Genomic DNA, 115,343 nt, shown 5'->3' on the forward strand with positions numbered 1-115,343 from the left:
CAGTTCCGGTGGAGGCTCCGGTGGAGACTCAGGAGGCAGTTCCGGTGGAGGCTCCGGTGGAGACTCAGGAGGCAGTTCCGGCGGAGACTCTGGCGGCGATTCCGGTGGAGACTCCGGTGGTAATTCCGGTGGTAATTCCGGTGGAAACCCCGATGATAACTCCGGGGACGACCAGAACGACGACCGCTGTTGATCCTCTTGACATCCTCTCCGCCCTGAAGGGCGGAACTCCTCACGTTGGGGGTTAGTGGACGGGATGGCAGTCGATTGATCCCTGTGAAAGCTATCAGCAGCGTTCGAGGGAAAATAACAGCAACAGAGTGTAGGAGTAGCTTGAGGAATCGACTCAGGGAAACGCACTAGGGCGGAGATTTCGTCCTTGATACCTCGCTACACTGCTGTCATTTGTCGCTCTCTCCGATAGTCAATTGTTGGTGAAGCCAAACATTGGCATGATGGCCAACCATCACTCCCTGACTGGCCAACGTGAGTTACTCGGTTCGCGTTGAGGAGAGTGACAGGCAGTAACCATCTGGCGGCATTCTCACGACGAATGGTGGCATTGGTATGCTAGTAATGTTTTAGTAATGATTTGACAATCCATGTATCTCCGAGAAATTGGTGGGCTAGTGGCTGGAACAGCTACTTAGTAGTATCTTCACACCAAGGTAGTTGGTGGAGGAGCGGTTAGCTTAATCTGAGATGACTACTGACATCGCTCAATGCCCTGAATGTGGATGGACTGGAAATGCAACGAATTGTGTGATTGATGGGGACGAACGGCAATGTCCTGTCTGCCAACATTCGATTCGACGTAGTTGAACGTCTCGTCGTTCTTATAGCACCCGGCGTCGTCTCTGTTCGTTCTGACGAGACGGCACAGAAATGCGTACAGGCCGAACAATTTTCCCTCGACATCGATGCCACCGAAATGTCGATGTCACTAACGAGTGCCACGAGAATCCCGCAGGCCACCAATACGTCGTCACGCTGGACGACGTGACTGAAGAACTCATGGCTTGCACCTGCCCGCACCACGTCCACCGGGACGCCTTCTGCAAGCACATGGCCGCCGTCGAGAACGCACCCGACGGCGGGACGTTTGACGCATTCCCATCGGACGACGACCATATCAGTGGCCCGCACACTGGCTACGACACGTACGGCAACGTCGATCACAACTACTGGAAATGTGAAAAAATGTGGCGCGGAAGCCACCCGGCGCACTCTCCGACTGCTGCTAACCCGTCTCTCTTTTCCATTTTGTCACGCCAAACAACGCTGTCCCGGTGGATGTTTCTGTAATGGCTTTAATTAAAACGTGAAACCGGTGCTCTCAAATCGATTGTTCAATCCCTCGTGTACTCCCAATACGTGGAATTTCAATCGCAACCAGAACGATGAATGTTCCGGCAAGTAGTAGTATTGTGAGTAATACTCCGAGGTGGCTACTTACGGTTGCAAGAACCAGGATGATACTCGCACCAACGAATCTGGTTACAATCGTAGAACGTGGAAGGGCATGGAGACCTGCCCATTGAATGATTGTGACCGTGACGAGGAATCCGGCCGTGCTACCGAAAAGAATGAGTTGGCTCGCACCCACAAATTCGTGACCTTCTGCACCCGCGACGATGGTGGTCTCAATGCCAATTCCGAATGCTGTGATACAAGCGAATACTGGAAGATGTCCGTAGACATAGAGACTTCCCCGAATGGCTCCGATCCAATCGCTCCGAATAAACCGATTGACGATATTGCTGTCGGAGTACGCAAAATAGAGCCACCAAAAACACACGGCAATCAAAAATCCCGCAACAGCGATTATTGCAGCGGTGGCCTGCCAATTCGTATCAGTCGTCCCTGATGCTACACCAAGGATAGACTCACCTAAGACTACGATCGTGAACAAGCCGAATCGCTCGTCCATGTGAGAACGCTGGATAGGGACATCTTCAAGTAGCATATAGACAACTGGCGTCCAGGAAATTTCGATGATGAGTCCAACTGCCCAAAGCCCATACTGTAGTGGAGGAGAAACCGCGAGAGAGACGATCCAAAAGGAGAGTCCTATTGCATTCCCAATTGATGATTTCGTTGCTAGCTCGCGTGCTTCGGGTACTGTCCGGCTAGCAATTAGATAGAGTCCTATATTCACTAACCGGAGGAAGACATAGACGAGAATGAACGCAACTGCGCCTCGATAAAGGGCCGCTGGGAACGTGAACGACCAGATGATCACGCCAAGCATAACAACGATTGAGGCGATCGGAAACACCACGTCATCTTGGTCGAATACATCACCATAGTAACTGTGTGTACTCCATACCCACCAAACGGGAACAAATAGGCCCACGAATTCAGTAATCCCATCAATCGTCAAGGAGTCTGCGAGGAGATGCCCGAGTTCGGCAATAGCGACAACAAATACAAGATCGAAGAATAGTTCTAACCACGTTGCATGCCGGTCTGCAATCGGTGTTCGGTCATGAAGTGCGGGGGGCGTAACCAGTTGGAGCCAGTTTTTACTCATTCTGTATCTCTAACTCGCCACCCCCAATGTACTTCTCGTGCTTTCTAACACTACGAGTTCGGCGACGCAGATCACGGTTCGGCGTTCACCCGCTAGACGGAAGATCTCGATACCTCGCAGCACGGCGAACGGTTCACCGCACCAAGGTTCACCGTGCCAAAGTGGTGGCTCGTCTGCGAGGACTGCGGCGGGCGGATTGCCCGGTATCGACGCTCGAAGACCGTCCGCAATACTGAGCAGTACTGCTGTAACAATTGTGGCAGGTCAATTCACGTCGAGGTGGCGACAGTCAGTAACATCGCGAGAATCGATAACTCGAATTCACTACTCAATATTTTAAGCGTGTGCAAGATATAGGCTGTTCAACAATCTTCTAACACCAACCGTTCAGCTAAATCGACCAGACAGGGTGCTCTCATGAACCATACACAAACTACAGATGTCAAAAATATCGAAAAAACCATATATCATGTTCAGTATCCCTGTTCATGGTTCGAGGAATAGAATGGATGCAGGGGTTGACGCGACGAAATTACCTGAAAAACAGCGTGAAAGGGACTGCACTCCTTGGTATCGGCGGTGTAGTATCCGGTAAATCGTCGTCACCGAATCCCATCGAGACTGAAAACAGGAAACGAGGAAACGCCGGTTGGAAACCAGTCGTCGCATCGGACGCCCGGCCATCGGCGGTCGATCACCGCATCGAAGGCTATTCCTCGGAGTCGAGTGTCACGCCGGGCGAAACGATGACGTTTCACGTAAGCACGAAACCGCACGAGCGCTATCGTGTGGACGTTTTCAGATTGGGGTGGTACGATGGGAAGGGGGGTCGTCTGATGACTTCGCTTCCCGAGCGGGCGGGGCAGAGTCAACAGATTCCGACACCGTTGTCGAAGACGGGGCGGGTCGAGTGTGACTGGGAGGCAACCGATACACTCGATGTGCCGAACGACTGGGTGAGCGGTACCTACTTGGCGAAATTCGTCCTCACGTCCGGAAAAAAGAGCGGCACGTTTACCGTTTGTCCGTTTTTCGTTCGAGAACATCCAGATCAGAAATCCCGGTCGAAAATCCTGGTTCAAATGCCTATTGCAACCGCACAGGCGTACAACGGGTGGGGTGGGAAGAGCCTGTACGACTTCACCAGCGTGGGTGGTGCGGCCGACGAAATATCGTTCGACAGGCCGCTGGCCGGGTCGACGAGTTTGCATTTGAACTACGCGATTCATCTGTTACGATTCCTCGAACGAGAGGGATACGACGTTTCCTACGTTTCGGACGTGGATGTCCACCGCAACCCGAATGTGCTTCGAGAACACCAACTCGTTGTCAGCGCCGGGCACGATGAGTACTGGAGCATGAAGCAACGGAATGGCTTCGAAGCGGCACGAGATGCCGGAACGAACGTCGCGTTCCTCGCCGCCAACACGGCACTTTGGCAAGTCAGGTATAAACACGACGGGCGGACGATGGTCGGGTACAAGGAAAACGTCAAGGACGATCCACAATATGGAACCCAGTCGCAGACTGGTACGTTCCGCACCCTTCCATCTCCCCGTCCGGAAAGCGAACTGCTTGGTGTCATGGGGACGGGGGCTGGCTTATACAACGCTCCCGACTACTCGGTCGTTTCGACGGCACTCGACCATCCGTGGATGCGTAAAACCGGGTTCAAACCCAATGACAGCGTCGTCGGAGTCATTGGTCACGAATGGGACTTCGTCCACCGGGAGAGCGACGTGACGGGCGAGTTGACCCGTTTCTTCCACTATGACGCGGGCACAAGTGGGTTACAGATCGAATCGGACACCGATGCGGATGCCGTTTCCTATCGAGCACCGTCCAATGCTGTCGTCTTCAGTACGGGAACGCTTGGATGGACGTGGCGTCTCGACCCGGACCCACGATGGGATTCCATTAACTGGCCACTGAACAAAATCCAGGAATACAAGCCACAGGTCCTCAAACCCGATGCAAGACTGCAGCGATTTACGCGAAACATGCTCAACGATTTGCAGAAATCGAATCCATCGGTTGCGGGCAACTGACATCATAATTTTGGATCAGTCAAAATGCTAGGATCAGTGTGGTCTGTTGGTCGTCTGTGTGCCCGAAGCGCCCCTGACGACCCTCATCTACTCCATGAATATTTATCATTTCGAGCATTACTCCTTTCTCTTTGCAATAGTCATAGGTTCGAGAGAGCGTCACGGTCCGGAACGATAATCTAACCACCTTATTCTTCATCCTTCTCTGAAATGCTTGTAATCCTATCAATCGTTTCGAGCGTTGCCGTCCGACCACCTGTCCTCAGCCTTGACCGGAGCAACGGCACGAGCCAGTTGCTCATCAGTATAGTCACGATTCTCCAACTTCATACTCCGAAGACGCCATCGGCGACTGAGTTCCGGTTCCTCTTCAGGGCCGACCCGAGCTCCATGCGTTCTGAAGTAGGCACCGCCGCGGCCACGCTTCTTTCCTTCGTACGTATGCTGGTCGAACGCGACATCGTACTTCCCATCTATTTCGAGATCATCCGCTGGGTGATCGAAGCGGGGTTCTCGTCCCTCTTCATACGCGGTAGCTCGTTCGACCGATAGCTCACTAAAGTAATCGTCCGCATGTGCGGACTCGCGCGAAGAGGTCGCCCTGGCCGCCGCTAGCGCAGCGTGCACCGCACACAGCCGCCCCTGCCAGGAATCTTCTGACCAACGCTCACGGGCCAATTCCTCGTAACGGTCTATCGTGAGTGCCACTTCGTGACCAGCCCGTAGGTCCTCGACGATGTACAAGTTAATGCGATCCCAAAAATTCCATGCGTAGCCGGACCGCACAAGCTCCCAGGCAGCCCACGCCGCGATCTCCTTGTCAGACCGTCTGACCGCCTTTTGAAGCAAGCTGGAAACGGTATATCGGTTTACCCCGGACTTGGTCTCGTTCTCGCCGCACTCATCGCCGAAATCGTTCGTTGTCGCTCCCTCCCCGTTAGTCTTGTCTGTCGCTTCGTCGTCGGTTTGCAATTCCCCATCCGATCCGAACGTGGCCTGTTTCTTCTCGTCCATACAGAGGTCTCAAGTCTAGCGGATAAAATAGGTGGGCAAATCAAGCGCCAACGACCGGATGAGATTCACGGAATGATACAGAACGTCACCTGAGATCATGGTCTCGAATAATGGCGCATAGATTGAACAGGGAGTCCGGGGTAGTTCTACTTCCGCTTAAAAAAGCGGAAGTGATTGGGTCATCACCACTTCCAGTGAGCTCACACGGTATATGCCTCAGAACAACTGAAAACAGCCACATAGCAATTAATAAACTATATTTTGCTACATCAAAACTACTTCTGGTGAAGTGGGGGGTAGAACTGTGATGCATGGTTTCGAGTGAATTGGTGAACAGAAACTGCTCCAGGTCGGCTGGTGGACATTGTGACCAAACGGAATTGCTGCCGGTGCGGATATCCCTTCGAGCCTACAAGTGAATGCCAATCTTATGGCGGCGGCGTATCGTATGAGGGTTGCTCAAGAACTGACTCGCTGGCAATACGTCGAAACACTCTCACCAGGACGCCACTACCATCCTCGTCGATAGCGACGTACCAGTTATCTACAGTTGGTCAAGTAACATATATTCGCTGGACGGGTAGTAAATCCGTATGACCGGGAATGATTCGCCGCGGGATGAGGACACTTGCTCTCCCATCACGACCGAGGAAGGGTTTCAAGAAACCCTTCGGGCGCTTGTCGCGTCTTCAGCGGCCGCTCGCGTGACTGGCGAGCGCACAGTTCGAAGTCCAAGTCCCGCTGACGGAGTCGGTCAAGGAACTCACGAACCGCTGCCGTATGGGAGACATCGAGGACGGCAGTCGCGACACCGGCATCGGCATCGATGGTGATCGAATGCACGACGCCGCCCTCGTCAGTGACCCGCGCTGCGAGCGTCAGGTCGGACAACCCCGCCCTGAACAGTGACTCATCAGGCCCTTCGCTGATCCAGAGGAGGATTTGAACAGCGTATAGAGAATCCCTACACTATAGGGATACAGCCGATTGACGCCGATAAAGAACGAGCCGATTCCACCCAGGAATCCGAGTCCGGAAAGTGCCATAATCAATTCGCCGTGATCGAGAAAGAGATAGAAATGCACGGCTGCGGTAAAGAGAACTAAGAGTGCGACACCAAGACGCATCGACGAGATGGTGAAATCCTGTCGACGCGTATTGGTGTATTGATAGAGTGGTGCCGTTGTGACTGTTCCAAGCAAGAACAATCCACCAATCATCATGAGCCACTCAGTCGGTGATTCGTCCTCGTGACTATTCTCCTTTCTTCACTATGACTGTGTCCCGAATCTTCGTGGCCTTGTTCTTCATGATGACCGCTTTCCTCGTGATGCGTTGTCGTCAACGTCTTGGTATGGTCACTACTGGTTGCCATCGAAACGCCAGGGGAAAAACCAGTAGTACTATACTCAGCATGAGCAGTGCTCGTCCGATTTGTCTCCAGTTCTGGTTCACAGGTAGCGATTACCGATCCGGGGGCATAGTTCGCCACGAGCGTTTTCATCCAGTGAAAGCACGCCTTGATGATATCCTCACCCACCTAGTAAGCGAGGAGATTGCCACTCGATGGAATGTGGAGTGTTGTCAGAATGTAGGCCTATTTTTTGAACCGCTCAAACCCTCTGATGTTCTAGTTTCTATCGCCCCGTCGTCGCGATCAATAATAAGTCCGCACACTGGGCAGGAAGCGGACTCTGATGACCTTTGAATTGAAAATTTAATGACCAGATAACTAGTCCCATTCGATTCTTATCGACAGACGGCTCCGACTATCTTCGGATATTCGACTGATCTGCTAATTTCGAGATATGTGATTAGACTATCGTAGATAGCCCAAAATTAGCAAAAGTAATTTTATAGGACAAATATAGAAACAGTTTAGTTTAGTTTAATCAAACCTGAGATATGGCTATATTGGTGGTCTAACGGCATAATTCGACGCTTAACATTCAAATCTGAACGGCCAATACATTCATATCACCATCGTGCTTGAACTCATCGCAATCATGAGCGCACCTCCCAACACGGCCGACTCCGTTGGTGATACCACCACGACCTCTCAAGACACTGCGGCGTCCCAACCATTGTCGAAGGATACGATTTTTCATATTTTACAGGTAGAGCGCCGTCGCTTGATCTTACAGTACCTCCAAGAGCGGACAGACACCGTTTCGTTACGCGATCTTGCCGAGCAGGTAGCAGCCTGGGAGAACGAGCTGTCGGTCGTGGAGCTAACTTCGAAAGAACGCCAACGCGCCTATATTTCACTGTATCAAACTCACCTTCCGACACTCGATACGGAGGGTATCATCGAGTACGACAAAGATCGCGGAACAATCAAACGAACGTCTCGTGCTGATCAATTTGATTCGTACCTGTTCGACACCGTTCCACAGGACCCATCCGAATCTTCGACGGGTAGTGCGGTGAATCGTCGATGGGAACGGTATTATCTCGGTGGGACGCTTTTCAGCACGAGTCTATTGGGTGCTAAATTGCTTCAGCTTCCACTCGTGTCACAGGTGGCGTCTCGATTCATCATCCCAATCATTTTGTTCGTCTTCTCCATCCTCACGGCAGGCCACTACTATACTCGATCTGTACTCCCAGAGTCCATTTCGATTGAGAAAGTTACCCAGTTATTCTCTCTCCGGGGACGAAGTAACTAGTCGAATAGAGTGTTGCACTGTCGTAACACACCCCGAGCGACCAGTGTAACACAGAATGAGTCCTTCTTTCGCCTCCAATCGCGAGGAGTGGCGTAATCGAGTACAATCCCTCACTGCAGCTCGTTTCGTACACGGAACACCCACACGTCTCGAAGCACGGTTACAGGCAGGACAGAGCCTCGGTGAGGATGGCAATGAATCGGATGTGAACGAATCCAACTCGTAGCACTCTAGCTTTTTGTTGTAGGCGGTAGATACCCCCCGAGACACCATCTAAAACCAGTAATAGACGTGGTTTCTCGAAAGGGTTGTCCGTATACGCTTCTACCGTTGTCTCCACCGGTACGCTCATACTCACTCCCCATGTTCGCTAGCACATGACAGAGTTTGTCGTCGAGATTGACGATCATCCGAAACTCGAGCTTGACAATCTTGACGTCGGCGTTGAAGAAGACGTCATTGCCTTCGATGTAACAGGCACGATTCGAGACCTCGACGACGATCTCCTCGATGCACTCACTGACAAAACCCTTCGACCAACCGAGGTCCACTTCACAACAGACGATTAGTGTACCGTACGACTTCTATTCGTCATTGCCTGGCGAGTGTTCGCCGTCAGAACTTGATTCGGAGTGGTGAACCGTAATCTGCCCGCTGCTATCGACCTTGACGTGGTAGGCATCGTAATTAAATAGGACATGCCCATTCGTCTCACGCGGGTCACCTGCAGCGCGTGAGCCGAAGAGCGCATCAAGTGCCTCGGGATCGACGAACTCCGAGAGGGGTGCGAGTTCCGTCGGATCAGCATCGTTCAGTGTCGCAACCGCTGTGATTAGCTCTTCACTGACGCTGTCCATTGTTGGATCAAATTCTGTCTGGTAGGCCGCATCGTCTGCGTGATCGTCCTCGTCATCAGACGGGGGTGTATGATTTGTCATGGTGGGGTACGAGAAGGACTAACTCTAGAATGCACCCCACATACGGCATGTGAAACAGCCAGACTGTTTCTGAAAGATTCGTTCCCGCGCCCTGGAAACGGATACACAGTGTGTCCTTGCTTCTCAGCCGGAACCCTACGCGACGGTCACATAAAGTTCTGGCTGGGAACCGAGCACTACCTGAAGGACACACTTCGTACCACTTGTGACTCCGTTCCTCACGGACGCAAGCGATACAGCAGAATGGAGTCAATCCCCGTACGCAGTAGGCTCAGACACCGTAATCCACCCATCACTAGCAACCTCGACGTGATATTGATTATAGCGGAAAGAAACACTCCCCTCGCTATCACGGGTATGCCCGGCGACCTTTGGGCCGAAAAAGCCGTCTTCGATCGCGGCGATATCCACGCACTCGTATAATGGCGGATCCTTGAGATCCACTGGAGCAACGTCTGCGGCATCAGCAATCGCGAAGATGATTTCGGTGGTGAGATCGCGGTGGCTCTCTCGTTCATAATGAGCTTGTGCCACAAACGTCATGCCGGGATCATCGGGTTCGTTTCCATCCGGTGCAAGTTTGGTGCCATCATCAGTGTGGTCATTACTTGAGGTCATCTGTCGTCCTCCGTCTGAAAGTGTCCTATCGTACAGTCATGCCCGAGGCAGTAATACCTTTTTCGAGGCTATCGGTTACTGTGTATCCTCTTGGTCGAAGTCGTGACGAGCATGCGTTTCTTGCCGATTGTCGAGACTGCCACCAGCACCCTCCAACACGGTCAACACCTGGACCGCATGCGGACCTGGAGTGATCGTTTCGGTATCGTCATCAAACTCGATCACGTCCAAGTCGACGAGTTTCGGGACATGTGAGTGATAGAGCGACGTATACATCTCCTGGTGCGTGAGCGCCGCGATGTTCGCCTCGGACGTATCGGTCTCCCATGCAGCGAGCTTCGTCGCGAGGTCATCAAGCGACCATTTGGTCTCTTTGGCGAGAGTGTAGACGAGGTAGCGTCGTCGTGGATGCCCAATCGCCTCGAAGACGGGTTGTAACTCGAGGACGACCTCTGAGACATCGATGTCGAGATCGCGCTCGGCGGCGCTCTCCTCGCCGGACTGACTGGAATGTGTCTCCCACTCGTCGGGAGGTGGCTCGTTCCCCGCCATAGTCAATGCTGAGGCGTCAAACGAAAAAAAAATTCCGGTAGACACTGTTTTCTCGACCATATTGGACAGATACGCACCTCGTCGCCGTGTCGTATTGCCCACGGGAACTGGTATGTTCTCAGTGCGACTATTCGAAGCTTCTCGATCTCCTTCTAGGACTCATCACTACTCGACCCGGACAAGGCGCAATTCTTAAGACTAGAATTAAGGTTAAGCTTCGTGGTGGTAGTGGGTTGTCGGTTATCCAGAGTTGCAGTGAAGATGCCCAACCATGGGGTAGTAGCCGAGGAAAACGGTTCGGTGTCACCCCTCAACATGAGCAGTAGATTGATCTTAAGATTAGATTTAAGGTTATACAATATAGTGTCGGTGTATGGGAACGGACCAATTCACACAAGCACTCAACGACACTGAAAGTGTGCAAAAGCGCTATGCAAAACAACTAGGGATCAAACCAGACCGAATTCCCTTCACCGCGGAGACGCTACCAAATCCTGAGGTTGCCGTCCGTGTGAACGATGACCTACTCAACGAAGTTGCCTCACACATTCTGAATCGAGCGGGCCACGTCTCGATCATCGACCGGCGCGGTGCAGGGAAGACTCACTTTCGCGATCTCGTCTATGACGCACTCGCAAACGGCCCCCGAAGCGAAGAGTTCCACATCGCACGGATTCGTGAAGTCGAGTCCATTACAACACGACGATTCTACACACGACTACTAGACGAACTATCCCAGTATGAGGACTTGGAGATACCAGATGACTACCCACATCCGACCGATGAGGTCCGACAGATCGTCGAAGACGTAGCAGCTCAGCTCGAAGAACAGGATATCACCTGTATCATCCAAGTCGATCAACTTGAGGACGCAGCACGCAACACACGCACATACGAACAACTACTCGCCGCGTTGCAGAGTGTCGGTGACCTCGGTGATGAAGAACCAGTATTCTTGTTGTTCCTGTTCGGTACACCGATAGCAAGTGAGCGAATCGACGAGCTTCGCGAGACACTTACCTCTCGTCTCGTCGCGAAGGATCGATCACTGGAACGGTTTGGCTTTGCCGAGACTGATGAACTGATCGGACGATGGCTCGCATTCGCACGCGAAGAGGAGTACAGTGATGGCTACTCATCTGATCCCTACAGCGCAAGCGCAATTGACGAGGTTGTCGATCGAAGTGACGGGACTCCCCGCTCGATTCGGCAACAGTGTTACCATGCATTCCGTGCTGGTGCACGGCAGTTCGATGACATCGAAGTTGTAGAGATTGACGATTCGACACTCGAGCAGTACACTTAAGCTTAAAGCTAAGGTTAAGATTAACAATGAGCAATCCACTGAACGATGCGATGGATGCAGCAGAATCGGATGGGGAGACAAACGAAGCGACATCGAAAAACGAATTCGATGCGGACGAATATCTGAACAAACTTGGGGAGGGTCCGAAAGAACAAACCGTTGGCTTCTCAGTCGACGAGCCGATGCATCGATTCTACAAAGAACTCCAGAGCGACGACAACATCGAATTCAATGTGGCCGAGTCATTCCGTGAACATTTGAAGAAGCTAGCTCGTCGCCATCCGGAAACGTTCGAACGCGCAATGCGGAAGTGGGAAATCGATAGAGAATATTGATCTTAAGATTAATACTAATCTTATTTCTTGTACTTCATGGATCGTGGGCGAGGTTTGATTTGTGGGATGTGACGTGAGAGGAGTAGTCAAAGGAGATGGATCATCGTAGAGAGAGCACTAATTAGCTAGCCGGTTTAATCTTAATGTTAACTTTAAGATAGAGAGATAGGTGTGAAGGGGGATTGTTCAAAGATGAATCATCATGGAGATTCGTATCTCTCACGTGCTTCACGCTGAAGCGCGAATGTATTGACGGTCTTGATTCGATCACCGTATCCATGCTTTGTTAGTGCTACCTCAATTCCACGACGAGCAGCTTTATCGGCGATATAGACAGTAACTGACTCAACTTTATTTTGGTCAAGTAGCTGTGCTGCGACACCGTCGATTGCCGAGTCAGCTTTTTCGACCGTATCGGCGTCTCGTTCAGTTGCAGTGGCAATGTAGTGCTGAACGATATCCATTGTGAACGAACAATACGCATTGGACAGAATGAATGCCCTACAACACTGTATTTACTCGTTCAAAAGCCGCGTAGATGTCGACATGACGGCGAGTTTGTTCCTATCCGGCAGTACTGTTTTCCGACCACCGTGTAGAGGCGATCTATCGAGCAACCAAGACAACGCCAATAACTGCGAACACGATGCCAGCAAATTTGGTTATCGTAACTTCGTCTCCGAGGACGACCATTCCGATGATGGCTGCGACGACGAAGTACATGGCACCGAGAGTTGAGACGACCGTCGTTGACCCTTGAGCGAACCCGACGTACATCGAAATAAGGCCGATTCCGGTGAACAATCCGGCCACGCCAGCAAGCAACCCTCCCCTCACAGTAACGGCAATCGATGCGTCTGAAACGACGATAAACCCGAGTGCAAGGAGTCCCGCTGTGAGATACGAGATGGCGGCTGCAGTCCTGGGATCGATGGATTCCGACGCAGCGTTGCCCAAGACAATCCAGATTCCCCACGTCACCATCGTAATCAAGCCGAACAAAACGGCCGAATCCATCTCAGCGAATTCCATTGGTGAGAGTCTCGTGTCGCCCCCCTAAGTAATCTCACCATCTTAATAACAGATTATTAAGTCCATATGGACCAGTCGCCCGATAAAATCGAGTATCTGTTCCGGTCGGAGGTCGGGGTCGGCTGCTTAAACCACTCGTGAGCGACACATTCACCCGCCGTGAATTATAGGATGAGATTAGTGCTTCATAGGCGACTCTTGGTCGATTCTCTAGGATTTCGAGAACCGTCAGTGGATACAGAAACGGGACGCCATCTACGAGCGACCGCCCTCGGCTCGTGGGTCGCTGACGGTTTGAGTACACTCCAACAAGCTCTCAGCGTGAGCGACGATTTTCGGGCGTTTGAGTCGTGGGTTCCGACGGGTATAGATTGATTCGACGTGAGTTGGTTCGCATCCACCCCGGTGAAGAGCAGCTTTCTACCGCAAAAACACCGCAATAACAAGTTTACTTCCAAGTAACCGATCTTTCTTTTCTCACCTCCGTCCAACGGAGGTTTCGAACCGCCCACCGTGGTGTGGTTTCTTCGGCTGTCTTCGTGGCGGTTGAGACCCGATCGGGGTGATGAACCAGTTCACCCACCTGCCGTGTGTCGCTCACCAGGTGAACGAGTTCACCCCCTTCCTGGTTTCCCGGGAAGGTTGCTCGTCGCACCGAATCGGGCACAGACTCGTCGAGGGAGTCGAACCCTCGTACTGACCGTCACAGGTTGGATCGGATCGTCAGTCGCTGTTCCACACGTCGAGATCGATGGAGAGGCACGTCTTGTGGCGGTTCTCGTAGTTGTTTTCAAATGATAACACCTACCGGAGGCTGTTACTCACACTTGTTGGCGTTCGATAAATTCAACTTCAACGGTTACTTTGTGATCTGTTCTTTCTGATATGCGTTTCTTGAGGTGATTCCCCACGGTAGGAAAGTTTTGATCGGGTGGCCGACTAACAACCACTGTCACTTTCTGTGGCTGTTCAGATAACATTCCGTTATTGAATTCCGTTTGAACATCCATAAGCGCTAAACTCTGGTATTGTTGTTGATCAAGTGTCTCACCAACAGCCTGATTAACTGATTGTTCAAACGTCACATGTGTCGCTACAGCTCCACCTGCGGTAGCAAATAGAACTGCCAGAGCGATTGCAACTACGGCCGATGGGCCAATCCGACTGAGCGAAAGGTTCGGCCGTATAGCACCAGGTTCCCATCCGTCTGGTCGATATCCAAGATACCAGAGTACAAGCACGCCGGTGACGTGAATCGATGCCGCGTTCACGATAAGTAGGATGAGTGATCCAAGTGCAATCGCTGGAATATTCCACGCAATACCGATTCCGACTGCGGCGGCAGCAGGAATGAGTGCTGCAGCGATCATCACACCAACGAGTGCCGCCGAAATCCCAGTTGCAAGACCTGCTGCACCTGCAGCACCAGCACAAACACCGATGATAAGCGACAACAATCCCGGTGAGATACGTTGTGCGATTTGATTGATCGCTCCCGGATGGAGTGATGGAGAAAGAAAATGCCCGTTTTTGAGGGCGAGGCTAAAGACGATTGCACCAATAATCGCAATGCTGAGCCCATATATCTGCGTTGTAAATCCATCGATGATCATCTTCCGGTTACTAAGTACCGTTCCGACACTCGCAGTTAGCGCAGAGCCCACAAGCGGCGCGATGACCATCGATCCTACGACGAGTGCTGGAGAATCCAAGAGAAGTCCAGCGGTTGCAACCACAGCACTCAGAAAGGTCAAGAGGACATATGTGAATGCATTCGGCAGTAGTTCGAGCGCTTGTGATCGGAGTTCTTCACTTGCAATACTATCATCTTCTTCCTCTCCAACAATAAATCTCTCTTCCATCTCGCCCATATTTGATGAGAGAGCAGATTTCACATCGGCGACGACCGTGTAGCGATGGTCGTTGTGACCGGCACCCTGGAATTTATCGAGTACGACTTCGAGGGCTTGCTCAGGAACTGGGAACTCCACGATGACCATCTCTCCACGGTCACTCACTTCGTTTGAGACAATGTAATCGATATCTTCGTCATCGAGGACCTGAAGAACGGCTTCCTTGTCCTCGTCCTTGATGAGTGTTCGGACGAGTCGCATGTATCTGGAACTTTATTAGGTGCGTTTATAAATGGTAGTGTATAGTGTACAAATTCTACAATTATATAATCACTATTCTATATCTATATGAATCAAGAGGATTTTAGCCGAAAGCTCACTCTCTGATGGATGCGCTTTCGAATGGTGGACCGACTCCCAAGGGAGAGGAACCTGTGCTCGATAGATGCTCTCCACCTCGATGATGAGAGCAGTAGGATCACTGGTGAAGCCAACTGTTAGCCCGTCCACGTGGACGCCCGGCAAATCAGCGACGACAGTGATTTGCTCATCGATTCGGTAAGCCTGCACGTTGAATTCGTCCGTCGCTGTTTTCATCGTAGTTGATCTCGATCAGTTTGTTCTCGGATGAGAGACTCCACGATGGCAGTCGCCGCTGAGCATCTATGACTTCCCAAAACGCACGCAACGGTGACTGTCATCGTGAATTCATTCCAAGAAACTATTATTTGATATATTCTACGACACGGGCCATCCCGGATTCTAGGTGATAGAGGTTGTGACAGTGGAATAGCCAGTTTCCGGGGTTGTCCGCGAAAAAGTCGAACGTCACCGACCCCATGTGACCCGGCACGATAACCGTGTCCTTCATTACGTCCCCGACCCGGAAGAAATGCCCGTGGAGGTGCATCGGATGAAGCACTGGACTTCGATTCGTCATCTTCACGCGGACGTGTTCTCCTTCCCGGATCTGTAACGGATCAGCGTCGGGATATGCTTGCCCATCGATGAGCCAGCCATACGAACCGCCCATCTCAGGCGATAGCGTCAGGTCGAACGTCCGATCGGGACTTCCACGGAGTTGCTTCGGGAGCTGCTTTGCTCGCAGATCGCTATACTGGAGTGTCCGCCCCCAAGAATTGAGACCAGCTGGTGACCCTGACATATTCTCATACCGGAGGACTGCGTGAGCGGGCTGTTCGTCGCCATCGACTGCTTCCCCTCGTATTTCCCATGCACCGGGATTCGTCGCTTCGACGATGGCATCGTAGCGTTCACCGGCACCGAAAACGAACGAATCGACCGAGACGGTGTCAACGGGTCGCCCGTCAGTGTGCGATATCCATAGTTTGTGACCGGCAATACCGACACGGAACGCAGTCGCACTGCTGGAATTAATAAAGCGTAGACGGACCCGTTCTCCCTCCTTGACGTCGAATGTGGCGGGCTCTTCCGGGAGACGACCGTTCACGAGCAAGCCAGCATACGGTGGCCGTTGGTCACCCATCATCCCCCCCATTCCACCACCACCCATACCACCCATTCCGCCACCACCGCTCGACGATCCCTCGAGTGGTTCAGGTGCATGGGTCAGATAGTCGTCGAACACGACGATGTATTCGCGGTCATACTCGACATGCGGCGATTTCTCTTCGATTACGAGCGGTGCAGACAGCCCACGGTCGAGTTGGAGGCCAACGTGACTGTGGAAAAAGTACGTTCCCGCCGGTTCCGCCCGGAACTTGTACGTAAATGTCTTGTCCGTCTGGATTGGCTGTTGGGTCACGTTCGGCACACCGTCCATACTGTTGGGGACGGGGAGGCCATGCCAGTGGACCGTCGTTTCTGTGGGGAGACGGTTCTGCAAGTCGACGCGAACGATGTCGCCTTCGGTGGCGCGGAGTTCGTTGCCAGGGAACGTCCCGTTGTACAGCCAGTTCTGGACCGATGAAGAGCCTGGCGACACCGTTCCAGGAGAGGCAGTTAGTGTGGTTTGTACGTCCAGGTCGCCCGACACCGTCGGCCGTGGGGCGACTGTCTTTTCGTCGTCGAGCGAGGGGGAGGAATTGGAGGTACAGCCAGTGAGAGCACCAATTCCTGCGACACCGAGTCCACGGAGGAGGGCGCGTCGCGAGAGACGTGAATCGTCCGTCATTGATCAGCGTACGAATTGAAGCACAATAAGGAGCAGTATTGGGGATATAACGAAAGATTCAGAAGAAGACCTAAATGTGAACGAGGGGACATCCAGGCGATCACCGCAGAGAACGGGACCGACCAAGTCAGGTCGAACGAAGTGCCAATCACCAGCAGGATAACTCGTCAGTACTCGGCAGCGACCTCATCTAACACGCGGTCAAATCGATCGCGAACGTTTTCGGCGATATTGTCGAGATCTGGGTTCTCGACGACGCTCAGCAGGGTATTTGGGTCAACGGCGCTAACGACCACATGGCCGTCGTCGTTGTAGATGACGACGTTACAGGGCAGCAATACGCCAAGATCGCGTTCGGCCTCCAGTCCTTGTTCGGCTAGTGGTGGGTTACAAGCGCCGAGGATGCGGTACTCCGGGTAACCCTCGAGACCGAGTTTTTTCGAGTTTCGCTTGTAGGTTGATGTCGCTCAGCACGACGAACTCCTCGGCTTCTAGCGCGTTGACGGTCGAGTCGACAACATCTTGAATCGGACCATCGAGTCGACGAGTCATCGTGTAGCTCATAACCATCTCACGGTTCGTCCGCCAATAATATAGTGTACAAGTCACAATCGTGATGGCTGCGAATATGTATGCGAAACGCTGTGATAAAATTGCGACGTGCGACGAAGTTACGTTCTCAGGGGACAAGAATCAGCAACTCGATATAATTCATCAGTCGTTGTAGTACTAGATGTAAGGGTGAACTAAACATGACTCTCGCACGCCGACTCGAAACAAGAACTGCGACGCTGACCACTCTCGCGACGACGCTCCTCACAACGACGACGGGAACGGTCGTCGCTCACACCAACGGGGCTATCGGCGGCGCCCACTCGTGGGGCGGTCATATGTGGGGTGACGGCTGGATGGCTGGTCCCGAGTGGATGGATCTCTGGGGACTCCTTTGGATGGGCGTCTTCATTGCGATACCTCTTGCACTCGTGTACCTCGCTACGCGACGCGAGACCGAGCGCAAAACAGACTCCGCAGCGGCGGTACTTCGAGAGCGATACGCCCGCGGCGAGATCGACGACGATGAGTTCGAACGGCTACGAGCGAAACTCTCGTAGCTCAACCTGTTATTTCGACCGCGGGGCTTGTTCCAGCGGACAGTGATGCGTTACCCCTCGTGACCAGTAGGTCGTGGTCGATTCCAAAAGGAGCAGTACCCGAAAAAGAAGACGCCCCCACACGCCTGCGCTTCCATTCATCTCGTTCTATCGCCGTTTGGCGTGATTTTCGCGTCGTTGCCATTCCCGGGAGAAACGACAGTAGTACACTAACCTGCTATCGGTTCCACAGATGGCTGAGCTAGACGCTACCGACATCCAGATTCCCCAACTGTTGCTCGAAGACACCCGCCACTTCTATCGATCTTCGAGGAGAGAATCCCTCCCTTCAGGGCGGGAGTGAATCCGACAATCCCCGCACACACAACAGTTCAATGACGAGAAAGATATTCTACACGAGTCCGAGTCATTAAGTAAATTTATCTACATATTCTATATATGGCGATTCAGGTCACTCGCACCTACGTTGGTTCAATCCAGAACCAGCGACAGGTCTTCGATGGCCTCGACTCGCTCGGAGATTCCGCCTCAAAAATTTGGAACGTTGCACGATGGACAGCCGACCGAATCTGGGACGCAACCGGCGAAATCCCCGATGAAGCCTCGCTGAAATCGTATATGAAGAACCAGTCGTGCTGGAAAGATCTGAACGCACAATCCAGTCAGAAAGTCATTGAAGAACTTTCTGACGCTTTCCAGTCATGGTTCGACTTGCGGCACAAGTACGACGAGGCGAATCCGCCCGGCTACCGCAAACAGGGCGACAAACGACCACATAGTACGGTCACGTTCAAAGAAGACGGGTTCAAACACGACCCCGAGAACAACCGTGTCCGACTCTCGAAGGGGTCGAACCTCAAAGAGTACTGGTCGGACTTCCTGCTCTGCGAATACCAGACCCGCCCCGACGTTGACCTCTCAGAAGTCAACTCAGTACAGAACGTTCGCGCCGTCTGGAACGGTGACGAGTGGGAGCTGCACTTCGTCTGCAAAGTCGAACTCGAAACCAACGACTCAGTAGGCGACGAAGTGGCTGGCATCGACCTCGGAATCAAGAACATTGCTACGGTCGCGTTCCCCGACGAATACGTGCTGTACCCCGGAAATTTGCTCAAGCAAGACAAGCACTACTTCAAGCGTGCTGAGTACGACACCGAGGGCGATAACGGCCCGTCAGAGAAGTCGATGTGGGCACGTGGAAAACTCTCTGATCGCGAGACGCATTTCTACCACACGCTGACGGATACCATCATCACCGAATGTGTCGAACGCGGTGTTGGCACGCTCGCGGTGAGTTGGCCCGAAGACGTGCGAGAGTCCGACTGGGGCAAGACAGGCAACAAGAAACTCCATACATGGGCGTTCGACCGCGTCTACCAGTACCTCGAATACAAAGGAAAGATACGTGGCGTAGAGGTGTTGAAGGAGAACGAGTGGGACACCTCAAAAACGTGTTCTGTGTGTGGAGATGACACGAAGTCGAACCGGAAGCACCGTGGGTTGTACGTCTGTCAGTCGTGTGGATTAGTCGGGAATGCGGATTGCAATGGAGCAGAGAATATGCGACAGAAGATGACTCCGAGTCCTCACGGTGAGGATAGGAGTAACGGCTGTGTGGCACAGCCATCGACATACTTGTTCAACCGCGAAAGCGGGACGTTCCAAACGAGAGAACAGGTCGTGTCGTAGACCGGTAAATATCCCACCTGCGGGACGGGAAGCCCCGTCGTTCACGACGGGGAGGATGTCACCGTGAAATCTCCTGTTACTACATGTAGCCGAGGTTGGTCAATCGATTCTCTACGGTCTCCCCATCCTTCTCTGAGCACAATTTTTCAACGCACGCATTGTAAACTACCTGAATAAAACCGATTCGATTTCGACACCATCGAATCGGATTCAAGTGCAATTCTAACCGGTGTAGTGGTTTCGACCCATCCAATCACAAAGATTCTTTGTCGGTCGGCAAGGTGTTGAAGATGAGCTAGCAGTATAGGCTTAGTCCGCTGGTTGGGTGTGTTCTCCGTGGTCCTCCGTGGATTCGGACCGGTGGAGCCAGTAGAGGAACAGGAAGAATCCAGTCGCCAGTACGTTCAGCACCATTTTGTAGTTCATCTCGATTTTGATCTCGGCGATTTTGGCGTTCGAGGGGTCCGGAATAAGCCCGGCACCGAGGAACAGGAAGTGGATGACAAATCCAGTGAAGACTGCTGCGACGAAAATCATTCCCGAGAGGATGGCCGCAAACTTCGTTCCATAGTACTCTCGATACGCGTCCATGATTGGTGGGACGATGAGGTCTGCGTAGATGTAACTCAGGACGCTCCCGAATGGGAGACCATTCGTCCAGAGGACGGTACCGAACGGAACGTTCCCGACCGAACAGACGAACGTGACGACGCCAATGACGGCGCCAACCACCGCAGTCCAGAAGATGTACACCGGCACGCCGAATATCGGACCGGAAAAGACCGACGTCCAAACTTGCTCGGGGATGAATCCGGCGATGAGACCGGCAAAGATGAATCCGATGGCGATTTCGTCCCAGAGCATCCCCCACTCTTTCCACTGTTTGTCGGCAAGTGCCTTCCATCCGGAGAGCGACGTTGCCTGCTCGCGGATAGTCGTATTGGCTTCTTCGGGGTCGAAACTCTCCTTACACGACTGAGAGCAGAAATAGTAGGTCTGTCCGTCGTGTTCGGTCGAATAGTCGGTCTCCTCTGGGTTGACGTCCATTCCACAGACAGGATCTTGTACAGTTGGACTTCCCTCATCGAGGACGTTCTGTCGGGCTTGTTCAAGAACCTCGTCTGGGACGAGATAGATGAATCCGAAGGCCATCAGTCCGATGAGCATGAACCCGCCGATGATGTCTGCGGCGAGGAACTGCCACCCGAGGAGGATCCAAATGACTGCGCCGATCTCGATGACGAGGTTCGTCGACGCGAACATGAACGCGCCAATGGTGGCCGCCGCAGAACCACCCTTCTTGAACAGGTTCTTCGCCGTAGCGATGGCGCTATAGGAACACGACGAGGAGATGAACCCAAAGAGCGACCCGTAGCCAATCTCACGTAGGCCATTGCCCTCGAGTAGGTCTGCGACTTCTTCGTCCGATGTCCACGCCTCAACGCCTCCTGCAATGGCAAATCCGATCACGAGCGCCCACCAAGTGATCCATGCCATGGCGATGGTAGTTGTCGCCGCATGTTTCGTACTCTCCACGAAGAACGTTCCCAACGGCTTCGAAGTTGTGAATACTCCGATACCGATGGTCACGAGAGCGATAGCGACAAGGATCGCATATTCTTTTTTCTCCATACAAAAGACTACGGGAGTCCCACCTAATCGTGTTCTGTCTAATACATCGGTGGCAAAGACGGTTGAATGAACTTATCCACTAACTATGTGGTGGCTCCCACTTGGTTTTCCAAAGCATGGGTGGATTCGAACCACGTTTCCACGGGGACCAATGCTGATTATTCGGCAAAATAATCCACTCAGAAGCCTAATTACGGCAATTTCACAAACTTCGATTCGAAGGAAAAATGCTAAGCAAAGAAAACCCATACTGCTTTATTCGAGTCACAACCATCCCTATTTGTGTGTGAGGACAGTTCCTCTCGTAAAATCCTATCCCTCATAGGTGACGACAACGTCCAAACCATACTATCTGCTACGAGTGAACAACCAATGTCCGCGAACGAATTGAGCGATACTTGTGGTATTTCACTACCAACTGTTTACCGACGACTCGAGAAATTAGTCGAATACGACTTGCTTTCCGAACAGAATAAAATCGCACCCGACGGGAATCACTATAAGATATATGAAGCGAGAGTTGAACAGATTGCTGTCCGGCTAAATAATGGTGAGTTTGATGTCGACATCGGAGAACAGGCGACCGATGCCCCTGCCCGTTTCAATCGGTTGTGGGATGACATTCGGAGGGACGATTCCTAATGCACGCCGGTCTTATCGTCGCGAAAATCATCGTAATATTACTTGGTATTCTCATAGCGGCCCAAAGTTATCGCGCATACAAGCGATACGACAACCAACCGATGTTCTTTCTCGCAATCGGGTTCGTGGTGATTAGCATTGGGTCCGTAATCGAAGGAATATTATTTGATATCGCCAACGTGTCTATCTTCTATTCAGGCATGATTCAGTCGATAATCGTCATCGTCGGAATGGGTTTCATTCTGTACTCGCTCTACTATCAGCCCACATAGAAGCCCCTTCTCAACGAGAAACAGCTTGCATTCTTTGGGGTCTCTTGACAGGAGGTACGGGAAAATTCTCAAGAATAGGATACAGATTGACTCATCTTCGATCGTCGCTTTCCCGTCGTAGGCGGTTACGACGGGTATCGAACTCTTCTTCGGAGAGATCACCCCGAGCGTATGCTAATCGGAGTTCTTCGAGTGCCGGGTCAGTTCTCAAGTTATCTCTCGTAAAGGCGCGATAGAGAAGGTAACCTCCTCCGATCAGGATAATCAGTGGAATGAGCATCATGACCCATCCCCATATCGGAGTGACTCGTCCCCCATACCCCGGGCCCATCATCCATCCACCCATCATTGGGAATGCGAACAACATCATCACCACTGGAATGAGAAGAATGATCGCGAGGACAATGAGGACAATTCGAATCACCGAACCGCTCTGATCTGCTGTGGTCATAGGTTCAGATTGGCTCCATAACCACTTACAAATTCTCTCGATCGTGAGCAGACCGATCGGACTTATATTTAAAAATGGGAAACTAGAACTGTTTTCGTAGTAATCAGTATAACTACGTCAACCGTAGTGACAGTAGGGGGAAGAGAATGGCTATCGGAGAAGCTGGTGTGATCAGCAGCCAGATTTGTGGTATCGTGCTAGCGACCGGGTCACTTCGTGAGGTCGGCCAGTTTATCATCGAATGGGCATGGGATATTTGGTGGGCACTCGTTCTCGGATTCACCATTTCTGGCGCGATTCAAGCCTACGTCTCGCAGGAACGGATGGTCGAACTCCTCGGTGGCCGTGGTCCACGTGAGATTGGTTTAGGTGCCTTTTTCGGATTTCTCTCGTCCAGTTGTTCGTTCGCTGCGATCGCAACCACGAGAACGATTTTCAAAAAGGGAGCCTCGCCCGAAGCATCACTCGCTGCATTTCAGTTCGCATCCACGAACTTGGTTATCGAAATCGGCCTCGTGATGTGGATTCTTCTCGGCTGGCAGTTCGTTATCGCCGACTTCCTGGGCGGTGTCTTTCTCATCCTTCTCTTTGCTGTGATAACGAAGTATCTCGTTCCGGACTCTTGGTTCGAAAGTGCTCGTAACCATCCCGACGAAACGGGTGGTGGGATGCAGATGGATACGATTCTCTCCTTGTTGTTGCGAGTTCCGAAACGACTTCTCTCGACTCGCTCGTCTACGGACACTTCTAAACCTGAATCTTCCCGTGGAGAACACGAGCACACTCAGGATCACGACCACACAGACCATGGCGAGATGCAACCGGAACCTAGCTGGAAGTATGCGTTTCGTCGGGCGATTCACGAATGGAAGATGGTCTGGAGCGATATCATCGTCGGATTCATCATTGCCGGTTTCATCGCCGCGTATGTTCCACAATCGGCATGGACGCAATTGTTTTCGCTCGCTCCACAAGGAACCTTTGCGTGGGTGGCACTGGGTAGTCTTATCGGTGTGCTCGTAGGGATTGTGACGTTCATTTGTTCGGTCGCTAACGTTCCATTCGCACTCGTCCTCTGGAGTGCAGGAATTCCATTCGGCGGCGTTCTCGCGTTCATTTTCGCGGATCTGATTGTCCCGCAAATCGTCAATATCTACCGGAAATACTACGGCCTCCGGATGGCCGTCACCCTCTTTGTTTCCATCTTCTTTGTCGCCTTCGTCAGCGGAATACTCATCCACTACCTGTTCGTCGGACTCAATCTCGTTCCACAAGCTACCACGGGCGGTGCTGTGCCGGGGACATACACGCTCGTCTTGAACGTGCTGTTTACTCCGCTTTTCCTTGCACAGGTGTACGTCACGTATATCGAACCCCGCCGTGGTTCTCGTCCGACGACTGCGTAATTCGAAAATAGTCCTGTGGTGTCGCTATAAAATCGGCTGCTTTTTCCTCTCTCCATGGCCCGATTTTCAAAGCGCGTATAACGAACGTCTCCGATCAAATCGTATCGTCGGGATCGTGTTTCTCAGTCATTCGCTCGACTTCGGCTTCATATCGTTCTTGGAGGTCCGGATCATCGATGGCTTCGAGGTCGGTGGGTGAGACGTCCTTCGCAGCAGTGATCGAATCCATGTCGATTGCTTGAGCAGCGAGTTCTCGCCGGAAGATTCGGTCGCCATCGCGAGTTGCGTACTTGAGGATAATGAGGTCACGATTGTTGTACCCACGTTCGACGAGCCAGACACGGATATCCTCAGTCTCACTTGGCATAGTAATAACGATGGGAACCACGATGTTAGGCTGTTTGGTCTTCAGCACTCAGATTCTGCGTCAGGAAAGACTCGCGTACACAACCATCTGATGAATAACTCTCCAGAGATAGTGGGATCGCCTGATTACGATCATACCTTCGAGAGCGGATGAATCATGGACAATGTTGGACTCGGCATCACCAAAACTATCGTTGGAATGCTTGGTCTGCTCGTTCCGTCTACTTGTCTAACGCACGCTCAAAAATTGATTCGGAACTTCGAAACGCCATCTCACTTCCGACTTAGGCGGACGCCATCTCACGGCAGCTCTCCGCGCACTCTTCGAGGACATCGGCACAGACCTGGCAATGGTCGTGGTCGTGTCGAGAGCACTCCTCAGCGCATTCTTCGGCTGCACCAGCAGTGGCCTCGGCAAGTTGCGGGCTATAGTTGGAGTTACGCGCCATGAACCGGGCGTGATCGGCAGCGAGATCAGCCACATCTCGACACAAACGAATACACCGCGACATGTCCATGTCTTCGTCCAGACACTCGTCAGCACACCATTCGCAGGTCTGCACCGCCTCGAAGCAGTCGTTCATGCACTTTTTTCCCGTATCGCTCAATTCGAGTTCTGAGAGTGCCATTGCATCCATTATTTCAACGCCTGTCCTTTCCCCAGTTGTTGCTAACGGGGTAATAGAATAGAACGCTGAAAGAGGGGAGAAGGAAAGAAACGATATAAATGGTACTTAGCGTATCCAGTGTCAATCGCCACTATCCTTTTACGGTCCCTAATGGACATCCGAGGGGAGCGTCAGAGAACCATGGTCGAACTTGATCAAACAGATACGGAGATTCTGCAGTTGTTAATGGACGATGCACGCCGCTCGTATACCGATATCGGTGACCAAGTCGGCTTATCTGCCCCGAGCGTTTCGAACCGCATTACCCAGCTTAAAGATCTGGGGGTCATCGACGGCTTTACGGTGAACATCGACCGGTCAATGCTCGCGACGGGAGATGACATTCTGATCGAAATCGAAGCTAAGCCAGGTGCCGAAGAGAGGATCGTCGAATCGTTATCGGTTGTCGATGCAGTTGAGTGCATTCTGCAGACAATCGATCTACAAATCAGTGTTCACGCCTATATGAACGATCAAGAGATTAAGCACCTCTTCGACGAGACACTGGACGACCAGGACATCCAATCGTACGAGATTCGAAAGATCGAAAATTCAGTCTGGAAGCCCCAGATTCACCGGTCTGATCTCGCGATCGAATGTATCGAATGTGGAAAGCCAATTCAAGGGGACGGCATCACGGTGGAAACCGATGAACAGCAATACTATCTGTGCTGTACGTCCTGTGAATCACTCTTCCGTGAGCGCTATGGTGAGTTGAAGAGCGGCGTTTGAGGACACTATTCGGCATCGCTCCTGTGATTCCCATCGACCCATCGAGAGATTGTCATCTACTGGATAAGCCGAAGAGGAGGCCTGCATTGTAACCACTCTACAATTCATATACAATAGAACCCTTTCCCCCTCAAATTAGTTTGATTTATTGTCATCTCTGGCGATGCCACTCTGGGGGAAATTCCATGTCCGACAAATCACGAGTTACGAATCAGACACGCAGACAGTTTCTCGGTGTCGTGGGTGGTGCCGCGATTGGATTGTCATCGACTGTGACCGCTCAAGAAACATCTTCAGGCGAGGACCATCACGGAACGTGCTGTTTCCGTCTCGGTGGCCGAGTTTCTGGATGGCAAGGACGTGGTCCTCAATCTATTGCTGGACAGAAGAATCCGACGCTCCGAGTCGAACCGGGTCGGACGTACGGACTGGTATGGCAGAATTTGGATGGACAACCACACACGTTCGCGCTGCGCGATTCGAACGGAAAGAATCTCCCGGTGATATTACCGACTGTCCGCACGATGCAGAATGGTGGGTCGATGATGGGTGGTCAGCATGGGACAACGATGGGTGGGCATGATGACCACATGGCAGGAGGTCAGCACGGAAAGAGGATAGATGGAGACGATGGGCACATGATGGGTGGGGAAAACGGCTCGATGATGGGAGAAGGCCAGAGTAGAAGTACACCTCCGAAAAACGCTATCAAAGTCACACCCCAACTTGCAAAGAAAGGAGGGGTTCAGATGCTGGCGTTTGTCGCTACGCGCGATATCGATCAATATCTGTGTACAGTGCACCCGACGACGATGGTGGGAAAAGTAACAGTGAAGAAAGATCATAGCGGTGGCGGTAATCACGGCCACGGGGAATGAAGTGAATACGGTGGGAGTTCGTAAATCGAGTTCACATCACTTCCGGGGTGGCTGAACGACATTGAGCAAAACCAAATGTATCGTCCTGATCAGTGTCGAGAGTGTTGTCGCTGATGCAGAAGCAGGTAACCAAGGGCGGCGATGAGAAGTACTTGGACGACCTTATCGATGAGACCGAAACTCCCGACGTGGGGCATTCCATCGTTGACCCAGAGGAGAATTTGAACAGCCGTATAGAGAATTCCCACACTATACAGATACAGCCGATTGACGCCGATGAAGAATAAGCCAATTCCACCAAGAAATCCGAGTCCAGCGAGTGCCATAATCAGTTCGCCGTGATCGAGAAAGAGATAGAAATGCACGGCTGCGGTAAAGAGCGCTAAGAGTGCGACGCCAAGATGCATCGACGAGACCGTGAAATTCTGTCGACGCGTATTGGTGTACTGATAGAGTGGTGCCGTTGCGACGGTTCCAAGCAAGAACAATCCACCAATCATCATGAGCCACTCAGTCGGTGATTCGTCCTCGTGGCTATGACCGTGTCCCGAATCTTCGTGGCCCTGTTCTTCATGATGACCACTTTCCTCATGATGCGTTGTCGTCGATGTCTTGGTATGGTCACCATTGGCTGCCATCGAAACGCCGGATGAAGCAACCAGTACTACTACACTCAGCATGAACAGTGCTTGTCCAATACGTCTCCAGTTCTGGTTCACAGGTGGCGATTACCAGTCTGGGGGCATAGTTCACTACGAGCGTTTTCATCCAGTGAAAACACCTCTTGATGATATCCTCACCTATCTTAGAGGATGGGGGAATGCTACTCGGTGAAGTATTGTCCTTGAGATGCTCTCTCGACGCGCTTCTCACGGAAGTTGACGAGTTCAGTATTCTGTTCCGAGCGCCGGACCGCCTTGGAGGGCTGACGTCCTGCGTTCACTGTTTCCGGTAGTTCGTGATGTTGGTAATCCACTGAATCGAAGCGACGAAATGTGCCCGAACTGCATTTACATCGAAAGTAGCAGTTTCAGCTTCTGCATACGCTTCAAAGACAGTCTATACGTACCGCGACGCTACTACTAGTTTAGTCGTCCGAGCCCCTGTGAACAATACCGCCTACGGCGATACTCTGATCAACTAGCTGTGGTCTTGCTGGCTGTGATTGGTTTTCCAAACTGTCTGGAACCGTGTTAGGAAATATCTTTCAACTATGCGCAAACGTGATCTCGATATGATAGCCACTTACTCCCATTGCATCGTCCACACACAGCGTTCGAGATTCCTTGTAGTTCACGCCGGGAACACGTTCGGCCATCTCTTCCATCACCCGATAGCCGTCGTTTGTGTACGCACACCCGTAATGCGTCGCTATCTCTCGATAGGCCAGTCGAGCAACTTTCGGTTGGTTATATGCTATTATGTTGCTGGAACCACTGTGCTAACTCCTGTTGAAACCGCTCAAACCATAGGAGATCGTCTTGAAGGACGTCAAATACGATCTCCTGATCAACGTCTCCATAGCGATGAGCGAGAATATTCCGAAACCCGACGGCTTCTTCCATCTTCACCTGTGTCTCACTCGTGATGATCCCTGCCTCACCAAGCGCCTGTATCTCTTGTTTTGCCGTCTCACTTGATGAGAGATCCTCTGTGGCACGGATGTGCTAGGCAAGATCGACACACGCTTGGATGAGATTCATCAGCGTTCGCTCGGCTGCCCGCTGTCTGATCATGTCGTTCAGATATCGGTCTCGTGACTGTCCACGCATCTGCCGCAAATCGTCGGTGTATTGGTTGATGTATTGGAGCTTATCGACGAAAATCTCCTCATCAACCATCTATACGTCACCGCTCGCAAGACGGTTGATGAATTCCTGACGTTCCCGCTTTCGCTCATCGGCGGTTGCATCATACTCTTGTTCGATTTGCGTTCGATAATCGTCTACAGCTGTTTCATCGCCGACGAGGAGTATTCCATCACGAACGGCTGAATGAACGACGTTCAATGGGAGCTGTTCGATGTCGCTTACGTCCACAAAGCCCGCGGCATATGCTTGGAGGTCAGCATCGATACGATTCCGTCGTTGAAACCGCTCACGGGCGTCAAGCTGGTCTGGAAAGTGGAGCGCAATATCGACATCGGATGTCGGTGTGGCCGTCCCACGTGCATGGGATCCAAATAGGAGAGCGAACGTGACTTCAGTCTGCGAAAGATATGACTGGAACCGAGTGACATCAATGCCGTCGATGTCTGTGTCGCTCGTCCGCTTCATGGGTTAGTGTTTGCGAGCGATGACTAATATACTTACGTTGGTTCGATCTCCGTCGAGTGCAAACGATACAGAACATGGGAAGGTGGCTTTCTCCCAAGCAGAAGACGCGAACACAGTTATCAGAGCCAAATTGCGCTCTCCTGACGGTGATTTCTCGGTCGATCTATTCCGCTGCCTGGTTAGGGGGTCGGTTTGGTCATCGGAGGCTGTAGTCGACGAGGACGGAACCGTCGTCGAAACGACGTGTCGTGTTGAGAGCGAGGTCGACCCGCGTTGCGTCGGGGAGGGCTCGGGTTCCCCCACCGACGATCGTCGGGACCAAGCGCAGTACATACCGGTCCACCAGACCTGCGCGGATGGCCTCGGCAGCGAGACTGGGGCCACCGATGGACAGGTCGCAGTCGGCTTGGTCTTTCATGGCCTGTACCACTTCGGGGTCGAACGTTTGCTCCAGACGGGTCCGCGGTTCCGGCACGGTGTCCAGGGTGGTTGAGTAGACGACCTTGTCGGTATCCCGCCACGCCTCGGCGAACTCGCGTTGTACCTCGGGTAGGTCGTCGAGGTCAAAGGTGTCCCACACCCGCATCGTCTCATACATACGACGGCCGATGAGGGAGGTGCCGACCGATCGTTGGTGGTCGTTGAAGAAGGCATGCGCGTCCTCGGATGGTTCTGACCAGTCGAAGTTGCCGTTCTCGTCGGCGATGTACCCATCCAGTGATGCGTTGATGAAGTAGATGAGGTTGGCCATGGTATCCTCTTGATCGTCGCACCTATTCAATGTGACATCCTCCTCGCCGTAAACGGCGAGGCTTCCCGTCCCGCAGGTGGGATATTTGCTGGTCTACGACATGACTTGTTCTCTCGTGCGAAACATCCCGCTCTCGACTGGTTGTGCAACCTTGATTCGTTCCCACTCAAGGTCTGAGAACTCCGATGGAACTCCTCCTTCTTCGAGTTCTGTAAACACTGTTTCTGGAATTAGTAGCTCGTCGATTGCCGTCAGTAAATCGAGTGCATCGATTTCTGCGAGGTGAATAAGTGGGCCAGTATCCGCGACCGCAACGATCGTCACGCGTCGAGACCACAGTCGACATCCTCTTCAACGACTGCTGCTTCGTGATCGGCTCGCTGGACGTTTTCGAGTCCAACTAATTCGATCGCCTCCTCACGAGATAGCTCACCGTCGATGTATTTCCCGAGGACGACGTTCTCCCAGAGGTCTGCGATTCCGAGTTCAAGGGCTTGCTCGAAAACCTCCGACTCAGGAACTCCTCGTGGATTTGAGCCGATCAATGCCGGTGCAACTGCCGTACTCACGAGTAGCCGTAGTGGGTCGCAACTTCTCGATAGCCTAACCGTGCGATCATCACGTCGTTCGCCTTGGCAATGCGCTCTCGGCTCGACGTTGTTGGTGCCGCGAATCCTCCCGTGTCTTCAGTTTCACTTCCGCGCTGGTTGGCTGATGTCTTTATCCGTTGCGTACCAAGCGTCAAGTGCAGTCAACGTACCCCAACAGGCGACGTGGGTTCTCGTGCTCATCCCAACCCATGTTGTCTGCTTTTTCCCCTTGTCACAATGAGCTAGATAGTGCTACGAGTGGACTCTGTCCGAGAGTTTACCTATCGTGTCCTCTAATTTGGGAGTACGAATGGGTCTAAATGGGAAATCGCCACTCACCTCACTTGCTCAAGAAGCGCTTGATGCGCTCGCGAGCACTATCCCACCTGGTGGTGAACTTACTTACGAGCAAGCCTATGCTGTTCTGGCTGAGAAAGAAGATCTCGAGCGGCCTGCTGCCGAAGATATCATCGAACGACTCTACATGAAGGGCCATCTCTATGAAGTTGAGGAAAAGCTCCGGCTCACGGATTACTAGTCAATGCTACTGCACGTGTCAGCAGGAAATCTTTGGAATTCGAGAGTGAGAGCTACGCTCAATGCAGAAGTTCGATGCGTTCGAGTTTTCCCCCACACTCGGGACAGACGATATGCGATGTCGCTGCAGAGGCTGTTTCCCCACACACAACGCATTCATAGAGTGCTGCTGCTGCTTCTTCTTCTTTCTTCGAGCGGTACCGCTTGATGAACGTGTCGACGATGGACATTCTCCTTCCCCACAATCGAGACTTCGAGAACCTATCTATAATAATTATTGGCTATATTACTGCTCAGCGGGAAAAACCGATCCCAATCAGGGCAAGATGGATTACCGACCCAAGACTGCTCTGTTACTCACTACTCTTCATGGCGGTGAGTCTTGTTCTGATGTCGTCGATCTGTCCATCAAAGTTCTCAATGAATGATTCCGTCTCATCAGTTGTGATTGCACCCTGTTGCGTGGGTTCGATCAGGTCCTCTTCTTCGAGTATTCGAAGCGTATAGCGTATCTCGTGATGGTCATAGCCCGATTCATTCGCCATTTTCACTATCCCGATCGGTTCGTTGCTAACAACCATCTGAAGAACCTCCAGATGCCGGTCAAGCATATCAACTTCTTCTGCGACACCATCAATCATCGTATCTGCTCGCATGGAGCACGGCAAGATAACTGTTCTTACCTGTCTGTGTTTCACTCACAAATCCTGTCATAGGGGTTCGGATCGATATTTTCCCGCTATCGTCGGGGGGCGACCGCTTCATAGATGAGGATGGTATTGTTACTGCGAACGGTGACCAGATAGTCCTCAACCGTGAATCACACCTCAACGTCACTCTTTTTCGACGCACTTGCTTCGATGATGTCTTCGAGCGCATCTGGGTTCTCGTACTCGTACAGCGAGAGTGTAGTTTGGCCGTCTATCGTCTCCTCCGACGGGCCTAGTTGTTGACGCTCGTCAAGGACGTTGACCGGGCACAAACAGTTGGAATATTCCAAACAACGCGATATGCCGCAATCGACGTGTCGGTCCATGGTGACGGGGGATTTTCGACGGCACGTGCTACACTTCGTGATCATCCTGCCGTTGTGTAGATTGCTGTCGTTGATGAACTCGTGAACTATCCGGCACGACCCCGAGCAACGTACCCAGCTCGGATTTCATGAATGAGAAGTCGATTCTTGGCCGTAAGATATGATTCCCGAATATGTGGCGACGGTGGTTGAGTAAGTCGATTTTCGGTCCATGGGACGATGACGTCTGCCAATCGATCGTGGGCTGTTCGATATCCAATTGGTGCCGGTTGGTCGCCACGCTGGCCAGTGTAGGAGCCGAACTCTGAATGATTCATCCCCTGAATTTCGACCACCGTTACATTTGCCGGGAGATTTCTGCGGCGAGCAGCGTACTTCTTCCGGTTGAGCACCGTGTCAGCGCTCCCGGTGACGCTCAACGTGGGTACGTTCGGCGTGACGTCAGCCTCACAGTAAGAGGCGAAGAGGACGAGTCCCTCGACCCGACTGCGATGCTTGCTTGCGTAGCGACACGCCATCACCCCGCCGAGCGAGTGGCCACCAACGAACCAGCGGTCGATATTCGGGTGGCCTGCGACAACGTTATTGGCTGCGCCGGGGTCGAACACTGCGAAACCTAATGGCATTCGTGGAACGTATACCGCGATGTCGGCTTGCGAAACGAGCGGTGCGAGCGAAGCGAGATACGCGTCTGGAGAGACATGGGCACCAGGATAAAATACGAATCCAGCTTTCGGTTCGACATCGGTTGGTTCGAGTGCATACGTGCCGTCATGGTCGCTGAGAGACACGTTCTCATTGGCACGTACAGTCGCGAGTGACGCGTCACTTCCGGAAAGTGGATTTGTCACGTACCACCCGAGTCCGACCCCAGCGACGATGAGTAGAACGAGACTCCACACTGCGACCCGTTCAGCGTTCGACCGAGCGAGTTTGACGACTGCCGACCACGAGACATCCATGGGCCGTATACCGTGACTCAGCTGAAAAGTCCGCCGTTGAGGCAACCGTTCGTAGCGCAACGGATGCAGAGCACGAGTTATTCTGGACCACGAAGCGTACCCCTCGAACATGCAGGCGTTCAGAGCGGAGCTGGAGGCCCTGGAGACGATCGGTGGGGTTCTCGAGTGTGTCTTTTCCCAATATGGGTACGATGGCTCATATGCCGACGTCCTTTTGACGACGATCCAGTCCGTGCACAATTCGACTATCCAAACTCGTGGGGACCTGATTCGGTTCATCGAGACTGGTATCGATGAGGGCAGCAGACACGATGTGTATGCGAGTGCTGGCGTGAATTCGGTGACTGTCCAGACGATTCATGCGGCAAAAGGACTCGAACATCCCATTGTCATCCTCGCGAATATGAACTCCCGTCGGTTCCCACCTGCTGGTGGGAATAGCAATGCGGTCACGTTCGACGATCCGATCGGATTACGCCAACGAAAGCAATATGCCGACGACTACGGCTATCCACACATCCACGACAACTGGCGGACTGACGTTCTCCGCAAATGTTTGCCGCGTGACTACGATGAAGAACGTCGGTTGCTCTATGTCGCAATGACTCGTGCGAAGAGCCATTTAGTCTTTTCAGCCGGTGAGAACCCGAACGCGTTTCTAGAAGAGCTGCCGGTGGATACAGAAGAGTATCATCCGGACGTCCAGGAATTCCACGATGGTGAGACGACGCAATCCCACTTCGAGATTTCAATCCCGGTGTCTGCGGGACCGGTTCGCCATTCTCCGCACTCGCTGATGAATGACGACGTGTTCGAGGAAGTGGAAGAAGGGAGGGGACCAGAGTTCGGAACACGGACACACGAATTCGCAGAGCAGTATGTATTGGGGAACACTGTGGAACCAGCGAACGACGATGAGCGTCACATCAAGCGCTTCATCGACTCGTTAGATGGTGAACTGCGTGTTGAAGAGGACGCGTATCTGCCACTGACTGTCGATGGTGATCGAGTCTCTATCGCTGGAATCATCGACCTCGTCCACGTTTGTCCCGAGATAGTGAAGATCATCGACTTCAAAACGGATCTGAGTCGGGTTGCTGAATCCGAATATCGGAAGCAACTCAGTGTCTACTATCACGTGCTCGCAGAGTGCTTCCCAGAGCGAGACGTGGGTGCGAGTATTTTCTACACAACCGATGGTCGACAAGTCGATATCAACCCGCTCTCGGAGAACGAGCTCCGGGAGATTGTAAGACAACGAACTATCCAGACAGCACCTTCTCTCGATTGAATCCCTTCGATTTACTCGAAAACATCCACGAGATCGTAGAACCACTCAACTAATTTCTCATATCCGATCTATCGAATCTAAACGGTAATGGATACAAACGGCCTGCTGAATAGAGTGGGCGTATCTCTCAACGTAATCACTACACCACCGGTGGATTCAATAGAATCAAAGTCTTCAAAGCACACAATGGATCCAGAACTCGAGTACATTCCGGTCGGGGAAAAATAACATGCCGTGGGGAGTTAACACGGAGTTCACCGAGGAAGAGGGACCGGAAGTAGAGATCGATGAGGATCAAGAGAAGGTTGATCGTACAGAAGAAGGATCCGAAACCACTCAAGACTTCGATATTGACGAAGCGATTTCGAATTTAGACTGAACAAGATAATCATCCATTGTTTACTCGGGTGGATGGTGTAGAACAAACTCGAGTTCTAGTCTTGGAAGACTCCGATGACCCATCGATGTATAGCCTGTTCTAAGACCCCTATGAGGTCTAAAACATCTAAGAGAACGATGCAAACCGAATGATAGCAGCATCACTACCAGCTAGGAGTCCCAACAAACTATCGAATCAGTAACTCCACTTCACTGACTCCGCCTCAGAAATTTGTATCTTAGTGTCCTGCTATGAGTACTTCTCTACAACGATCTTAGAAGCAGCTCTCCGCGGTCAATCGTTGCTGCTCTTTGTGGAACTCCGGTTAGTGTCCGCGACGAGATCGGTGAGGAGTTGATCGAATTCAAATCGCTTTAGAGCACAGTAACAGACAAATCCGATCGGCAGTCCCACCATCCACGAGATATCGAGGAAGGGGATACTCACGGCTGCCCCCAACAAGAGGCTGACGAGTGCGGACATCGAGAACCCGCGAATGAACCAAAACTTCGAGCTTTTATCTACTGTGTAGAGTGACGTGATATCGGTATCGCGTTTCCTGATGATCCAGTAGTCTGCGATCAGAATTCCAAGAGCCGGACCGAGGAAGACGGAATATGCGTTGATGAACGTGTAGAATATATTGCTCGAAAAGAGATACCAAGGGAAGGAAACGATCGACAGCGCACTCGTGAGAATTACTCCTTGGCGCCACGAAATACCGAGCGAATCCTGGAAAACGTGAGTTGGTGGGAGGATGTTGAGGGTGAGATTCGTCGAAATCTGTGCGCCCAATACGAACAGCAACATCGCACTACCGACGAGCGGATTGGGTGCGACGATCATTATCGCCTCGATCGGGTTCGCATTTCCGGTCGAGACACCAAAGACCAGCCCCACCAATAGCATGAACATCATCGGTGGTGCGATACCGAAGGCATGGCCCAATACCTGGTTACGAGCACCTCCCTTTTCCTTGAGATGGCGGCTGAGGTCCGAGGCGTTGAGTGCACCCGTAATAATGAATCCGACGGCCGCCGAAATCGTTGCGTAGAACTGACTACCCCACGATCCGGAGTAGTTGATAACGTCACTGGGAATATGCTGCGTCGTGAGAACGAGATACACCGTATATGCCAGCAACAGTCCTAGAATCCCGGCGGCGATCGAATCGAACCACTTGATGGATGTGATCCCATTGAGTGCGAGGCCAACGTTCAGAAGAACGAACAGAACGAAGTACACCCAGACGTTTCCAAACCCCCACAACGTCGTCGTGATCGTTTGAATCGCAAGAGCCCCGATCCAGTTTCCGATACCAAGCCATCCGATGGCAGGAATAATTCTCAGATAGTTCGGAATGATTGACCCCCGAGTGCCAAAAGCAGACCGTGTCTGAACGGCAAACGGGATTCCTTCTTCGTAACCAGGGAATCCGTTCAGAATGAAAAATATCGTTGCAATGATCGTTCCGATCGCGATCGCGATACCCGCTTGAACGAGATTCAAATTCCCGTGAGGATAGACGGCGAAAAACGCGACAGCAAATGCTTGGACGATAATTAGCGATGACCACCAGACCGGAATGTAGTGGGAGAGACCCATTGTCCGCTCGTCTCGTGGAATCGGACTCAATCCCTCGAGTTCCGTCGTATCGTTCGCGTTGTCTTTTGAATTTTCACTCATGGATTAACCACCTGATCTTGGGATACCATACACCATGTCAATGCATACACTTATTTAAAACTTCGGGGCAGAATAGGACGTTGTAAAGAATACAGAACCAATATTAGTATAATAGGCTCATTTACCGGGAAAAGACTTAATAGTGTTTGCGCCGCCATCGTTGATATGCCCATCGAGATAGACCGGAAACGGTTTGTGAATACGATGAAAAAACAAGCCGAAATCGGTGCGACTGAAAACGGCGGACTGCATCGTTTGGCACTTTCCGACGACGACCGAGAAATTCGTGACTGGTTTTACGAGCAGATGGACGACGAGGGTCTCGACATTCGCATCGACGAGTTCGGAAACATGTTTGGCCGACGGGAGGGACGGAACCCTGAAAAGGGGACGATCCTGCTCGGCTCACACCTCGATTCACAACCATACGGTGGGATATACGATGGTGCACTTGGCGTCATTGCTGCCCTCGAGTTCGTTCGTACTCTCAATGACGAGGAAATAGAGACCGAACATCCAGTCGAGATCGTCAACTGGACGAACGAGGAAGGGTCACGGTATCAGCCTGCGATGCAAGGAAGTGGCGTATGGGCCAGTAACCACGACCTCGAGGAAGAATACGACAAAACAGACGAAGATGGGAACCGATTCGAGGACGAATTGGAGCGAATCGGATACAAAGGGGATGTACCGGTAACTCCGACGGAAGACTACGACGGCTACTTCGAACTCCACATCGAGCAGGGACCGTATCTAGAGGAGAACGACATGGACGTTGGAATCGTTACGGGCATCGTCGGTTTCACCTGGGGTGCAATCACCTATTATGGTGAAGCCGATCACACAGGACCCACGCCCATGCATTACCGCAGTGATGCACTCATCGGGGCGGCGGACGTGATCACACAAATTCGGCGAATAGCGAACTCGCTTGGGGAGCGAACCGTCGGTTCGACCGGTTTTATGGATGTTCAACCGAATTCGATCAACATTATCCCTGGTGAAGTCACGTTCACGTGGGGCTTTCGTGACCCAAGCGATGAGGTCGTCGAAGACGCCTTCGACCGCGTTCTTGCCGAGGCGGAGATGGCAGCGGAACGAGAAGGGCTCGACTGGGAATGGGAAGAACGCATGCGTGCCCCATCCGTTGACTTCGCCGAGAGAAACATCACAGCGGTCGAACGGGCCACGGAAAACCTCGGATACGACGCGATGCGGATCTTCAGTGGAGCAGGTCACGACGCCACACACGTTGCCGATATCATGGATACGTCGATGGTGTTTGCCGTCAGTGAGAATGGAAAAAGCCACTCCGAGGAAGAGTACACGAGCTGGGACGACTGCTATATGGCGGCAAACACGTTTGCGAACGCCGCACTCGAACTCGCAATGGAGGACTGACCATGGCAGATCCACAATTCGATCGCGTTGGAATCTGGAATTGGGAGCGCGAAGATATCGCCGACGAAGTACGGTATGCCCAGTATGCAGAATCCAAAGGATTGGACTCAGTTTGGCAGGGTGAGTCGCGCCTCGTTCGAGATGCGATGACCGTCATGGGCGCATATACGCAGGTCACCGACGAGATAGACATCGCCCCTGGTGTGACGAACTGTTATACACGGAACGTGGCGTTGATGGCCCAGACGTTCTCCACGCTCGACGAACTCTCTGGGGGGCGGATGAAGCTCGGCATCGGTGCCTGGTGGGATCCCCTCGCATCAAAGGTCGGCATCGACCGCAAGAACCCACTTCGGAGAATGTGGGAATACTGTACTGTGGTCCGGAAATTGTTCGACCTCGAGAACGTGACTTACGAGGGTCAGACTCTCAACGTCGAGGACATCGAACTCGATCTCGTCCGTTCGGACGCTTCACCACGGGATGTCCCGATATACATCGGTGCCACGGGCCCGACGATGCACAAACTCACCGGTGAACTGGTGGGTAACGGAATTGCAGGCGGTGTATTCATGAACTATCTCATCCCACCCGAACACAACGAACTCGGCATGCAGAAGCTCACGGAGGGAGTCGAGAAACAAGGTGGCTCGATCGAGGACGTCGATCGACCACAGCTGATTGCAGTCTCGATGGATGAGGACCGCCAACGAGCGATCGACCAAGCCCGTGGACTGGTAACCCAATACATCGGACAGCAGCCACACATTAGGAAGGGATCGGGAATCGCCCCCGAACTCGGTGACCAAGTTGAGGCGGAATTAGGAAGCTGGCCCGCAACGGCCGAGGATATCGAACGTGCAAGCGTCCTCGTGGATGACGATATCGTGACGAACGTGGTCGCTGCAGGGACCCCAGAGGACGTCGTCAGTCGTGTACAGGATTATTGTGACGCAGGATGTACGGAGCCCGTTCTCTACTCGTTAGGTGATAACGTAGAGGAAGTTATCGACGTCTTCGCAGAGTTCAAATCGGAATAGCGATCACTGCGAGTTTCGGTTGCTCACTGTGTATTCCAGTCAGGGACTTCCCGCTCGATAAACTGCCCATATCCTGGATTTCCGACGACTTCCCCGTCTTCTGCGACGACGTCACCTCGGACGAGGGTTTTCTTCACGCGACCGGTGACCGTTCGTCCTTCGTAAATCGAGAATTCGGCTTTGCTGACGTTGTCGTCGGCAGTGATGGAATACGTTTCATCCGGATCCATGAGAACGATATCCGCGTCCTTCCCCGTCTCCAACGTTCCCTTTTCCGAGAGCCCAAACGTGTCGGCAGGGTTCGTGGCCATCACTCGTACCACGAACGACGGTGAGAACCCTCTGCGATTCACTGCTTCATCGTAGAACACCGGTAAACTGACTTGAAGGGCGTTCGCTCCAAACGCACTATCCCACCAGTTTTCGACCTGTTTTTGATCGAGTCGATATCCACAATGGTCGGTCGAGACGACACTCAAACAGCCGTTGTGAAGATGTTCGAACATCGCCTCTATGTCATCCGGCTTTCGAATCGGCGGTGCAATCATGGGGAGATTGCCCATCTCCTCGAAGATCGAATCGTCGAGCGTACAGTAATGGGTGCACGTTTCGGCACGAATCATGCTGCCGTCGTCTTGGAAGTACTCCAGAATGTCGGCCGCTTTCCGACACGTCGTGTGTATTCCGTAGTACTTCATCCCTGCTTCGACCGCCATTCGCGCCGCATCCTCAGCCGCCATGGCTTCCGCATAATCCGGACGTGATTTCGGATACCATTCCGGATCCCCTTTTCCTTCCGCTTTGAATTGTTCGGTCAGCGAGTCACAGATCGATGGGTCTTCCGTGTGAAACACACCGACGGCATCTTCCGCCGCGATATGCTGTATGGCTCTGTTCATGAATCCGTTCGAAAGGCCGTGCTCGTATGCGGTGAACATCTTGAACGACGTCACACCAGCATCGATTACGTCGGGGATTTCATCGAAAACAGCGGGGTCCTCTCGTGTGATTGCACCGTGCAGACTGTAATCGACCAATGCATCTTCCCCTTTCTCCTGTTTTCGCTTGACGCCTTCCAGTAGCGTCCCATCTTCGTCCCAAATTCCCATCTCACCGTCCCATGCTTGCCATGCAAAGTCGATGTAAGAAGTCGTCCCACCGACAGCAGCGGCACCCGTTGCGGATTCGTAGCTATCGATGGAGAACATATCATCGATGTGGACGTGTGGGTCTATCACGCCGGGCATCACGAGTAAGCCGGACGCATCGATCGTTTCGGATGCGTCCGGTAACGTTTCATCGGTTCCGATACCAACGATTTTCCCATCGTCGATTGCGATACTAGCGTCGGTTTCTCCTGTAGCAGTTACCACCGTTCCACCGCTAATTATGGTCTCAACTACCATGGTAGGAAATAACTCTCATTGGTGAAAAGTATTGTGCTCAAAAGAACAATATTATACTAAATTCCCCCATATCATAGTCTAAATGCGGTAAAAATTGGACAAATGCCAATTGAGGGCACAGAGATCCACAAATCAAATACTCTGATCGTGGTGTCGATCAACGCGGATGAGATCAGTCCATGATTCCATCCTCCATCGCCTCGTCCGATACCTCGAGGGAAACATCGAGTGCAGCGACCGCATCGTCGATCTCGGCATCCGTGATCGTGAGCGGCGGTGCGATAATGAGGGTGTTGATCATGTTCGCGACGTAGACGCCGTTTTCGTAGGCTTTGGCCGCCACCTCATCTACGACTGTACTCCCCTTGCTGACTTTGTCGTCCCGAGTCCCGAACGGGACTCGCTTGTTCGGGCTCTTCGTCAATTCGATTCCACGGAAGAGTCCAACACCCCGTGTGTCACCCACGCTGGGGTGACCGTTTGCGAGGTCATCGAGACGAGATTCCAGATATTCTCCAGTTTCCCGTGCCTGGTCGATGAGGTTTTCCGATTGATACGTTTCGACAGCCGCGAGCCCTGCAGCGACCGCCGCTGGGTGACCGGAGTAGGTGTGCCCGTGGCAAAACATATCGTCTTCGAAGTGGTCGGCGATTTCACTGTTAACGATGGTGGCACCGAGTGGTTGATACGCTCCGGTCAATCCTTTTGCCATCGTCATAATGTCGGGTTCGACGTCGAACACGTCACAGCCAAACCACTCACCGGTTCGTCCAAATCCGGACATCACCTCATCACAAATCAAGAGAGCGCCGTGTTGGTGTGCGATCTCCTTGAGTCGGGGGAGGTACTCATCGGGTGGCACGAGGATCCCATTCGAACCGACGATCGGTTCGACGAGTACCGCTGCGACAGTATCGCCTTCCAACTTCAGCATTTCCTCTATGTACTCGAGACTCTGCATCGGATCCAATGTCGACCCGTAGGCGTACGGGTCGGGGGCTTTGATCGTCCCCGGTATGCCGGGCTCTGCTGCAAGCCGACGAGGATCCCCCGTTACGCTAATGGACCCGTAAGTTGCTCCGTGATAGGAACGGTATCGAGAGATGATCTTTTGCTTTCCAGTATAAAATCTCGCAATTTTGATCGCAGCCTCGACCGCTTCCGTCCCGCTCGTCGAGAAGAACGTCTTCGAAAGGTCACCGGGTGTAACCTCCGCTAATTTCTTTCCGAGATTTGCACGCGCTTCCGTGGTGAAACCCGGAGCGACGTATGCCGTTTCATCGATTTGTTTGGAGACGGCCTCCGTAACGCGCTCGGCGGAATGACCGAGATTCGAGCACATGAGCTGTCCCGAAAAGTCGATGTATTCGTTCCCGTTCGCATCGGTGAAGGTGACGCCGTCGGTGTCTATTACTTGTGTTGGGCTCACTTCACTTTGAAACGACCACGTACCGAAGACGTACTCTTTGTCAGTCCGTTCTATCTCGTTGAGAGTGGTATCGGACTCACTTTCTTGACCAGACATCGTTCTATCCTCTCTACTCTGCACGAGTTGATTAATCTTTGGTGATTATGCGGTGTTGTAGGACATTGTCCGTTAGTAAATCTTCATTCAGAACAATATCCTCATATTTATCTTCGAGTTGGATTTGGTGAGAAAGTGTTATGAGGTGGGGAGACAAATGCGCACATGACTCATGACGATGGAAACTCCGATCGACGTCGATTCCGTACAGAATTACATCGATGGGGAATGGCGAGCCCCGAGCGGTTCCTACGGCCAAGATATCGTAAATCCTGCGACGGAAGAGACGATAGCACACACGAACTTCAGTGCTACTTCCGACGTCGACGAGGCAGTGCAGGCTGGCTATGAAGCGTTCTTAGAGTGGCGAGAGGTTCCGGTTGAAGAACGTATCCAACCACTGTTTCGATTGAAACAACTACTCGAGGATCATCAAGACGAAATCGCGGAATTGCTGGTCAGAGAACACGGAAAAACGTTTCAAGAAGCGAAAGGAGAGCTCCGCAGAGGCATCGAAAACGTCGAAGTCGCCTGTGGTATTCCATCGCTCATGCAAGCGGGCCACCTCCCGAACGCTGCCCCGGAGATCGATGAAACCGCCGTCCGGAAACCACTCGGCGTGTTCACCGCAATCACGCCGTACAACTTCCCGGGAATGATTCCTCTTTGGTTCCTTCCCTACGCGGTTGCCACTGGTAACGCATTTATCCTCAAGCCGAGCGAACGCGACCCGCTTACCGCACAATATTTGTTCGAGCTCGTGGAAAACGCTGGATTCCCTGACGGGATTTTACAACTCGTGAATGGGAGCAAGGAGACGGTCAATACATTGTTGGAACACGACGATATCGCGGGGCTATCCTTCGTCGGAAGTACGCCAGTGGCCAAGTACGTGTACAAAACGGCTGCAGCCAACGGGAAACGGGTTCAAGCGCAAGGTGGAGCGAAAAACCACATCGTTGTCGCCGAATCCGCCGATCTCGATTTCGCTGCCGAGCAGACGATCGGATCCGCCTTCGCGAACACCGGACAACGGTGTCTCGCTAACCCCGTTGCCGTCGTCGTCGACGAGGTTTACGACGAATTTGCCGATCGGGTGGTCGAACGCGCCGAGAACATGACCGTTGCCGATGGGTTGGCTGACGACTCCGAAATGGGGCCGCTCATCACGTCAGATCAGCAAGACCGGGTCGAAGAGTACATTGGAGAGGGTATCGAGGACGGTGCAGATCTCCTCTTAGACGGCCGCGAACTCGAAACACCCGATACTGGGAATTTCCTGCGACCGACGATCTTCGGCGATGTCGATCCGGAGATGAGTATCGCCTGTGAGGAGATTTTCGGACCGGTCCTCGCGCTCATCCGCGCTGACGATTTCGAGGACGCCCTCGGAATCGTGAATCGAAGTCGGTTCGGTAACGCCGCTAGTCTCTTTACCGACCGGGGAAGCGATGCCCGAAAATTCCGCCATACGGTCGACGCTGGTAACCTCGGTGTGAATACAGGGACGGCCGCTCCGATGGCATTCTTCCACTTCGGCGGTTGGAAGGATTCCTTCTTTGGCGACCTCCACGCCCAAGGTGAAGACATGATTCATTTCTACACCGATAAAGCGGTCTACATCGAGCGATGGCCTGACGCCTGACATCGCTTTCTCTGCCGTTTTCAACCAACCCCGTTCTCCACCAACTCCAACGAGGGTGAGTGGCTCTCAATCGAAGACTACTGTGATAGAGTCATCGAGTACATCCATCGCCCGGTCGGTCTCGGACTGCGTTGCGATCAGCGGTGGAGAGATGATGATCTGGAACCCAGGGCGACCACCTCCCAGCAGGATACCTCGGTCGTGACATTCGTGGAGGACCGCCGAGACGGGGTTTTGCCCGTCGTCGACACGTGGATCGTGGAAGGAAGTCTCGGTCTCCGGGTCGGCGAACTCGACAGCCCACAGCCCTCCTCGTCCACGAACATCACGGACGACATCGTGTTTCGATTCCAACTGTCGAATTCGAGATTCAAGCCCCTCTTCCAGATCAGTAACACCATCGATTATGCCGTCTGCATACTCATCGATTGCGGCACAGCCAGCGGCACACGCCATCGGATGTCCCCCAAACGTCTGTCCAATGTCGAAACCGTTCGTCCGAACGAACGACGCAATCTCCGGCGTTACCGAGACGCCCGCGAGAGGTGCATATGCGCTCGTAACGCCTTTTGCAAACGTCAGCATATCCGGTTCGATGTCTTCGGTCTGAACGCCAAACCAGTCACCACAGCGACCGAATCCTGTGATGACTTCGTCGGCGATGAGGAGGATGTCGTACTCATCACAGAGGTCACGAACGTGGTCAAAATAACCCGGGGGCGCGGTGAAAGCACCGCTCGTTCCGGCGATCGGTTCGGTGAGGATGGCGGCAACCGAGTCAGGCCCTTCGTTTCGAATCACGAATTCGAGGTGCTCTCCGGCACGCTGTGCCAGTTCTCGAGGATCACTGGTGTCGAAGGCCTTTGGAATGGGTGGGAGAAACTTTGCTGTGCCTGAAGTAGCAGCGTGCCGTTCTATCGTTGCCCGTGTTTCGGGATCACCTGTTAGCGCTCCTGCACCGTACGTTCCACCGTGATAGGACCGCCAACGGGTGAGTACCGTTGGTGCGTCCTGATACTCACGCGCGAACTGTACCGCGATTTCGTTGGCTTCGCTTCCGGAAACCGAGAAAAACGTGTGGGACAGTGATTCGGGTGTGACGCGTGCGAGCTTTTCTGCGAGTCGGTCGCGGGTCGGTGACCGTTTTGCCGAGGAAACGTACGGTATCTTTCCTGCCTGTTCTTCCATTGCTTCGATCACTGCCGCGTTACTGTGGCCGAGGTTGGTGCAGTACAACTGCGAGCAGAAGTCGAGGTATTCGTTTCCATCCTCGTCCCATACTGTCGCATCTTCTCCGTCAGTGATACTGATGGGCCTAGAATCCGGATCGTACCAATGGTGAATCGAAACCGGCTCCGTTCCTGAATCCTGCTGGGACATAGTGAACGATTTTTCTCCAAAATAATAAACGCTCGTTTGAACAATGTTCGAAATTTCGGGGTAAGGGGGAAGTCAAGAGCAAGTGATTCCATAGCGGAGTGCGGTCAGTCAGTGAGCGGTTCGATCTCGTTCCGACGAGTTTCGTCCCTCCAGCGGTCTAGAAAATCACTCCCTACCGCTTTCCACTATTCTCCAAGGCGATAGGTCCGATAATCTTCGTCACACGGAGGTCCGTATGTGGCATGCAGAGTGCGGTCGTCGAGATCGAGAATTACGCTCGTGTCTGTCCGACTGCGCTCTTCCACGGGAGCAGTCTGATCTTCGTGTCGACAGATACTCGCGGGACGACCGAAGTGGTCACAAAGAGCGGATTTCATTATTTCAGTGTCTATCGCTCCACGTTGGTGTTCGAACAGTCGACGAAGTCGATTTGCTCGATAGAGCGAGTCAGGGAGCTGTCGTTCCATTCGGCTCTCGAAACCGGACGTCAGGAAGTGATTGGCGTGTGTGACGATTCCCTCCCGTGGATAGACATAGTCGGTCCGGTTGGGCGACGTTTCGATGTCTATCACCTCTCCATCACCATGACCGACGACGTAATTGGCTGAACAGGCATGCGGTGTGGCGATAATCGATTCGAGTGCGCTATCGAAGCGTGTCGCATCGAGTATTTCCCGACAGCGAAGGTGGAAGGGTTTCCGAAACGGGTGTTCACCATCGTCCGGAGAAACGAGGCCATTAATCACGAGGCCGATACCGTGTTCGTTGACGCCCATCTTTCCGCCGACGATACCTGCCTCCGTGATCGCGATGTGGTCGCTTCCATCGCTCTGATGAATCTCGGTTACCAAGAGCGTATCTGCGATGGGTACCGCCCAGTCCCAATTCTGTCCAACATACGTTTTCCCGTCGGCTGTCGCCGTCGGAAGGAGACCGAAACTGGTGCACCCGTCCGTTCCGGCCGTTTGATCGGAATAAGACGCATAGAGTATCTCGTATCGGACGTTGAGAAGCATTACCTCCTCGATTGGAACACCACTTCCGTCTGCGATACCACGCAATTCCGAGGCGTAGTCGGGGTTCCACTCCTCCACGAGGGGGACGTACTCGGTCGCTTGGCGTCGAACGACTTCCTCTTTGGCACCGTATTGTGCAAACCGTGTCAGGTACGTTTCGACGTTCATACGAATCTCTTCCGCGAAGCGTTCCCCGTGTGTGAGGCCGCGTTCGTACGGTGATCCGGTCAGAACGAGATGTGGTAATGATGTCATCGATCTTTTCGTATGGCGTTAATCATCCGAAGCGGCGTATTCCTGTCGTGGACCACTTCCCTGATCCGGAAGGGCATAATAGCCGACCAACAACACCAACGCGGCCGACCCGACACCGATGAACGTCGCGGGGATGCCGATGCCTCCACCGAAGAAGTTCGCGGCAAGGCCCAAGACCGTCCCAACGACGATGGAGGCGAGTACAGCCCATCCGTTGACATCCGAGAGGTAGAGTGCTGTATAAACTGGGATGAGGAAAGCGCTCGTCAACAGGATCGCACGAAGGTTGTAAAGACCGATAATCGTGTCCGGTGGGTTGACGGCCGCCGCGGTCGCAGTTATTCCGAAGACCACGGTTGCAATCCGTGAAACCCGAAGCTGTGATTCGTCCGATGCGTTCGGCCGGAAGTAGCTGTAGATATCACGCGCCGTAGTGATGCCCGTCGAATGAAGTCGTGTATCCGTCGTCGAAAGGATCGCACTCATGACGGCGAGAATGATGACGACACCGATCGAAGTCGGCACGTAATCGGTTATCAACGTCGGGAACGCGTTATCCACAGTGTTGATCGACAATCCAGCGTGTCCCAGTGCGACGGTCGTTGCACCGCCCAGGACTACGAGAGCAGTGTAGAACACCGAAAGAATGACGCCGGAAGCTGCGAGATGGATTTTCGCTGTCCGGACGTCCTTCGTCGCGGCGATACGCACGATCATGTTCTGTTCCGTGAATATCGTGCCGAAAAACGCGATGACGGATGCGATGACTCCGATTATCGTGTAGGCACCGTCTCCGAGGGGTGCAACGTTTGCTGAACTCATCGCGGCAAACTCGGTATTGATGGCAGTGAATCCACCCAAGTCGAGCACCATGTAACCGAGTGCGAACAGAACGGCCGCGACCATGATCGTTCCTTGAAGGAGGTCCGTCCACGCCACGCTAACGAGACCTCCGAGGACGGTGTACGTGATGAACACGACGCCGATGACCCACACCATGTACTCGTACGGAACACCGGTAATCGTCGTAACGAGGAGGCTGGCCCCGACGAGTTGCATGATAAGGTACAGCCAACCGTTCGCGAGCAACACCGCTCCTGCAATCGGTCGAGCCGCTTGTCGTCCGGTCAGATCCGCGATGATGTCGGGCAACGTCAGGTGGTTCAACTGTCGAACGCGACCGACGACGAAGTAGAGACCGCTCACCCCGAGCATCAGTCCCAAAATGGTACCGGTCATGAGGGAATAGCCGCCGCCATAGACGGCTCCGATAAATCCGATCACGCTGACTGCGCTCACGAAGTTGGCAACGAGCGACCAGGTTGCCAAGGTCGGTCCCATGCTCTGACCCATCACCCAGAAGTCCATGACATCTGTCGTTTTCCGATATCCCCAGATACCGATGGCAAGAACGATAAGCAAATACACCACGAACGCGCCGAGATAATACGGGTTGACGTCAGCCATCGTTGCGGCCCCCGTCCGTTGCACGTGGTTCCGTCGCCGTTTTTCGAATGTTCTCGTCAATCGGTTTCCCTAACAGAATGTGGACTATCGTGTAGTGAATTGCGCCAAGACTCCCGGCTAAAATCGTCGCGACGAACACCAGGAACATCGCTGTTGGCATGCCATACAGTGTCATGTTTGACCCTACCACATAGAATACAATTTTCGGATGTAAATCTATCGGTTGTCATTGTACAATATTGTAGGAAATTATTTGATCATCGTATTTTATCCTCCAATCGGAGCCAATTCAAGTATAATATCCCTCCTCCGACGCCGACCACTCGTGATAATCGCTACACGCTACGCTGGACCGTTATTACGATACCTCTGTGAGCATCTCTTCGGTTGCGCCGAGAAGAGCATCCAACCCATCCATAGCAGCGGAAAGGTCGACGTGCTCGTCGTACGTGTGAGCCTGTGCCAAGTCGCCGGGACCCCAAGTGATTGCTTCTGTATCGGCATCGTTGATAAAGTTACGAACGTCGGTTGATGCACTCACCCCCCACGGTTCCGGGGATACGTCCGCGACCCGTGCGGAGTGCTTTCGGAAAATACCCGCAAGTACGCTGTCTTCGTCTATGGCAGCTGATTCGTACGTTCGCGTCCGGTTCCACGAGATGGTAACACTGTGTTCCTCTTGGACGCTTTCCACTAGCTCATCGATCTCCGAATCGATTTGTTCGATGGATTCATCCGGGAGAAAACGCCGATCGGTGGTGATCTTTGCCTCTTCAGGGACGACGTTCTCTTTCGTACCTGCTTCGAACATCGTCACCGTCGAATAGGCTTGCCCGACCAGGGGATCGGTACGTTCCCTGACTGTGGAATCATACTCATCGAGTGCGTCCAGCATTGGTTTTGCATACTGAATCGCGTTCGTGCCCTGATCGGGTCGACTCGCGTGTGATGGGTCGCCCGTAACGGAGATCTCGTACCACGCCAGACCCTTCTCACTCGTCGCAGTGTGCAACCGAGTCGGCTCGAGTACGACACCATAATCCCCGTCATAGCCGTTTTCGAGGAGGGTCTTCGTCCCCGGTTCGGCCGTCTCCTCACCGATTGCGGCATGAAAAACGAGCGATCCTGGAAGCCTACCGGATTCGACATCATCCGCAAAGTGAGCTACCGTCAACATCCCTATCGCAACACCGGTCTTCATATCGACGCTCCCACGACCGTAGAGACGCCCATCGACTTCTTCGCCGGCATACGGACCGTGCGTCCACTGGTCTCGGTCCCCTGCCGGGACGACGTCGATGTGCCCGTTCAACACGAGCGTTGGTTTGCCGCTCCCAACTTTGACGCCAACTTGAGGTCGGTCAGGATATGGATCATCGATGATCTCCGCTTCGATATCTCGTTCTCCGAACCAAGTGGCGATAAACTCCGCACACTCTTTCTCGTTACCAGGTGGATTCTCCGTTTCGATACGGACTAAATCTCCAATCAGAGTCGTCAACTCCTCCATTTGTTCCGTGTTGCCCATGCACAAATACTCTCTGCATTGTTCAAAAGATTTGCGATTAGATGTATCTCATTCGCATATATCTTCCTATCCAGTATTATGTCCTAAAATATCGATTAGAACAATACAATATGCGTGAGCTTGTAAGCAACCTTTCCGGGATACCGATATGGATTATGCTCCAGGAAGCGTCCCGCTGCCATCCTCACTGATGTCGATCGCGACGTTCTTGGTTTGTAGATACGAATCCAGTGCTTCCAAGCCCTTTTCGCGACCAATACCGCTGTATTTGTAGCCACCGAACGGGGTTTGTGTCGTATCTCCGAACCACTTATTCACATAGACATTGCCTGCCTCGAGATAGCGTGAAAGACGATGTGCCCGAGTGATATCGTTCGTGAATATTCCTGCCGTCAACCCGTACTTCGTATCGTTGGCGATCGATAGTGCCTCTTCTTCGTCGTGAAAAGAGATCACCGAGAGTACCGGACCAAATATTTCCTCTTGCGCGATTCGCATCTCGTTTTTGACATCGATGAAGATCGTCGGTTCGACAAAGTATCCCGGTTGATCGGGGACCGTTCCTCCAATCAATGGTGTTGCACCCTCCTCTTTTCCAACTTCGATATACTCCAGAACCCGGTCTTTGTGTTCGGCGGACGCAAGCGGACCGATGTCAGGGTCAGTTTTTCCGGGGCCGATTTCGTACTCGTCGACGATCGAAGCGATTCGCTCGACCAATCGATCGTGGATATCTTCGTGAACGAGGAGACGATCGGCGGCCGAACACACCTGTCCGGCATTCGTAAAAATGGCAGTAGCGATGCTTTCAGCGGTCCGATCGAGCGACGCATCGGGGAACACTATCGCCGGATTTTTCCCACCGAGTTCGAGTGTCACCGGTGTAACAGTATCTGCTGCATGCTTCATAATCGATTGACCTGTCGTGACGCTTCCTGTGAAGGTGATCGTATCGACATCGGAGTGGGACACGAGGGGTTGCCCAGTCGATTCACCGGTTCCAGTTACGACGTTGACGACACCATCCGGAAGGCCGGCTTCAGAACAGAGTTTGGCGAGACGGAGGGTGGACAGGGCTGTCTGTGGAGCCGGTTTGATGACGACTGTGTTTCCGGCAACCAATGCCGGGGCGACACCCCGAGCAAACAAATTCCCAGGGAAGTTCCATGGTGTAACCTGTGCACTTACTCCGTATGGTTCACGGAGTGTGAAATCGACTTGATCCGGTCCAACTGGTACGCTTTGTCCCTCGAGCTTATCAGCAACCCCGGAATAGTATTCGAAATATCGCCACGCACCGCGCATATCGCTTCGAGCCTGTGAGATCGGTTTCCCTTGATCTTTGCATTCGATGGCCGCTAATTCGTCGATTGAATCGTGTATCTGTCTCCCAATTCGATGGACAATGCGACCACGTTTCTCCGGAGCGACATCTCGCCACGACTCGAAGGCAGTCCGAGCTGCTGTGACGGCACGGTCGACATCGCGGGAGTCAGCTACCGCAATTTCTGCGAACGAATCACCCGTCGCGGGGTCGTCGGTCGAGATAAACTCGTCCGTGGACGGGGGCATTTGTTCCCCATCGATGAAGAGGGGATATCGTTCTTTGAACGAAATGTCTGATTGAACCATGCACAATCTCTATTCGCCATAACGATAGTACTTTGGCAATAATACGAGAATAATACAAATAGAAGAATAATATTCACATATTGTCGTCCTATTCGGATTATAGACGGAATTACGGGTTGGCCAAACCGAAGTTTGATAGCAAATGCCACGAGATAACTTCGCATGAGCTTTTCAGAAAAGACCGTTATTGTAACGGGTTCGGGGTCGGGGATGGGTCAAGCCATCGCAGAGCGATTCGCGTCCAAAGGGGCGGCAGTCGTCTGTGCGGATATCGATGACGATGCTGCTACTCAAACTGTCGAGAGAATCGAACACGATGACGGCATCGCACTTGCACTGGAGGTTGACGTTTCGTCCGAAGAGGACGTGAAAACGATGGTCGAACGAACGGTGGCGGAGTTCGGTTCGCTAGATGTGTTGCACAACAATGCAGGCATTCCGCAACAGGCGACCCCGGTCGAGGACGTTTCCGAGACCCAATGGGACCAGATCATCTCTGTCAATCTAAAAAGCGCCTTTCTCGGAGTGAAACACGCCGTCCCGTATCTCCGCGACGATGGGGGCGTCGTCCTCAACACAGCATCTACGGCAGCGATCCGACCGCGAACTGGACTTTCGGCATACGTTGCATCGAAAGGGGGAATGGTCGCTATGACGAAACAACTCGCTTATGAACTCGCGCCATCCATCCGGGTAAATGCCATTTGCCCAGTGGCGACTGATACGCCGATGCTCCCGAAGTTCGCTGGGGACGACCTCAGCGTCACCAGTATGCAAGAGACGATTCCACTCGGGCGTCTCGCCGAACCGATCGATATCGCCGCGGCGGCTACCTTCCTCGCGAGCGATGACGCCAAGATGATAACGGGAACCGCCCTCGAAGTCGATGGCGGGAGGGATATCTAATGGTGACGAAGCAGGCCATATACAACGAAGTCGACGATCGACGCGATGAAATCGTCTCCCTCCTCTCTTCGTTTCTCGAAATTCAAACGGAAAACCCACCGGGCAAAAATTATCGAGAAGGTGCGTCCTTTCTCGATACGGTGCTATCGAAACGGGGATACGATGTCGAATTGATCGACGTTCCCGAAAACGTCGTAGAACGGCACTATCCGGAACGATCCCACTTGGATCGGGTCAACGTGCTAGGTCAGAAATCGTTCGGGGATGGGCCGAACATCCACTACACCGGTCATTACGATGTCGTTCCCGCAGGGGAAGATTGGACCAAAAACCCGTTCGACCCAACGATAGAGGGAGATCGAATTTATGGACGCGGTGCCAGCGATATGAAATCCGGTATTGTCGCCAGTCTGTTTGCGATCGACGTACTGGAAGCCGTCGATGCTGGATTGGAAGGGTCGGTTACACAGAGCATGACGGTCGACGAAGAAACGGGTGGGTTTACTGGCCTCGGATATCTCGCACACGAAGGATACCTCGATGGCACCGATTATTGTGTATACACCGAATGCTTCGACTCATCTCGGGTCTGTCTCGGCCACCGTGGGGTTCTGAAGTTCAAAGTCGTGACGCATGGACGAAAAGCTCACGGGTGTATGGCCCACGACGGAATCAACGCCGTTTCGACGATGAACGATTTCTTAACACGTATCGAGGAGTATCGGACAAAGCTTCACCAGCGCTCGACTGACCTTCCGGTCACACCAAGCGAATCTCAACGAGCGGATATTTCGGTGACGATGATGGACGCGGGGTACTCCGAGAACGTCGTCCCGGACCGCTGTACAGCGACATTCTATCGGGTACTCGTTCCGACCGAATCGGTCGCAGATGTGCGAAACGAGATTCGGGAACTGATCGGTGAAACGGAGGACAGTATGGACGCCTCCCTCGACTATGATGAAATCATGTTCGCGGAACCGACAAACGTCTCCCAAGATTGCAAAGTGAGCCAAACGTTCGCACGGAACGTCGATTCGTTTCACGGAAATACCGAATTCGTCATTTCCCCCGGTTCCGACGACCAACGCTTTGTCGTCAACGATGCAGGCATCGATCAGTGCATCGTGTATGGCCCTGGACGTTTGGAACAGGCCCACGTCGAGGATGAGTACGCATCGATCGAAGACATTCTTACTGCGATCAAAGTGATGGCAGTTTCGACTGCACAGCTCATTGGCGACACGGATGAATAGCTCACCCAATTGCTACCTACCGAAATCGGTCCAATGAGTCGTTCGAAAACGACCGTAGCGTATCGAATGGATGGAGTATGACCAAGAATTAGTTTAGTCCTCAAACCCCGACTGTAGAGCGACAAACGGAAACTAACTTGCGGAATCGTATGACATTTTTAAGTATAAAATTGTCGTTCGGTACGTTTGAACAACATTCTATGGATGCTATACAAATTAGAAGTATTTACCAAATAGCGTGCTATTCATATACGTTGGAGGGAGAATGTAGGATAATGACCAAGGGATATTCGACGAGTGATGATTTCGATGAAGTCGACGTGAAACTGCTTACGTTCATCGAAAGAGATTTTGATGTAAGCTTAGATAAACTGTCGGAAGAATTAGATCTTTCGAAATCAGCGGTCCATTATCGGCTCAACAAGATGAAAGAGAGCGGCGTGATTAGAGGTATTACTGCCGATTTGAACCCAGAACCGTTCGAGCTCGATATGGTGGCGATCACCGAGGTATCCGTCACCCACGAGAAAGGTTACTCGACCGATATCGGAAACAAGCTCGCAGATATCAATGGCGTCGAACAAGTATACTATACGATGGGCGATGTCGACTTCATGGTTCTCGTCCGTGTGCAGGATCGAAATCGGATGAACGAGGTCATCGATGAGATGGTCGCTATCGAAGGTGTTAACGAGACATCCTCCCGATTCGTCATGGATGAAGTAAAGAACAACCCGAAATTCATGGACAATTTCTCTCAAGAGTGATTAAAATCGGAGAGGGAGAGAACGCATCAGAAGGGAAAAGAGACAATTAAGTAGAGTATCGAGATAGAGTCACAGATTACCCCGTTGTATCTCTTCCATCCGAATCGAGGAAGTCCAGAGTATGCTACCCAAGAATCTAGTATACGGCCCACCAATAATCATTCATGTACGACCGAATTCTCGTTCCAACCGACGGGAGTGAAAACGCGGAAGCAGCCGCACGGTACGGATGCTGGCTCGCGGACGCATTCGATGCGACTGTCCACATATTAAGTGTCGTTAATATCAGCACATACACCGATCAACTCTCCGACATTGATGAAGTCAATCGGGAACGTCGAACAGCATTAGAAGAACGAGCCAAAGAGGCAGTGACCGGAGTTGAAGAAATCCTCGATCGGACATCAGAAATTCCATATAAGTCGGACATCGAGCACGGCACTCCATACGAAGTGATCCTCAACTACGTTTCGGAGAACGATATCGAACTCACCGTGATGGGGTCACATGGGCGAGGCGGACTCGACAGGCTACTGCTGGGAAGTGTTACTGAACGTGTTATACGAATGAGCGACGTTCCAGTGATGGCAGTGCCGCCTACCCGGACAGATCAAGAGGCGGTCGAATGTGATTCGATACTCATCCCAACCGATGGGAGTGTTGCTGCTGAAGCTGCTGTCACACGGGGAATAGCCATCGCTGACCAGTTAGAGGCAACTGTTCACGTCCTTTATATAATTGGGAGTGGAAGAGGGTTGCCAACTGTGTCAGACCCAGCACGCACTGAAGCCGAGAGAGTCGTCAGGTCAGTCGCGGACAAAGCGGAGCAGCGTGGAATAGAGGTACAAACGCACGTCCAAGCAGGTTCCCCGTATGGCAATATCCGGAATTTCATAACCAACCGTGGAATCGATCTGGTTACTATGGGAACGCATGGTCGATCCGGAGTCAAGCGCTATCTCCTTGGTAGTGTAACAGAGAAGATATTACGCACAAGCGATGCACCAGTTATTGCAGTACGATTGACGAAGTCGGAATAATTACGAAATTTTGGTATATTGACCCCTAATGAGAAGTTCTTTAGTCCTTCTTCACAGCGTTCGATGACTGGTACTCGTGGGAGACTGTTTGGGTCGGATCAGTTCATCAACGGACTTATCGGGAGGCTATTCATCATGATTTTCAACCTTCTTCGGGCGTCATTGATTTTTATTTGATAAAAACCATTCGAGCGGGCGATGGACGGTGCGCTTGGGTAGCGTGAATCAGATATCGAGCAATTCCTCTCGAGTCATGATTATATTCGTGAATTCGAATTTGTCAGTGATCCTCGTGATAGTGATTCTCTTGAGTAGTCAAATCGCTTTAGGAGGTACCAGCAATTAAATTTCTATAAGAACTGGAGATTGTAGAACGTGAGAAACGGATCCACAAAATTGTACTCGTTTACTCGGACTGCCGTGTGGAAAACAGTGCTCTTGGACCTTTTTTGTTCACTTGCACGCTCCTGTTTCTCGCAATCGTTTTTGTGTCGTTCGCAGGTAGCTATCTGGTGGTCTACCATACCGACGGCAATCGAATTGTTCCGTCGCTCCGAATTTGAGAACACATTTCGCCGAATCAGACTATCTATAGTTGGTACTCAAGCACCTACTATTGGCTGATTCAACGACACCGAATCAGTGTAGATTCAGTTCCTTCTGCACTGAAGTAGGGAGGAATTGGAGTGGAGCGAGGAGGTGGATCGGGGTGATGGCGCCAGATCCGGGTGATGTCAAAGCGTCCTCGCTACATGTTATCATTAGTCATGATATGATAAATGCTTTGTGGCACTCTGAAAAATGAAAATGAGAAACATCTTTCAAGAATACTCATTCACCAAGAGTACCGTCTGAATCCTGGAGCCTCCTAATAGATTCAATGTTGAGATGATGGACAGTGAGTAGAGCAGATATCCGCAAGCACAGCAATGTCCTTCCGGAATTGTTCAGAGAATAGCTTACGTCGTTTCTACGTAGCAGAGACGGTCATAGGGAATATATCCAACAAGATCTTTCTCCTCGTTACGAAGTTGTAAACCGTTGTCTCCTTCTCTTATCTCGTGACATTCTATCTCCTTGTCATCAGTCGTTGTGGCTACTAACTTTCCCATGGAGTAAGAGTGGCTTCGGAACTAATGAAGGTTTCCAGCATGCAGTACTTACTCACACGAGGTTGACGTTCAGTCGCAATCGCAGTGTGAAGTCGAACGAAAGCCGGTACCTTTCCAAACAGCTTTACTGGAATGATGAATAGCGACGGGCACACTAATGCGTGTGATCGCTCATCGTGGATTCGATGCGCAGTACTCCGCCAATACGGTGGCAGCTGTCGAGCAGGCGATTCCTGAGGCGGACATGATCGAACTCGACATTCGCCGGTGTGCATCAGGCGAACTCGTAGTCGCACATAACTCGCTCGTCGATATCAATATCGATGGCGTCACTGAGGTAGATGATCTCACTGCTTCGGAACTCGCTTCTCTTGATGCTCACGACGGTGAAGGCATCCAGACGCTATCGTCGGTCCTATCTGTTATTCCGTCCCAGATAGACGTCAATCTCGAGCTCAAGGACCCTGCAATCGTCGAACAGGCGCTCTCGATGGCACGCGAGACGTCACATGACGTCATCGTGTCCTCGTTCGACGCGGACGCGATTCGGCAAGTCAACCTTGACGGTGCCGAGGGTGTCGAACTGGGGTACGTGCTCGGGCTTTCCCCAGGAGACAACCTCGCAGTTGCGAAAGAGCTCAACTGTGACTACGTCCACCCGAACGCGTGGCACTGTCTGGTCACCAGTATTGTCGCCGATGCACATGATATGGGTATGATGGTCAATGCATGGACTGTCGATTCGCGTTTGGGAGCCTGGATACTCGCACGACGGGGCGTTGACGGGGTCATCGCGAGTTCGCCACACGTTACAGAGTGGCTTGAGTGAGTTTTCACTCACCTGAAAGCTGTCTCAGTGGTTCAGCATATACGTTCGTCCTCGTGTACTTCCATACGCTCCCTGGAAGTCATAGACGAATCCGTAGAGGTTTCGCTCGTTGGACACTGCGTCGCTGTCGACGAGAAATTGAATCTGCTGATGGACATTGTATTCGACGAGTTGATTGATGACCTCAAGACCTGATGTCTCAGTGTCGACACGGTCGGATTCAAGACCATTTCACGTAAAAGGGCTAAGCAGTCCGAGCGCCTATACTATGTATGGCCACTGGTATCGACACCATCGAGTTCCTGGCCCGGTCGCCCCACCGTGTCGGAGTCCTCGAAGCATTGATGGATGAATCGACCGACCGTCGGGACCTGTGCGAGATCACTGGGGCCTCCTCTCCGACGGTCGGTCGGGTGCTCGCCGACTTCGAGAACCGCCAGTGGCTCGACCGAGATGGCCCGACGTACGCGCTTACTCCCCTTGGGGAATATGTCGGCGACCGGTTCTTGGCCCTCCGAGACGCGATGGAGATCGAACAAAAGCTCCGTGATGTCTGGCCGTGGCTTCCACACGAGATGCCGGGGTTCAGCGTCGATCTATTCGCCGATGCGGTGGTCTCGTTCCCCGGCCCGGGATACCCGTACGAGCCCGTCGAGCGACTCGGGCAGCTCATTGCATCGACTTCGACAATGCGCGGGTTCGACAGCATCGTCTACAAGTCGAGCAACCTCGAGACAGCCTGCCGGGCGATCCTCGATGGAATGCGATTTGAGTACGTGTTCACACCAGAAGCTCTGGAGGGAACGTTTACTTGGGACCCCAACCGGATGTCGGAGGTTGTCGCCTGCGATAACGCGACTGTCCTCGTCCACGATCATCTCCCTGACGGCGACCGATGCGGCCTCGGCATCGTGGACGACCGGGCAGGCATTTGCTGTCACGACGTCGAGACCGGGGCACTGGTGGCGGTTATCGACACCGACGCATCAGAGGCCCGCGAGTGGGCCATCTCGGTCTATGAGCAGGTTCGCAAGGAGGCGACACCGGTCGACCCAGAGGCCTTCGAGTCGTCCCTATCTCTCGAATAATGCCGGTGACTACCGCCGCTGTCAGCCGGGAGTGCTCGTCAGTCATCGTTCGCTGACACGGTCGCGTGTCGTCCCACCCTGGGATTTCACCCCCTGAAATCCTGCACACGACATCATGACGACCGTTCGTCGCCAACATTCACCGAGGGACCAGGACATGACCGAACGTTACGAGACCGTCGTTATCGGTGGCGGTCAGGCCGGACTCGCAACCGGGTACTACCTGCAGTCACGCGATCAGGACTTCGTCATTCTCGACGCGGGCGACCGCGTTGGGGATCCGTGGCGAAAACGCTGGGACTCACTCCGGGTGTTCACGCCAGCCCGTTTCACCAGCTTGCCGGGGAAGGCCTTCCCGGGATCGCCATACGCATTTCCTGGCAAGGACGCAGTGGCCGACTACCTCGAGAGCTACGCCGAACACTTCGACCTGCCCGTCGAACTCGGCGTTCGCGTCGATGGCCTCAAGCGCAATGGCTCGAGCTACCTACTCACTGCAGGCGACCGGGAGTATATAGCCGACAACGTTGTGGTGGCAATGGCGAGCTACCAGATCCCGACAATCCCTGACTTCGCGGACGAGCTAGCCGACGATGTCGTCCAGCTTCACTCGAGCGACTATCACAATCCTGACCAACTGCAGGACGGCAGTGTGCTCGTCGTCGGCGCGGGGAACTCCGGTGCCGAGATCAGCCTTGACGTCGCCGACGATCACGAGACGTGGCTATCAGGTCGGGATGTCAGCTACGTTCCGTTCCACATTAACTCGAGATTCGGCCGACATATTGGAGTTCCGTTCGTGATGCGCGTACTCTACCATCGAGTGCTTACCACTGACACGCCCATCGGCCGCCGTATGCGACCAAAGCTACTCTCCCAGGGCGGCCCGTTGGTTCGAATCAAGCCACAGGACTTTGCCGCTGCGAGCGTCGAGCGGGTGCCCCGGATGACCGATGTCCGCGACGGCCGCCCTGTGGTCGGTGATGACCGGATTCTCGACGTCACAAACGTCATCTGGTGTACGGGGTTTCAGCCCGATTTCTCGTGGATCGATCTCCCCATCTTCGACGGTCAGGCGAATCCCAAGGAACCCATCCACGAACGCGGTGTCGTATCTGATGCTCCTGGGCTCTACTTCGTCGGTCTATTCTTCCTCTACGCGATGACGTCGTCGCTATTCACTGGTGTCGGCCGGGACGCAGAGTATGTCGTAGACCATCTTACGTCGCGGGCACACCCCTACTAGTACTGATCGACTATCGGCTTAGACAGCATGCAAACGGTCGAACCAACCACCACTTCAGCTGTTTTTGTCCATGTTTCACCAAACGACGTTATCGGATATCACCGACCAGCAGACGCTGATGGAGAGCGCGGATGCTGGACCGACGATACACTTGAGACACCGACGGTCCTCCTCGGCCGAGCACAACAGCACGCAGCCGACGTCGTCGCCGAGCATTTCCCCGACCTGCCGGTCGAAACGATCGAGTGGGAGAGTTCACATCGAGCGCAGCGAACGGCGGGCGTCACGAAATACGACCCGACAACAGAGGCAATCACGATCACACTAACCGAGACGGCCTCCGAATAACGCGGGTGGGAGCAATTCAGCGAAACCGTCCGGCACGAACTCATCCACGCCTGGCAGTATCACGAGTTCGGTGAGGCAGACCACGGGCGAACGTTCACCCGCAGGACGGACGCCCTCGATATTTAGCAACACTGCGAACGCTTCACGTTCGTCCATACCCAAAGTGCGGAAACAACAAGAGACTGTTCTGCCCTAAGAGACGTTACTGGGGATATTCATGGAGGGCACCTCGTTTACGATTCATCACCTCGATCAGAATCCCATCTCGTCACGGTCAACGGAGTTCGACAAAATAGCAGGAATCGCTCTTCTGCGAGTTTACTTTCCCCGTCGTCTTTCGCTTGGCGTATCTTTTCGGATCTTTTGTGGCGCTCACGATTTTCTCGGCTTTCGATTTTTTACGGTGGGTGCGAAATGGACCGATTTTCATCCATATTCTAATTGTTTTCACACTCGGTATCGGTTACTCTCTGTACATTATGAAGAGAACCGACGTGTATGCGTGCATCATTCAAGTCGTGATTTGTTGCTGTACGGTTGTGATGTGATGTGTGTTTCTCTGGCACATAGTCGTCTATTCTGAACTATTCCGCCACTGTTCTTTTGTAGTATTATAACGTCTGGAGGCTTGTATGGCTGATTTGATTGTCAAAGCAGCAGTGAAAGAACAGCTTGAAGGACAAAATGTGGCGAGTGACTTCTACGATGCACTCGATGAGGAAGTTGCAACGGTCCTCGACAACGCTGCTCGACGAGCCGAAGAAAACGATCGCAAAACCGTCCAAGCGCGCGATTTGTAGCGATCCATCGCTTCAACGTAGCATCAACCTGTTTTTGTTTGTCGCTACACAGAACGCACTCCTCTAACGACTGGCCGAGATTCCATCCGAATTCAGATCACCCGACGCTTCAGTCTCCTTCTTGCAAATCTCTCCCTCTTCAGCTAAGCCCATTCAATACCTCGTACGCCGTCCGACGTAGCCACCCACGTTTCGCTGCAATCTCGCTCGTCATAGAGGACTTAAGCCACTCTATGACCCGAGTACAGCCGCTAGCTTACACTCTTGAATGAACACACTTCCTTCTCTTAATCAGCTATCGCACAGTTTTCGGGTCATTCATTCGCCCTGATTCAGTGTTGGTGACGGAGTTAGTATACTACTATAATGGCCCTCCCAAATCCCGAGAATTATACCGTAAACCAGCTTTCGAGTTTCATCATGGCGAACGCCCCAATTACTTATCCATCTTGAAGTCTGCTAGATGATATAATGTCACCCGGAGATTTTCAGCAATCACAGTCGGAGATCATCGATGATCAATCGGCGATTGATTGTAATGCGTGTCAGTCCGCCCTTGATCCTGAAGGCCAGCAAGCCGTGTCATTTCTCCTTTTGGATCATCTTCGAATTCCTGTGCTCAGTTGTGATGACCATCTCGAGCAGTTTACTTCGATCTGTGGACTCACCTCTAACGACACAGCGACGCTTCTCCATCACCAGCCCGCTGGTGGGATCTCATGCCCCGGCTGTCGTTTCGCGTCGTATTCTGCAGCCCAATCCATAGTTCCAGTCCAAGGTGGGGCAATTGTACCCATTGCATGTCCAGGACACCAGTCAAAGATTATTCAGCGCTTCCAGACTGGGCTACAGACCTACCAACAGCTAACGTCTGATCTCGGGACGACTACTGGTTCCTTGCTGTGAATTCTAGCGTATCTCTGAAGAAAATAAGACCTCGGTAGGAATGTCCAATATTCCTCGGAAGAGAGACCGGGTGCACGGTGGGCAATTGATCACACCCATCCCATAGACACAACGAGGATCACTCCATCATCGTAGAAACCAGAACTTACACGATAACTCCCAACACCAGTGTCTCTATGACACAAACCGTCAACGAACTCCGCAACGAAATTCGACAGGCTGTCGGGAGATACGAACGCATTGAATCGACAGCCTTCACCAAAGAAGCCCTTGCTGCAATCTGTACGGCTGTAAACTACGATATAGACACACATAACTTGCCTTCCAAACCGCAGATGCGGGCCGGTATCCTTTGGAAAATCGGCGAAGTCGACGATGATAATCCAGAACAAACTCCAAACGCGTTCCGGAAGACAGAGCTCGAAGTGATTGCAGCTGCACTACAAGATGAGGAGTGACCACTAACTATGGCGGAAGAAATCGGTCGTCAAGGCAACCACTACAGTCGAACGGGATTTCTTCCCACGCTGTTGTGACTGCTTTGTATCCCGTCCAGCCTTCGGTGTCAACCATCTCGAGTACACGTGCATTGGATCCAACGATATTTGCCTTGATTTCGTAAATCATACCTCAGGAATGATCAATTGAGCCCAGCGATCTCACGCAGATTTTCATCAATATCGACACAGATTTCCCCGATCTGGTTGCCATATGGTGCACCAAGTTCCGCGAGGACAGTCCAACCCTCCTGCCACTGCACGTGCTAGGATATCTACCGTCCAGTGGTATCCAACGACAACACGGGCGACAGACACGAGACCGGCAACGATAGCAAAGCCAAAGCCGGTCACGAAGAACCGTCGACGAAGGAATCGTCTTCGTTATCCTCGGACGGGAAGGTGCCGAGTGTTCCGTCGTCAGTTGCGGTTTCGACGGCGGTCATGTGCTTGCAGTAGGCGTTCCGGTGAACGTGATACGGATACGTGCAGGCCATTAGCTCTTGGTGACGTCAATGAGTCCGGAGGCATCGACATCGAAGGAAAACTGTTCGGCCTATGGGCGGTGCTGTGCCATCTCGGCCAGCGTCGCAGGTTGCAGATGAGTTTGTACTCATGGATTCCATGGTCGTTCCTAAGAAGGCGTAAAAAACGGCAAGAACCGAGGAATAACACTACTACTCATCGAAAAACTAGCCCGAGAGTTAATCTGTCTCTAGAATAGATTGTATCCATGGCCACGTTCGAGGTAGCCTTGCCTGACCGTATCGAGAGTGATATTGATCGGCTTGTCGAACAAGGTGATTTTCTAAATCAAGAACAAGCGATCGAAGAGTTGCTCACAATGGGGTTATCGGCCCAAGACACTGGCGATGAATTCGAAGAGGAGTTGGATGGAGATCTGTTTACAGATGCTGTCGATGAGCAACAGGATCCAGCCGACCAATACGACGATCCGCTCTAACCCTCCTCTCGAACAGAGGAGCCAACATTCCCTTCGATTTCGAGTTCAATGAGGCAATCGAGTTTTTCTCTTCACCTGTTTCAACTGCCTGGTGTGCGAAATACTCGGATGCGACGTCCTCTGTGTGTTGGTGCGTACGGTTGAGCAAATCCCGTTCAGTCGTCGGTGTGTCGTCGTTACGTTCGGTCGTCTCCGCGCACTCGGTCAGCGTGCGCTGGGCACCATCGGACAGCGTTGTTTGGCGTGACATGAATGAAAAAAGGAGACGGGATTAGCAGCAGTCGGTGAGTGCACCTTTCCGGGTGGCTTCCGCGCCACAGTTCTCACATGACGTCATTGAGGCGCTTACCTGGGAGCAAGAAGAGCAGCGCCCCGTGCAGGTGTTCGGTCTCGATAGCAAAGGGCCTGCTTTCAGGGAAGTCGCCCACTGGGTATGCGGCGGCAGCGATTTACGCCGCCTCACTGCTGTGTGATGAGAAAGAAACACAGGATGCGGTCGCGTCAGTTGCACACGTGACCGAAGTGACGATTCGCAACCGATATCCGGAACAGATCGATGCGATAGACATCGAATAAGATATCCACTGCAGTTAGAAGCAATCGCTCACCCCCCTGTTCATACAACAGATGCGAACACGGAAGTGGTGTTCAGGCTGGCGCACCAACTCCCCAAAAGAACGCAATTCCGAGAATTGTCACAACAGAGAGTAGAAGCTGAAGCGGCGCACCAACTCTCGCATAGTCTGTGAATTTGTACCCACCCGGTCCATAGACGAACAGGTTCGTTTGATATCCAACAGGCGTAATGAACGCCGTTGAAGCAGCAAAAGTAACTGCAAGAATAAACGCGAACGGATTGCCACCGATATCTCGGGCCGCTTCGACAGCAACAGGAATCATCAAGACCACACTCGCATTGTTGCTGATGATACTTGTAATGAGCCCCGTTGCGATGTAGAACACCCACAGAACTCCGATGAGTGGGAGGAAATCCGCGGTTGCAGCGACAAGTGAACCGAGGAGGTTTGCTGCACCCGTTTGCTCTAAGGCAACTCCAAGTGGAATAACACCCGCAAGCAGGAAAATAACACTCCAGTCCACGCCCTCGTATATCTCTCCGGGCTTGATCACATCAGTGACAACCATCAGTACGACACCAGCGAGCGCTGTCTGGACGATACTAAAGTTGACACCTGCGAGCATCTCGACACCAGTTACATTCGCGAGAGTATCCCATGGCATTCCGACAAGACCGACAACAGCGATAATAATCCCGAGTGCCCACGGTATCTTTTCCGTTCGATAATCGGGCGATTCAGATTCATGAGCGACGATAAATTCTGGATTACGACTCAATCGGTCGATGCTATCACTCGGTGCTTGGACAAGGAGCGTGTCACCGACCCGCAGTGGGAGATCATTGAGCCGACTCCGTATCGTTTTCCCGCCGGACCGGAATGCAAGGACGCTCGCATCGTACCGCTCACGAAAGGCCGAGGTTGCAATCGTCTCACCGAGTAGTGAGGAACCTGACTGAATGACGATTTCGACGAGTGTCTGTGTTTCTTCCTCTGACGGTTCGAGTGCCGAATCGGAGTATTGTGTCCCAACAAGGTCGAGTCCTTCTTGCTCACGAAGTACGTTGAGCGTTCCACGGTCAGTACGAACAGTGAGAATATCCCCTACACGAATCCGTTTGCTGGCGATACCTTCGAAATACTGTTCGTTGTCACGGGAAAGTTGGACGATGTCCGTATCGAACTGTGATTCATCGATCGCAGTTTGAACGGTTTTCCCGATGAGAGGGGACTCGTCCCGGACGACGACTTCGAACACATAGCCCTGTAAATCGTATTCCTCAAGGTAGTCTTCACGTGCAGGGACGCGTTCCGGAATGAGTTTGTGGCCGATAGTCAGCAAATAGACACTGCCCGTTAGAAGCACGATGACTCCCAGTCCAGTAAAGGTAAACATTGAGAATGGCCGCCCAATCAACCGTTCAGAAACGCTGGATGCGAGTAAGTTCGTTGAGGTCCCAATGAGAGTGAGCATCCCACCGAACATCGAGGCATACGAGAGAGGAATGAGGAGTTTCGAAGGTGAGGTATTCCCCTCGTGGGCGAGATCGGAGATGACCGGAACGAGGATCGCAACCACTGGAGTGTTGTTAATGAATCCAGACACAGGACCAGTAACGCTGATAGTCGCAACAAGTTGTTTCAGTTGGTCATTGCCAGCAAAGGCGGCCATCTTTTTTCCAATAATCTGAACGAGTCCCGTCTGACTAATCCCTGTCGAGAGGATAAGCATCGCGAGCACGGCGACAGTTGCAGTGTTTGAAAATCCCGAAATCCCTTCAGCAACAGAAACTTGGGTCCACGGATTCAGGAACATCAGGAGCACCATTACGAGAATCGCGGTGACATCTATCGGCAATAATTCAGTCACGAAAAGAAAGAGTGCTAACGCGATAATCCCGAATACGACAAGCATACCAGTTGTAACTGGTGGAATTCCCCCAGCTTGTGCTAGAGATATATGTATTACCATACAGAATATAGATTGTCTGCTATCTTAATACCACTACATATCTTAACGAGAGAGTAATTAGAATTGACAAAGATATGGTGTCAAGAATGGGATTCATCATGTATGGGGCAGTGCGAAAGCTACTGCTCCGGATAAACCTTCACCTGAAAATGGAACAAAGTACACAGTGTCGCCTGATGGCGACTATGTGCGTAAATTATGCGCGAACGATGTTCGTCGCGCGGGGGCCCTTGGGGGCTTGTTCAATTTCGAAGTCGATCTCGGTCCCTTCAGTCAGATCCTCACCGCCAACGTCCTCCATGTGGAAGAATACGTCGTCGTCAGAGTCGTCCGTCGTGATAAAACCGTAGCCGCCAGTGTTGTTGAAGAAATCAACCTTTCCGTTTGCCATTGCAACTAAACACAGATCCAACACACGGTTAAGACTTCCGCATTCATTTTTTAAATCCGAGAAATATTTAGACATATGTCCATGAATGTCAGGAGTGGGTATTTACTCGACCATTTGGATAGTTCTGCCCAGAAGAAGCACCGGATTCACCAGAACGAACCATGGCTTCGGTAGAAGCCATACTTCTAGTTTTATGGGAATTCTTGTCTCCGGTGGGTCCAAAAGCCACAGATGCCGTCCAACTGTCCCTCCAATTGGTGTCGCGATGGTCGGTAATGGAGTCAACGATACATCGGCACTCACGACGACGACGGTTGGAGTTACGATGGGTGCAGCGGGGACGGACACCGCTCTTGAGACGGGGGACATTACCCTGTTAAACGACGATCACACAAAGCTGCCGTATCTTGTGGGATTGTCTCGAACGAGCAATTCGCCTCGCTGTGTACCACAGGTGACGCGAACGAGGGCATTGATGCGTTCCTCAATAAGCGTGAACCCGAGTATCCTGGTGAGTGACGGGCAACACGAGGGGTCAACTCCCGCGGCGGGTCCTTTCCCGATTCGGTGCGACGAGCAACCTTCCCGAGAGACCCGGAAAGGGATGACTCGTTCACCTACCGAGCTTCATACGGCAGAGCTGCCCTGGAGTCAACTCCCGAGGCGCTCGTCTTGTATCTCTGTCGAGTTGAAATATGAATGAAACTACCACACCCACACCTCTCAGCTTGTGTCGCTCGACTCGTCGAACCGCTCCTCGACGAACGCAGCGAAATCGTCGGCGAACGCCTCGACCGACTCCCAATCGGTGAATTCGACGTCGCCTGACGTGTCCACCTCAGGGTGCTCTTTCCTGGTGATGCGTTTCATCAGCGCTCGCATGAGGAAGCCGTACTCCGAGAATCGTAGCGCACCGCCAAAGAGGCCGATTCGGTCGGGGCGCCAGTCCGTGGCTTCGACGAATTCGTCGACGTATCCAGCCGCCTCGGCTGCTCCCTCCTCGGTCTCCTCTCCGGACGCACCGGAGACCTGGAAGAAACCAGTTGGCTTCGTCACCAACACATCGCGGTTGGCCTTACCGAACTTACGAACTGCCTTTTGTTGTTTTCCCATATGGATCGATGCCCCGACCAGAACGGCGTCGAAGTCGTCGATGTCGAGATCGGGGCTGATCTCCTTCACATTGACCGTCATCGTCTCGTGACCGTTCGCGGTGAGCCTGTCGCCGATGCGATCAGCCACCTTCGCGGTTTGTCCTTCACCGGTACCGTAACAGACGAGGATGGAAGCCATGGTTGTTCAGTTCCACAGAGGATCGCAGTATGGATAATCACGAGGGGTCCTACAGCCGTAGAACGATCGAACGCGAGCAGGTGGATATTCTCCGGTAATTCTCTAACGAGGTTTTTCTCATTTCGGTAGACGACGGCGACGTCAGCGACCACGTAGGCACCCCCGTCAGTACATCGATCTCGAGAGGGACACCGATCTATTACGAAACCCCACACAACCGTAGTCGTGAATGTCCCGAAGTGACACATCTATACGGTCGGGGTGAAGCGGCAACCAGTATGTCACTTAATTGAATTGGTCCATGAACAGGACGAGTTAGACCGTGGAAAATCGAGTTCACGGGTGGTGGCCTGGTAGCTTCCAAGGCAGAGGAGAATTAGTGAATACTCATCGTATCGGGACGTGAATTATAACAAATTCAGTCAGGTGGTATGTTTTCCAGTAAAATATCACCAAATTCTCACCACAGCGTTATCCCTCTCGTTCACCTAGAGACGATATGGCGGACAACAAAAAGAGCCGAAACAAGCAAGCCCGTAACGAAGAGAACCGCCAGCGAGCGTGGGAAGTTGAGCAGGCACGCGAACGTATGGACGAAACCGAACCACGTGACGAACAGAACGAAGCAAATGAATCTCGACACGAGGGAACGGAAAATCCGGACTCTTCCCGAAAGTGTCACCGTCGTGGATGCGACGAACCAGCGAAATTTGTCGTTCTCGAACGTTACCAAGAAGAAACGGGTCACGGGGGTGTTGAGGCAGAGGCTAGTCTTTGTCAACGACATACTGCTGAAGAAAGTCCCACGAATCTCGATGGCGTCTATGCGGACTACGTGTTTCGTGTTGATCCGTTACCAGAGACGATTGATACGGACATAGCGTGATTTCTTTCTTCAGAGCATAGATATCCCTACGGCGATACGGGAAGCCACGCCGTTTATGGAAGGGGAATACCACTGGACATCTTTATCCGAATAGGTGTTGTGAGTATATATAGGTCCGAGATGACATGGTTTTCTGTCCGGTTGCTACGTATCGTTGGTCAATTTTTTCCGTTTGTGGTGACGTTTCTCCGCGACCGACGACGATTTCTGTTCTTTGGTAGTTCACGGACTGTTTCCCGTGAACAACATCGGGAACGAGCACGTCAACTGCGGGATGTCATGCTCGCACTCGGTCCGACGTTCATCAAAACCGGGCAGGTTCTTTCCACACGTCCAGATCTCGTGCCGGAGGTGTATGCCGAGGAGTTCGCCACCCTACAAGATGCGGTTCCACCGAGTCCATATAGTGAAATGATCTCGTCGCTCGCCAAAGATGTGGGGTCCCACTCGTACGACGATTTTGATCCCGATCCGATCGCAGGAGGGTCGCTTGCGCAGGTGTATGAAGCCGTTTACGACGGAACCCGTGTCGCTGTTAAGGTTCGGCGACCCGATATCAAAGATCGCATCGATACCGATCTCCGCGTCATCCGGCGGTTGCTTCCCGTTATCGTCTTCTTTGCTCCGAATCGCTATCGATTCTCGCTCCGAAATATGGCCGATGACTTTGAGCGTATTATCCAGGAGGAACTCGACTTCGAGCGTGAAGCACGGATGATGGACGAGATTCGAAACAACTTCAGTGACGATTCTACGGTCCGCATTCCCCGAGTGTACACCGACGTCTCGTCCGAACGCGTGCTCACGATGGAGTACATTGTTGGGATCAAGATCACTGACGTCGACCAATTGGAAGCGGCCGGCTTCGATCCGAAGCCGATCGCACACAAAGTGGCGAATGCGTACTTTACGATGGGACTCGTGCACGGCGTTTTTCATGGAGACCCTCACCCAGGAAATCTCTCTGTCGACGACGAGGGTCGGATCGTGTTCTACGATTTCGGCATGTCTGGCCGGTTTACACCCGCAATGCAGGAGAACGTCATTCAGCTCTATCTTTCCGTCGTTAACCGCGATGTCGAAACGATCACGGATATCCTGATCAAGATCGATGTCCTGGACCCAAACGTCGATCGGGTCAAAATGGCTGCGATGCTGAGTCTCATGATGGACGAATTCGAAGGGAAGGAGGACGTCAATTGGCGTGATATCTTGACCGATGCCCTCGCCGAACTCCAACAATTCCCCTTTCGCCTCCCACCAAACATCATGCTCGTCATCCGCATCGGAACGGTCAGTGAAGGGGTTCTCCGAGAGCTCGATCCGGAGTTCGATTTTATTCACGCCGCTCGAGAGTTTCTCCGACGGCACGGATTTATGGAACGAGGGGCACGCATGATGTTCGATGAAATGCGAACCGATGTCGAGGCATCAGCGAAGGCACTCGTTCGCGTTCCACCGAAACTAGAGCGTGCCCTCGACGCTATCATTCGAGACGAAGCCCAAACCCAACGATCCACCGTCGATCAAGTGCAGTTGCAAACGATCGCCAAACCGCTCGGATACGTTCTTTTAGCTGGTTTTACGATACTTGGTGCATCGATCCTTTCGATGGTTGATCTCCGGTACGGTATTGGTGGACTCCTCGTGGCAGGGCTCTTCGTCGTCCTCTTCTATCGATCGATTCGCACGGAACCAAAGTAGGATTCCAGTCGGACTGTTCTACGGGAATAGTTGTGTCCACCATGGACATTTAGTGAGCGGACGGCCTCCTCGATCTCTACGTTGATCACTGTTCGGGGCGAGGCGCAGTCTGATACCGTTCGATCGCGTCGGATTTCTCTACGCGAGCATAGACCGTCTGCAACGTTTCTTCGGCACGCAGTAACCCGTGTTCGTCGAGAAACGCTCGTCCCTCGTCACTGATTCCGTAGAACTTGTACGGGAGATCGTTCTGCCGTTGCTCGTCGGGGAGGAAAACCGCTTCGACGATTCCCACATCGACGAGTTGCTGGAGATGTTGACGGATCGTCGTCTGACTTTTGCTCGGATTTACGTAGTCAAGTTCTTTCAGCGTTGGAAGCTGTGATGGATGCCCGAGGATGTCCTGGATGAGTGAGAACCGCGTTTCTTGGGTGACAACGTTCAATCGTTTTCGAACATTGTCGAGGTTGGATGACGTGTGGCCAGACGTACTCATACTAGTTTCTTCGAGTAGTACGTGCAAAAGCGTTTCGCCGAAATACGAATCGGTCTATTACGATGTGGCCGCTGATGAAGTCGATGCATTGATACTCGATAATTGAGAGCACGAAGACGATGAACACGGAGGAACCGACTATCGATGAAGTAGCAGAGAGCGCCGAGGAGCATCTGCACGACACTTCGCTCACGCCCCAGGAATACGAAGACCTCAAACACAGTATTGCAGAGCTCTCACCGATTTTCACGAACGAGTCTTCCTACTTCGTTCTCGGTAGTTACGGTCGACCGGAGATATACCGACTTCAATTGGTCAAGGATCGCCTCAACCGACGAACCGACACGTATGCATTTCTGATGGTAGATATCCGTAGTGAATGGGTCAACACCTATGTCAAATTCCGACTTCTGGCGGACTATACCGATTATATCGTCGGTGTAACTGAACACGACCGTGGAGGTTTCCTTGTCGAACAGGGATACTTCACTGCTCTGGAGTCCTATTTCACGAAGACGCGAGTTTTCAAGCGTGAATATTCCACTCTGGACCCGGACACAGTCGATACGAACGTCGATCTCGGGAAGCCATATAGTGGGATGCAGACTGCAATCTTTGACATGCTAAACGATACAGGCCGCCTGTGTATCTGGCAGACCGAGGACGAGCTTTTAGAATGTGCTGAAGCACTTCCCTAGTGGTCCGTTGATTTTCCTCCCTGGGGACGAAATAGGGTGTTTATACGATCGTCCCAAGATTGGATCTCCGGAGAAGAATCCCTCGACGTGCTGTTCGATATTCTTCGCTCCAGACGACGACGGGAAATACTTCGACATCTGCTGCTCACTGAGGAGACCACCTCGCTCAGTGAACTCGCAACCGTCGTGGCGAAGCGTGAAACACGAAGGAAGGTGATAACCGATGGGACACTCCAGCGGTACTTGGTCAACCTTTCACAAGTTCATATTCCAAAACTCGTCGACAAAGGCTATGTTTTGTATGATTCCGATACGCAGTCGGTTTCGAGTTGTGAGGCCACACAGCGAGCGAAGCCGTTTCTCGTCTTTGCGGAACAGTAGCTACTCGATTACGAAACCGGCCGTCTTCTCACAGGGTAGGATTTGGGGGGTTATTGATAACGACAGCCATCCAAATTTAGGGTACAATGAGTAGAGAAGCCCCGTTCGATGCGGTCCGCGAATTCGAGGTCGACGGAACCTCGTACAAGATGGCGGACCTCACGGTCCTCGAAGACGAAGGGTTGTGCGACCTCGACAACCTTCCGGTAAGTATCCGAATCCTCCTGGAGTCCGTCCTTCGGAACGTGGATGGTGAGACCATCACCGAGGAGGACGTTCGCAACGCCGCCTCGTGGCAACCCGAGGTTCCGGACGTCGAACTCCCGTTCACGCCCTCTCGCGTCGTTCTACAGGACCTCACCGGCGTTCCCGCGGTCGTCGATTTGGCGGCGCTTCGCTCCGCGGCGGACCGCGCGGGCGAGCAACCGTCCATCGTCGAACCCGAAGTCCCCATCGATTTGGTCATCGACCACAGCGTCCAAGTCGATTACTTCGGATCCGAGGACGCCTACGAGCGGAACGTCGAAATGGAGTACGAGCGGAACGCGGAGCGGTACAAGGCGCTCAAATGGGCTCAACAGGCGTTCGAGGACTTCAACGTCGTCCCGCCGGGAACCGGTATCGTCCATCAAGTGAATCTGGAGTATCTGGGCCGAGTCGTCCACGACCGCGACGTCGACGGGGAAAACTGGTTGTTCCCGGACACGCTGGTCGGGACGGACAGCCACACGCCCATGATCGGTGGCATCGGCGTCGTCGGATGGGGCGTCGGCGGCATCGAAGCGGAGGCGGCGATGCTCGGTCAGCCCATCACGATGAAACTCCCCGAAGTGGTGGGCGTCCGCCTGACCGGCGAACTCCCCGAGGGCGCGACCGCGACCGACCTCGTTCTGCACGTCACGGAGAAACTGCGCGGCGTCGGCGTCGTGGACCGCTTCGTCGAGTTCTTCGGTCCCGGCGTGTCGAACCTCACCGTCCCGGACCGGGCGACGCTCTCGAACATGGCCCCCGAACAGGGATCGACTATCAGCGTGTTCCCGGTGGACGAGGCGACGCTCGACTACCTCGAACTCACGGGACGCGAACCCGAGCATATCGAACTCGTCCGGGAGTACCTCGACGCGCAAGGGCTGTTCGGCGAGCAGGAACCCGAATATACGGAAACGGTCGAGTTGGACCTCTCGACCGTCGAACCCAGCCTCGCCGGGCCGAAGCGCCCCCAAGACCGCGTTCCCATGGGCGACATGCGGACCCACTTCCGAAACCTGCTCTACGACGAGTTCGGAGACGAACTCGGTGACGTGGACGAGGAAGCCATCACCCGCTGGCTCGGCGAGGGTGGCGCGGGAGGAAATGCGGAAGGAACCGGCGCGTCCACGGACGGAGGAACGGTGACGAAGCCGGGAACGGCGGAAGCGCCAGAGGAACCAGACCTCGGCGAACTCACGAAGCGCGTGTCCGTCGAGATGGACGACGGATCGGAGGTCGAAATCGGCCACGGCTCCGTGGTCGTCAGCGCCATCACGAGTTGTACGAACACCTCGAACCCCTCGGTGATGCTCGCCGCGGGACTGCTCGCCAAGAACGCCGTCGACCGCGGCCTCGACGTCCCCGACTACGTGAAGACAAGCCTCGCGCCGGGAAGCCGCGTCGTCACGGAGTACCTCGACGCCTCCGGCCTCCTCCCGTACCTCGAAGATTTGGGGTACAACGTGGTCGGATACGGCTGTACGACCTGTATCGGCAACGCCGGACCGCTTCCGGACCCCATCGAGACCGCCATCGACGAACACGGCCTCTGGACGACGAGCGTCCTCTCCGGCAACCGGAACTTCGAGGCGCGCATCCACCCGAAGATTCGCGCGAATTACCTCGCCAGCCCACCGCTGGTCGTTGCCTACGGCCTCGCGGGACGGATGGACATCGACCTCGAACGCGAACCGGTCGGGACGGACGACGACGGCGAACCGGTCTACCTCGCCGACCTCTGGCCGTCGTCCGACGAAATCCACGCGGCCGTTCACGACAGCGTGGACACGTCGATGTTCGAGGACAAGTACGCCTCCGTGTACGAGGGCGACGAGCGCTGGAAGGGCCTCGAAGCGCCGACCGGGGACGTGTACGAGTGGGACGAAGAGTCCACGTACATCCGCGAACCGCCGTTCTTCAAGGACTTCCCGCTGGAGGAACCCGGCGTCGCGGACATCGAGGAAGCGCGCTGTCTCATGCTGCTCGGCGACACCGTAACCACGGACCACATCAGTCCCGCCGGTCCCTTCGGACCGGACCTCCCCGCAGGGCAGTGGCTCCTCAACCACGGCGTCGAACCGTACGAATTCAACACCTACGGGTCACGGCGCGGGAACCACGAGGTGATGATGCGCGGCACGTTCGCCAACGTGCGCATCGAGAACGAGATGTTGGACGACGTGGAGGGCGGCTACACCATCCATCAACCGACCGGCGAGGAGACGACCGTCTTCGAGGCGTCCGAGCGGTATCGGGAGGACGGAACCCCGCTCGTCGTCGCCGCCGGGACGGAGTTCGGAACCGGGTCCAGCCGTGACTGGGCGGCGAAAGGAACCGATCTGCTGGGCGTGGCGGCGACCATCGCGGAGAGCTACGAGCGCATCTACCGCGACAACCTCGTCGGCATGGGCGTCCTGCCGCTCCAGTTCCAGAGCGGGGATTCGTGGGAATCGCTCGACCTCGACGGATCCGAGACGTTCTCCATTCACGGTCTCGACGATGGACTCGACGTCAAGGACGAACTCACGGTCGTCGCCGAGCGCGAGGACGGTTCGACGGTCGAATTCCCGGTGACCGCGCAAGTGGGGACACCTGCAGCAGTTCGATACGTCGAAAACGGCGGTATTCTCCATCTCGTCCTTCGACGGTTACTCACGGAGTAACCGCGCAAACCGTTCCGACGCTGGGATTTCGGATCCGCAATCGAGGAACGGAACGTCGTCGAAAACGGCATGGCGTGAACACCGATGTCGTCGCGCGTTCCTGAACGCATCAGAGTACGGTATCGTCAGTCTTGGAGGAGACGATTGTACAACTTGGCAAAGGCATAGCCACCAACGAGTGCATCGAAAAACGCCCAGATGGCACCGATAGCGAGTCCGGTGATTGTCTCGTTATAGCCACGATATACGTCGGAGAGCAGCCGTTCCCATCGTTTTCCCCACCCAACCCGAGCGGTAACACCGAGGGCCGCAACTGCGCTAGCCCAGAGCAGTCCACACGCTAATCCGAACGCCCGCGGATCGAATCGCGACGATTCTGAAGACATAGAGTGGCATACAACGAGAAGCGATATAAAATTGGGAGACAATTGATCCGATTCAACGAGAACTCGACACGTAGAGGTACCCGAATCGGTACTCGTGGCTTTCGTTGGTGATTTCTACGAATCCGGACTGAGGCGCAGACATCCTGAATCTCGATGAGCAGGAACGAGACAGCGCTTCGACGGAGAAAGAGCGATGTATGACCGCGGTGCCGTGGTCGTTGGTATCGGTTCGTGCTCGTCAAGTAAGGGCTGGATGTGGAAAAATAACGTAGATGAATATGTAACCATGAGTTAATGATTATGTGTGTGCCAGTCGTTGTCATTCCTTGAGATGACGAAACGACATACAATAGGGCGGCGAAGGTTTCTCGGTGTTACTGGGTCGCTCTTTCTCGCATCTGGCCTATCGACGGTGGGAGCGGCCACGTCTGGTGGTCACGACCAAGAAACGACGAACGTTTTGAGACAGACCGGACGGTATGAGACCGGCGTGTATAACGACGATGCTGCAGAAATCCCGACGTACGATGCTCGCACAGAGCGCGCGTTTGTTGTGGATGCAAACGAAAGCGGTGTCGACGTCCTCGACCTCTCTGACCCGTCGGCCCCGTCGCTGGTCGACTCGATCAGGATCACAGATATATGGAAAGACCCCGGCCCTACAAACAGCGCCGACGCTCACGATGGTATCCTCGCGGTTGCTGTCGCTGCCGAACCAGAGACCCGACCTGGTCGAATCGTTTTTTACGACACTCGGAGCCTCGATCTTCTGAATTCGGTAACTGTTGGTCGTCTTCCCGATATGGTGACGTTTACCCCCGATGGCGATTCAGTGCTTGCGGCCTGCGAGGGAGAGCCCAACGATTCGTATAGCCGCGACCCACGCGGTTCGATTACCGTTATCGATGTTTCCCGAGGTGTTCAAAATGCGGACGTTGCGACCGCCGGATTCCAAAAGTTCGATTCGCAGAGGACGGCGCTTCGCAAGAAAGGCGTCCGAATCTACGGACCGAACGCGACAGTTGCACAGGATCTCGAACCGGAGTTCATCGCGATTTCCGACGATTCGAAGATGGCGTACGTCACCCTCCAAGAAAACAATGCGATCGCCATTGTCGATATCGCTGCGGTGAGTGTCCGCAATATCGTTCCGCTCGGGTGCAAAGATTTCTCGCTCTCAAAGAACGGGCTCGACGCGATAAACGATGGAAAGATCGATATCGAAACGCAACCGCTCTTCGGGATCTATCAACCGGACTCGATAGGAGCATACTCCGTTGACGGGGAGACGTATCTGGTAACCGCCAACGAGGGAGACCCACGTAGCTACGATGGGTTCTCCGAATCCGGTGTTCTCATCGAGGAGGGCGGTTCCTTCGGACTCGACTCGGACGACGACGGACGTATCGACGTACCGATCGATGAATCCCAGTTCGATAGAAACACGCTCTCGTCGTTGGAGGGGCTGGAAGTGTCGACTGACCTCGGTGATTGCGACAACGACGGGCGACTCGAAGAACTATATATTTACGGTGGTCGCTCGTTTGCGATCTGGAAACCAACTGACGGCGGACTCGAACTCGTTTTCGAGAGTGGCAATCTGATCGAGAGTACTATTGCCGATCTCATTTCCGAGGGAAAATTCCCTGAAGCAGCGTTCAACACTGGCTCGAATTCCATCGACCTCGATGAGGAGAGTCCAGCATCCGGCCCCGAACCGGAAGGTATCGCAGTTGGTACCGTCGATGGGGTCGACTACACGTTCGTCGGCTTAGAAGAAATCGGCGGTGTAATGGTATTCGACGTTTCGAACCCTCAAGCGCCAACGTTCGTCGAGTACGTGAACAACCGAATCTTTGATTTGGCGGAACTGGGAATCAACGGTCCACATGCGAATCTCGATGATGCACTGGAACGTGGCGATATAGAGGCTGGTGCGGCCGGTGACCTCGCACCCGAAGGATTGTCGTTCGTCCCGGCCGACGATAGTCCCACGGACGCATCACTTCTCATCGTCGCGAACGAACTAAGCGGAACGACGACCATCTACGAGGCTACGACGATGTGACGTCAATTATCGGGATATCCGACGAACATTGCAGGACGTGGTCCCTTTCGCTACTCTCGCTATGAATCCACCGTCCCATCGGAACCGTCGCCCGATCCGTCCCCGTAGTACTTCGTGAGCAGCGAAGTGACGGATTCGATCCTCGAAGGTCGTGAACCTCGTCGGGGACGACAGCTAGCCCCAATATATACACTGTTATGCCAATCGTCGCCAACTCCACTCGGGAGTCCAGTCGAACAGGTTTCGTGCCTTCGCAGTGTCGACCAACGCCGCGTGCTCGTGCTCATCGAAATAGCTTCGAACCTCGGCATCGGGAAAGATTTCCGGAATGATTTCACGGGTAGGTGTTTCGGCACTGGTGTCCGGCGCCGATACCCAGACGCGCTCGTGACCATCGAAGGTCGCCTCGACGGCCCTTCCAACGAGATCGACAGCGTCCGACATGTGAACGTAGGTGAACAACGTGTTGCGTTGGGTGTGGAAGTGACCCGATTCCCGCATCCCAGCCAGCGTTCGATCGGCCTCGACGAACGTCTCGTATGCCAGATCGTTATCGACGACCCACGGGAATCGGAGAGAGGTGATCGTTCGGGGTCGATTTTCACGGCGACGTGCAAACCCATCGGCGGCGATTTCGAGCGTCTGTTTGCCCATCCCGTAGGGATTCGACGGTGTGAGACGGTGGTCCTCGTCGAGAGGTAGATAATCGACGGTAATGCCATCAGGTTCGAATCCACCACCTATCGCGCTGAAACTCGACGCTAGAACGACCGTGTCGACTCCAAGGGCTCCTGCAGCCTCCAAGACGTGGTAACTCGACATGACGTTACTCTCGTAGGTTCGATATCCTGGCGTTACGTCCGGCGTTGGAAGCATCCCGAGATGGACGATTGCGTCGGCATTACTCCTTGCAAGCGAGCCATAGACCTCACCGGCGTCGATTAAATCGGTCGTGAGATACACATCCGAATGCGTCTCGTCTCGCTTCCCCCGTGAGAGGTTGACGGTCCGATAGCCTTCCTCGTTCAAATGTGCCAACACGCCCTGTCCAACACGACCGTTGCCGCCAGTGACGGCTACCGTCTCGATCATACTTCCTCTCGTTCCACCGCACTCAAATAATTCAGTATCCGTATTGGCCGCGATTTCGACGGACCTCGCTGTATCTCACACGGATGATCCGGTCTGTGGAGGTATCCGACGTTATTCTCGACGACGCGCCGACTCGGGTCATTATTTATGGTACTCCGCACACGACACTGTCGAACGGATGAAACGGAAACGCATCTCGGTAAAAAAGAAGTAACCGACAATGGCAAAAAATCTCGAACGCGACCTCGGCCTGTACGCGACGATCACCATCAGTATCGGAGCGATGATCGGAAGTGGCATTTTTGTCCTTCCGGGACTCGCAGCGGCGAAAACGGGGCCAAGTGTTATCTTGGCCTATCTGCTTGCGGGAATCATCGTTCTTCCCGCTGCACTCTCGAAAGCGGAGATGGCGACCGCAATCCCGGAAGCGGGTGGCACCTATCTCTTCATCGACCGCGCGATGGGACCGTTACCCGGTACCATCGCTGGAATCGGTGCCTGGTTTTCGCTCGTCTTCAAGAGCGCGTTCGCTCTCGTCGGTCTGGGCGCGTACCTGCTGTTGCTCATCGACATTCCGACGGGTGTACTCACTTTCGTCGGGATCGGACTCGGCGTTCTTCTTATCGCCGTCAACATCGTCGGTGTCAAGCAAACCGGTCGGCTACAGGCCGGAATCGTTAGTTTCGTCCTCCTCGTTCTCGTCGGGTTCGTGGCCGAGGGGATAACGTACGTCGATCACGCACAATACCATCCGTTTCTGACGCACGGAGATACCGGACTTCTCGCTGCGACTGGCTTCGTCTTCGTCTCCTATGCCGGTGTCACGAAGATCGCCAGCGTCGCCGAAGAAGTCGAAAACCCAGGACGAAACATTCCGATTGCGATCCTCGTTTCGGTCCTCGTGATGATGTTGGTGTACACGCTGACCGTTTTCGTTATCGTCGGCGTCGTACCAGCACCCGAGCTACAGACGGGTCACAGTTTGACGCCGATGGCTCTGGCGGCAGAATCGTTTGCAGGGCCGGTCGGTGGCCTCGTGCTTGCCATCGTCGCGGTCTTGGCATTGACGAGTATGGCGAATGCCGGAATACTGTCATCGTCGCGCTATCCGCTCGCGATGAGCCGAGACTCGCTCGCTCCCCCACAGTTCAGCGAAGTGAGCGAACGGTTTAAAACGCCAATTTACTCGATCGGATTCACCGGATTGATCCTGCTCGTCCTGATCGCATTCGTCCCGGTCGTCGATCTCGCGAAGTTGGCGAGTGCGTTCCAGATCCTCGTTTTCGTCTTCATCAATGGAGCACTCATCGCGTTTCGCGAAAGTGACCTCGAGTGGTATTCCCCCGAGTTTACGGCCCCCGGCTATCCGCTAGTGCAAGGAATCGGTGCCCTCGGCGGACTTCTCTTACTGACACAGATGGGAGTCGTCGCACTCGGAGGCGCATTGGGAATCATCCTGTTTGGCCTCGCGTGGTATCGATTCTACGGTCTCGAACGGACGGAACGGGAAGGAGCAGCCCTCGATGCGATCCGACGATCCGAGAGCTCTCAAACGTTGATCGAGACGGAACGTGCAGTTGCCGATGGTGACGGTCACGTCCTCGTTGCGATGGACGTGGACACGTCCGTCGAGCGGGAACAGACGTTACTCCGCCTCGCGGCGTGCGTGGCACAGCAACAAGGCGGAACGGTTCACGCGATTCGCTTCGAGGAAGTTCCGGACCAACTCCCCCTCTCGTCGGCGACCGAGTTGACCATGGAGGACCGCCAATTCGAGGCCCAGACGCGCGCGTTAGCGGACGAGTTACCGGTTCGGATCGAGGCGAGTGAGGTCGTCAGTCACGACATAAAGAAGGCAGTAATCAACTATGCCAACGACCTCGGTGTCGAACTCATTCTCGGTGAGTGGCGACCGGAACACTGGCACGCCGAGTTACTTGGAAGCGACGTCGACTGGTTCATGAAACATGCGCCGTGTTCGACGACGTTCGTTCAGGACCGTGGACTCGAACAAGTGGACGAAATCGCGGTTCTGACTCAGCGACGACCGTACGAGCCAACGAAGGTGGCTATCGCCAATGCAATTGCCAGTGTGTTCGGGGCGACCATTCGGTTCGTCACCGCCGTTGACTCGGATGTCTCGGACGAGCAACTCGGTGTGACACGTGCGTTTTTGACCGATCTCGAGGAACTCTGTTCGGTCGAGACGGAGAGCGAAATCATCAGGGTGGCAGATACGGTGGATGGATTGGTTGCCGAAGCGTCAACTGCTGACTTGGCGATTTTAGGGACGGTCGCACACTCCCGCCTCCACGAGATGCTTCTCGGTGATCCGGCGACCGAGATCAGTAGCCAGCTCGATTGTAGCGTTCTCTTGGTCCATCCGCCCAAATCGAGAGGGACGACGCTCGTTCAGGCAGTTGTCGAACGAGTTGCGTACTGAATTCGGTTCGTTTGGTACCCTTGTCGGGACGTCGAAAAGTACGATCTACAACAGTCGACGGACGCCATTTGTGTTCAGCAATGAACACAACCAACGAACACCATCTCGTTCACTATAGTGCTCCGCCAGCACGGTTACCGACATCGTTCGGGTCCTGCGTTCGGCGATAGTATCAGGAGTCGTAAGGGTTTCGAGCACGCCCGGAAGATGCCCGTTTCACAAAACTGCATGATCGTTGCACTCAGACGGTTGACGCGGTGGTTTTTTCGTTCCGAAAACAGAGCGTTCACGTATGGATGTCGACGAGGACGCGCTCGAATATCACGAGCAGGAACCGGCCGGAAAACTCGAGATAGCAACGACGAAGCCGACGAACACACAACGAGACCTCTCTCTCGCGTACTCACCGGGAGTGGCCGCACCGTGTCGTCGAATCGCCGAAAACGAGAACGAGGCGTACCAGTACACGGCGAAAGGAAACCTCGTCGGCGTCGTCTCCAACGGCTCAGCCGTTCTCGGCCTCGGGGACATCGGTGCGCAGGCATCGAAGCCCGTCATGGAGGGGAAAGGCGTCCTCTTCAAGCGCTTCGCTGATATCGACGTCTTCGACGTGGAACTCGACGAATCGGACATCGATGCGTTCGTTCGATGTGTCGCGGCGATGGAACCGACGTTCGGCGGCATCAACCTCGAAGACATCGCGGCCCCCGAATGTTTCGAGATCGAAACCCGCCTCAGGGAGAAAATGGATATCCCGGTCTTCCACGACGACCAGCACGGCACCGCCATCATCTCCGGTGCCGCGCTCCTGAACGCCGTCGAGATTACGGGAAAAACGCTCGATGATCTCCGTATCGTCTTCTCCGGTGCCGGTGCGGCCGCCGTCTCGTGCGCGAAATTCTACGTCTCGCTCGGCGTCCCACACGAGAACATCGTGATGAGCGATATCGACGGAATCCTCTCCGAGGAGCGCGCACAAGCGGGTGACCTGAATCCGCATGCGGAACCGTTCGCCCGCGGCGTCGAAGGTGGCGAACTCGCGAGCGCGATGGAGGACGCGGACGTCTTCGTTGGACTCTCCGTCGGTGGAGTCGTGAGTCAGGACATGGTGCGGTCGATGGCCGACGATCCGATCGTCTTCGCGATGGCGAACCCCGACCCCGAAATCGGATACGTGGAGGCCAAGAATGCACGAGAGGATACCGTCATCATGGCGACGGGGCGTTCGGACTACCCGAACATGGTGAACAACGTCCTCGGCTTTCCGTTCCTCTTCCGCGGTGCCCTCGACACCCGTGCGACGGAAATCAACGAGGAGATGAAGGTCGCGGCCGCGGAGGCACTCGCCGACCTCGCGAAGAAGGACGTTCCGGATCAGGTCCGGGACGCGTACGGCGATCAACCGCTTCAGTTCGGTCCCGAGTACATCATCCCGAAGCCGCTCGATCCCCGCGTTCTCTTCGAAATTGCGCCCGCAGTCGCCGAGGCCGCGATGGACTCCGGCGTCGCCCGTACCGAAGTCGACCTCGAAGAGTACAGAGAGAGTCTCGAAGCCCGCCTCGGAAAGAGCCGCGAGATGATGCGCATCGTCCTGAACAAAGCCCAAACCGAGCCGAAGCGCGTCGCACTCGGCGACGGGGAGGACGAGAAGATGATTCGCGCCGCCGCCCAGATGGAGGAACAGGGAATCGCGGACCCCGTCCTCATCGGCGACGAACGACAGGTCGAAGCGACGACGATCGACCTCGGTCTCGACTTCGATCCGGAGGTCGTCGACCCCGAGGACGGTGGTCACGACGGGTACGCCGACAGGCTCTACGATCTCCGGAAACGAAAAGGCGTCACGCGCCGAGAAGCCACCGAACTCGTCCAACACGACCCCGATTACTTCGGCAGCGTCATGGTCGAGCAGGGTGATGCGGACGTCTTCCTCACGGGCCTCGCCCACCACTATCCGAGCGCGCTCCGTCCACCGCTCGAAGTCGTCGGCACCGCCCCCGATACCGACTACGTGGCCGGTGTCTACATGCTCACGTTCAAGAACAGGGTGATCTTCTGCGCGGATGCGACCGTGAACCTCGATCCGAGCGCCGACGAACTCGCCGAGATTACCCGTCACGTCGCGGCGCTCGCCCGCCGGTTCGACGTGGAACCCCGCGCAGCCCTCCTCTCATACTCGGATTTCGGAAGTGTCCAGACAGCGGGGTCCGCAAAGCCCCGTGAGGCAGTGTCGATACTCCACGACGATCCGACCGTCGAGTTTCAGGTCGACGGCGAAATGCAGGCCGATACGGCAGTCGTCGACGGAATACTGGACGACACGTACGGATTCTCGGAACTCGACGGACCTGCGAACTGTCTCGTGTTCCCGAACCTCGAAGCGGGGAACATCGTCTACAAGCTCCTCCAGCGTCTCGGCGGTGCCGACGCCGTCGGACCGATTCTCGTCGGCATGGACGACCCCGTGCACATCCTCCAGCGCGGCGATGACGTCAAAGACATCGTCAACCTCGCCAGCGTCGCTATCGTCGAAGCACAGGAAAACTAGCGAGAGGGACGGGTCTTCTCGAAACGGTCATCCGGAAGGCCAGTGACGAGGGATTCGTCGCGTGAGTTGTTTTTGTCTCTAAGAAACCGTTGTTTTATCCGTAATGCGCGCCAATTTTTGTCCACGATGGACCCCGAGGACCTATACTCTACTCTGGTTGACGAAATGAACGCCGTTCTCATCGGCAGTGACGACGTCGTGGAGGGGATCACCACCTCGCTCCTCACGCGGGGGCATATCCTCTTGGAGGGCGTTCCGGGTGTCGCGAAGACGACGATAGCGAACTCGTTCGCACGAGCGACCGGTCTCGGCTTTAGACGCATTCAGATGACGCCCGACCTCCTTCCGGCCGACATTACCGGAACCCACGTCTATCGGGAGGGAACGGGTGAGTTCGAACTACAGCGGGGTCCGATCTTCACCAATCTACTGGTCGCGGACGAAATCAACCGCGCCACGCCGAAAACGCAAAGCGCACTCCTCGAAGGGATGCAGGAACGGACGGTAACGATCGAAGGGGACACCCTTTCGTTGCCGTCGCCGTTCATGGTCATCGCCACGCAGAACCCGATCGAGATGGAAGGGACGTACGAACTGCCGGAAGCCCAACGCGACCGATTCCAATGCAAACTTACGGTCGGCATCCCGTCGACCGAGGACGAGTTGAAACTCATCGACCGATTCGACGCGACGCCACAACTCGATCCGACCGATATCTCTCAGGTCATCGATCTCGACGATATCCTCACAGCACAGGAACAGGTAGAGTCGGTGTACGTGGCCGACCCGGTCAAACGATACATCCAATCGATAGTCGATTCGACTCGAACCCATTCGGATCTCGAACACGGTGGGTCGCCCCGTGCGACGCTCGCGTTGCTACGGACCTCGAAAGCCCGTGCAGCGATCCACGGGCGGGAATACGTGATTCCGGACGATGTCAAGGAAGTCGTAGTGGCCGTGATGCGACACCGTCTCGTCTTGAGTACGGAGGCGGAGTTGAGCGATAGGTCACCCGTCGAAATCATCGACGAGTTGCTGGACAGTATCGAACCACCGAACGGCGTGACCGCACCCGATACCGCCGAGGTGTCCGCTTCGAGCGACGGTGGACGCCCGGACCCGTCGAACGACGACTGAACTCGAATCCCCTATCCTTCACGCTGTGGCGCTCTTCTGAACGTTCGACCCGTCATCGTTTCTTCGGATCGCGAGACCGATCATTCGCGATCGAGCAGCGAACAGGTGATGAGATAATCGACCCGATCGTCCTCACTCGTCGTGCAATCGAGCAGGACGGGGCGGTCCATCTCCCGCGCTAGCCCAACCGCGATGAACGACGCGACGGGATGGTCGAAGCGATCGACGGGACCGTATCGACTGCCGTCGATGCCGACGGTGACTTGGCCGTCCTCGGCTTCTACGTCCGTCGTCGCGCCCTCGACCATTTCGAACCCCTCGACGAGCGTGTCGGCGAGTTGATCGGCGAGGTCGGGGAGTCGATCCGCGGTGTCGTCGATCATCGATTCGAACTCGACGAACAACTCGGATCCCGTCGATGGCATGGACATCCCTCGTTCACGCTCGTCGTCCGTTACGACGAACGGTGATGAGAGATCGTCCGGAGTGGGGAGAGCGTACTCGTGGTGATGCGGAACGAACAGCCGAACTCCCGCGTCCGGACCCGCCGTCTCACCCGTCGGAAGGTAGATTTCCGTCCCCGTAAGACCGAGCGTCTCGACGAGTTCGGCACCGGTCGCAGCGTGTGCGGCGTACGTTCGCTCCCCGACCGAGGCCGAGACGAACTGCTCCGGCGTGAGGAAGTACGTGAGGACGGCCGCAAACAACCCGGTTCCGGCCAGCGCCACGAAGACGGTTCGTGACGCCGGAAACAGCAGGGCATCGAGTCCGGAGAGCGCCCCGACTCCGACCATCCCGAGCGCGGTTCGTCGATAATTCGCTCGGCGAGCACGGCGATATTCGGCGCGTAGGTGGCGGTTTTCCTCCGCGAGTAGTTCGAGTCGGACGGCGGAGTCGTCGGCCGTCTCGTGCTCCGAATCCGTTCGTCGGTCGTCCGTCTTTACCGTCGATGGTGCGGGGTTCTCACTCATGGGATATCCTCTACGAGTCCGAGTTTGACGCATTCGTACCGATGCATCCCGTACGCGGCGAGGGCGAACGTAATCACGACGACTCCGATCGCCAACCAGTAGTCGCCGGTCCAGCGATAGCTGGCTAGCGTTGCAGCCCCGAGTCCGACTGCCAGACCGCTCGTAGCGAGGGCTCGCCAACGCGGATGGTCGAGGGTCGCGGCCGATCCGGCGAGAACGACGAGGAGACCGAGTTCTAGCGGGACGAGATATCGGACACCGACCGTATCGGCGAACAGGGCGACAACGACGAGTTGGCCGAATGCGACGGTGTACAGCGTCGGGACCGCGTACCACACCAGGAGAAATACGATACCGAAGATGAGACCGGACAGTCCCATCGCAACGGTACCGACGGTCGCCACGAGAAACGCTCCGACACCGCCGATCCACGTGAGCGGTTCTCTTCGGATCGTCAGCTCTTTCATTTGCATCGTTAGTGTCTCCTCGCTGTCCGTCGATTCGTTTGTCGCGTGGTCGCCAGAATCGCGTCGATTCGATCCGACGGTCCGACTTCGAACGCGGAGACCCCGCCGATTCGATCGAGACCGCGACGGAAATCCTCGAAATCGACGTATCGATCGTACGCCGTGTCGACGGTGTGGAGCGTCCCACGTTCGAACAACACCGTGGGAACGAGGAATACCAGAACGTGTTCCGATCGCTGACGAGCCGCCTTGACGGCTTTCCTGATCTCCGTCCGATTCGTGTCGTCGGTGAAGAAGACGGTGATAGACGACCCCCGGATCGAGCGGAGATAAGTTCGGGCCGTGGTGTACAGCGGATCGTCTTCGACGTGTTGGACATACCGCTGCGAGTCGGACAGAAACGGCAGAAGGTTCCTGCCGAACGCCGACCCGTCGGTTTCGAGGCGGCTCGCCAGGTCATTCGATCCTCGCGTCCCACGTTCCTGTCGGCCGGATCGTGCGTCCGATTTCGCCGCATCGTTCGGATCGGTATCGGCCGTCGGTTGGAGATCGTGTATCTGCGTCTCGATTTGGGCGTAGTGTCGCGAACTCGCTTCCGGTTGGTACACGTTAGTGATGCCCGAATCGCCGACGGTGTACAGTGCGACCGACTCCGTATTCGATCGGGCGTGGTCGGCGTACGCGAGGGCGACGTGTCGAACGTAGTCGAGTTTCGTTCCTCCCGGGACGCCCATCGTCATCGGGGATCGATGATCCACGACGAGAATCGTCGATACGTCGGTCTCGGCATCGAATTCGCGCACATAGAGGCCGTTACTCCGAGCCGTCGCTTTCCAATCGATTCTCCGTGCCGTATCACCCGGTACGTACTGCCGAATATCGGCCGGGTCGAGACCGCTCCCCCGACTACGCGTCTCGCGTTCCCCGAACGCGGTCGGCATTCGGTCACCACCGGCTCCGACGTGGAGGTTCCGCGGGCGTCGTGGGACGACCGTAACGGTCGCGGTCGGTCCCATCGGAACCTCCGAGCGAAACAGACCCGCTTGATCAGCGAGCGTGATCATCGGTGGAGCACATTCGAAACGTCCCGCAACCGGCCAATCGAGCGTGAAAGTCGTCGTTCCGTCCCGTTCACCGGGGCCGAGTTCGAGTCGCTGGCGCTCCGGTTCGAGGGTGGTTGCCGAAATCGGTGGTCGAGCTTCGACCGTTACTACGAGCGATGACGTGGTGGGAAGCGTCGCCCGTATAACTATCGAGGTATCCTCGTCGGTGATCACGCGGTCGTGGGACGCCGATTGTGTGAGCGTGAGCGAGTCGGTCGTCCGAAGAACGTCACGTGTGAACCGATACTGCTGGACGAGCAGGAACGCACCGATACCGGCGGTACCCAGAAGGAAGAGCGGTTCGTGGAGGAGCCACGCTCCGCCCGCGAGCAGACAACCGAGAACCACTCCGACTTCGTATCGCCGCGTCACCTCCATACACGTCACAACTTGACCCTCCCAATTGAATGTATTTATTCGGAAAGGTGATAGGAAATGTTTCCTAATGAAGTAGATAAATCATTATACGGGACGAAGTATTTTCACGGATGACGGAGACGATATAGTTGTGTCCCGGTTCGTAGTGTTCGTCAGCCTCCTCGTCCTCCTCTCAGTGATAGCGTTGCCCACGCAAGGCGTCGCACCCTCGACGACCGATGCGGCGAGTATCACGTCCCATCCGGAGCAAAGGGGTACCCCGACGCGCACGGGGAACAACTCCACCGTTCACCAGGAAAATCCCGACGACGTGAAGTCTGATCAGGATTCGTCCGCACTCGAAAAATGGCTGGTCGGTCAGCTTTCGTCGCAACTCGGCAGGAGCGTCGTCCACCTCAAACAGGGGGAGTACCAAAGAGCACGATCCGTGTTAGGTGATCAGTACGATGACACGTTGGACAAGTACGTCGACGTGGCGGGGGAGACGGACGGACACCGAGACGACAAGACCGCAAAAACACTGAACAGCACGCAGAAAAGTCAAGATAAATATGTTTCGCGCGTCCAGCGGTACCGCAAGCTACACGACCGCTACGAGCAGGCGAAACGGAACGGAAACGACCGGAAAGCACGACATCTCGCTCGACGCCTCGACCGGATTCAGAAGAACATCAGCCAGTCGAGCGATGATCTCACTTCGAACTACGGTCGGCTTTCCAACGATTCGAATATCGATACGACGGACGAAATTCGAACGGTTCGCAACGTCACGCGGAACATCAGCAAGGAACAAGCAGCGGTCCGCAAGGAGGAGTTCATCGCGACGAACCTGACGGCGACGGTGGAGTCTCCGTCCGTGTCGTTTCACGACCCACTCAGGATCTCCGGACGGCTAACGGATGCAAACGGAACGGGAATCGGCAATCGATCGATCCGACTCCACATGGGAGACAATCGGACGATACGCGTTCAGACGGACGATAACGGGACGTTCACGGTTGTCGGACGACCGACCGTGCTTCCGCTCGGTACGCAGCCGTTTCGAATCGACTATCAGCCATCCGGCAGTTCGATCTATCTCGGCTCGAATACGACCGTTCGAGCGAACGTCTCACAGGTCCCATCGGCGGTTACGATCTCGAAACACACACGTCGGACACGGTACAACGAGACGGTAACTGTATCGGGAAAGGTCCGTTCGAAGTCCGTCCCCGCCGTTAACGTCCCGGTTGCGATCTTCATCGGTGGGACGCAGATCGGGACGACTAACACGACGACGGGCGGGACGTTCTCGTTCCATCGACGAGTTCCGGCAACGGTGCCTCCCGGGTCGCAAACGGTTCGGGTCACGATACCGCTCCAACACAAGGCCCTCGCAGCTTCGTCGAAACGGAAACCGATCACTATCGAGTCGACGGCGACGAACCTCACGCTCTCGGGGACGCCGATGGGGAATCAGAATGGGACCGGTTCCAAGGGCGAAAAACGAAGGGTCAAACTCACTGGGAAGTTGCGCGCGGCCGATGGAACGCCGATAGAAAACCAACCCGTGGCGATTTTGGTCGGTGGAACGACGGTCAAAACCGTCCAGACGAACGCGAACGGAACATACCGGACGATGCTTCGACTCCCATCGAAAGCCCTCACGAATCACAACGGGACGAAGGTCGTCGCGACGTTCGACGGAAAGGGATCGAACCTCCGATCGGCACGAGCGACGACGGCACTCGTGCTCGCTCCCGGCGGTCACTCGGACGATCACACGGTGATCAGATGGCTCATCGGTATCGTGCTCGTGGGAATCGGGAGTCTGCTGCTGTGGCAATCCGGGATCGTCGACGAGGTTCGGCGTAGAACGGGCGGCGACGGCGATACGGCGACGACGGACGGTATCGGTCCGGCAGCAGAGACCGATTCACCGGCGGAAACGACGTCAACCGCCGACAGTTCGGAGTCCACGGCGATGACAGGTACACTCCTCGACCGGGCGCGGGCGGCGTTCGAGTCCGATGAATACGATCGAGCCGTCGAGTTGGCGTACTCCGCGACCCGATACCGACTCGGCTCGGCGATTTCGACCCCGACGTCCACTCACTGGGAGTTTTACAACGCGTGCCGCGAGGCCGATCTATCGGACGAGACGGTGTCCACGATCGCAGACGTGACCGAACGATACGAGTACGCGGTCTTTACCACGAGGCGAGTGAGCCGCGAGATGGCGACATCCGTCCTCGATTCGGTCACGTCGCTCGTCGGGGAGGACTGAGCGGACGGCCGTCGGACACGTTCGCGATCGGTCCTCGTCGGACCATCCCGGGATCGCGGTCCGCCGTCGGGGTGGTTGTCGTCTGAGCCGGGGAGTTTTTAATGATGAGGGTTGCACAAGGAAATGAATGGCCTCAGAGTTCGATCCGTGGCTTCTCCTTCCCGCCCCAGTTCGCCGTTTGCCCGCAGATCTAGCTGCGATTATCTGTTTCGTTATCGTAACCTGCACCGTCGTTCTCGTTCCGGGGCTCAACGAGACACCGATTCGGGTCGTTCTCGGATTTCCGTTCGTCCTCTTCCCGCCGGGTTACGCGTTCGTCGCCGCATTGTTCCCCGAAGCCGGGACGCCCACCGTCACCGACGAGGACGGAGAGAACGAGGAAGGGGACGCGGATACGGGGCGGTGGCGGTTCAGCGGCGGTATCGATGGCGTCGAGCGGGTGGCGATATCGTTCGGAATGAGCATCGTACTCGTCCCGCTCATCGGGTTGGGGTTGAACTTCACACCGTGGGGGATTCGACTCGTCCCCCTCCTCCTGAGTATCAGCGCCTTCACGCTCGGTGCGACCCTCGTCGCGGTCGTTCGACGACGGGACCTTCCCGAGGAGGAGCGGTTTTCGGTTCCGTACCGAACGTGGGTCGAGGACGCACGGGACGAACTGTTCGACCCGGAGACGCGCGCCGACAAACTGTTGAACGTCGCCCTCGTCCTGTGTATTCTGCTCGCCGCGGCGGGCGCGACCTACGCCATCGGAGTTCCCAAACAGGGAGAGTCGTTCACCGAGGTGTATCTGTTGACGAAGAACGATGACGGCAAACTGGTCGCCGACGACTATCCGACGAATTTCACGCAGGGGGAGCGTAAACCGGTTGTCGTCGGTATCGGTAATCACGAACATCGCCACGAGAGGTACACGGTCGTCGTGTTGTTACAGAACGTGACGATGGGGACCCACGAACGGCGATCCCGAACGAACGCCAACGAGAGCGGAGTGGCGACAGAGACGACGATTCACGATCAGCGAGAGCTACAACGCTTGCACGCGAACGTCGAGCGGAACGGAACGTGGCGAACGACGTATCGGGTCGCGCCACCGATGACCGGAACTCGACTCCGGTTGACGTTCCTGGTGTACAAAGGCAATCCACCGAAAAACCCGACGGCGGATAACGCGTATCGTGAGCTTCACCTCTGGATCAACGTGACCGGCGGAAACGGGTCGGAATAATCGAGCCGGTACCGTCGTTCGGGGTCGCTCGAACGACAGGAGGAAGTCCATTGCTACCCGACCGGGAGAAGTTTTTAGTGATGAACAATCCATAAATAAATGGAAGTCCCTCCGTGCGTCGGAACCACCGTGATCGGATGGAGGGGACAGCAAACGCCCCGGTACCGATACGATCACGGGACGTTCCAGTTCGATGGAGACTCCATGGGATATCGACACATATTGATAACGCGATGGTCACGACGGGATATCTTAGCGATCGTAGTAATCGCGGTGACGATCGGGTTTCTGACCGGGACGACGCTGATCATCACCGCGGCCAGTACGCAGACGACGACGATCGCAAAAGGATACAGCAGCGACGGAACGGCGAAATATTACGATTCCGTATCGGCCGCACGATCGAATGCAGGAGACACGTCGCTCGTAGCCCCGGTTGCAGCGGTAACCCTTCCGAACGGTGACTCGCGATATGTCGTCGGCGTCCCGCCGCAACGAGTACGGTCGTTTCGAGCAGGCACTTCGATATCCATTCCACCCCCACCGGAAACCGGGGTGACGAGTGGAGTGAAATCGTCGGCCGGACGACAGCGGCTTATCGGGTCACGATCGAAACTGGCCGTCGAGGTTACGCCGAGAGGGTCAACACACCAGTTCTTCCCGCCGGACTGGTACGTAACCCACCCTTCGCTCGTAAAACGGCTCGGTTCGACCGGTGCGTTCGTGATCACACCCGCGGGTGGAACATCCGGATCGGGCATCCCGGAACGGGGCGTCACGCTGCGTTCCGCACTGGCGTTTTTCGTCGCCGGAACACGGCAGTTACTGACCGTCTTGGGACTGACCGTCGTCGGGAGTGCGATTCTGGTCGGGACGACCGTTTTTAGCGTGACACGCATGACCGTCAGTGACCGATTGCAGGCGATTCGCGTCGTGCGGTCGACCGGGGGCGATCCGTTCACCGTGGTTCGATCGTTTGCGCTTCGTGCCGGGGGTCTGACGACGGCCGGGGTGGTACTCGGATACGCGATCGGCGTCATCCTCCCGCACGTCGCGGTCGATGTGGCCGTCTTCGCCGGACTGCCGACGTCGCTCTCTGTTTCGGTTACCGAGCGTGTCCTCGGGGTCCTGCTCCCGATGTACGTCGCGACGATCCTCGTCGGGGTCGTTGCTGGTGGAATCGCGGTATGGCCGACCATCGATCGGCCGCCTGGACGGCTAACGGAGACGATGGGACGGGGAGGACCCCGGGCGGGTTCGAAGCGTGGGCTTCGCCGATTCGTTTCCCTCCGGTTGCTCGATTGGCGTGCACTGGCCCCGAGCGTTGCGACGCTGACGGTATTTGCGGTCGTCGTGGTGCTCGTCTCGTCGCTGGCGGGCGTCGTGGGGCCGCTCGTGACGACACAGGGCACGACGGTGACGGAACCGGGAGCGATCCATCCGATAGCGAGCGAAGTTCCGATACAGTACGCCGATGCCCTGCGTGCACAAGGTATCCCCGCGAGTCCGGAAATCCTCCTTTTCACCGTGCGAAACGGACAACCGTTTCTCGCCCGCGGCGCGAACTACTCGGCCTTCGAAGCGGTTTCGAACGCGACACTCGAACGCGGTCGGCGTCCAAACGCGTCGAACGAGGCGGTGATCGGTGCCGACCTGGCGCGGACATCGGGGATCGAAATCGGTGATCGCGTACCGCTCGGGGGCAGTACCCAATCCGGACTGGAGATGGTTCGTGTCGTCGGCGTGTACTCCGCCGCAGGTCCGTACGACGACCAACTACTCGTTTCGTTGTCCGTCGGACAACAACTATCGGGAAGGGAGAAGGGGACCGTCAATATCATCCGAACGGGAGCGAAGCTGAAACACGACGCTACCCGTCCGTCCGTCGACGTCGTCGGCGTCTCCGTACCGAATCGAGTCAGTGAGAACACCAGCGTCCCGGTCACGATACGGGCTCGGAATTTCGGTTCGGAAAAGGCGACCCGCGACGTCTCGGTTGGGTTCGGGAACTCCACGAAGACGGTCCCCATAACGCTCGATCCCGGCCAACAACGGGCGGTGACGACCAAGCTACCGTCACCGGGTCACGGACGGACGACGATCCACGTGGGGCGGTATACGCGGACGGTCGCTGTCACCGCAGAGGATTCCATTCAGATGCAAGGATTACCGAATACGGCACCACCACATAGCAGCCCGCTGGTCACCGTCACGACGATGGACGGCGACCCGGTACCGAACGCGACGATTCGCGTTGCGAACGACACAGTTCGAACCGGACACGATGGAAGCGTGCGTCTACCGCTCGGTTCGGCGGGGAATCACACCGTTCGTGTAACGACGAAGAACCGAACGACCTCGAGAACGGTTCGAACGAGGAAATCAGCGAGGAGGACGCTGACGGCCGACGTTCGGCTTCACCCACGGACGCCGAGTATGCTATCGCGAACCGAGGCCCGCGTGCGACTGTACAATCCGTGGAACACGACGCTCGAACGTCGGATTCGGCTATCCGGGGTTTCAGCGGACGCGGGACACACGGTGTCGGTCGAACCTGGCTCGTCGAGGACGACGGTGTTTACGATCGGACGGCAATCCCCGGGTACCTATTCGGCGGACGTGCTTTCGGAGGGTCATCGCTTGGCGACGACGGCGTATACGGTCAGCGGCGACGAACGACTCGTCGCCGCCTATGCGAGCAGCGGTAAACGGACGGGTGGTACCGGAATTTCACAAGCGTTGAACACGGTGTTCGGAAACCTCCAAGTGCTACTGGGCGTCCTGGTCGTACTCGCGGGGATGATGACCGTCGGAAGCACGACGGCCGTCTTCGCGCAAGCCGTGCACGCTCGCCAACGAGCGGTCGGGATATACAGGGCCACAGGGGCGTCGCCGACCCGCGTATTCCGGTTGATCGTAGCCGATGCCGTCGTGATCGGTGCGATTGCGATCGGTAGCGCGTCGCTTCTCGGGGTCGTCGCAACCGTACTGCTAGCCAGGCTAAACGTCCTCGTCGTGTACGGCGTTCGGATCACGCCGACGGTATCGCCGAGCGTGGTGGTCGGTAGTCTCGTCGGTGGACTCGGAATCGTTCTCGTGAGCGCGGGTATCGTCGTCGGAATGTACCTGGTTCGTCAGCCGACGACGTTGATGAGAAGCGACGGTGTTCGAGGGATGAAAACGACTTCGAGAGGTGATTTCGATGAGTAACCGTCGTTCCTTCGTTCTGGTCAGCGTCGCCGTCCTTCTCGTGGCGTTGTCGGTTCGGTTGGTTCCGCTTTACTGGAGTCCCTTGCCGTTCAACCTGGACGGGTTCCATTTCGCCGTGCTCGTCCGGGAGACGCTGGCAACCGGACACGTCCCGTTGTCCCATGGCGGCGTTCAATCGGACGAGTACGCGTTTACGACGCTGTTCGCGATCACGAGTCGGATAACGGGGATTCCCCCGCTCTACATCGCACAATATCTCACGGCGAGTATCGGTGCGATTTCGTGCCTCTTCGTCGTCGTTTTGACGCGACGGGTGGGGAGACGGCTTCGATGGCCACGCTCGGATGTCCGAACGGCGGCGGCGGTGGCCGGGTTGGTGCTGGCCACGGACGGAATCTTTCTCGGTCGGTCAGCAGCGGTGAGCAGCGAGGGGATGGGTCACGTCTTCGTCATCATGGGCGTTTTCGTCTTCGGGTATGCCCTGTGGACCAATCGCCCGGCGTGGTACGTCCTCACCGGATCGATCTTCTTCATCCTCCCGCTCACCCACAATCTCAGTACGATAGTCGGCGTTCTCAGCGCTATCTCGTTGCTGGCGCTGTTCCTCAAACGCTCCGAGAGCGGGCCGAACGTGGCCGCTGGTGCTCTCATCGTCGGATTCGGGGTGTACACCGGACTCTACTACACGACCGCGGGATTACCGGACGCTCGTGTTTCCTCCGCCCTGGGACTCTTCGCGGCGTGGATCATCGTCCTCGTCGTGCTAACGCTCTGGCTCCCTTCCATCGATCCGCGATTACAACGAGGCGTTCCAACGCTGATCCTCTTCGGTGGTGCTGGCCTCGTCGTCGGAAACTACTTCCTCCCGATATTTCCCGGAACCGCTTCGACGAGGGTACTCACCATGGTTTTCGTCCTCTCCATCGCTGCAATCGGGATCGTTGCGGCCCGCGGAACGCCGCTTTCCATCCGGGAGGGGATCGACGGTTACGCCGTGGTAGCGATGCTTCTCGCTTCGCTCTCGCTCATCGGATTCGCGTTGACCGGCGGGCTTACTCCGGAGTACCAGGCGCTCGCGGTGCGAACCCAGACGTTCGTCCATCTCCCGTTCGCGATCCTCGCTGGACTGGGGACGGTCGCAGTGGGCCTCCGTCGTCGAACTGACCGTCTCAAAGTAGTGCTCGCGGTCATCGTCATCGTCTGTTCGGTGATCAGCGCACCGCTCGCGTACAGCGGATTACGGGCGACTTCGGCACAGCCGTTGGTGACGAAACCGGAGATGGAGACCGCCACATTCGCGTCCACATACGCCGACCAGTGGACGGGAGACGGTCACATGACGAGATTGGCCTCGCGGTACTATCCGGAACGAACCGGAAACAACGTGACCCAACGAGGCGTCTACGAATGGCTACGCGGAAGTGGGGCGGAGCCGAGTTGCCCAGTCGTTTCCCGGCGGTCGTGGTCATCGGTCGGGGTGCAACTGTTTCCCGGATCTCCAGCGCATATCAGTGCCACCGAATACGACCGATTCAACGACCGACGAAACGTGGTCTACTCCGTGAGCGGCAGGGACCCGGTCGTATACTCCGTTTCGAGGGGGAACACCAACGGCCGTTGTTGACGTCAGGTACGAGAGCACGAACGATTTCGAACATCGTATCGCGTCTCCATCCTTCCCCTGGTTCATCCTCAATTGTAATTGGATGACGAGGATACCTTTATTATTAGGGCAGTTAATACCATAGTAAACGTGTATGAATCAATGAGTACGGATCAGGGATATGTTCTGATTACGACAGAGCGTTTTATGGGGGGAGATGGATGAATGCTACTCTTTCGGTACTGCTCGTCGTTCTCGCCGTTCTCGTCGTCGGATGGGGATTCGAACGGTACAGGACTCAGTTCGTAAAATCGGAACTTACGATCAGTCTCGTGGTGGCGGCGGGACTGTTCACGATCGCTGTTTCCCCGAATATGTACGACGTCATCGGGAACGTGCTGAACATCGAGAATCGGTTTATTACGATTTCGCTGGTTTCGAACGTCGCGTTCATCGGAATCCTGTTCTACGTCGTGAAGTTGAGTCGGGAAAACAAACGGGAGATCTCAAACCTAGTACGTAACCTTTCCGTCGATCAAGTTTCGGCGGAGGGCGTACAGTCGGATGGCGGTTACAACACGATTTCCATCGTCATCCCCGCATACAACGAAGAGGACACGATCCAACCGGTGCTGCAATCCCTTCCGGAATCGATCCGGGGTTACTCGGTGGAAGCCATCGTCGTTTCCGACGGTTCGGCGGATAGTACCGCCAGACAGGCGGACATAAACGGAACGACCGTCGTCGAACATCCACTCAATCAGGGACAAGGTGGTGCGCTACGGACCGGTTTCAGGGTGGCATCGAAACGGGGTGCGGACATCGTCGTTACGATGGATGGCGACGGTCAACACCCCGCGGACGAACTGGAGCGTCTCGTCACCCCTATCATCGAAGACAGGGCGGACTACGTGATGGGGTCCCGACGACTCGGCACGGACTATTCCGGGAACAACGCCGTTCGTCGAGCGGGTATCCAAGGGTTTACCTGGTTCATCAATCGGCTCACGAAAGCCGAAATCACCGACTGTACGAACGGCTACCGCGCGATTCGAGGCACAGCCGTGGAGGAAAAGCTCACGCTCACCGAGGAGCGATTCAGCGCACCCGAGTTGATAATCGAAGCGCGAAAGAACGGGCTTCGGATCGAAGAGATTCCGATCACCGTCGAGGAGCGAAAAGCAGGACGGACGAAGAAACCGAAGCTTGGGTACGCTATCGGGTTGTTTCGAACTATATTCATAACGTGGATTCGGTAATACGGAGGAAATTATGACTCAAACAATACTGTACCTGAACAATACCGACCCGGAAGATGGTGGCGGTGGCGACCGTCGCTTGTTCGACGAGGCGACCGTGATCGCCGACTCGGGAGCGGACGTTCGAATCATCGCAAGTCGAACCGACCCGACGCTCCCTGCGAAGCGGGAGGTGGACGGCGTCTCCATTCGAACGATCAAATGCGTCCCCGACGCTCTGTCCCGATTCACGACCCTCTACTTCTATCTCTCCCGGTCGTTGTTTCCGTTCGTGTCGTTCCCCCTCCTGCTCTGGATCATGTGGACCGACGAAATCGACGTTATCGTCGACAGTTACACGCCGCATCCGACCTTGGTGGCACCGGTCGCGAGGGTTTTTTCGATACCAGTCGTGGCGCTCGTGCACGAGTTTCACGACCGCAGTGCCCTCTCGAAATATCCGCTTCCGATCGGCGTCATTCAACTGATTGTACAGAACTTACTTCGAAGTGGTTTGTACTCCGCCGTCGTCGTTCCACGTGAACTCACGAAGCAAGAACTCCACGAGTACGGTGTGACAACACAGATTCACGTCGTCCCGAACGGGATCAACTACGAGTCGTACTGTACCAGTCCCGACGACGTGGATGCGAAACAGTACGATCTGCTGGTGGTGTCGCGTCTCGTCCATCGGAAAGGGATCGACTTGCTGTTAGAGGCGATGGAAAACGTCGTCGACGAACGACCGGAGACGACGCTCGCAATCGCCGGTACGGGACCGCGGCAACGGGCCCTCGAACGAAAGGCCGAAGAGAACGGGATTTCGGAAAACGTGGACTTTCTCGGGTTCGTCTCCGAGCAGCGGAAGATAGGATTACTACACGAAGCGCGGATATTCGTCTTGCCGTCACGACAGGAAGGGTTCGGAATCGCGGTACTCGAAGCGATGGCAACCGAGACCCCCGTGGTCGTGAACGACTTGCGCATCCTCAGGGCGTTGGTTCCGGACGACGAGTCGTGTTTCGTCGACGCGACTGACGCGGAGGTGTTTGCCGACACGCTAGTGACGTTGCTCGATCAACCGGACGCCTCGCTTCAGGAACTCGGGACCAAAAACCAAAACCGAGCAGTCGACTTCACGTTACAACAGGTCGGAAAGACCGCGAAACAGGTATACTCCGTCGTGGACGACTAAGTGAATTGAATACGAACACAGAATTATATGAAAGGAAGTCGTTGGAGAGAGTAAAGATGGCCGAAATACAGAACGTCGTTTTACTGTCGGTCGATGCGCTCCGTGCGGATCATCTCTCCTTCCACGGATACGAGCGCGACACGTCTCCCTTCCTCGCCGACCTCGCTTCCGATGCCGTGTCGTTCGATCGAGCGATCTCACCGAGTTCACACACCCGGGAGGCCGTCCCCGCACTCCTCACGGGACGGTATCCCGATACGTTTGCGAACAACGGGTATCGGCTCGTGAGATCCAGCGTCGGCGACCGGCTTTCGGCAGCGGGGTACGCCACCGCTGCCTTCCACTCGAATCCGTACGTCTCCCGCGCCTACGACTTCGATTCGGGATTCGACGTCTTCGATGACAACCTGATGCTTGGACAGAACCGACTCGTCGCGCTCTTCGAACGGTTTCTGAACAAGTTCGTTCTCAACAAGGGGGAGTACCACACCAGGGCGGAGGAGATCAACGAGCAATCGCTCGGCTGGATCGACGGACTGGATGACGGGCCGTTCTTCCTCTGGAACCACTACATGGACACCCACGGGCCGTACAATCCGCCCGTGGGTTTCGATCGTTTTTCCGAACGGTCGGTATCGAACTCGGATGCACAACGGCTCTATCAGAAGAGTATCAAGGAACCTGAGAACGTCACAAAGGAAGAGAATCGACTACTGATCGACCTCTACGACGGGGAGATACGGTACCTGGATGCACAGCTCCGACACATGATCGACGGGTTGGACGAGCGGGGGCTTCTCGAAGACACGCTGGTGATACTCACGGCGGATCACGGCGATGGGTTCGACGAACACGGATATTACACCCATCCTCGACGGCTCCACGAGGAATTGCTTCGAGTCCCGTTGCTCGTGCTACATCCGGATCGAGACCCTAAACGCGTGGAGAAACTGGTCAGCACCCTGAGCGTCGTCCCGACGATACTCGCGGCCGCAGGGGGACAGGACGACACGCTCCCCCGGGACGACCTGTTCGCGGAAATCGAAGACGAGTCCGACGGTTCGAGGACGGTCTTCGCCAGTGCCACCGGGGAGGACGGAGACGTTCGTCGATTCGCCGTTCGTGATCGGCGATACAAGGTCGTGATAGAGCGACGATTGGACGATGGAGAGATAGTTTCGGAGACGGGGTTCGATCTGCACGCCGATCCGGGAGAACAGGAGCAGATACGCGAGTTCGACGGGAGACTTACCGAACTACACGATCAGCTATACACCTTCGGGAACACCCGCCTCGGAACTGTCGATGCCGAGATGGAAGCCGAAAAACTCGACTCGGAGATAGAGGACCGTCTCGAAGTCTTGGGGTACAAGTGATCGGATGAACGTGCTCATGCTCGCGGAGGACTTCTATCCGAAAACGTCGGGAGGTGCGTTTATCGATTGGCAAGCGGCAGTCGCCCTCGCCGAGCGGGGAAATCGAGTCGTCGTCGTCACGCCCAGAACGGAGGGAACGGCCGAATTGGAGCGGGAAAACGGTGTTGAGATTCACCGGCCGTATCGTGCTAGCTCGGAAGCGGAGAACCCGAACAGTTTCTCGGGCCAGTTGCTCCGCGTGAAGTTCCTGTTCCTCGTCCTTCCGTACCTGTTGCGCTTGACCGGCAACACCGATTTCGAGGTGATCTATTCGACGAACCATCTCTTCCACTCCATTGCGAAGGTGCTGGGCGTCGTTCGGGGAGTTCCGGTGGTGAATTTTATCGCGTATTCCCCGAGCATCACGGGCGACAGAGCCCGGTACGATCCGGTCTACGTCCTCGAACAGCTGAATTTCGAACTGTTCTTGGGGGACCTCGTGCTGTCGAGGACGCCACAAATTCGAGATCGAATCGAGGAGCGATCGACGGTGTCCACGAAGTTGATCGGTGGCGTCGTCAACGAAGATGAGATCAGAACGGCGATCGATTCCGACCGATCCGAAACGGACACCGACGTGATCACCGAGTGGGACGGAACGACCGTCCTCTTCGTTGGCCGATTGGTCGATATCAAAAATCCCGTCCGAACCGTCGAGATGCTGGACGAATTACCCTCGTCGTACCAACTCGTAGTAGTCGGTGACGGTCCCGTTCACGACGCGATTGAAGAGGCCATCGAACGGTTGGGGGTGACAAACCGCGTTCGACTGCTGGGTTCCTGTTCTCACCAGCGGACGTTGCGGTTGATCCACGCCGCTGACGGTGTGATATTGCCGTCCGACGCCGAAGCGTATCCCACCGTCGTCTTCGAAGCGTTATCCGTACGGACGACGGTCGTGGCGACCCCCGTCGGTATTCTTCCGGAGATCACACATTCACGACTGTTCGTCCGTCCGCAGGATCGAATGGCTGAGACCATCGAATCGAACGTGAACGAGTCGGCGAGTGGAATCGATTCGGACACGTTGGACCGGTTCTCGGTCGGACGATTTACCGACGACGTGCAAACTGCGGTTGAATCAGTGAAGAAGTAGCGAGTTCCCGTCCGTGGCGTGGGACTTCGTTCGACTCCGTGTACTTTCGGAGACAACTATCACGGGTGAGAAAATGTTAATATTAGGGGAAGGAATAGGAGTATAACATCCGATGAAATCGAAGGGCTGTATCAAATGACACGCGTCGGGATATACTTGGGAACGATGACGGACGACACGGAGAACGTGGAGCGACTTCTCACATCGTGGGGAGCGTACCTCTCGCCGCGGTTCGACCTGGAGGCCTTTGGAAGCACGGACCTCCCCCCTGCGGCGAAAAAATACTACACTCGTATAGCGATTCCCGAAAACGAACCGCCTCGTTTCTTGCGTGGGAACTCGTTCGCCACCATGTTCTCCAAAGTTGCCACGGTACACCGACAGTGTACGGAGTATATCGAGCAACGCTCGCCCGACGTCGTGATCCAACTCTGGAGCTTCAACAGCCACGCCGCAGGTGTCGCCAGCGCCGGACGACGATGCGGCGTTCCGACGGTCGTTCGATACTCCGGTCCGACGTTCGACGCGTACAAATTCCATCACGGATTCGAGCGGGCAGGGGTCTTCGCGCTGAACAACTGTTTGAACAGGTTCGTATCGCTGAAATTCGCCGACAAAGTCGTCACCCTCGGCCCGAACGGCAGCGATGCGATAAAGAGCCGCGGGGTCGGTGACGAGGACATCGTACTGCTGCCGCCCACGTTGGACAGCGAGGGCCGTTTCCATCCCGTTCCCGACGACGGGTCGATCCGGCAGCGGCTTGGACTCCCCGAAGACCGACGAATCGCGCTGTACGTCGGTCGACTCACGGAACTCAAGGGAATGCCGTTTCTCGAACGCGTCATCGCCTCCCTGGAGGACCGAACCGACGTTCAATTCGTCCTCATCGGGGAGGGACCGTACCGGGAGAAGTTGAACGAGCGGTTCGACGACCGAACGGTGATGACGCCCGGGCACGTTTCGTACGAGGAGATCGATCAGTACTACAAGGCCGCGGACCTCTACGTTCACCCGTCCCCCAAGGAGGGGCTTCCGCTCGTGATCCTCGAATCGATGGAATGCGGAGTGCCGGTCGTCGCTCGCAGGGCGGGGGACATCGGATTTGTAACGGACAATATCGTCGACTCCGTGGAGGAGATGGTCTCCGTCATCCGGAACGAAGCATGGGACGAAGAGTGGCGAAACGATCGGTATTTCGAATCGGAGTTTCAGAGAAACAAGCTGACGGATATGATCGAGGACGTGACGAGATAGGTTGGAATTCGGACGGAGGATCTTATTATCGATAAGGCTAAAAAAGGATTAATACGATATGCCGCTTCAATAAGTGCAGAACCCTTATGGGAAACATATTAAACGTAATGGGGCCGGTCAGTCCGAACAATATCCCGGCAACCGTCGAACGCATCTCGACTTACTTTCCTACGCACGACGTGGATACCGTGATCTTCGGACCGGAGAACGAGGCCGTTGCGTCCCGATTTCGAGAGAGCGGGATAGAGACGATGTTCGTGGGTAACGCGATGGGCGCTGGACAGTTGAGGTTTCTCCTCAAATCGATCGTTTCGCGCCGTTCCTACGACCTGTATCACACCTATGGCGGGATCGTTCATTCGCCCGTCCCCCAGCTATTGAGTGCCGTGACCGAAACGCCGGTCGTCACTCGGTTCAACGGGTACAACAACCCGTCGGAGAAATTTCCGCTGATATCTGCCAAAGTGATAGAGGACGAGTTGCTACGACGCAGCGACGCGCTCGTGTTCAATTCCTATCACCAGATGACCGACATACTTCGAGAGCACGGGCGGGACCCCGGACGGCGACATCACGTCATCTCGCCGGGTATCGACGAGTCGTTGTTTTCCGTCGCGTCCGAAGGGACGGTGAGTTCCCTCCGGGAATCGCTCGAAATCCCCGCCGATGCGTTCGTCCTCGGCACCTGCCAGACGCCACGTCCGGTAAAACAACCCCGTAAAGCGCTCGAAATCGTCTCCGAACTGACCCCCATCGACGGTCGGGAAGTCCACTTGGTGGTCGTCGGGGACAGCGAACACGTTCCGGAGTATAAACGGTATGGCGAAAAGATCGGAGTGGACGAAAACCTCCACTGGGTCGGCAGAAAACCGAGCACGGAGTTATCACGCTGGTACTCGCTCTTCGACGTGACTATCCTCACGTCGTCAGCCGAAAGCTTCGGGATGAGTATCAGCGAGTCGTACCTCTGTGAGACTCCCTGTGTCGCGTTCATGGTCGGCGGGATGGTGGACCAAATTCAGCACGGAGAGACCGGTTGGTTGATCCGTCCCGAGGATACGGAGCGGATGGTAGACCGGATATCGGATCTGCTGACGAACGAACGACGACGGCGGGAGTTCGGTGAAAACGGTCGTGAATACGTGTTAGATCGGTTCACCCTCTCCAAGGTGGCATCACAGTACCGTTCCATGACCGATTCGCTGGTCGCACGGTGAGTACACGATGAAACGAATCTTTTATCCATATACGATCGGATCGGATAGTCCGATTCCCAACCTCTTCGAGAACATCGGCGGGGACGTTGCGGATTCCGACTACGAGATAACCATCCTCTCGAACAGACGAAACGGGATCATGAATCATCCGCGCATAGTGGAACGCTACGCAGGGGAACCCGGATCGGTAAAGCGACGGCTTCGGTATCTGAAATCGTGTCTCGAAAAACACGACCTCATCCACACCGGCGGACTCGCACACTACAAAATCAGCCAGATTTCGCATCTTCGGAATCGCTCGTTACATCACTTACACACCTTTCGCGTCGACGTCAACTCGCAAACGTTCCCGACCGAGCGGAAACGGAAGTTGCTCGAACTAACCGATCACGTGTCGGCGGTCAGTAAGCACACGGCATCCACCGTGAAGGAAGCGTACGACGTCGATGCGGAAGTCATCTACAACGGGGTCGATACCGAGGAATTCCATCCCCATCACCCCGCACCGAGCGATATCGTTTCGGAATCGGACGAGAAGCCGACGTTCATGTTCGTCGGGAACTTCGTGAATCGAAAGCGACCCAACCACGTGATCGACGTCGCTCGCGAGGTGAAAGACGCTCGCTTCCTTCTGTTCGGCGACGGGCCGATGTTCGACTCCGTAAAGCGGTCCGCCGACGAACTGGACAACGTAACGGTAGTCGGGCGGGTGGAGAAGTCGAAACTACCCGCCATCTACGCCAACTGTACCGGCCTCCTGTTTCCGTCAGTCCGGGAAGGGTGTGCGAACGTCGTGTTGGAAGCGATGGCATCCGGCAAACCCGTCGTCGGGTACGACGCGACTTCGATGCCCGAACTCGTGACCCATCGACGAACCGGATGGCTGGCCGACCGCGACGACGTCGACGGTCTGATCGAAGGGGTAAGACACGTAATGGCGGAGGATGCCGACACCATGGCGGAAAGAACGCGACGATACGTCGAGGAGAATCACCGCTTCGACCGTATCGCCGATCAGTATATCGATCTCTACGAGAGAATGATGGAGAGCACATAACAGTCAATGACGAAGGTACGTGATGGCTGGCTCGGCACTCTTGCAACGCTCGAAGGGACCGTTACTGCCGGTACCCGAGGTCACGGAGTCTATCGTCGACCGTTTCGGAAGTGGTGACATCGGTCGTCCCGTCGGCCGAGATTTCACGGCGTCGATCGTACGGGAGTTCGAGCCACGGGACTTCCACCAGGTCCGATAGATAGTATCCCTGTGGATGGCCGTAAACGCCCATGCGCCCCAACGAATTCCCGTGGTCGGACGTCATGACTATTTTCCCGTCGATCATTTCACGGAGCCGCTCAAGGTGGGGAATCGTCAACTCCAGGTTTTCGACGTACGCGTTCCAGACCGCTTCGCGGGACACGTCACCCGCTTCGAGCAGTTCCCAGATGGACGCGAAATCGCGTTCGTCCGTCAACACGCCGCCGCCAGTGATCGTGCCGTGGTCGATCTTCCGGCCACAGTCCCCGATAAACGGGTAATGTGGCTGGAGGAAGTGGCTGATGATGCGTTTGTTCGGATACGATTCGTGCGCTTCGACCGTCGCTTCGACCATCGTTTCCGGCGGTACCGTGCGCAAATCGTCGTCCCATCCGTCCTCCCAGACGTGGCGTACGGCGTGAAAGTTGTTCCCGAGATCGTTCGCCCGCAGTTGTGGAGTCGCACTCACATACACGGAATCCGGAAACGTTCGGGAGCCGAAATTTTCCTGCAGGAATTCGGTCGTATGTGATCCCCGAGAGATCACCTTGGAAAGGCTCCCGTCGAACGGAACGGACCGCTCGAAGATGTCGTATCGACAGGCGTCCAAGAGGACGAGCGTATCCCAGTCCCTGTCCATGATCGAGACTCCGTGACGCCCGCGAAGGTCCCGCTGAAAGCGCCGATAGAGCTCTAGGAGTATCAATCGGGGATCGGAAATTCCAGCCTTGAGCGAAGTTGTTAACGACACAATCCAAAATAGCTACGTGAAAAAATAAAGGATTCCCTTCCCTGAACGGAGGGTGAAAAAGCCGGAGTTACTCGGCTAAGATCAGGTAGTCACCGTTCGAGGGGAGATTCACGTCCGAAATCGGCGACCAGAGCTGATCACCCGTCCGATGGTTCGTCGTCCCTCGTAGTTCGTACCCCAGCGTCCGGAGGAAATCGAAAACGGCATTCGCCGAACTCCCTCGGTTTCGAAGATACGATGGATGAACCTCGACGAAAACGACGGGGTGGGCATCCTCCAACGTCTCCCGCATTCCCGTTAGCGCTTCATACTCGCTCCCCTCGATGTCTATTTTTACGACGTCCGGATCGCTGTGTTCCAGACGGTAATCGTCGATGCTGATCGCATCGTCGCCGGACTCCGCAGAGACGTACGCATTGGTAAGGGAGATTCCCGGAAGGTCCTGTTCGTGTGTTTGTTTGAGAAACGAGAACCACCGTGGATTCGCATCGAATCCGTGGACCAATTCGGGAGATGTGATGAGACTGCTGAACTTCGTAAAGTATCCCCATCGACTTCCGATATCGTAGTAAACAGGGGTGTCGAAAGCGGTCAATCGACGTTTCAGTTCGCTTTCGAACATCGGTTCGTACTCCCCTGTGGATTCGTACTTTTCGACGAACGAGGCCCCTGCTGGAACGGCAAGTCGATAGCTCCCCGCACAGTTCCGTATCTCGATTTTCGATCGATCCGTTCGATACGTCTTTATCTTCCAGTATAAATTTTCGAGAAAATTTCGTTGGGTGCGTCCAGCAGGCATATAGTTACGGTACTACACCATAGTTAATAAAATCCCGCACTACTACGATACGGTGGTTGAACCTAGAATTTCCGATCGGCCGAAACACCGTCGTTACGAACGGCGTATTCGTCATCCCGCATCACGGAACCAACGGTGTCATCTATTTGCTCCCACAGGGAATTCCAACAGTGATCGGTGACGGTTTCGCGGTTGCGCTCCCGGCACCGCTTACGGAGTTGATCGTCTGCGAGCGAGTCGATGACGTTCGCGACGACCGTTGGGTCGTTTTCCTGCACCAACTGTGGGGCATCGAGCAGTTCGCTCGTCGCTGGCGTTCGTGTCGCCACGACGGCGGTTTCGGTGGCCATGTACTCGAAGACCTTGATCGGATACGAATCGAGGAAATGCGGCATTCCTCGCTCGTAGGGGAGTAAACACAGGCCGATGTCGGCCTTGACCATCTCTGCGAGTGCCTCCTCGTGTGGAAGCTTCCCTTTATACTGACAATCCACCGAGAGGGAATCGATCCTCGCCTCCAGGGAGGGTGCGACGTGTTCGACGAACTCCCGCATACTGTTCGCATCTCCTGCCTCCGGTGGCGGGCCGACGAGAACGAGTTCGATATCGCTCTCACAGTTCTCGACGGCGTCGAACAGTACGTCGATGGCTCGATGGTAGTACATATTACCGACGTAGAGAACCCTGAGCGTTTCCGATTCAGTTCTCTCGGTCTTCCTCGTTATACGATCGACTACCTCACAGTCGACACCCCCTTTGATCACCGTTTTTCGAGAGACGTCGATCTCTTCAGATTCGTCGCTCAGGATCACTCTATCGGCATTCCGGTAGCCGTACCACGCGATCCGTTGCATCAATGTGGTATGAAGCATCGAAACGTCCAGATCGATATCCGCACGGTTTCGTTTGTTCTCCCTCCCATCGGGACTGTCCGCGCAGAAGATTATCCACGGTGCGAAATCGAATCGATGGAGGATAGCGACCGGTAAGATTGCATCACCCGACCGATCGGTCGCGACGATATCGGTACCGTCCCGACGCAGAAGCAGGTGGACGAGGACAAAGAACGGGAAGACGACGGTACGAACGTACGCATTTCCTGGCGGCGTCTTGACGACGACTTCCTCGGTTATCTCCGGTTCCTGTATCGGTGTCCGAGATAGCACGGTCGTCGAGTGTTCGGACGCCAAAAATTTGGGAAACTGATACTTGGCGATCGATGAGGAGACGTCCGATGGCCCCACAATCCCACTCGCCACATATGTTATATTCGCCATGCTAGTGGATAGAATTCTCCTGTAGAGTAATAAATGTCGAGTGTCGATCCATCGCATATCAGTACATCTACTAAAAGAATATATATTTTGAGGATTAAAATATAGAATATGTGCTCTGATACGAATGTCGTTCTCATATGTATCGACTGTTTACGGAGTGATTTCGTCCGCGACGATCACGCAGACACTCCCTTTTTGAACGAAACGCGTGACCGCGGGACGTTCTTCTCGAATATGCACTCGACGGCGACGACGACGACGCCGTGTGTGGCGAGTATCCTCACCGGAAATTATTCCGAAGGGAACGGGGTGAATTCCCACCACAACGTGAAACTCGATCCCGAACTCGACACGCTCGCGGAGAGTTTTGGATCCGAGGGCTACAACACGTACGCCATGGTAACTGGACCAATAGTCGAGGACACCGGCTTGGACCGCGGTTTCGATCGATTTTGGTACCGTGATAGGAACAGAAACCTGGTGAACGAGTGGAAACGAACTGCGATACAGCGTCTTGACCGTCTGTCAGAACCGTACTTTCTATACGTTCACCTGTGGGAACTGCACGGCCCGATCGAGGTTCCCGAACCGTACGATACGACGAAGTACGGACCGCTATCCGCTCCCCACGCGCAAAAATACTCGCGAATGCTTTCGGCGCTCGATCGAAGTCTCGAAGCGTTTTGTTCGGCGTTACCCGAAAATACGGCCGTTGCAATCACGGGAGATCACGGGGAACATCTCACCGGATGGGAGCGGCCCTTTTATAACTATATTCGCTACCTGCGAAACCATCTGCGATACGATCGCCGGATCGACCTGCGTCCCATCGAACGGGCGGTGAACCGTCTCCACGAAAGGGTCGTTCGACCACAGATCCCGGACCACTTCCTCGAAGCGGGGCACGGACACACCGTATTCGATGTCGAAACGAACGTGCCGCTTATACTCTCGTCCCCCGAGAGCGACGGTGAAACCGTGGATACGCTCGTCAGGCAGATAGACATCTTTCCCACCCTCCTGCAGCTAGCGGGAATATCGAACCCGGAAACCTCGGAAGGAAAACCCCTCCTCCCGTCAGCGGACATCGACGATAGGAATGCCTACATCAGAGCGTGTGGCCCACCGTACGTTCTCGGGCACAGTATCATGCGAGCGGTCCGAACTCGCGACTACAAGTACATCGAATATCCGGAACGGGACTGGTCGCCGGACCTTTACAGTTTGGACGATGACCCCGAGGAGCATCGTCCCGCTCACGACGACGAGACAGCGTCTCGGTTGGCCGAGAAAATGCCGGAAGACGAGTTACGAGACCGGGAAGACCTCGATGTCGATGATCTCCTTCGTGACCTCGGGTATCTCTGAACCGAATTCGAAACTCGTGGACGCCGATATACCGTATCACATCGCTACAGTTCGTCGTGTGTACGTTCGAAGATAAACCGGGTGAGAAAACCGCCCACACGCGAGGAGCGGAGGAGTATAGTCGGGAGATCAATCGGTGTATCCGAGTGCGCCGAGTTGTTCCTCTATCTCGTCCCGTTCTTCGCCGGTCAACGGATCGTCTACCGATTTCTCTCCGCCGCCGGACGCATCGGAGATCAAGGCCTCCAGAATACAATCTTTCACTTCGATAGTGCACTCCGGACGGGAAATATCCCCGCAAACCATACTGGTACCGACGAACGCGTGGTCCTTCCCATCGAGGCCGTAACCGTGATCGGACAACAGGAGGATACGATCCGGGTCGCACGTTTCGATGAACCAATTCAGTAGCGAGTCGATATACTCGTACGCGCGCCGAAATTCGGCGTTCCAAGCCATCGAATTGAGTCGTGGGGGTTGTAGCGTCGTCCCGAATAGGTCGTTGATGAACCCCGCAATCCGCTCGCCGATTCCGGTCGTATAGTACGGAAACGGCTTGCAACGATGCCCCATTATGTCCGTGATTTGTGTCCCGTAGAACAGTACATCGACGGGGTTCTCTTCGAGTATCGGACGGAGAACTTCCCGTCGCTTCCGCCTATCCGCTGCTATCCACGCTTCGACCGGCGCGATGGTTCCCCCTGCGTTCCGCGAGTCGTCCCCGCTGTTTACCAGGTGTTTGGCCTGGAGCGATTCGTAATCGTCCGGGAGATACTCGACGAGGGAAGGTGGGTCGACGATTCGATCCCTGTCACCTGTCGAGGGATATCCCGAAATCATCCACGACCCATCGTCGGTCTCGATGTGTGCCGGGTACGTATTGGCCATGAACGCGACGCCGACTCGACGACCAGCGTTCACGAGTTCCTCGAACACGGTTTCGTCGTAATAATCGGTGAAGACTGAGTCGCCCTGTACCCAGCCACCTTTCGTGAGACCGTGCTCTCGCTCGGTCTGCCCCGTATAGATAGTCAACCAGGCGGGGCCGGTGTGGGGGACCGATTGAAATCCCCTTCTGCTCGCCATTCCATCGAGTTCGCCCTCACCCGTGTCGGTGAGAGTCGATATCGTTTCCAATCTCCCTTTTTGGATCAGATACCGTGTGACACGAGGATCCAGACCGTCGGCACCGAGAACGAGTAAGTCCATCTGTTAGTATATCGTATCGACGGAGGAAATATTTATGCACTTATTGTTGAGAGATTACAGATCGGAGCGAGAGGAACGTCCCCGAACAACGGATTGAGCGAGGCGAACGCCGGATGGATTCCGACACGACGGAAATCGCCGACGTGTCTCAGAAATCGAGAAGGGAGAAGAACTCGTCGATGGAAATGTAATCGAGTTTTAGTATGACACCGAGATACAGCGAGTAGGTAATGGCACCGTACACGATAGCACCGGTGAGCGTCGTAATGCCCAGGTCACCGAACCGACCGATACCGACGATAAGGGCAAGCGAACAGACCGTCGTGACGACGAAGTCCCCCCTGATCGGAACCAATCCCAACTCTCGATAGAGGACGAACCCGTGTAACAGATCGAGGAGGAAGTAAGAGATCGTCGTCGCTACCGCCCCGCCGATGATCCCATAGCGGGGAATAAGCAGCGTATTCAAGGCCAGATTCAGTAGTAACACCACCAGATTGTTGTACAACAGTATTCTCGGTCGATTGATGGCCGGCATGATCGTTCCGTTCAAACCGAATATCACGTTGGAGAAAATGCCGACGGAGAGCACCACGAGTGTGATCGACATGGTTCCGAACTCCTTCCCGAACACGGCCAGGAGCAGTTTCGGGAAGCCGACGTTCCCGATCATTATCGGGAGACTCAGTATCACCAACCACTTCGTGACTTTTCGATATACATAGCAGATCTCCGAGATTCGGTCCTTTTCGTAGAGCCGCGCCATATTCGGCATGAACAACGACCCCGACGCGTTGAATACGATTCGAACGAACAGAGCGAGGGAGAACGCACCGGAATACAATCCGACGGCGCTTTCGTCTATGAAATAGCCGATCATCAACGTGTCCGCATTGTTCATCAGATACCAGACGCTTTTTGTGAACAATAGCGGTAACGAGAAGGTGACGAGGGGCCGGATCTTTTCGCTGTCGAATCGAATCCGGTGAAAGAGACCCCGAGCAGTATCGAAGTCGTCACGTAGAATGAAACCGACGGAAAGAACGGCCAGGGAACAGACCGACACGTAAACGAGGAGCATCGATCGTGCTAAAGACGCCTGTGAAAGCCCAAGGTAGGCTACAGCCCCAAATAGGACGATCTGAAATAGCTTGAACAAGATATCTTGGAGCACCGTTTTGAACGAGGAGTAGTTCCACGCCAAGGTAGCCGCGAGGGAAATCGAAAAGACCGTCGCAAACGGAAGTGACAGCCCCAAATAAAACACGAAGACGGAACCGCTAATGTTGTCGAAAAATAGCAGCGTGATCGGTTTCGAAAAGTAAGCCAAAGAACAACCAACCAAGAGCGAAAGTCCACAACCGATCACTAAGGACGCTACGTAGTACTCCACCTGATCCGCTTTCGTTTCTGCGATGGAAATGTAGCGTTTTACTCCCGAACTCATCCCCAACACGCAGAAAATCATCGCAAAGTCCATCACCGTGAGACCGAATCGCAGGCTACCGAATATCTTCGGACCGAACAATCGAGTGATGAGAATCGTAGAACCGATACCTAACGGAATGCCGACGAACTTTCCCAGAATAGTGACGAATGCCCCCCTGGAAATATGCGAGAAGACATTCTCCCCCTCAATTTTAACGTCTGCCATATTGATAGTAAATTAATGAACCGAGTTATTGCTGTGTTTACACCCTGTATCACTAAATAGTTTTCATACGATTTGTGCGGAAGACAACGGCGGAGCACGGACATTCTGTCGAACTGGACGACGGTGTTAGAGGACTCTACTTCGATTGATAGGCAGGGAGCAGCAATTTCCTTCGAGTTGATTCGAGCGTAGATCACTACGGAGGAACTTATTAATTTATCGAAGGGCAGAAGTTATTTTGCCATTGCCATCGCATAGCTCATGTGAACAATCGTACGTCAAAAGCGGTTCTTTATCTCTCGGTTATCCTGTCGTTTGGTTCGCTACTATTGGGTATTATTACCAGTTCTACCGCCCTGTATCCTTGGATGGGAATCTGTCTACTCCCTTTGGTGTTGTCGCTACTCGTCCCAACCGCATTCTACTCCAAGGATCGATACCTGATCGTCAGTTTCGCCGTCGTAATCGTTCTTGCCGTACTCTTCAGGGTGTACATTTACCGCTATCCTGCGAGTATGATCGGTCTCGACCCGGACGGCTATGCGTTCTGGGTCCAGGGGGTCATTAAAACAGGGTCTATCAACGCGGTGAGGGACAGTTTCTACTCCCAAGCACCGCTCTTCGAGATACTCCCTGCATCTGTCGGAATCATAGCAGGCGTAGATGCGCCAACGGCGATGGCGGTCTATCCGGCGTTGATCGGCGTGATTTTCCCGCTTACCGCGTTTCTCATCGTGAGAAACCTGGTCTCAGACCCATGGTCAAAGGTTGCTATCGTAGGAGCGACTATCGCGGGGTTTAGCAAGATTTCGACCGTACTATCGTATCAACCGATCGCTCAAACGTTGGGGGTTCTACAGTGGTGTCCCGTTCTCATTTTACTGATGATCTACATCAAAAGCAGGGATTCGAGAGCGCTCGCGATGGTCTTTCTCCTCTTTATTTCGTCCATTTTCACCCACAAACTCCCTCCAACACTGATCGTTGCCCTCTCCTTCGTGTTCGGAGCTCTGCTGCTCGCGGATACCGGAATTCGAAGACTTAGCTGGACGCTCCCGAAATATCGGACCGGTCAAAATGCCGTCTACCCGATGATAATTACGACGCTGATACTGTCGCTGATCTTGTACATACAGTATTTCCACGTCGGCGGGTTAGGACTGCGAATGATAAACAGGCTAATATTCGTCTTCCAGCCTGGATCCGACGCCGCGCTCTATACGCCATCCACGTCCTATCAGCACGCAATACAGGTTCAAAACACGCTCACCAGTCTCCTCCTTCGACGTGGGCATGGGTTCGTTCTCCTGCCACTCGGCGGAATCGCGGGGCTACTTCTATTGCTCGACGACAGGAGAAAGGAAACGATATTCGTCTTTTCCGTGATTGCAGTCACCAACCTCCTCATTATCGGCAGTCTCATCGATCCGTCCATCGGCGGAGTGGACAGAAGTTTGTACATGGCGGAGCCAGTGTTGGCTGCGCTCGCTTCGGTGTGTTTTCTACGAACACTTCCCGCTCTCGTCGGGTCGCGTCAAAAGAGACTACTGTTGAACTCCGTCGGTGTGATCCTAGTTGGCGTTATTATCGTCGCGCAAATCGCATCAGTGACGGTTGCCTTACCGGACAACTCCACGAATTATCGAACGTATTTGACGAGCAGCGAACTGACCGGGAAACGGTTCGCCAACGAGTACGTCAGCGGCGACGTTTCTACTGACTCGTACTACGCCTCGGAGGCCACGAGACGGTCGATATCTCAGCACCGCAAATACGAGTACGATCACTTACGACCGGAGTTCGTGTTCAACTCGAATATGAGTGCGTTAAATGATAGGTATATCCTATTTCGGCCGGGTGTCAAGTTGTATCGCTCACCCAACGGAATATATAGGATAACCTGGGATCCGAGTTCGAAGTTGGCACAGAAATTCAATACGATCCATTCCACCGGATATTCCACGATGTACGAAGCGGAAGAGAAACGAGCCTAAAAAACGAGCCGCCGATCATATCAGTTTCCCACTATTATACTCCATTCTTAAATATAATTTAATACATAAATTTATTAAATTCAGAAGGCGATCAGAAAGTATGAGAGTGCTCGTCACAGGCGGGGCTGGCTTTATCGGAGGTCACCTCGCAGAAACCATCACCGAGAGAGGTCACGATGTTACCGTTCTCGATAACCTCGAACCGTATTACGACCTCGGAATCAAGAAGCGTAACATCGAGATGGGTCGTAAAGCGGCGAGCGATGGGGACGGGGACTACGAGTTCATCGAGGGGAGCGTGAACGATACGGACTTGCTCGAAGAATTGACGACGAACATCGACGTACTCTACCACCAAGCCGCACAAGCGGGCGTCCGGACGAGCGTCGAACAGCCGAAGAAGGTGAACAGATACAACGTCGATGGAATGGTCAACGTGCTCGAAGCGGCCCGGAAAGCCGATGTCGAGCGAGTGGTCAACGCTTCATCGTCGTCCGTCTACGGCAAGCCGGACTATCTCCCGTACGACGAATCCCATCCCAACACGCCGATTTCTCCCTACGGTGTTTCCAAAGTCGCGGCCGAACACTACGTTCGCGTCTATCACGAGATTTACGGACTCCCGACCGTATCGCTCCGGTATTTCACCGTGTACGGCCCACGAATGCGTCCCAACATGGCCATTTCGAACTTCGTCTCCCGATGTCTCCGCGGTAAGTCGCCGATCATTTACGGTGACGGAGCCCAAACGAGGGATTTCACCTACGTTGCCGACGTCGTTCGTGCGAACGAGAAACTGCTTACCGACGACAGTGCCGACGGGGAAGTGATGAACATCGGTTCCACGGACAACATCGACATTCTCACGCTCGCCGAGGTAGTTCGCGACACCATCGACCCGAGCCTCGAAATCGAATTTACGGACCAATACGAGGGTGACGCCGAACACACCCACGCGGACGTTTCGAAAGCGAAGGAACGGATCGGCTACGAACCGACTCGTGACATTCGCGCGGGCGTCGAGGAGTTCATCGACTGGTATCGGACCAATCGGGATTGGTACGAACCGCTCGTCGTGAATTCCTGATCCGGATCCGCTGGGGTTTGAGACGTCGATACGAACTCCCACCCACATTTATATTCTCGTATAATGATGAAATATTATGGCGGATGGCATCTCGAACGTCGTCTCGAAACTCCCACGGCCAGTGATCAATGCACTGCAAAACACACCTGCCGATGACTGCTATCAGTACGTGAGATACAGGACACAGGATATACAACGAATTCCGCTGTCGAAGGACGACGCTACCGAAACGCTGTTCGTTCCGAAGCAATCCCACCTCTATCGAAAACTACGCCAAGGTGGAGTATATGAGCCACAGTTGACGAAGGCCATCACCGCCGAATTCGAAAACGGGGATACGTTTTATGACGTCGGGAGTCAGTACGGATACTTCACGACGTTGGCCAAGCTATGTGGCGTCCCGAGTCGTCGGATTCACGGCTTCGAGGCAAACGACTACCACCACCGCGTCCTACGCAAAACACACGCAACGGACGGGGTTTCCGTCGTGCACACATACGTCGGTGACGGGACGACGGATGGGATGCTTGCCCTGAAGGATTACGAGGGAATCGATCCGGATATCGTCAAAATCGACGTCGAGGGGTTCGAACACGACGTTCTACAGGGGATGGGCGATACACTCTCCAACGTCCGTTGTCTGTTCGTCGAAATCCATCCACAGTTTTTGGCGCGAAGGGGCGCAACTCCGGAAAAGGTGTTCAATCTATTGGACGACGAGGGATTCGATCTACGGGTTACCGAACATCGGGAGAGCAATCGTTGGGACCCGATTTCGGCGGCGGACCTCCCGGATGGTCGAACGTATTTGATCCGCGGTGATCGGTAGGGACGCCCCCGCAGTTCGTCCTTCGTTCCACGTGTGAGCGGGGGTATCGCGTAAACCGATCGTATTTCACAGCCTGTTCCGTACTTCCCGTCGAAGTTCCCCAACACCCGGTATCCCGGTAGCTACCCAAACGACGGTTGCGATGCCGAACAACACGAATTGGGACATCGTATACTGGTCCAACTCCAGCGTCGAAAAACGTTTTCTGATGGATCGATGAGGATGCGGGTATTCGGGCGACGGAAGGAAGGGCCAGAAGAGAAATGTGGTCCGCTTCAACTGACTCCGATCACCACTCAGAAGGCCGAGAACGACCCCCGGTTCGAGGTCGGCCAAGCTATGCGTGAGATACCCGACGCTGAAGGCGAACGCTTCCTCTTCACGACCACGACGTCGCCCGATCCAGCGAACGACCCCGATAACGACCGTCGCGGTACCGAGTGAGTGGGCGAGCGAGCGCCCGGTTGGAAGTATCCCCGCGTTCGACGCCAGTGGTTTGTCGACGAGGTCTGGAAATTGACTGCCAATCGCGACAGCCACCAGTGTGAGAAGCGTCTGTTCTCCCTCGTCACGTCCTTCGATCGAGGCGAGATAACAGAGATAGCTGAATCCGAGATGCCCCCAAGGCCACATTACGTCTAAATTTTCGGGGGAACGTTGTCACTCTTTCCATCAATAGAGAGTCATAAGATCGACGTCCATCATCACGACGACGGGCGGAGCGATTCCGAAACCCGAAAACGCGTCCGAAGACGGATCGTTTCAGATCTTTTTCCGGATCAGTTCACGAATCGACTCCTCGACGGAGTGTTTGACCTCCCAGCCGAGTTCATTGTGTGTCTTCGACGTATCGACGGCGAAATCGGGCGTGAGCGTCTCGCTGGAACGCGGGTTCTCGATGAGCACGACCTCCTTGTGGATGTCCGCTTCCGTCGACGCGATCTGCGCCACGAGTTTACCCACCTCTAGAACGCTCGGGTCTTCTCTACTCGCAATTTCGTACCGGCGAGTGCCGGTCTCACCGG

At 54.6% G+C, this 115,343-nt stretch carries 105 protein-coding genes and 2 pseudogenes (1 of these 107 running past the window's edge); 54 read left to right on the forward strand and 53 right to left on the reverse strand.

What is annotated here, in order from left to right:
- The coding region (locus NKF25_RS11470) for a hypothetical protein (RefSeq protein ID WP_253226803.1) at positions 1-248 on the forward strand (248 nt) is incomplete at its 5' end.
- Positions 249-999: 751 nt separating this feature from the next.
- On the forward strand, positions 1,000-1,305 hold the full coding sequence (locus tag NKF25_RS11475; RefSeq protein ID WP_253226804.1) for a hypothetical protein: 306 nt from the start codon (positions 1,000-1,002) through the stop codon (positions 1,303-1,305).
- 31 nt (positions 1,306-1,336) lie between these two features.
- On the opposite strand, the gene NKF25_RS11480 is transcribed toward NKF25_RS11475, so the two are convergent.
- Positions 1,337-2,533, reverse strand: coding sequence for a low temperature requirement protein A (locus tag NKF25_RS11480; protein ID WP_253226805.1), 1,197 nt, complete (start codon positions 2,531-2,533; stop codon positions 1,337-1,339).
- 488 nt (positions 2,534-3,021) lie between these two features.
- Here NKF25_RS11480 and NKF25_RS11485 point away from each other — a divergent pair, with 488 nt between their 5' ends.
- Complete coding sequence (locus NKF25_RS11485; protein WP_253226806.1) at positions 3,022-4,581, forward strand: N,N-dimethylformamidase beta subunit family domain-containing protein; 1,560 nt, start codon at positions 3,022-3,024, stop codon at positions 4,579-4,581.
- A gap of 225 nt (positions 4,582-4,806) precedes the next feature.
- Here NKF25_RS11485 and NKF25_RS11490 read toward each other — a convergent pair whose 3' ends face one another.
- The 3 genes from NKF25_RS11490 to NKF25_RS11500 form a co-directional block, all read right to left on the reverse strand.
- Entirely contained in the window at positions 4,807-5,595 is a 789-nt protein-coding gene (locus NKF25_RS11490) for a hypothetical protein (RefSeq protein WP_253226807.1), read from the reverse strand.
- A gap of 639 nt (positions 5,596-6,234) precedes the next feature.
- Entirely contained in the window at positions 6,235-6,486 is a 252-nt protein-coding gene (locus NKF25_RS11495) for a bacterio-opsin activator domain-containing protein (protein WP_253226808.1), read from the reverse strand.
- The gene (locus NKF25_RS11500) at positions 6,474-6,818 is read right to left on the reverse strand and encodes a hypothetical protein (RefSeq protein ID WP_253226809.1); all 345 of its coding nucleotides are present in this window, start codon (positions 6,816-6,818) and stop codon (positions 6,474-6,476) included. The genes NKF25_RS11495 and NKF25_RS11500 overlap by 13 nt, the downstream gene beginning before the upstream one ends.
- 762 nt (positions 6,819-7,580) lie before the next feature.
- On the opposite strand from NKF25_RS11500, the gene NKF25_RS11505 reads away from it, so the two are divergent.
- Both NKF25_RS11505 and NKF25_RS11510 read left to right on the forward strand, forming a co-directional pair.
- Positions 7,581-8,264 carry a hypothetical protein gene (locus NKF25_RS11505; protein WP_253226810.1) on the forward strand — a complete coding sequence of 228 codons (684 nt, stop codon included), beginning with the start codon at positions 7,581-7,583 and terminating at the stop codon, positions 8,262-8,264.
- Between the two features lie 377 nt (positions 8,265-8,641).
- Positions 8,642-8,833 carry a hypothetical protein gene (locus NKF25_RS11510; RefSeq protein ID WP_253226811.1) on the forward strand — a complete coding sequence of 64 codons (192 nt, stop codon included), beginning with the start codon at positions 8,642-8,644 and terminating at the stop codon, positions 8,831-8,833.
- Between the two features lie 15 nt (positions 8,834-8,848).
- Here the strand turns inward: NKF25_RS11510 and NKF25_RS11515 are convergent, their stop codons facing one another.
- The 3 genes from NKF25_RS11515 to NKF25_RS11525 form a co-directional block, all read right to left on the reverse strand.
- On the reverse strand, positions 8,849-9,202 hold the full coding sequence (locus NKF25_RS11515) for a HalOD1 output domain-containing protein (RefSeq protein ID WP_253226812.1): 354 nt from the start codon (positions 9,200-9,202) through the stop codon (positions 8,849-8,851).
- A 249-nt stretch (positions 9,203-9,451) separates the two neighbouring features.
- Positions 9,452-9,820, reverse strand: coding sequence for a HalOD1 output domain-containing protein (locus NKF25_RS11520; protein WP_253226813.1), 369 nt, complete (start codon positions 9,818-9,820; stop codon positions 9,452-9,454).
- A gap of 75 nt (positions 9,821-9,895) precedes the next feature.
- A complete protein-coding gene (locus NKF25_RS11525; RefSeq protein ID WP_253226814.1) occupies positions 9,896-10,372 on the reverse strand; it encodes a hypothetical protein in 477 nt (158 codons plus the stop codon).
- A gap of 373 nt (positions 10,373-10,745) precedes the next feature.
- Between NKF25_RS11525 and NKF25_RS11530 the strand changes: the two genes are divergently transcribed.
- Both NKF25_RS11530 and NKF25_RS11535 read left to right on the forward strand, forming a co-directional pair.
- On the forward strand, positions 10,746-11,678 hold the full coding sequence (locus NKF25_RS11530) for a hypothetical protein (protein WP_253226815.1): 933 nt from the start codon (positions 10,746-10,748) through the stop codon (positions 11,676-11,678).
- 26 nt (positions 11,679-11,704) lie between these two features.
- A complete protein-coding gene (locus NKF25_RS11535) occupies positions 11,705-12,013 on the forward strand; it encodes a hypothetical protein (RefSeq protein WP_253226816.1) in 309 nt (102 codons plus the stop codon).
- A 200-nt stretch (positions 12,014-12,213) separates the two neighbouring features.
- Here NKF25_RS11535 and NKF25_RS11540 read toward each other — a convergent pair whose 3' ends face one another.
- From NKF25_RS11540 to NKF25_RS24375, 6 genes are all read right to left on the reverse strand, one after another.
- Complete coding sequence (locus NKF25_RS11540; RefSeq protein ID WP_253226817.1) at positions 12,214-12,477, reverse strand: hypothetical protein; 264 nt, start codon at positions 12,475-12,477, stop codon at positions 12,214-12,216.
- A 142-nt stretch (positions 12,478-12,619) separates the two neighbouring features.
- Positions 12,620-13,045 (reverse strand): DMT family transporter, encoded by a 426-nt coding sequence (locus NKF25_RS11545; protein WP_253226818.1) that lies wholly within the window; start codon positions 13,043-13,045, stop codon positions 12,620-12,622.
- An 821-nt stretch (positions 13,046-13,866) separates the two neighbouring features.
- Positions 13,867-15,159 carry a TIGR00341 family protein gene (locus NKF25_RS11550; RefSeq protein WP_253226819.1) on the reverse strand — a complete coding sequence of 431 codons (1,293 nt, stop codon included), beginning with the start codon at positions 15,157-15,159 and terminating at the stop codon, positions 13,867-13,869.
- A 72-nt stretch (positions 15,160-15,231) separates the two neighbouring features.
- Positions 15,232-15,495 carry a hypothetical protein gene (locus tag NKF25_RS11555; protein WP_253226820.1) on the reverse strand — a complete coding sequence of 88 codons (264 nt, stop codon included), beginning with the start codon at positions 15,493-15,495 and terminating at the stop codon, positions 15,232-15,234.
- Positions 15,496-15,622: 127 nt separating this feature from the next.
- Entirely contained in the window at positions 15,623-17,053 is a 1,431-nt protein-coding gene (locus NKF25_RS11560) for a multicopper oxidase family protein (RefSeq protein WP_253226821.1), read from the reverse strand.
- Positions 17,054-17,220: 167 nt separating this feature from the next.
- On the reverse strand, positions 17,221-17,457 hold the full coding sequence (locus tag NKF25_RS24375) for a DUF302 domain-containing protein (RefSeq protein WP_342766328.1): 237 nt from the start codon (positions 17,455-17,457) through the stop codon (positions 17,221-17,223).
- Positions 17,458-17,805: 348 nt separating this feature from the next.
- Between NKF25_RS24375 and NKF25_RS11570 the strand changes: the two genes are divergently transcribed.
- Positions 17,806-18,165 carry an SHOCT domain-containing protein gene (locus tag NKF25_RS11570; protein WP_253226822.1) on the forward strand — a complete coding sequence of 120 codons (360 nt, stop codon included), beginning with the start codon at positions 17,806-17,808 and terminating at the stop codon, positions 18,163-18,165.
- Between the two features lie 438 nt (positions 18,166-18,603).
- A complete protein-coding gene (locus tag NKF25_RS11575) occupies positions 18,604-19,854 on the forward strand; it encodes a transposase (protein ID WP_253226823.1) in 1,251 nt (416 codons plus the stop codon).
- Positions 19,855-20,163: 309 nt separating this feature from the next.
- Here NKF25_RS11575 and NKF25_RS11580 read toward each other — a convergent pair whose 3' ends face one another.
- Positions 20,164-21,486: a permease gene (locus NKF25_RS11580; protein WP_256490520.1), complete on the reverse strand. Its 1,323-nt coding sequence runs from the start codon at positions 21,484-21,486 to the stop codon at positions 20,164-20,166.
- A gap of 282 nt (positions 21,487-21,768) precedes the next feature.
- On the opposite strand from NKF25_RS11580, the gene NKF25_RS11585 reads away from it, so the two are divergent.
- Positions 21,769-22,128 carry a helix-turn-helix domain-containing protein gene (locus NKF25_RS11585; protein ID WP_253226825.1) on the forward strand — a complete coding sequence of 120 codons (360 nt, stop codon included), beginning with the start codon at positions 21,769-21,771 and terminating at the stop codon, positions 22,126-22,128.
- A gap of 363 nt (positions 22,129-22,491) precedes the next feature.
- Here NKF25_RS11585 and NKF25_RS11590 read toward each other — a convergent pair whose 3' ends face one another.
- Positions 22,492-22,851: an SHOCT domain-containing protein gene (locus NKF25_RS11590; protein ID WP_253226826.1), complete on the reverse strand. Its 360-nt coding sequence runs from the start codon at positions 22,849-22,851 to the stop codon at positions 22,492-22,494.
- Positions 22,852-22,997: 146 nt separating this feature from the next.
- Here NKF25_RS11590 and NKF25_RS11595 point away from each other — a divergent pair, with 146 nt between their 5' ends.
- Positions 22,998-24,257, forward strand: a complete 1,260-nt coding sequence (locus tag NKF25_RS11595) for a permease (protein ID WP_253226827.1) — start codon at positions 22,998-23,000, stop codon at positions 24,255-24,257.
- Positions 24,258-24,351: 94 nt separating this feature from the next.
- Here NKF25_RS11595 and NKF25_RS11600 read toward each other — a convergent pair whose 3' ends face one another.
- Both NKF25_RS11600 and NKF25_RS11605 read right to left on the reverse strand, forming a co-directional pair.
- Entirely contained in the window at positions 24,352-24,624 is a 273-nt protein-coding gene (locus NKF25_RS11600) for a hypothetical protein (RefSeq protein WP_253226828.1), read from the reverse strand.
- 283 nt (positions 24,625-24,907) lie between these two features.
- A complete protein-coding gene (locus tag NKF25_RS11605; protein WP_253227072.1) occupies positions 24,908-25,252 on the reverse strand; it encodes a four-helix bundle copper-binding protein in 345 nt (114 codons plus the stop codon).
- Positions 25,253-25,432: 180 nt separating this feature from the next.
- Here NKF25_RS11605 and NKF25_RS11610 point away from each other — a divergent pair, with 180 nt between their 5' ends.
- Positions 25,433-26,023 carry an AsnC family transcriptional regulator gene (locus NKF25_RS11610; RefSeq protein ID WP_253226829.1) on the forward strand — a complete coding sequence of 197 codons (591 nt, stop codon included), beginning with the start codon at positions 25,433-25,435 and terminating at the stop codon, positions 26,021-26,023.
- Between the two features lie 590 nt (positions 26,024-26,613).
- Complete coding sequence (locus NKF25_RS11615) at positions 26,614-26,901, forward strand: hypothetical protein (protein WP_253226830.1); 288 nt, start codon at positions 26,614-26,616, stop codon at positions 26,899-26,901.
- Between the two features lie 89 nt (positions 26,902-26,990).
- On the opposite strand, the gene NKF25_RS11620 is transcribed toward NKF25_RS11615, so the two are convergent.
- The 6 genes and pseudogenes from NKF25_RS11620 to NKF25_RS11645 all read right to left on the reverse strand — a co-directional run bounded on the left by NKF25_RS11620 (position 26,991) and on the right by NKF25_RS11645 (position 30,497).
- A complete protein-coding gene (locus NKF25_RS11620; RefSeq protein WP_253226831.1) occupies positions 26,991-27,620 on the reverse strand; it encodes a hypothetical protein in 630 nt (209 codons plus the stop codon).
- Positions 27,621-28,310: 690 nt separating this feature from the next.
- A pseudogene (locus NKF25_RS11625) lies at positions 28,311-28,742 on the reverse strand (DUF86 domain-containing protein).
- Positions 28,743-29,177, reverse strand: a complete 435-nt coding sequence (locus NKF25_RS11630; protein ID WP_253226832.1) for a nucleotidyltransferase domain-containing protein — start codon at positions 29,175-29,177, stop codon at positions 28,743-28,745.
- Positions 29,178-29,373: 196 nt separating this feature from the next.
- Complete coding sequence (locus tag NKF25_RS11635) at positions 29,374-29,928, reverse strand: dihydrofolate reductase family protein (protein ID WP_253226833.1); 555 nt, start codon at positions 29,926-29,928, stop codon at positions 29,374-29,376.
- Between the two features lie 93 nt (positions 29,929-30,021).
- The gene (locus NKF25_RS11640; protein WP_253226834.1) at positions 30,022-30,252 is read right to left on the reverse strand and encodes a hypothetical protein; all 231 of its coding nucleotides are present in this window, start codon (positions 30,250-30,252) and stop codon (positions 30,022-30,024) included.
- The gene (locus NKF25_RS11645; RefSeq protein ID WP_253226835.1) at positions 30,249-30,497 is read right to left on the reverse strand and encodes a hypothetical protein; all 249 of its coding nucleotides are present in this window, start codon (positions 30,495-30,497) and stop codon (positions 30,249-30,251) included. The genes NKF25_RS11640 and NKF25_RS11645 overlap by 4 nt, the downstream gene beginning before the upstream one ends.
- A gap of 331 nt (positions 30,498-30,828) precedes the next feature.
- Here NKF25_RS11645 and NKF25_RS11650 point away from each other — a divergent pair, with 331 nt between their 5' ends.
- Positions 30,829-31,056 carry a hypothetical protein gene (locus tag NKF25_RS11650; protein ID WP_253226836.1) on the forward strand — a complete coding sequence of 76 codons (228 nt, stop codon included), beginning with the start codon at positions 30,829-30,831 and terminating at the stop codon, positions 31,054-31,056.
- Positions 31,057-31,114: 58 nt separating this feature from the next.
- Here NKF25_RS11650 and NKF25_RS11655 read toward each other — a convergent pair whose 3' ends face one another.
- The 4 genes from NKF25_RS11655 to NKF25_RS11670 form a co-directional block, all read right to left on the reverse strand.
- Positions 31,115-31,285, reverse strand: a complete 171-nt coding sequence (locus tag NKF25_RS11655) for a rubrerythrin-like domain-containing protein (protein WP_253226837.1) — start codon at positions 31,283-31,285, stop codon at positions 31,115-31,117.
- Between the two features lie 123 nt (positions 31,286-31,408).
- Positions 31,409-31,696, reverse strand: coding sequence for a hypothetical protein (locus tag NKF25_RS11660; RefSeq protein WP_253226838.1), 288 nt, complete (start codon positions 31,694-31,696; stop codon positions 31,409-31,411).
- Positions 31,697-31,875: 179 nt separating this feature from the next.
- Entirely contained in the window at positions 31,876-32,055 is a 180-nt protein-coding gene (locus NKF25_RS11665) for a hypothetical protein (RefSeq protein ID WP_253226839.1), read from the reverse strand.
- Between the two features lie 122 nt (positions 32,056-32,177).
- On the reverse strand, positions 32,178-33,164 hold the full coding sequence (locus NKF25_RS11670) for an alpha/beta fold hydrolase (RefSeq protein WP_342766323.1): 987 nt from the start codon (positions 33,162-33,164) through the stop codon (positions 32,178-32,180).
- Between NKF25_RS11670 and NKF25_RS11675 the strand changes: the two genes are divergently transcribed.
- Positions 33,163-34,344: a 3'-5' exonuclease gene (locus NKF25_RS11675; RefSeq protein ID WP_253226840.1), complete on the forward strand. Its 1,182-nt coding sequence runs from the start codon at positions 33,163-33,165 to the stop codon at positions 34,342-34,344. The genes NKF25_RS11670 and NKF25_RS11675 overlap by 2 nt on opposite strands.
- A 229-nt stretch (positions 34,345-34,573) precedes the next feature.
- Complete coding sequence (locus tag NKF25_RS11680; RefSeq protein WP_253226841.1) at positions 34,574-34,723, forward strand: hypothetical protein; 150 nt, start codon at positions 34,574-34,576, stop codon at positions 34,721-34,723.
- Positions 34,724-35,017: 294 nt separating this feature from the next.
- Here the strand turns inward: NKF25_RS11680 and NKF25_RS11685 are convergent, their stop codons facing one another.
- Positions 35,018-36,409, reverse strand: a complete 1,392-nt coding sequence (locus NKF25_RS11685) for a cytosine permease (RefSeq protein WP_253226842.1) — start codon at positions 36,407-36,409, stop codon at positions 35,018-35,020.
- 165 nt (positions 36,410-36,574) lie between these two features.
- Between NKF25_RS11685 and NKF25_RS11690 the strand changes: the two genes are divergently transcribed.
- Positions 36,575-37,810 (forward strand): Zn-dependent hydrolase, encoded by a 1,236-nt coding sequence (locus NKF25_RS11690; protein ID WP_253226843.1) that lies wholly within the window; start codon positions 36,575-36,577, stop codon positions 37,808-37,810.
- A gap of 2 nt (positions 37,811-37,812) precedes the next feature.
- Complete coding sequence (locus tag NKF25_RS11695) at positions 37,813-38,850, forward strand: LLM class flavin-dependent oxidoreductase (protein WP_066147465.1); 1,038 nt, start codon at positions 37,813-37,815, stop codon at positions 38,848-38,850.
- 23 nt (positions 38,851-38,873) lie between these two features.
- Here NKF25_RS11695 and NKF25_RS11700 read toward each other — a convergent pair whose 3' ends face one another.
- Both NKF25_RS11700 and NKF25_RS11705 read right to left on the reverse strand, forming a co-directional pair.
- On the reverse strand, positions 38,874-40,256 hold the full coding sequence (locus tag NKF25_RS11700; protein ID WP_253226844.1) for an amidohydrolase family protein: 1,383 nt from the start codon (positions 40,254-40,256) through the stop codon (positions 38,874-38,876).
- Between the two features lie 172 nt (positions 40,257-40,428).
- Positions 40,429-41,781: an aspartate aminotransferase family protein gene (locus tag NKF25_RS11705; RefSeq protein ID WP_253226845.1), complete on the reverse strand. Its 1,353-nt coding sequence runs from the start codon at positions 41,779-41,781 to the stop codon at positions 40,429-40,431.
- A gap of 172 nt (positions 41,782-41,953) precedes the next feature.
- On the opposite strand from NKF25_RS11705, the gene NKF25_RS11710 reads away from it, so the two are divergent.
- Positions 41,954-43,426, forward strand: a complete 1,473-nt coding sequence (locus NKF25_RS11710) for a CoA-acylating methylmalonate-semialdehyde dehydrogenase (RefSeq protein WP_253226846.1) — start codon at positions 41,954-41,956, stop codon at positions 43,424-43,426.
- A 66-nt stretch (positions 43,427-43,492) separates the two neighbouring features.
- Here the strand turns inward: NKF25_RS11710 and NKF25_RS11715 are convergent, their stop codons facing one another.
- The 5 genes from NKF25_RS11715 to NKF25_RS11735 all read right to left on the reverse strand — a co-directional run bounded on the left by NKF25_RS11715 (position 43,493) and on the right by NKF25_RS11735 (position 50,704).
- Positions 43,493-44,806 (reverse strand): aminotransferase class III-fold pyridoxal phosphate-dependent enzyme, encoded by a 1,314-nt coding sequence (locus NKF25_RS11715; protein WP_253226847.1) that lies wholly within the window; start codon positions 44,804-44,806, stop codon positions 43,493-43,495.
- Positions 44,807-44,991: 185 nt separating this feature from the next.
- Positions 44,992-46,077: a C45 family peptidase gene (locus NKF25_RS11720; RefSeq protein ID WP_253226848.1), complete on the reverse strand. Its 1,086-nt coding sequence runs from the start codon at positions 46,075-46,077 to the stop codon at positions 44,992-44,994.
- 18 nt (positions 46,078-46,095) lie between these two features.
- Positions 46,096-47,568: a sodium:solute symporter family protein gene (locus tag NKF25_RS11725; protein ID WP_253226849.1), complete on the reverse strand. Its 1,473-nt coding sequence runs from the start codon at positions 47,566-47,568 to the stop codon at positions 46,096-46,098.
- A gap of 334 nt (positions 47,569-47,902) precedes the next feature.
- Positions 47,903-49,072: a M20 family metallopeptidase gene (locus NKF25_RS11730; RefSeq protein WP_253226850.1), complete on the reverse strand. Its 1,170-nt coding sequence runs from the start codon at positions 49,070-49,072 to the stop codon at positions 47,903-47,905.
- A gap of 153 nt (positions 49,073-49,225) precedes the next feature.
- Positions 49,226-50,704, reverse strand: coding sequence for an aldehyde dehydrogenase family protein (locus NKF25_RS11735; RefSeq protein ID WP_253226851.1), 1,479 nt, complete (start codon positions 50,702-50,704; stop codon positions 49,226-49,228).
- 162 nt (positions 50,705-50,866) lie between these two features.
- Between NKF25_RS11735 and NKF25_RS11740 the strand changes: the two genes are divergently transcribed.
- From NKF25_RS11740 to NKF25_RS11770, 7 genes are all read left to right on the forward strand, one after another.
- Entirely contained in the window at positions 50,867-51,610 is a 744-nt protein-coding gene (locus tag NKF25_RS11740; RefSeq protein WP_253226852.1) for an SDR family oxidoreductase, read from the forward strand.
- Positions 51,610-52,866, forward strand: a complete 1,257-nt coding sequence (locus NKF25_RS11745; RefSeq protein ID WP_253226853.1) for an ArgE/DapE family deacylase — start codon at positions 51,610-51,612, stop codon at positions 52,864-52,866. The genes NKF25_RS11740 and NKF25_RS11745 overlap by 1 nt, the downstream gene beginning before the upstream one ends.
- Positions 52,867-53,141: 275 nt before the next feature.
- Positions 53,142-53,633, forward strand: coding sequence for an Lrp/AsnC family transcriptional regulator (locus NKF25_RS11750; RefSeq protein ID WP_253226854.1), 492 nt, complete (start codon positions 53,142-53,144; stop codon positions 53,631-53,633).
- A gap of 164 nt (positions 53,634-53,797) precedes the next feature.
- Complete coding sequence (locus tag NKF25_RS11755) at positions 53,798-54,673, forward strand: universal stress protein (protein WP_253226855.1); 876 nt, start codon at positions 53,798-53,800, stop codon at positions 54,671-54,673.
- A gap of 1,269 nt (positions 54,674-55,942) precedes the next feature.
- Positions 55,943-56,614, forward strand: a complete 672-nt coding sequence (locus NKF25_RS11760; RefSeq protein WP_256487739.1) for a glycerophosphodiester phosphodiesterase — start codon at positions 55,943-55,945, stop codon at positions 56,612-56,614.
- A gap of 272 nt (positions 56,615-56,886) precedes the next feature.
- Positions 56,887-57,702: a transcriptional regulator gene (locus NKF25_RS11765; RefSeq protein WP_253226857.1), complete on the forward strand. Its 816-nt coding sequence runs from the start codon at positions 56,887-56,889 to the stop codon at positions 57,700-57,702.
- Between the two features lie 157 nt (positions 57,703-57,859).
- Entirely contained in the window at positions 57,860-58,948 is a 1,089-nt protein-coding gene (locus NKF25_RS11770; protein ID WP_253226858.1) for an NAD(P)-binding domain-containing protein, read from the forward strand.
- Positions 58,949-59,023: 75 nt separating this feature from the next.
- On the opposite strand, the gene NKF25_RS11775 is transcribed toward NKF25_RS11770, so the two are convergent.
- Positions 59,024-59,164: a hypothetical protein gene (locus NKF25_RS11775; protein WP_253226859.1), complete on the reverse strand. Its 141-nt coding sequence runs from the start codon at positions 59,162-59,164 to the stop codon at positions 59,024-59,026.
- 174 nt (positions 59,165-59,338) lie between these two features.
- Between NKF25_RS11775 and NKF25_RS24465 the strand changes: the two genes are divergently transcribed.
- The 3 genes from NKF25_RS24465 (at position 59,339) to NKF25_RS11785 (ending at position 61,460) form a co-directional block, all read left to right on the forward strand.
- Positions 59,339-59,422, forward strand: a complete 84-nt coding sequence (locus tag NKF25_RS24465) for a hypothetical protein (protein WP_342766329.1) — start codon at positions 59,339-59,341, stop codon at positions 59,420-59,422.
- 506 nt (positions 59,423-59,928) lie between these two features.
- On the forward strand, positions 59,929-60,096 hold the full coding sequence (locus NKF25_RS11780) for a DUF1931 domain-containing protein (RefSeq protein ID WP_227773336.1): 168 nt from the start codon (positions 59,929-59,931) through the stop codon (positions 60,094-60,096).
- Between the two features lie 1,082 nt (positions 60,097-61,178).
- Positions 61,179-61,460, forward strand: coding sequence for a hypothetical protein (locus NKF25_RS11785; RefSeq protein WP_253226860.1), 282 nt, complete (start codon positions 61,179-61,181; stop codon positions 61,458-61,460).
- A 389-nt stretch (positions 61,461-61,849) separates the two neighbouring features.
- Here NKF25_RS11785 and NKF25_RS11790 read toward each other — a convergent pair whose 3' ends face one another.
- Positions 61,850-61,996 (reverse strand): hypothetical protein, encoded by a 147-nt coding sequence (locus NKF25_RS11790; RefSeq protein ID WP_253226861.1) that lies wholly within the window; start codon positions 61,994-61,996, stop codon positions 61,850-61,852.
- A gap of 236 nt (positions 61,997-62,232) precedes the next feature.
- Between NKF25_RS11790 and NKF25_RS11795 the strand changes: the two genes are divergently transcribed.
- Complete coding sequence (locus tag NKF25_RS11795; RefSeq protein WP_253226862.1) at positions 62,233-62,463, forward strand: CopG family transcriptional regulator; 231 nt, start codon at positions 62,233-62,235, stop codon at positions 62,461-62,463.
- 399 nt (positions 62,464-62,862) lie between these two features.
- A pseudogene (locus NKF25_RS11800) lies at positions 62,863-63,039 on the forward strand (transcription initiation factor IIB 3); the annotation flags it as partial.
- 72 nt (positions 63,040-63,111) lie between these two features.
- Here the strand turns inward: NKF25_RS11800 and NKF25_RS11805 are convergent.
- The 3 genes from NKF25_RS11805 to NKF25_RS11815 all read right to left on the reverse strand — a co-directional run bounded on the left by NKF25_RS11805 (position 63,112) and on the right by NKF25_RS11815 (position 66,697).
- On the reverse strand, positions 63,112-64,956 hold the full coding sequence (locus tag NKF25_RS11805; protein WP_253226863.1) for an SLC13 family permease: 1,845 nt from the start codon (positions 64,954-64,956) through the stop codon (positions 63,112-63,114).
- A 253-nt stretch (positions 64,957-65,209) separates the two neighbouring features.
- Positions 65,210-65,404 carry a cold shock domain-containing protein gene (locus NKF25_RS11810; RefSeq protein WP_253226864.1) on the reverse strand — a complete coding sequence of 65 codons (195 nt, stop codon included), beginning with the start codon at positions 65,402-65,404 and terminating at the stop codon, positions 65,210-65,212.
- 723 nt (positions 65,405-66,127) lie between these two features.
- A complete protein-coding gene (locus NKF25_RS11815; protein ID WP_253226865.1) occupies positions 66,128-66,697 on the reverse strand; it encodes a flavodoxin domain-containing protein in 570 nt (189 codons plus the stop codon).
- A 499-nt stretch (positions 66,698-67,196) separates the two neighbouring features.
- Between NKF25_RS11815 and NKF25_RS11820 the strand changes: the two genes are divergently transcribed.
- Entirely contained in the window at positions 67,197-67,583 is a 387-nt protein-coding gene (locus NKF25_RS11820; protein WP_253226866.1) for a hypothetical protein, read from the forward strand.
- A gap of 279 nt (positions 67,584-67,862) precedes the next feature.
- On the forward strand, positions 67,863-69,287 hold the full coding sequence (locus NKF25_RS11825) for an AarF/ABC1/UbiB kinase family protein (RefSeq protein WP_253226867.1): 1,425 nt from the start codon (positions 67,863-67,865) through the stop codon (positions 69,285-69,287).
- Between the two features lie 85 nt (positions 69,288-69,372).
- Here the strand turns inward: NKF25_RS11825 and NKF25_RS11830 are convergent, their stop codons facing one another.
- A complete protein-coding gene (locus NKF25_RS11830) occupies positions 69,373-69,783 on the reverse strand; it encodes a transcriptional regulator (protein ID WP_253226868.1) in 411 nt (136 codons plus the stop codon).
- 119 nt (positions 69,784-69,902) lie between these two features.
- Between NKF25_RS11830 and NKF25_RS11835 the strand changes: the two genes are divergently transcribed.
- Both NKF25_RS11835 and NKF25_RS11840 read left to right on the forward strand, forming a co-directional pair.
- Positions 69,903-70,481 carry a hypothetical protein gene (locus NKF25_RS11835; RefSeq protein ID WP_253226869.1) on the forward strand — a complete coding sequence of 193 codons (579 nt, stop codon included), beginning with the start codon at positions 69,903-69,905 and terminating at the stop codon, positions 70,479-70,481.
- A 467-nt stretch (positions 70,482-70,948) separates the two neighbouring features.
- Entirely contained in the window at positions 70,949-73,774 is a 2,826-nt protein-coding gene (locus NKF25_RS11840; protein ID WP_253226870.1) for an aconitate hydratase, read from the forward strand.
- Positions 73,775-73,899: 125 nt separating this feature from the next.
- Here NKF25_RS11840 and NKF25_RS11845 read toward each other — a convergent pair whose 3' ends face one another.
- Positions 73,900-74,160, reverse strand: a complete 261-nt coding sequence (locus tag NKF25_RS11845) for a bacteriophage holin (protein WP_253226871.1) — start codon at positions 74,158-74,160, stop codon at positions 73,900-73,902.
- Between the two features lie 331 nt (positions 74,161-74,491).
- On the opposite strand from NKF25_RS11845, the gene NKF25_RS11850 reads away from it, so the two are divergent.
- On the forward strand, positions 74,492-76,228 hold the full coding sequence (locus NKF25_RS11850; RefSeq protein WP_253226872.1) for a choice-of-anchor I family protein: 1,737 nt from the start codon (positions 74,492-74,494) through the stop codon (positions 76,226-76,228).
- A gap of 195 nt (positions 76,229-76,423) precedes the next feature.
- On the opposite strand, the gene NKF25_RS11855 is transcribed toward NKF25_RS11850, so the two are convergent.
- Positions 76,424-77,320 (reverse strand): NAD(P)-dependent oxidoreductase, encoded by an 897-nt coding sequence (locus tag NKF25_RS11855; RefSeq protein ID WP_253226873.1) that lies wholly within the window; start codon positions 77,318-77,320, stop codon positions 76,424-76,426.
- A gap of 220 nt (positions 77,321-77,540) precedes the next feature.
- Here NKF25_RS11855 and NKF25_RS11860 point away from each other — a divergent pair, with 220 nt between their 5' ends.
- The 3 genes from NKF25_RS11860 to NKF25_RS11870 all read left to right on the forward strand — a co-directional run bounded on the left by NKF25_RS11860 (position 77,541) and on the right by NKF25_RS11870 (position 83,451).
- Positions 77,541-79,763 carry a universal stress protein gene (locus NKF25_RS11860; protein WP_253226874.1) on the forward strand — a complete coding sequence of 741 codons (2,223 nt, stop codon included), beginning with the start codon at positions 77,541-77,543 and terminating at the stop codon, positions 79,761-79,763.
- Positions 79,764-80,055: 292 nt separating this feature from the next.
- A complete protein-coding gene (locus tag NKF25_RS11865; protein WP_253226875.1) occupies positions 80,056-82,311 on the forward strand; it encodes an NADP-dependent malic enzyme in 2,256 nt (751 codons plus the stop codon).
- A gap of 126 nt (positions 82,312-82,437) precedes the next feature.
- Positions 82,438-83,451, forward strand: a complete 1,014-nt coding sequence (locus NKF25_RS11870) for a MoxR family ATPase (RefSeq protein ID WP_253226876.1) — start codon at positions 82,438-82,440, stop codon at positions 83,449-83,451.
- An 80-nt stretch (positions 83,452-83,531) separates the two neighbouring features.
- Here NKF25_RS11870 and NKF25_RS11875 read toward each other — a convergent pair whose 3' ends face one another.
- The 3 genes from NKF25_RS11875 to NKF25_RS11885 are packed head-to-tail and all read right to left on the reverse strand — an operon-like array spanning position 83,532 to position 86,370.
- Positions 83,532-84,422: a hypothetical protein gene (locus tag NKF25_RS11875; protein ID WP_253226877.1), complete on the reverse strand. Its 891-nt coding sequence runs from the start codon at positions 84,420-84,422 to the stop codon at positions 83,532-83,534.
- Entirely contained in the window at positions 84,419-84,895 is a 477-nt protein-coding gene (locus tag NKF25_RS11880; protein WP_253226878.1) for a hypothetical protein, read from the reverse strand. Before NKF25_RS11880 ends, NKF25_RS11875 begins: the two co-directional genes overlap by 4 nt.
- A gap of 2 nt (positions 84,896-84,897) precedes the next feature.
- The gene (locus NKF25_RS11885; RefSeq protein WP_253226879.1) at positions 84,898-86,370 is read right to left on the reverse strand and encodes a DUF58 domain-containing protein; all 1,473 of its coding nucleotides are present in this window, start codon (positions 86,368-86,370) and stop codon (positions 84,898-84,900) included.
- 130 nt (positions 86,371-86,500) lie between these two features.
- Between NKF25_RS11885 and NKF25_RS11890 the strand changes: the two genes are divergently transcribed.
- The 11 genes from NKF25_RS11890 to NKF25_RS11940 all read left to right on the forward strand — a co-directional run bounded on the left by NKF25_RS11890 (position 86,501) and on the right by NKF25_RS11940 (position 103,149).
- Entirely contained in the window at positions 86,501-88,636 is a 2,136-nt protein-coding gene (locus NKF25_RS11890) for a carboxypeptidase-like regulatory domain-containing protein (RefSeq protein WP_253226880.1), read from the forward strand.
- A gap of 127 nt (positions 88,637-88,763) precedes the next feature.
- Positions 88,764-89,864, forward strand: a complete 1,101-nt coding sequence (locus tag NKF25_RS11895) for a DUF1616 domain-containing protein (RefSeq protein WP_253226881.1) — start codon at positions 88,764-88,766, stop codon at positions 89,862-89,864.
- 273 nt (positions 89,865-90,137) lie between these two features.
- The gene (locus NKF25_RS11900; RefSeq protein ID WP_253226882.1) at positions 90,138-93,074 is read left to right on the forward strand and encodes an FtsX-like permease family protein; all 2,937 of its coding nucleotides are present in this window, start codon (positions 90,138-90,140) and stop codon (positions 93,072-93,074) included.
- The gene (locus NKF25_RS11905; RefSeq protein WP_253226883.1) at positions 93,067-94,698 is read left to right on the forward strand and encodes a sodium/phosphate symporter; all 1,632 of its coding nucleotides are present in this window, start codon (positions 93,067-93,069) and stop codon (positions 94,696-94,698) included. Before NKF25_RS11900 ends, NKF25_RS11905 begins: the two co-directional genes overlap by 8 nt.
- A gap of 200 nt (positions 94,699-94,898) precedes the next feature.
- Positions 94,899-95,936, forward strand: coding sequence for a DUF2304 family protein (locus NKF25_RS11910; protein WP_253226884.1), 1,038 nt, complete (start codon positions 94,899-94,901; stop codon positions 95,934-95,936).
- 13 nt (positions 95,937-95,949) lie between these two features.
- Positions 95,950-97,110 carry a glycosyltransferase family 4 protein gene (locus tag NKF25_RS11915; protein WP_253226885.1) on the forward strand — a complete coding sequence of 387 codons (1,161 nt, stop codon included), beginning with the start codon at positions 95,950-95,952 and terminating at the stop codon, positions 97,108-97,110.
- A 56-nt stretch (positions 97,111-97,166) separates the two neighbouring features.
- Entirely contained in the window at positions 97,167-98,486 is a 1,320-nt protein-coding gene (locus tag NKF25_RS11920) for a sulfatase (protein WP_253226886.1), read from the forward strand.
- A gap of 4 nt (positions 98,487-98,490) precedes the next feature.
- Positions 98,491-99,621 (forward strand): glycosyltransferase family 4 protein, encoded by a 1,131-nt coding sequence (locus NKF25_RS11925; protein WP_253226887.1) that lies wholly within the window; start codon positions 98,491-98,493, stop codon positions 99,619-99,621.
- A 165-nt stretch (positions 99,622-99,786) separates the two neighbouring features.
- The gene (locus NKF25_RS11930) at positions 99,787-100,875 is read left to right on the forward strand and encodes a glycosyltransferase family 4 protein (RefSeq protein WP_253226888.1); all 1,089 of its coding nucleotides are present in this window, start codon (positions 99,787-99,789) and stop codon (positions 100,873-100,875) included.
- A gap of 107 nt (positions 100,876-100,982) precedes the next feature.
- A complete protein-coding gene (locus NKF25_RS11935; RefSeq protein WP_253226889.1) occupies positions 100,983-102,092 on the forward strand; it encodes a glycosyltransferase family 4 protein in 1,110 nt (369 codons plus the stop codon).
- Positions 102,093-102,099: 7 nt separating this feature from the next.
- A complete protein-coding gene (locus NKF25_RS11940; protein WP_253226890.1) occupies positions 102,100-103,149 on the forward strand; it encodes a glycosyltransferase family 4 protein in 1,050 nt (349 codons plus the stop codon).
- A 61-nt stretch (positions 103,150-103,210) separates the two neighbouring features.
- Here the strand turns inward: NKF25_RS11940 and NKF25_RS11945 are convergent, their stop codons facing one another.
- The 3 genes from NKF25_RS11945 to NKF25_RS11955 form a co-directional block, all read right to left on the reverse strand.
- Complete coding sequence (locus tag NKF25_RS11945) at positions 103,211-103,990, reverse strand: hypothetical protein (RefSeq protein WP_253226891.1); 780 nt, start codon at positions 103,988-103,990, stop codon at positions 103,211-103,213.
- Positions 103,991-104,168: 178 nt separating this feature from the next.
- A complete protein-coding gene (locus NKF25_RS11950) occupies positions 104,169-104,723 on the reverse strand; it encodes an FkbM family methyltransferase (RefSeq protein WP_253226892.1) in 555 nt (184 codons plus the stop codon).
- A gap of 239 nt (positions 104,724-104,962) precedes the next feature.
- The gene (locus NKF25_RS11955; protein ID WP_253226893.1) at positions 104,963-106,177 is read right to left on the reverse strand and encodes a glycosyltransferase; all 1,215 of its coding nucleotides are present in this window, start codon (positions 106,175-106,177) and stop codon (positions 104,963-104,965) included.
- 108 nt (positions 106,178-106,285) lie between these two features.
- Here NKF25_RS11955 and NKF25_RS11960 point away from each other — a divergent pair, with 108 nt between their 5' ends.
- On the forward strand, positions 106,286-107,545 hold the full coding sequence (locus NKF25_RS11960) for a sulfatase-like hydrolase/transferase (protein ID WP_253226894.1): 1,260 nt from the start codon (positions 106,286-106,288) through the stop codon (positions 107,543-107,545).
- Between the two features lie 129 nt (positions 107,546-107,674).
- Here NKF25_RS11960 and NKF25_RS11965 read toward each other — a convergent pair whose 3' ends face one another.
- Both NKF25_RS11965 and NKF25_RS11970 read right to left on the reverse strand, forming a co-directional pair.
- Entirely contained in the window at positions 107,675-108,754 is a 1,080-nt protein-coding gene (locus NKF25_RS11965; protein ID WP_253226895.1) for an alkaline phosphatase family protein, read from the reverse strand.
- A 148-nt stretch (positions 108,755-108,902) separates the two neighbouring features.
- Entirely contained in the window at positions 108,903-110,408 is a 1,506-nt protein-coding gene (locus NKF25_RS11970) for a flippase (RefSeq protein ID WP_253226896.1), read from the reverse strand.
- Positions 110,409-110,803: 395 nt separating this feature from the next.
- Here NKF25_RS11970 and NKF25_RS11975 point away from each other — a divergent pair, with 395 nt between their 5' ends.
- The 3 genes from NKF25_RS11975 to NKF25_RS11985 all read left to right on the forward strand — a co-directional run bounded on the left by NKF25_RS11975 (position 110,804) and on the right by NKF25_RS11985 (position 114,318).
- Positions 110,804-112,402 carry a hypothetical protein gene (locus NKF25_RS11975; RefSeq protein ID WP_253226897.1) on the forward strand — a complete coding sequence of 533 codons (1,599 nt, stop codon included), beginning with the start codon at positions 110,804-110,806 and terminating at the stop codon, positions 112,400-112,402.
- Positions 112,403-112,502: 100 nt separating this feature from the next.
- The gene (locus NKF25_RS11980; RefSeq protein WP_253226898.1) at positions 112,503-113,489 is read left to right on the forward strand and encodes a GDP-mannose 4,6-dehydratase; all 987 of its coding nucleotides are present in this window, start codon (positions 112,503-112,505) and stop codon (positions 113,487-113,489) included.
- A gap of 76 nt (positions 113,490-113,565) precedes the next feature.
- Entirely contained in the window at positions 113,566-114,318 is a 753-nt protein-coding gene (locus tag NKF25_RS11985) for an FkbM family methyltransferase (RefSeq protein ID WP_253226899.1), read from the forward strand.
- A gap of 66 nt (positions 114,319-114,384) precedes the next feature.
- Here NKF25_RS11985 and NKF25_RS11990 read toward each other — a convergent pair whose 3' ends face one another.
- Both NKF25_RS11990 and NKF25_RS11995 read right to left on the reverse strand, forming a co-directional pair.
- On the reverse strand, positions 114,385-114,951 hold the full coding sequence (locus NKF25_RS11990; RefSeq protein ID WP_253226900.1) for a metal-dependent hydrolase: 567 nt from the start codon (positions 114,949-114,951) through the stop codon (positions 114,385-114,387).
- 129 nt (positions 114,952-115,080) lie between these two features.
- Positions 115,081-115,343, reverse strand: partial view of an NAD(P)-dependent oxidoreductase gene (locus NKF25_RS11995; RefSeq protein ID WP_253226901.1) — the 3' portion only. 727 nt of this gene lie beyond the right edge of the window; the window shows 263 of its 990 coding nt (coding positions 728-990); the start codon falls outside the window, past its right edge; its stop codon occupies positions 115,081-115,083.

It is taken from the genome of Haladaptatus sp. AB643, from assembly GCF_024136975.1.
GTDB lineage: Archaea > Halobacteriota > Halobacteria > Halobacteriales > Haladaptataceae > Haladaptatus.

Coding starts and splice junctions, on each gene's coding strand:
- NKF25_RS11480 (WP_253226805.1), bottom strand. CDS start 2,533: ATGAGTAAAAACTGGCTCCAACTGGTTACGCCCCCCGCACTTCATGAC.
- NKF25_RS11485 (WP_253226806.1), top strand. CDS start 3,022: ATGGTTCGAGGAATAGAATGGATGCAGGGGTTGACGCGACGAAATTAC.
- NKF25_RS11490 (WP_253226807.1), bottom strand. CDS start 5,595: ATGGACGAGAAGAAACAGGCCACGTTCGGATCGGATGGGGAATTGCAA.
- NKF25_RS11500 (WP_253226809.1), bottom strand. CDS start 6,818: ATGATGATTGGTGGATTGTTCTTGCTTGGAACAGTCACAACGGCACCA.
- NKF25_RS11510 (WP_253226811.1), top strand. CDS start 8,642: ATGACAGAGTTTGTCGTCGAGATTGACGATCATCCGAAACTCGAGCTT.
- NKF25_RS11515 (WP_253226812.1), bottom strand. CDS start 9,202: ATGACAAATCATACACCCCCGTCTGATGACGAGGACGATCACGCAGAC.
- NKF25_RS11520 (WP_253226813.1), bottom strand. CDS start 9,820: ATGACCTCAAGTAATGACCACACTGATGATGGCACCAAACTTGCACCG.
- NKF25_RS11525 (WP_253226814.1), bottom strand. CDS start 10,372: ATGGCGGGGAACGAGCCACCTCCCGACGAGTGGGAGACACATTCCAGT.
- NKF25_RS11530 (WP_253226815.1), top strand. CDS start 10,746: ATGGGAACGGACCAATTCACACAAGCACTCAACGACACTGAAAGTGTG.
- NKF25_RS11535 (WP_253226816.1), top strand. CDS start 11,705: ATGAGCAATCCACTGAACGATGCGATGGATGCAGCAGAATCGGATGGG.
- NKF25_RS11540 (WP_253226817.1), bottom strand. CDS start 12,477: ATGGATATCGTTCAGCACTACATTGCCACTGCAACTGAACGAGACGCC.
- NKF25_RS11545 (WP_253226818.1), bottom strand. CDS start 13,045: ATGGAATTCGCTGAGATGGATTCGGCCGTTTTGTTCGGCTTGATTACG.
- NKF25_RS11550 (WP_253226819.1), bottom strand. CDS start 15,159: ATGCGACTCGTCCGAACACTCATCAAGGACGAGGACAAGGAAGCCGTT.
- NKF25_RS11555 (WP_253226820.1), bottom strand. CDS start 15,495: ATGAAAACAGCGACGGACGAATTCAACGTGCAGGCTTACCGAATCGAT.
- NKF25_RS11560 (WP_253226821.1), bottom strand. CDS start 17,053: ATGACGGACGATTCACGTCTCTCGCGACGCGCCCTCCTCCGTGGACTC.
- NKF25_RS11570 (WP_253226822.1), top strand. CDS start 17,806: ATGACTCTCGCACGCCGACTCGAAACAAGAACTGCGACGCTGACCACT.
- NKF25_RS11575 (WP_253226823.1), top strand. CDS start 18,604: ATGGCGATTCAGGTCACTCGCACCTACGTTGGTTCAATCCAGAACCAG.
- NKF25_RS11580 (WP_256490520.1), bottom strand. CDS start 21,486: ATGGAGAAAAAAGAATATGCGATCCTTGTCGCTATCGCTCTCGTGACC.
- NKF25_RS11590 (WP_253226826.1), bottom strand. CDS start 22,851: ATGACCACAGCAGATCAGAGCGGTTCGGTGATTCGAATTGTCCTCATT.
- NKF25_RS11595 (WP_253226827.1), top strand. CDS start 22,998: ATGGCTATCGGAGAAGCTGGTGTGATCAGCAGCCAGATTTGTGGTATC.
- NKF25_RS11600 (WP_253226828.1), bottom strand. CDS start 24,624: ATGCCAAGTGAGACTGAGGATATCCGTGTCTGGCTCGTCGAACGTGGG.
- NKF25_RS11605 (WP_253227072.1), bottom strand. CDS start 25,252: ATGGCACTCTCAGAACTCGAATTGAGCGATACGGGAAAAAAGTGCATG.
- NKF25_RS11610 (WP_253226829.1), top strand. CDS start 25,433: ATGGTCGAACTTGATCAAACAGATACGGAGATTCTGCAGTTGTTAATG.
- NKF25_RS11615 (WP_253226830.1), top strand. CDS start 26,614: ATGGCAGGAGGTCAGCACGGAAAGAGGATAGATGGAGACGATGGGCAC.
- NKF25_RS11630 (WP_253226832.1), bottom strand. CDS start 29,177: ATGAAGCGGACGAGCGACACAGACATCGACGGCATTGATGTCACTCGG.
- NKF25_RS11635 (WP_253226833.1), bottom strand. CDS start 29,928: ATGGCCAACCTCATCTACTTCATCAACGCATCACTGGATGGGTACATC.
- NKF25_RS11650 (WP_253226836.1), top strand. CDS start 30,829: ATGGGTCTAAATGGGAAATCGCCACTCACCTCACTTGCTCAAGAAGCG.
- NKF25_RS11655 (WP_253226837.1), bottom strand. CDS start 31,285: ATGTCCATCGTCGACACGTTCATCAAGCGGTACCGCTCGAAGAAAGAA.
- NKF25_RS11660 (WP_253226838.1), bottom strand. CDS start 31,696: ATGATTGATGGTGTCGCAGAAGAAGTTGATATGCTTGACCGGCATCTG.
- NKF25_RS11675 (WP_253226840.1), top strand. CDS start 33,163: ATGCAGGCGTTCAGAGCGGAGCTGGAGGCCCTGGAGACGATCGGTGGG.
- NKF25_RS11670 (WP_342766323.1), bottom strand. CDS start 33,164: ATGTTCGAGGGGTACGCTTCGTGGTCCAGAATAACTCGTGCTCTGCAT.
- NKF25_RS11680 (WP_253226841.1), top strand. CDS start 34,574: ATGCCGTGGGGAGTTAACACGGAGTTCACCGAGGAAGAGGGACCGGAA.
- NKF25_RS11685 (WP_253226842.1), bottom strand. CDS start 36,409: ATGAGTGAAAATTCAAAAGACAACGCGAACGATACGACGGAACTCGAG.
- NKF25_RS11690 (WP_253226843.1), top strand. CDS start 36,575: ATGCCCATCGAGATAGACCGGAAACGGTTTGTGAATACGATGAAAAAA.
- NKF25_RS11695 (WP_066147465.1), top strand. CDS start 37,813: ATGGCAGATCCACAATTCGATCGCGTTGGAATCTGGAATTGGGAGCGC.
- NKF25_RS11700 (WP_253226844.1), bottom strand. CDS start 40,256: ATGGTAGTTGAGACCATAATTAGCGGTGGAACGGTGGTAACTGCTACA.
- NKF25_RS11705 (WP_253226845.1), bottom strand. CDS start 41,781: ATGTCTGGTCAAGAAAGTGAGTCCGATACCACTCTCAACGAGATAGAA.
- NKF25_RS11710 (WP_253226846.1), top strand. CDS start 41,954: ATGACGATGGAAACTCCGATCGACGTCGATTCCGTACAGAATTACATC.
- NKF25_RS11715 (WP_253226847.1), bottom strand. CDS start 44,806: ATGTCCCAGCAGGATTCAGGAACGGAGCCGGTTTCGATTCACCATTGG.
- NKF25_RS11720 (WP_253226848.1), bottom strand. CDS start 46,077: ATGACATCATTACCACATCTCGTTCTGACCGGATCACCGTACGAACGC.
- NKF25_RS11730 (WP_253226850.1), bottom strand. CDS start 49,072: ATGGGCAACACGGAACAAATGGAGGAGTTGACGACTCTGATTGGAGAT.
- NKF25_RS11735 (WP_253226851.1), bottom strand. CDS start 50,704: ATGGTTCAATCAGACATTTCGTTCAAAGAACGATATCCCCTCTTCATC.
- NKF25_RS11740 (WP_253226852.1), top strand. CDS start 50,867: ATGAGCTTTTCAGAAAAGACCGTTATTGTAACGGGTTCGGGGTCGGGG.
- NKF25_RS11745 (WP_253226853.1), top strand. CDS start 51,610: ATGGTGACGAAGCAGGCCATATACAACGAAGTCGACGATCGACGCGAT.
- NKF25_RS11750 (WP_253226854.1), top strand. CDS start 53,142: ATGACCAAGGGATATTCGACGAGTGATGATTTCGATGAAGTCGACGTG.
- NKF25_RS11755 (WP_253226855.1), top strand. CDS start 53,798: ATGTACGACCGAATTCTCGTTCCAACCGACGGGAGTGAAAACGCGGAA.
- NKF25_RS11760 (WP_256487739.1), top strand. CDS start 55,943: ATGCGTGTGATCGCTCATCGTGGATTCGATGCGCAGTACTCCGCCAAT.
- NKF25_RS11765 (WP_253226857.1), top strand. CDS start 56,887: ATGGCCACTGGTATCGACACCATCGAGTTCCTGGCCCGGTCGCCCCAC.
- NKF25_RS11770 (WP_253226858.1), top strand. CDS start 57,860: ATGACCGAACGTTACGAGACCGTCGTTATCGGTGGCGGTCAGGCCGGA.
- NKF25_RS11775 (WP_253226859.1), bottom strand. CDS start 59,164: ATGCTCGGCGACGACGTCGGCTGCGTGCTGTTGTGCTCGGCCGAGGAG.
- NKF25_RS11780 (WP_227773336.1), top strand. CDS start 59,929: ATGGCTGATTTGATTGTCAAAGCAGCAGTGAAAGAACAGCTTGAAGGA.
- NKF25_RS11785 (WP_253226860.1), top strand. CDS start 61,179: ATGACACAAACCGTCAACGAACTCCGCAACGAAATTCGACAGGCTGTC.
- NKF25_RS11790 (WP_253226861.1), bottom strand. CDS start 61,996: ATGGCCTGCACGTATCCGTATCACGTTCACCGGAACGCCTACTGCAAG.
- NKF25_RS11795 (WP_253226862.1), top strand. CDS start 62,233: ATGGCCACGTTCGAGGTAGCCTTGCCTGACCGTATCGAGAGTGATATT.
- NKF25_RS11805 (WP_253226863.1), bottom strand. CDS start 64,956: ATGCTTGTCGTATTCGGGATTATCGCGTTAGCACTCTTTCTTTTCGTG.
- NKF25_RS11810 (WP_253226864.1), bottom strand. CDS start 65,404: ATGGCAAACGGAAAGGTTGATTTCTTCAACAACACTGGCGGCTACGGT.
- NKF25_RS11815 (WP_253226865.1), bottom strand. CDS start 66,697: ATGGCTTCCATCCTCGTCTGTTACGGTACCGGTGAAGGACAAACCGCG.
- NKF25_RS11820 (WP_253226866.1), top strand. CDS start 67,197: ATGGCGGACAACAAAAAGAGCCGAAACAAGCAAGCCCGTAACGAAGAG.
- NKF25_RS11825 (WP_253226867.1), top strand. CDS start 67,863: ATGCTCGCACTCGGTCCGACGTTCATCAAAACCGGGCAGGTTCTTTCC.
- NKF25_RS11830 (WP_253226868.1), bottom strand. CDS start 69,783: ATGAGTACGTCTGGCCACACGTCATCCAACCTCGACAATGTTCGAAAA.
- NKF25_RS11835 (WP_253226869.1), top strand. CDS start 69,903: ATGAACACGGAGGAACCGACTATCGATGAAGTAGCAGAGAGCGCCGAG.
- NKF25_RS11840 (WP_253226870.1), top strand. CDS start 70,949: ATGAGTAGAGAAGCCCCGTTCGATGCGGTCCGCGAATTCGAGGTCGAC.
- NKF25_RS11845 (WP_253226871.1), bottom strand. CDS start 74,160: ATGTCTTCAGAATCGTCGCGATTCGATCCGCGGGCGTTCGGATTAGCG.
- NKF25_RS11850 (WP_253226872.1), top strand. CDS start 74,492: ATGACGAAACGACATACAATAGGGCGGCGAAGGTTTCTCGGTGTTACT.
- NKF25_RS11855 (WP_253226873.1), bottom strand. CDS start 77,320: ATGATCGAGACGGTAGCCGTCACTGGCGGCAACGGTCGTGTTGGACAG.
- NKF25_RS11860 (WP_253226874.1), top strand. CDS start 77,541: ATGGCAAAAAATCTCGAACGCGACCTCGGCCTGTACGCGACGATCACC.
- NKF25_RS11865 (WP_253226875.1), top strand. CDS start 80,056: ATGGATGTCGACGAGGACGCGCTCGAATATCACGAGCAGGAACCGGCC.
- NKF25_RS11870 (WP_253226876.1), top strand. CDS start 82,438: ATGGACCCCGAGGACCTATACTCTACTCTGGTTGACGAAATGAACGCC.
- NKF25_RS11875 (WP_253226877.1), bottom strand. CDS start 84,422: ATGAGTGAGAACCCCGCACCATCGACGGTAAAGACGGACGACCGACGA.
- NKF25_RS11880 (WP_253226878.1), bottom strand. CDS start 84,895: ATGCAAATGAAAGAGCTGACGATCCGAAGAGAACCGCTCACGTGGATC.
- NKF25_RS11885 (WP_253226879.1), bottom strand. CDS start 86,370: ATGGAGGTGACGCGGCGATACGAAGTCGGAGTGGTTCTCGGTTGTCTG.
- NKF25_RS11895 (WP_253226881.1), top strand. CDS start 88,764: ATGGCCTCAGAGTTCGATCCGTGGCTTCTCCTTCCCGCCCCAGTTCGC.
- NKF25_RS11905 (WP_253226883.1), top strand. CDS start 93,067: ATGAGTAACCGTCGTTCCTTCGTTCTGGTCAGCGTCGCCGTCCTTCTC.
- NKF25_RS11910 (WP_253226884.1), top strand. CDS start 94,899: ATGAATGCTACTCTTTCGGTACTGCTCGTCGTTCTCGCCGTTCTCGTC.
- NKF25_RS11915 (WP_253226885.1), top strand. CDS start 95,950: ATGACTCAAACAATACTGTACCTGAACAATACCGACCCGGAAGATGGT.
- NKF25_RS11920 (WP_253226886.1), top strand. CDS start 97,167: ATGGCCGAAATACAGAACGTCGTTTTACTGTCGGTCGATGCGCTCCGT.
- NKF25_RS11925 (WP_253226887.1), top strand. CDS start 98,491: ATGAACGTGCTCATGCTCGCGGAGGACTTCTATCCGAAAACGTCGGGA.
- NKF25_RS11930 (WP_253226888.1), top strand. CDS start 99,787: ATGACGGACGACACGGAGAACGTGGAGCGACTTCTCACATCGTGGGGA.
- NKF25_RS11935 (WP_253226889.1), top strand. CDS start 100,983: ATGGGGCCGGTCAGTCCGAACAATATCCCGGCAACCGTCGAACGCATC.
- NKF25_RS11940 (WP_253226890.1), top strand. CDS start 102,100: ATGAAACGAATCTTTTATCCATATACGATCGGATCGGATAGTCCGATT.
- NKF25_RS11945 (WP_253226891.1), bottom strand. CDS start 103,990: ATGGACAGGGACTGGGATACGCTCGTCCTCTTGGACGCCTGTCGATAC.
- NKF25_RS11950 (WP_253226892.1), bottom strand. CDS start 104,723: ATGTTCGAAAGCGAACTGAAACGTCGATTGACCGCTTTCGACACCCCT.
- NKF25_RS11955 (WP_253226893.1), bottom strand. CDS start 106,177: ATGGCGAATATAACATATGTGGCGAGTGGGATTGTGGGGCCATCGGAC.
- NKF25_RS11960 (WP_253226894.1), top strand. CDS start 106,286: ATGTGCTCTGATACGAATGTCGTTCTCATATGTATCGACTGTTTACGG.
- NKF25_RS11965 (WP_253226895.1), bottom strand. CDS start 108,754: ATGGACTTACTCGTTCTCGGTGCCGACGGTCTGGATCCTCGTGTCACA.
- NKF25_RS11970 (WP_253226896.1), bottom strand. CDS start 110,408: ATGGCAGACGTTAAAATTGAGGGGGAGAATGTCTTCTCGCATATTTCC.
- NKF25_RS11980 (WP_253226898.1), top strand. CDS start 112,503: ATGAGAGTGCTCGTCACAGGCGGGGCTGGCTTTATCGGAGGTCACCTC.
- NKF25_RS11985 (WP_253226899.1), top strand. CDS start 113,566: ATGGCGGATGGCATCTCGAACGTCGTCTCGAAACTCCCACGGCCAGTG.
- NKF25_RS11990 (WP_253226900.1), bottom strand. CDS start 114,951: ATGTGGCCTTGGGGGCATCTCGGATTCAGCTATCTCTGTTATCTCGCC.